We start from the raw sequence: 113909 nt of genomic DNA on the forward strand, positions 1-113909 counted from the left end.
CCGGGGGCCGGGTGGCCGTTCTGCCCGGCGATCGCGAACAGGTCGGTGCCCAGGCCCGCCTCGGGCCCCTGCGGGCGCCAGGGCTGCGGGGGCGCCGGGTGCGGATGCCCGGGGGCACCGGGGGCACCGGAGGCGCCGAGGGCGCCGATGGTGCCGAAGGGCGCTCCGCCGCCCGGGGCCCGGTCGGGCGGGAAGGGCGCGTACGGCGGCGGACCGGCCGGTCCGGGGACCGGCGGTCCGAGCACGGCGGTGGAGGGCCCGGAGTCCGGCCCGGTCGCGGGGAACCCGTGCGGCGGGGTGGCGGAGGGGTCGGAGGACACCGGGAACCCGTGGGGAGGGGTGGCCGAGGAGGGCGCGTCCGGCTCTCCCGGGGCGCCGGGAGGACGGCCCCAGGGGGCCACGGGACCACGGGCGACGGGGGTGCCGAGGCCGGCGGAGTCCGGCCGTCCCGCGCCCGGCCCGCCGGGGCCGGTGGAGGTACGCCGTCCCGCGACGGGCCTTCCGGGGTCGGCGAACACGGGGCGGTCCGGGTACGGCGAGGCCGCCGGCCGGCCGGGGGCGGACGCCGGGCTCGCGGGGCTCGCCGTGCTCACCGGGTTCGTCGTCTCCGCCTCACCCCTCCGGGAGGCGGGCTCGGCGGGCGTGGCCGCGCCGGGGATGCGCAGGCCGTCCCGGGGGCGGATGACCACCATCGTGCGGTCGGCGTCGAAGCCGTCGGTGTCGTCTGCGTCGTTCGTGTCGTCCGGCGTGCCGGGGACGTCCGGGAACCCGGCGGGCTCCGCGCGTACGGGCTCCGCGTTCCTCGGAGCGGCCGGAGACGACGGAGACGACGGAGACGCCGAGGAGGCCGGGGGCGCGGTGACGGGGGGCGGGGTGGAGGGCAGGGAGTCGGCCAGGTGCGTGGGGGTGTCGGCCACCGCCCGGAGCATCGCGCCCGCCTGCGGGGCCGTCAGGCGCGCGGTGTGGTCCTTCTCCAGGAGCTGCTCCAGCACCGGGCGGAGCGGACCGGCCTGGGTGGGCGGGTCGACCTGCTCGCTCATCAGCGCGGCGAGGGTCTCCGCCACCGAGGAGCGCTCGTAGGCCGGGCGGCCCTCGACCGCGAAGTACAGGGTGGCGCCCAGCGACCACAGGTCGGACTCGGGGCCGTTGTGCTCGCCGCGTGCGCGCTCCGGAGCCGTGTACCCGGGGGAGCCGATCACCATGCCGGTCTTGGTGAGGCTCGTGTCGCCCTCGGCCTTGGCGATGCCGAAGTCGGTGAGGACGACCCTGCCGCTCTCGGTGATCAGCACGTTCCCCGGCTTGACGTCGCGGTGGAGCACGCCCTGGGCGTGGGCCGCGCGGAGCGCCCCCAGCAGGTCGGCCCCGATCTCGGCGACCAGGCGCGGTGGGAGCGGCCCCTCCTCCTCGATCACCTGCTCCAGGGAGCGCGCCTGGACGAGCTCCATGATGATCCAGGGGCTGCCGTCCTCGACGATGGCGTCGTGGACGGTGGCGACCGAGGGATGGCTGATGCGGGCGGCCGTACGACCCTCGCGGATCATCCGTTCCCGAAGTTCGGTGCGCTGCGCCTCGCTGAGCCCGGGCTCCTGACGGATCTCCTTGATCGCGACCTCACGACCGAGGGAACGGTCGTGGGCCCGCCACACGGTGCCCATCGTTCCCCGGCCGAGTGGCGCGATCAGCTCATAACGGTCCGCGAGCACGCGCGTCTGCTGTTCCGGCATGAGAAGAAGATAGCCATTCCCCCTTGAGAAGTGCTTTACCCGCGCTTACGGAGTTCCCTCGGCCAGAGAAGACGTGGGAGGACCAACCTGATGAACGGCGTCATGAAACGGACAAATGGGCGGTAACTTACTGATATGTCCACATTTTTACGATGGACGCCCTCGTTCGACCGGCGGTGCGATCGCGACTGCGCCACGGGTGCCGAGAACGGTCCCGAGGGTGGTCCCGACGGCGGCGGGGGAGAGACGGGCGAGGTGGGGCGCGGAGCCTGTGGCGGCGCGGAGCCGACCCGGTGCAGGCCCCGATGCTGCGAGCGGCGGCCGAACGACGCGCCGTCCTGGCCGTCCTGGGGCGTCCTCGGCCGCGTGACGGGCGAGCGGACGGCGAGCTCCTCGGCCGAACCGCCGGCCGCCACCCGGGCGAGCATCAGCGCCGCCCTGACCGTGTCGAGCCGGGCGTCCGGGGCGATCGAGAGCAGGCCGCGCAACACCGGGGCCAGCGGCCCGGCGCGTTCCATGGGGATCGGCTCGCCGCTGGTCAGCGCCGCCAGGGCCGCGGCGGCCGTACGGCGCCCGTGCAGACCCTTGCCCTCGACGGCGGTGTAGAGGGTCGCGCCGAGCGACCACAGGTCGCCGGCCGGGCTGGCCTTCGCCCCCAGGACGCGCTCGGGGGCGATGTACCCGGCCGAGCCCAGCACGATGCCGGCCTGGGTGATGGACACGTCGCCCTCCAGGGCGGCCAGGCCGAAGTCGGTGAGCACCGCCCGGTCGTCGGTGACCAGGACGTTGCTGGGCTTCACGTCGCGGTGCAGGATGCCCTTGGCGTGCACGGCGCGCAGCGCTCCCAGGACCTGCCGCCCGATCTCCGCCACCTGGCGCGGCGGCAGCGGGCCGTGGTCCTGCAGGAGCTGCTCCAGCGACCTGGCGCGCAGCAGCTCCATCACGATCCAGGGGCGCTCGTCCTCGGTGACGACGTCGAAGACGGTGATGACCGAGGGGTGGGCCACCATCGCGGTCGCCCGTCCCTCGCGCTCGGTCCTGGCGCACAGCTCGGCGCGCAGCTCCTCGTCGAGGATCAGGGGGAGGCGCACCTCCTTGACCGCCACCTCGCGGTTGAGCAGCTCGTCGTGCGCTCGCCAAACGGTGCCCATGCCGCCGCGGCCCACCGGTTCCGACAACCGGTAGCGCGCGGCGAGAAGGTATCCGGGTGGCGCACGCATGTGGTGCAGCTTACCGATTTGCGTAATGAGACCAGTAGAGACCGGGCCGAATCTTCTTGCCAACTTCAGTCAGATTTTCGCTCTCGCGCCTGTTAGGTGACTCTGAGTGGCATATGGCTTTCGGTGCGGAGTCGGTGGACGGGTTTCGCGGGTGCGGCCGGCCGGACCGAGGGGCGGGATCGGGAGCCGGGAGGCCGGCGGTCAAGGGGTGAGATCGGGGACCGGGGGGCCGGCGGGGTCGCCGCCGGCCCGTGCTCGTCCTACCTGCCGGAGCGGGTGGGGATGCCGACGAAGGTGGCCCCGCCGTCGGCCCGCCGCCGGTCGAAGAAGTCGTTCCCCTTGTCGTCGACCACGACGAACGCGGGGAAGTCCTCGACCTCGATCCTCCAGACGGCCTCCATGCCCAGCTCGGGGTATTCGAGGACCTCGACCTTGCGGATGCAGTCCTGGGCCAGGCGGGCGGCCGGGCCGCCGATGGAGCCCAGGTAGAAGCCGCCGTGGGCCTGGCAGGCGTCGGTGACCTGCTGGGAGCGGTTGCCCTTGGCCAGCATGACCTTGGAGCCTCCGGCGGCCTGGAAGCGCTCGACGTAGGAGTCCATCCGCCCGGCCGTGGTCGGGCCGAAGGAGCCCGAGGCGTACCCCTCGGGGGTCTTGGCGGGGCCGGCGTAGTAGACCGCGTGGTCCCTGAGGTAGGCGGGCATCTCGCCGCCCGCGTCCAGGAGCTCGCCGATCTTGGCGTGGGCGATGTCGCGGGCGACCACGAGCGGCCCGGTCAGCGACAGGCGGGTCTTGACCGGGTACCGGGTCAGCTCGGCGAGGATCTCCTCCATCGGCCGGTTGAGGTCGATCCTCACCACGTCGTCCGAGAGGTGCTCGTCGGTGGTCTCCGGCAGGAACCGGGCCGGGTCGGTCTCCAGCCGCTCCAGGAAGACCCCCTCCGGGGTGATCTTCGCCAGGGCCTGGCGGTCGGCGCTGCAGGAGACCGCGATGGCGACCGGGCAGGAGGCGCCGTGACGGGGCAGGCGGATGACGCGGACGTCGTGGCAGAAGTACTTGCCGCCGAACTGGGCGCCGATGCCGAGCCTCTGGGTGAGCTCGAAGACCTTGGCCTCCAGGTCGGTGTCCCGGAAGCCGTGCCCGGACGGGGAGCCCTCGACGGGGATGGAGTCCAGGTAGCGGGCGCTGGCGTACTTGGCGGTCTTGAGGGCGAACTCGGCGGAGGTGCCGCCGACGACGATCGCCAGGTGGTACGGCGGGCAGGCGGCGGTGCCGAGGGAGATGATCTTCTCCTCCAGGAAGCGGAGCATCCTGGCCTCGTTGAGCACCGCCTTGGTCTCCTGGTAGAGGAACGACTTGTTGGCGCTGCCGCCGCCCTTGGCCATGAACAGCAGCTTGTAGGCGTCGGGCCGGCCGCCCGGGTCCTCGGCGTAGAGCTCGATCTGCGCGGGGAGGTTGGAGCCGGTGTTCCTCTCCTCCCACATGGTCAGGGGCGCCATCTGCGAGTAGCGCAGGTTCAGCCGGGTGTAGGCGTCGTAGACGCCCCGGGAGATGTGCTCGGCGTCGGCGCCGTCGGTGAGCACGTGCCGGCCGCGCTTGCCCATCACGATCGCGGTGCCGGTGTCCTGGCACATCGGCAGGACGCCGCCCGCCGAGATCGAGGCGTTCTTGAGCAGGTCCAGGGCGACGAACCGGTCGTTGCCGCTCGACTCGGGGTCGTCGACGATCTTACGGAGCTGGGCGAGGTGGGAGGGGCGCAGGTAGTGGGAGATGTCGTGGATCGCGGTCTCGGTGAGCAGCCGCAGCGCCTCGGGCTCGACCTCCAGGAACCGGCGCCCCGCGGCCTCGGCGACCCGTACCCCCTCGGAGGTGATCAGGCGGTACTCGGTCTCGTCCGGGCCCAGGGGGAGCAGGTCGGTGTAGTCGAACTCGGGCATCGTCGTCGATCCTTCGCGCGAGGGTCATGTCCGTTTTCCCTAGAGGGTAAGGCCTCGCCCGCGCGCCCGGCCGTGGTGGCCGGCCGGGGGGCGTTCGTCCCTCGGTCGGGCAAACGGATCTGGACAAATGCGATGAAACCCGAATATTCAGGACAAGGGTCGGTGGGGTATGCGGCTTTTGTCCATATCTGTTCGGAGGGAGGGGTGAAGCTGGAAGCAGACCGGGCCGAGTGCCCGGTGGAAGCAGGAGGGGCACCATGAACGTCGGAAACACCGTCCCGGCCGGCAGCATCGTCATGCTGGTACTCGTGGCCGTCTTCATCGTGGCCGGTCTGACCGTGTCGCTGATCGCGATCACGCTGACGAGCATCAAGGAGAACGACGGGCGGACGCCCGAATGGCCGGTGAGCTGGCCCAAGACGCCCGTCGCCATGTCCGGGCAGCGGATCGCCCTCTCCGCCGGACGGACGGCCGCCCTGCCCTCGGGGTCCTCGGGGTTCTCGGGGTCCTCGGGGTCCGGCCACCCCGGCTGGCGGGTCAGCATGCCCCATCGGAGCGGTGACTCCCCGCGCCGGGCGCACTCCTCGCGCTGGGCCGAGGCCTCCCAGCGCCGGGTGAGCCCGCCGCAGCGGGCCGACGCGCCCGCGCAGCGGGTGAACGTGCCCCGGCAGCGGGTGAACCCCTGGGGCTGATCAGCGAACGGACGTCCGAGGTCGTGACCGGCGGGTGGACCCTCCCGGCCGGAGGCGGCGGGTGAACCCCCGGGGAGCCAGGCCGACGGCGATGCCCGCCACCACGAGCGCGGCGCCGAGCAGGTCGGCTCCCGAGGGGGTGCCCAGGCCGAGGACCGCGCCGGTGGCGATGGCGCCGACCGGGATCAGCCCGGCGAACAACCCGGCGGTCCCCGGGCCGATCCGCGGCAGGGCGTCGTACCAGAGGAGGAACGCCACACTCGTTATGATCACCGCCTGGTAGGCCAGGCTCGCCGCCTCGGGCGGGGTCGGCACCCTGATCAGCGCGGTGCCGTCCGCGAGCAGCCCGGCGACCACCAGCAGCGGTACGGCCAGCGCCGCCGAGCAGGCCGAGACGCGCACCGCGCCCAGCCTCGGCAGCAACGGCAGGGCGAGCACCGAGAAGCAGACCTCACAGCCCAGCGCGCCGAGCGACCAGAGCAGCCCGACCGGGTCGCCGCTGCCCAGGCCGGTGGCCACCGTCGCCCCGGTGACGACGACCGTCGCCGCGCCGAGCAGCCGGGGCGAGGGCCGCCCGCCGATCAGCGCCAGGGCCAGCGGTACGGTGCCCAGGACGGTGCCGACGAGAGCGGGCCCGCCGCGCCGGGTGGCCTCGATCACGCACACGTTGAACAGCACCAGCCCGGTCAGCGCCAGCGCCGCCAGCAGCGCCGTCTCCCGGAGGGTGGGCCGCACCGGCCGCATCCCCGCCAGCCGCGCGACGGAGAACAGGATCACGGCCGCCACCAGGTAGCGCACGGCCTGCCCGCCGTAGACCGGATAGTCGCCGATCAGCCCGGAGACCCCCGCCAGGGTGCCCACCAGGAACATCGCCGCCGCGGCCTCGAACAGTCCGCGCGGCTCCGGCCGGGGCGCGGGGAGGCTGACAGTCTCGTTCATGTACGGAATGCTAGGAAGCCAATGGTTCGCCCGCCGGGTCCAATGACCCCGAGAAAACGAGGGCCAATTGGCCGATCTCCATCTGACCGTCGACCGGGCCGCCGGCGGTGTCGCCGCCCAGGTCGCCCGCGAGCTCCGCGAAGCCGTACGGCACGGGCGGCTGGCGGCCGGGGTCCGGCTGCCCGCCAGCCGCGAGCTGGCCAGGGACCTCGGGCTGTCCCGGGGCGTGGTCGTGGAGGCCTACGAGCAACTCGTGGCCGAGGGTTTCCTGCTCTCCAGGGTCGGCGTGGGCACCGTCGTGGCCCCGGCCGCGAGCCGCTCGCCCGAGGAGGGCCGTGCGGGGGACGGGATCGGGCCCGCCGCCGGGGACGATCCGTACCGGGGGCGCCGCGCCACCGCCCCCGACCTGGGCGCGTTCCCCCGCCAGCGCTGGCTGGCCTCGATGCGGCGGGCGCTCGCCTCGCTGCCCTCCGACGCCCTGGACTACGGCGACCCCGGCGGCGTCCCCGCCCTCCGCGAGGAGCTCGCCGCCTACCTCGGAAGGGTCCGGGCGGCCGACGTCGGCCCGGACGGCCTGGTGATCGTGGGCGGGGTCGCCCAGGGGATGAGCCTCGCGATCCAGGCGCTGGCGGGCAGGCTCCCGGTGGTCGCGGACCGGCACGACCTCGGCTGGTTCGTCCGGGACGACACGCCTCCCGCGCCGCGCCCCGGACGGATCCGGCTGGCGATCGAGGACCCCACCGGCGTCCGCCAGCTCCCGCTGCTCCGCGCGGCCGGCGCCGACCTGGTCGCGGTCGGCGTGGACGACGAGGGCGTCGACGTCGGAGCGCTCGCCGCGACCGGCGCGCGGGCCGTGCTGCTCACCCCCGCGCACCAGTACCCGACCGGCGTCGTCCTCTCCCCGCGCCGCCGCGCCGAGCTGATCGCGTGGGCCGTCGCGACCGGCGCGACGATCCTGGAGGACGACTACGACGCCGAGCTGCGCTTCGACCGCGACCCGGTGGGCTGCCTGCAGGGGCTGGCCCCCGACCGGGTGATCCTGGTCGGGAGCGTCAGCAAGTCCCTGGCGCCCGGTCTCCGCCTGGGATGGGTGGCCGCCCCGGCCCGGATCGCCGCGTCGCTGCGGCTGGCCCGCGCCGAGCTGGACCTCGGCTCGCCGGTGCTGGAGCAGTACGTCCTGGCCGACTTCATCACCACCGGCGGCTACGACCGGCACCTGCGCGGAACGCGCCGGGAGTACCGGGCCCGCCGCGACGCCCTCGTGCGCGCCCTGGCCGTGCACCTCCCCGAGCTCGTCGTGCGGGGCGTCTCCGCCGGGCTGCACCTGCTCGCCGAGCTGCCGGCCGGCCAGGACGAGACGGGGGCGGCGCGGGCGGCCCTGGCGTGCGGGCTGGCGGCCGAACCGGTGGCGCCGATGAGGCACGCGCCGGGGCCGCCCGCGCTGGTGATGGGCTTCGCGCGTCTGCCGGTCCACCGCGCCGACGAGGCGGTCCGCGCCTTCGCGGACGCCCTGCGCCGATGACCCGCCCGGTCCGTCCCGGTACGCACCCCCGGCGGGCCCCGGCCCGGCATCGCCGGGACTCCCACGCCCCGACACGGCCCCACACGGCCGGGCTCGACGCGTTTCCCGGCGCGGCACGCGGGGAGACGAACAGTCCCTGCACGGTCGAGGACGCCCCGGCCGCGCTCCACCTCGCCGAGACCGCGTAACCCTTCCGGTGCGAGGAGCGCCCGGCGCGCGTCGCGGAGGTGGTCCTGTGAGAATTGCCGGTGCGCCGATCTCCTGGGGTGTCTGCGAGGTCCCCGGCTGGGGGTACCAGCTGGATCGATCCCGGGTGCTCGCCGAGATGCGGGAGCTGGGCCTGACGGCCACCGAGCTCGGCCCCGAGGGCTTCCTGCCGCCCTCGCCGACGCGCTGCCACGCCCTGCTGGCGCGGTACGGGCTGCGCGCGGTGGGCGGATTCGTCCCGGTGGTCCTGCACGAGAACGACCACGACCCGCTCCCCGTGGTCCGGGCCGCGATGCGCGCGTTCGCCGACGGCGACGTGGACACGGTCGTGCTGGCCGCCTCCACCGGCGGCGAGAGCTACGACGCCAGGCCCGAGCTGGACGCCGCCGCCTGGAAGACCCTGATGACCAACCTGCGCCGGATCCTCAAGAGCGCCAAGGAGTTCGGCCGCTCCGTCGCCCTGCACCCGCACGTCGGGACGGTGGTGCGCGACCCCGACGAGGTCCGGCGGGTGCTCGACGGCAGCCCCGTGCAGCTCTGCCTGGACACCGGCCACCTGCTCGCGGGCGGCGTCGACCCCGCCGAGCTGGTCGCGCGGGCCGCCGGGCGGATCGCCCACGTCCACCTCAAGGACGTCGACGCCGCCGTGGCCGAGCGGGTCAGGACGGGGGAGCTGCCCTACGACCGGGCCCTCAAGGAGGGCCTCTACCTCCCGCTGGGCCGGGGCGACGTGGACGTGCCCGCCATCGTCGCGGGCCTGACCGCGGCCGGGTACGACGGCTGGTACGTGCTGGAGCAGGAGGTCAGGCTCGCCCCGGGCGACGCGGGCGACGTCGGCCCCCGGGAGGGCGTCGCCGAGAGCCTGGCGTACCTGAACGGGCTCGCCGGCCCGCCGGCGGGTGCGACGGGTGCGGCGGGCCCGTGATCGAGGTCCCGGCGGGCACGCGCGGGCCGCGAGAAGACCCGGGGGAGACCGGGAGGGCCGTGCCGCCCCTGCGACGGGCTCGCCGGCCGCCGTCCCGCGGGCGTCACTCCCCGCCGCTCCGGCTCCGCCGTACCGGATCGGCACGCCTCAGCGGTGATCCCCGGGGGCGGCCCTCGGGTTCGGTCCGGTGACGGGCTCACCGCCGGGCTCACCGCCGGGTCCGGTGGCGGGCCCGGGGTCCGGCTGGAAGCCCCGGGCCAGGAAGACGATCAGGGCCACCAGCACGACGGCCGGGACGAACGCCACCCGGATGCTCACCGTGTCGTTGAGGGTGCCGATCACGGCGGCGCCCACCAGGAAACCGACGTAGTTGAACAGGTTGACCCGGGCGATCGCGGTCTCCGCCCCGGCGCCGAGGCGTCCGGCGGCCGAGAACGACTGCGGGGCGATGACGGACAGGCCGATGCCGACCAGGCCGAACGACAGGACCGCCACCACGACGCCGGGCGCCAGCACCAGGCCCAGCATGCCCGCCGCCGCGATCACCGCGCCCGCGCGCACCACCGGCGCCGGGCCGTACCTGCGCACGGCGAAGTCGCCGGGGACGCGGGCCAGCAGCATCGCCGCCTGGTAGACGAGGTAGCCGAACGGCACCAGCCACCCGCTCGCCGCCAGCGCCTTCTCCATGTAGACCGTGCCGTAGTTGGAGACCGCCGCGTCGCCGACGTACAGGAAGGCCATCGCCAGGCAGAGCGGGATGATCGGCCGCCACGGCGACCGGGCGGCCACGGCCCCGGGCGTCGTCTCGACGACCTCCTCGTCGCGCCGGTAGAGGCGGGGGAGCATCACCACCGAGATCAGCGCGCCGATCGCCACCGGGACGGTGAACGACCAGCCCAGCGGCACGCCGAGCGCGCTGAAGGCGGAGTTGAACCCGGCGCCCAGCATCGAGCCGACGCTCCACACGGCGTGGAAGCCGGTCAGCACGCTCATCCCGTACCTGCGCTCGACCGCGACCGCCTGCATGTTCATCGCCGCGTCCACCGCGCCGACGAACAGGCCGAACACCGCGCTGAGCGCGTACAGCCCGACGAGGTCGGTGTTCCAGCCGGACAGGATCACGACCGTGCAGACGCCCGCCTGGGAGATCCGCAGCACCGGGGCGCTGCCGTAGCGGCTCGCCAGGGGGCCCGCGACCGCGCTGCCGATGCCGGCGATGACCGGTACGAGCAGCAGGACCAGGGTGAGGTCGCCGTCGCTGAGACCGAAGCGGTGCTGCAGGTCGATCACATGGGTCAGCAGGGTGGCGAAGCAGAGCCCCTGGACGAAGAACGCCGCCCAGGTCGCCACGCGTGCCTGCCTGTCACGGGGGGTCGGCATGACGATCTCCGGGAACATGAGGGGGTTTCAAGTTCTCGTCAGGGTAAGGGCGGCGTACCCGGTGGTCAATGGCCTGTCACCTGCCGGTTCCGCGCGCCGTCCGATGGATCCGGGGCGCGCCGGACGGGGCGCCGGGGCCCCGCGGCGATTATGGTCGAAGGGTGGAGAGTCACCGGTCCCCCGCCGTCCGCCGTCACGTCCCCGAGCCACGTCCCGCCGACCTCAGAGCCGGGGACGCCGACCGCGAGAGGGTGGCCGCCGTGCTCGGCGACGCGCTCGCCGACGGCCGCCTCGACCACGACGAGTACGAGCAGCGCGTCGACGCGCTCTACCGGGCCCGCACGCTGGGGGAGCTCTCCGCCCTCACCGCCGACCTGCTCCCGCCCGAGGCGCAGCCGCTGCGCACCGACGTCCGCCCGGTGACGGCGTTCTTCGGCTCGGAGAAACGCTCGGGCCGCTGGGTGGTGCCGACCCGCTTCTCCGCGACCGCGATCTGCGCCAACGTCACGCTCGACCTGTGCGACGCGCTGCTGCAGTCCAGCCGGGTGACCCTCCAGGTCACCGTGATGGGCGGCACCCTGACCCTGATCGTGCCCGAGGGGGTGCGGATCGAGATGCCCGCCTCGACGTTCATGGGGGGCAAGAGGAACCAGGTCCCGGGCTCGGACGACGGCCCGGTCATCGAGATCACCGGCGTCGTCACGCTCGGCAACATCGTGGCCAAGTCCCCCAGGCGGCCCCGCCGCTCCTGGTTCCGCCGCTGACGGAGGCTCCGCCGGGCTCCGGGCTCCGTGCTTCGGCGGGGGCGGCGGGGCGGGGCCCGCCGTCCGATGACGTGACCCCGCCGGTTCCGCCGGTCCCGCCGTCCTCAGCGGGCGTGCTCGAAGTCGATCGCGCTGTAGGCCCGCAGCTTCCAGAGCTGGTGCTCGCTCTCGATCTTCCGGATCGTCCCCGACCGGCCGCGCATGACCAGGGAGTTGGTGACGGCCCGCCCGGCCCGGTAGCGGACGCCCTGCATCAGCTCACCGTCGGTGATGCCGGTGGCCGCGAAGAACACGTCGTCGGAGCTGACCAGGTCGTCGGTGCCGAGCGTGGCGTCGAGATCGAGGCCCGCGTCCAGCGCCCGGCGGCGCTCGGCCTCGTCCTGCGGCCAGAGCCTGCCCTGGATGACGCCGCCCATGCACTTGAGCGCGCACGCGGCGATGATGCCCTCCGGGGTGCCGCCGATGCCCAGCATCAGGTCGACGCCGGTGCCCACCCGGGCCGCCATGATCGCCCCGGCCACGTCGCCGTCGGTGATGAGCCTGATCCGCGCCCCGGCCTCCCGCACCTCCCGGATGATCTTCTCGTGCCGGGGGCGGTCCAGGATGACCACGGTCACGTCCGAGGGCTCGCCCCCCTTGGCGCGCGCCACCGCGGCGATGTTGTCGGCCACCGGCGCGTTGATGTCCACCGACGAGGCCGCCTCGGGGCCGGTGACCAGCTTGTCCATGTAGAAGACCGCCGACGGGTCGTACATCGATCCGCGCTCGCTGACCGCGATCACCGAGATCCCGTTCGGCATGCCGAGCGCGGTCAGCCGGGTGCCGTCGATCGGGTCGACGGCCACGTCGCACGCCGCGCCGCTGCCGTCGCCCACCTGCTCGCCGTTGTAGAGCATCGGCGCGTTGTCCTTCTCGCCCTCGCCGATGACCACCACGCCGCTCATCGACACGGTGTTGATCAACTGGCGCATCGCGTTCACCGCGGCGCCGTCCGCGCCGTTCTTGTCCCCCCGCCCGACCCAGCGGGCCGCCGCCATCGCGGCCGCCTCGGTGACCCGGACGAGTTCGAGGGCGAGGTTGCGATCAGGTGCGTGTTCACCCGTGGCGAGGGCGGCGGGAACGGACGTCTGATCGGACATGGTGGGAAACCCCTCTCGTGGTTTGTTGCAACGATCGTAGTTGGCACCCCTGAGACGGGTTCGCGGAGGATAATCTGCCCACCATGAGCAGTGACACGGAACGGCTGGTGAAGGGCGGGGGTGCGCGGACCTCCGAGAGGGGTGCCGCCACGCGCGTCGCGCTCCTGGTCGCGGCCAGGGAGACGTTCGTCACGAGCGGCTTCGCCGAGGCCGGGGTCACCGACGTGGTCTCCCGGGCGGGGGCGAGCGTGGGCAGCCTCTACCACCACTTCTCCGGCAAGGCGGACCTCTACCTCACCCTCTTCGACGAGTTCCAGACCCGGCAGACCCAGCGGACCAAGCAGGCGGTCCAGGAGGCCAGGGCCGCGGGCGAGGGCGACCCGATGCGGCTGTTCATCGCCGGGGCCCGCGCCTACCTGGAGGGCTGCCTGGCCGAACGGGAGCTGTCGGCCCTCTTCCTGCGCGGCGACGGGCCGCCGGGCTTCGAGGTCATCATGCGCGACCGGCTCCGGCAGTGGGCCAAGCGCAACGCGGCCCTGTTCGAGGGCGACGAGGGCGCGCTGGTCGTGGTCCTCACCGGGGCGCTCGCCGCGGCCGTCTCCGAGGTCGCCCTCTCCGACGACGAGAACGCCTCCCGCGCGCTCGCCGAGGACGTGCTGGCCATCGTCGCGCAGATCCGCCGCCCCTGAGACGGGACCGCCCCGTCGAGCGGATAGTGTCGGTGGTCGTGCGAAAGTTCACCGAGGGCTTCTACGGCTACGCGTTCGCGATGGCGGTCTGCCTGGCCGCCGTCGGCCTCTTCCTGCTCATCACCCCGCAGAGCAGGACCGAGAACATCCCGAAGGTCGACTACGCGCTGACCCTGTCCGACCTGCGGCGTACCGCGCCCTTCCAGGTGTGGGCCCCCGAGCCGGTCGCCGCCGGATGGGTGCCGAACAGCTCCCGCAGGACGAACGACGGCGGCGGGACGACCTGGAAGCTCGGCTTCGCCACCGCGAAGCGCGACCACGCGATGCTCGCCCAGAGCGACGAGAAGCCCCCGGCCGAGTTCGCCAACCGGCTCTCCAACACCTCCACGGTCACCGACACCGTCCAGATCGGCGGCGCGACCTGGGAACGGCGCGTCCGCGAGGACAAGGACCAGCGCTCCCTGGTGCGGTTCCTGCCCGACGTCACCGTGGTCGTCACCGGCACCGCCGCCTGGGACGAGCTGACCACCCTGGCCGGGTCCCTCAGGCAGCAGCCCAGGATCACGTCCTAACGAAGGGCCCGTTCGGCCGTTCCGCGGGGGAGGCGGCCGATCGCCTGGAAGGACGCGTCCGGCCTGTCCGGGACGGGACGGGGCGTGGTGCGGCCGCCCGTTCAGAAGGGCGCGTCGGCGGTGGAGTCGGGCTGGCGGCGCTGGGCCATGGCGGCGGCGAGCTTCACCCGGGCCCCCTGGAGCCACTCCTCACAGAGCGAGGCCAGCCTCTCCCCGCGCTCCCAGAGCTCGATCGACTCCTCCAGCGTGAGCCCGCCCGCCTCGAGACGGCGGACCACCTCGGTCAGCTCCTCGCGCGCCTGCTCGTACGACGGTGTCTTCTCATCGGCCACGGACCCACCTTAGATCGTCCCACCGGCATCCCCGCCCGGCTCACCGCCGCCCGCGGCTGGCAGACTTCCCGGATGAGCGTTCGTGACGCGACCCCCGACGACATCCCCGAACTGGTGCGGCTCCGCGAGGTCCTGGCCGACAGGATGGCCCAGGACGGAACCCTCCCGATCGAGGAGGAGTGGCAGGAGGCGTACGCCGAGAGCCTCGCCGAGCGGCTCGGCAGCGCCGACACCGCCGTCTACGTGGTGGACGCCCCCGGCCGGGGGCTGGCGGCCTGCGGGGTCGGCCTGATCTTCGAGCGGATGCCCGGCCCCAGCCTCCCGGACGGGCGCTACGGCTACGTCCAGGGCATGGCCACCGACCCCCGCCACCGGCGCAGGGGTCACGGCCGGGCCGTCGTGAACGCCCTGCTGGACTGGTACCGGCGCAGCGGGGTCCGCCGGGTCGACCTGCACGCCACCTCGGACGCCGAGGCGCTCTACCGGGAGTTCGGCTTCGTCGACGACGGCTACCCGTCGCTCACGTGGTGGAATCGCTCCTGACCGTCACCCGGTCGTCGGGGAAGCGCACCGTGAGCTCGTCACCCGGGGCGATCTCGCCCGCGCGCCGCACGACCTCGCCCGAGGGGCGCTGGACGATCGCGTAGCCGCGCTCGAGCGTGGCGGCGGGGGAGAGCGAGACCAGGCGGGCCCGCAGGTGCTCCAGGGAGTCCTGGGCGCGGTCCAGGGAACCGGTGAGGGAGCGCCTCGCCCGGTCCCTGAGCTGCTCGGCCTGCTCGGCCCTGCGCTCGACCTCGCGCACCGGGTCGGCGAGGGCGGGCCGCGAGCGGGCCGCGGACAGCCACGCCGTCTCGCGGTCCAGCCAGCCCTTGGCCACCCTGCGGCCCCGGTCGCGGAGCTGGCGGATCAGCGTGAGCTGCTCGCCGACGTCCGGCACGACCTTCTTGGCCGCGTCCGTGGGCGTGGAGGCGCGCACGTCGGCGACCAGGTCGAGCAGCGGATTGTCCTGCTCGTGCCCGATCGCGCTGACCACCGGCGTACGGCACGCCGCGACCGCCCGCACCAGCGCCTCGTCGGAGAAGGGCAGCAGGTCCTCCATCGACCCGCCGCCCCGCGCGATCACGATGACGTCCACCTCGGTGTCGGCGTCCAGCCTGCGCAGCGCCTCGACGACCTCGCCGACCGCGTACGGTCCCTGCACGGCCACCGGTTCCACCGTGAACCGCACCGCGGGCCAGCGGCGCCGCGAGTTCTCCAGCACGTCCCGCTCGGCGGCCGAGTCGCGGCCGCAGATCAGCCCGACCGTGCCGGGCAGGAACGGCAGCCGCCGCTTCCTGTCGACCCCGAAGAGACCCTCGGAGGCGAGCAGGCGGCGCAGGCGCTCCAGCCGCGCCAGCAGCTCGCCGACCCCGACCGGCCGCATCTCCAGCGCGGTGAACGCGAAAGAACCCTTGTTGACCCAGAAGTCGGGCTTCAGGTGCGTCACGATCCGGGCACCGTCGACCGGGCGGGGGACGGTGGCCTCGTAGACGCCGCGCGGGCAGGTGACCCGGGCCGAGACGTTCGCCACCGGGTCGCGCAACGTCAGGAACACCGTGCCGCCACGGGCGGTCAGCTCGGTGATCTGCCCCTCGACCCAGACGGTGCCGAGCTTGCCGATCCAGCCGCCGACCATCTGCAACACCGTGCGGACCGGGAGGGGCTGCTCAGGGGTGGTCTTCGAGCTCATGGGCGGGAGCCTACGCGCCGGGCGCGACTATTCCCCGGCCTCCAGCTTGGCCAGGCGGTTCTCGTACATCCGCACGACGGTCTCGCGGGCCGAGGTGGCACGCTCGTAGGCGATCAGATCCCTGATCTGCCCGGCCGTCCTGCCGCGCATGCGCGCCCGCAGCGACGCCACCGTCAGGTCGGCGTAACCGGGCAGCGGCTCGGCCGGTACGGCAGCGGCGGCGGCGACCACGTCGGCGGCGGGGGCGGGGGCGGCCGTCTCCGGGGGAGCGACCCGGGTGCCGGTCACCTCGACCAGCGCGGCGTCCTGGGTCTCGGGCTTGGCCACCCTGACCTCGGCGACCTCGACCTTCGTCGCGGGGGGCGTCTCGATCAGGGCGTCCGCGGGGAGGCCGTCCTCGACGATCCCGGCCTCGGTCATGGTCTCGATCTCGGCCTTGGTTCCGGCCTTGGCCTTGGCCTTGGTTCCGGTTCCGGTTCCGGACTCGGTCCTGGTTCCGGACTCGGTCCCGGTCCTGGTTCCGGCTTCGGTCCCGGTCTCGGCGGGAGCGGCCTTGGTGGTCTTGCGCGTCCTGGTGGACGGGGTCGCCGCGCGGGTCTTCGCCGGGGTCTCGGCGGGGGCCTTCGTGCCGGTCCTCCTGGTCGCGGGCTTCGCGGTGGTGGCCTCGGACTCGGGGCGCGGGCTCGCGGTCTCGGCGGTCCCGAGCTCGACGGGCTCGGTGGCTGCGGGGGCTGCGGGGGTGGCGGAGGCCGGTGCCGCCGCCTCCTTGGCGGCCTTGGTCGCCCTGGTGGCCCTGGGCTTCTTCACCGGGGGCGTCGTGGCCGGGGTGGCCGGGGTGGCCGGGGTGGCCGCCTCGGGGGCTGTGGCCTTGGCGCTCTCGGCCTCGGGCTCGGCGGCCTTCGGGGTCTCGGCCTTCGCGGGCGAGGGCTCCTCGACGGGAGCGGCCTTGGGAGCCTTGGGGGCCTTGGCCTTGGTGGCCCTGGGGGTCTTCGGCTTCGCGACGGGGGCCTCGGCGGCGGGAGCCTCCGCAGGGGAGGTCTCCGCAGGGGAGGTCTCGCCGGCCGGGGACTCGGTGACCGGGATCACGACGGCTGGCTCGTCGGCCGGGATCGCGGGAGCGGTCTCGGCGACGGCGGGTCCGGCGTCCGGCGTCTCGGCGACCGGCGTCTCGGGGGCGGCGGGCTCGACCGGAGCGGTCTTGGCCGGGCTGAGGACGACGGGCTCGGGGGAGATTCCGGTGCCGTTGCTCTCGGTGGTGGGAGCCTTGTCGGCCATCTTGGACGGTCGCGGCGCGAAGATGACGGGTTCGCGGCGGGTCGGCTTGTCGGCCTCGGACGTCTGCTCGACGGTGCTCTCCTCGGCGGGAGTCCTGTCGACGGTCTTGGACGGTCGCGGGGCGAAGATGACGGGCTCGCGGCGAGCGGGCCTGTCGGCCTCGGCTGCCTGCTCGACGGTGCTCTCGGCGGACTTGGAGGGCCGTGGCGCGAAGATGACGGGTTCGCGGCGGGCGGGCCTGTCGGCCTCGCCCGTCTGCTCGGCGGTGTTCTCCCCGGCGTCCACCGGCGCGTCGGCGGTCGTCTCGCGGGACTCGTCGAGGTCCTCCTCGCGGCCGGAAGCACTCCAGATCTTGTTCCGTACCCGGTCACCGAGGAGCAGAGCCTGGCCGACCCCGCTCAGCGCCGTCTGCAGCATGTGCAGCGGCAGGTCCTTTGCCTTCTGTGTGACACTGCGAATCATGTCGGGGACTGACATGGCGTCTCCCTGGGAATCTCTATCGGGAAGGGGTGTGGCCTCGAAGGCTTACGGGCCTGTGGGGTCACGAGTTTAGGAGCTCATGGGGAGTGCGGACTGTCTCGTGGGCATGTCCACGTAGCATAAGAGCATGACTTCCGAGACCCCTGCGAACCGGCGTGTGCTAGTGGCGAAGCCCCGTGGCTACTGTGCGGGGGTCGACCGTGCGGTCCAGGCCGTGGAGAAGGCGCTGGAGCAGTACGGCGCGCCGATCTACGTGCGCAAGCAGATCGTCCACAACACCCACGTGGTCAGGACGCTGGAGGAGCGCGGCGCGATCTTCGTCGACGAGACCGACCAGGTGCCCGAGGGGGCCATCGTGGTCTTCTCCGCCCACGGCGTCTCCCCGGAGGTCCACCGCGAGGCCGCGAGCCGCAGCCTCAAGACGATCGACGCGACCTGCCCCCTGGTCACCAAGGTGCACAACGAGGCCAAGCGCTTCGCCTCCCAGGACTACGACATCCTCCTCATCGGCCACGAGGGCCACGAGGAGGTCGAGGGCACCGCGGGTGAGGCCCCCGACCACATCCAGCTCGTCGACGGGCTGGGGTCGGTCGGCACGGTGCAGGTCAGGGATCCCGAGCGGCTGGTCTGGCTCTCGCAGACGACGCTCTCGGTGGACGAGACGGTCGAGACGGTCTCCCGCCTCAAGGAGCGCTTCCCCAACCTCATCGACCCGCCGAGCGACGACATCTGCTACGCCACCCAGAACCGCCAGGTCGCGGTCAAGGAGATCGCCGCCCAGGCCGAGCTGGTGATCGTCGTCGGTTCGGAGAACTCCTCCAACTCCAAGCGGCTGGTCGAGGTCGCCCTCGACCACGGGGCCGACGCCTCCTACCTGGTCGACGACGCCTCGCTGATCCAGGACTCCTGGCTCGACGGCGTCACCACGGTCGGCGTGACGAGCGGCGCGTCGGTGCCCGAGGATCTCGTCGCCGGGGTCCTCGCCCGCCTCGCCGGGAACGGGTTCGATGACGTGCAGGAGGTCGAGTCCGTCGAGGAGAACGTACGGTTCGCCCTCCCGCACGAGCTCCGCAAGAACCTGCGCGTCACGGCCTGAAGAACCGTCCGCCACCCGGCGGAGCCACCGGCCCCCGGACCTCCGGCGGGCCGGTCGCCGTCGTCCGGCCCGCGGACGGCCTGCCCCGGACACACCCGATCGGGTTCCGGAGACGAGGCCGGGGAAAGCGGCTCAGCGGTCGTCGCGCGGTGTCCCGTAGACCTTGGGCTCGAAGTAGCCCTCGGGTTCGGGGGCGAAGGCGGTCTCCCCGGTCCTGGGACGGGGCACGGAGGCCTTGGCCGCCTTCAGCTCGTCGCGCAGCTCGCGGACGCAGCGGGTCAGCCCGCGGCGCCAGGCGATCACCACCACCAGCAGCGACCCGCCGAACAGCCACGGGGCGCCCTGGGACAGCGCGGTGTACATGCCCAGCCCGAAGGTCTGGACGGGGGAGGCCGCGAACAGGGAGCGGACCACCTCGACGATCATGGTGGTCACGAAGAACACCAGGGGCGGGGAGACCACCAGCGAGAGCAGCTCCCGCCGGTTGACCAGCACCGTCGCCGCCGCGCAGCCGACCGTGAACGCCACGCCGGTCAGTGCGGACGCCCCCAGCAGCGCCTGCAGCACGCCACCGACCAGGGTGGCCGTCAGGACGAGGACCAGCGCGCCCCGGACGGTCAGCCGGACGCCGCCGGGCCGGTCAAGCTCACTCACGCGATCACCCCGCCGGCCGGCTGCACGCCGCCTCGCTCGTCCACCACTCGCCCCCTCGACCTCGGCCCCCGCGTCATCGGTCCCGTCGCCTCCAGTGTCCGGCCAAAGGCGTCCCCGGGGAACGGTTTCAGGGCAGGTCGTTGGTCAACCTACCGTTCAGGCGGGACACGAGAGACGGGCTTGACTCCTCCTCGGCGAGCAGTTCGGGTGAGGTCAGGGCGCGCGGCAGGTCCTCCAGCGGCCGCGGCCCGTCCAGCTCCTCCTCGACCAGGCCCAGATCGTTGAGCTTGCGGGCGCTCACCAGCACCCGGGTCTCCAGCGACCCGACCGTCCTGTTGTACGACTCCACCGCCCGGCTCAGCGAGCGGCCCAGGGCCTCGACGTTGCGGCCCATGCTGCTCAGCCGCTCGTACAGCTCCTTGCCGACCTCGAAGATCGCCCGCGCGTTCTCGCCGAGCGCGGCCTGCTGCCAGGCGTACTGCGCGGTGCGGAGCATGGTGATCAGTGTGGTGGGGGTGGCGATGTGGACCCGCCGCCGCATGGCGTACTCCAGGAGGGCGGGGTCGCGCTCCAGGGCCGGGGCGAGGAACGCCTCCCCGGGGATGAACAGCACCATGAACTCCGGGGCCGGGCTGAACGCCTGCCAGTAGGACTTGGCGGCGAGCCGGTCCACGTGCTCGCGCACGTGCCGGGAGTGGGCGTCGAGCCGGGCCGACTGGTGGTCGGGATCGGTCGACTCGGCGGCCTCCAGGTAGGCGGCCAGCGAGACCTTGGAGTCGACCACGATGTTCTTGCCGCCGGCCAGCCGCACCACCATGTCGGGCCGCAGGACGCCGTCCGGCGTGGTGACGCTGACCTGCTCGTCGAAGTCGCAGAACCGCTGCATCCCGGCGATCTCGGCCACCCTGCGGAGCTGGAGCTCCCCCCACCGTCCCCGGGCCTCCGGGCGTTGCAGGGCCCGTACCAGCGTGCTCGTCTGGGCGCGGAGCTGCTCGTTGCTCTGGCGGACGACGTCGATGTGCTTGGCCAGCTCGGCGTGGGCGGCCCGCTGGCCCACCTGGGTGTCGCGCAGCTGGGTCTCGACGCGCGCCAGGGTGTCCTTGAGCGGTTCGATCATGTGCTCGACGGCCTGCCTGCGCTGTTCCAGCTCACCGGCCGCCTCGGCCCGGCCCGCGGCGAGCCTGGTCTCGGCCAGCTCCAGGAAGCGCAGGTTGTTGACGTCGAGCGCCCGGGTCGACAGGGCCTGGAACCGGTCGGCGAGCTGTCCCTCGACGAAGGCGAGCTTCTCTTCGGCGATCTTCGCGCGGGCCTCGGCGTCGGCCAGGCGCGCGGCCGTGCCGTCGGCCCCGGAGGCGGCCCGCGACCGGCCGAGCAGGAACCCGATCGCGAGCCCCGCGGCGAGACCCACCGCGAGCTGGAAGGAGAGCGCCATGAGGTCCACCCCGGCATGATTCCAGGCCGGACCCCTTCTGGCGCGCCGACACGCCTCCGGAATCGGGCCGATCGCCCCCGGTGACGGGTCCGTGGCGGCCGGTCGACGGGCCCGCGAGGGTCGGCCGAGGGGTCCGTGGCGGCCGGCTGACGGGCCTGCGACGGTCGGCAGACGGGCCCGTGGCGACCGGCACCGGGTCATTCCGCGTAAACTCGGCTCACGTGAGCCTGAGCATCGGCATCGTCGGATTGCCCAACGTCGGCAAGTCAACGCTTTTCAACGCGCTGACGAAGACCGCCAACGCCCTGGCGGCGAACTACCCGTTCGCCACCATCGAACCCAACGTGGGCATCGTCGGCGTCCCCGACCCGCGTCTTGAGAAGCTGTCCGAGATCTTCGGGTCGGCGAAGATCCTGCCGGCGAAGGTCGAGTTCGTCGACATCGCCGGACTGGTCCGCGGTGCCTCGGAGGGGCAGGGACGGGGCAACCAGTTCCTCGCCAACATCCGTGACACCGACGCGATCTGCCAGGTCATCCGGGTCTTCGACGACCCGGACGTGACCCACGTGGACGGCGGCGTCTCCCCCGGCCGCGACATCGAGACGATCAACACCGAGCTGATCCTCGCGGACCTGCAGACGCTGGAGAAGGCGATCCCCCGCCTGCAGAAGGAGTCCAGGACCAACAAGGACCGCAAGGCCGCGCTGGACGCGGCCGAGGCGGCGTTCAAGCTCCTCGACGGCGGCGCCACCCTGTACGCCGGTGCCAAGGGCGCGGGAATCGACCCCGCCGACCTGCGCGAGCTGCACCTGCTGACCGCCAAGCCGTTCCTGTACGTCTTCAACCTCGACGCCGACGAGCTGGTGGACGACGCGCTCCGCGCCAGGCTGTCGGCGCTCGTCGCCCCGGCCGAGGCCGTCTTCCTGGACGCCAAGATCGAGTCCGAGCTCGTCGAGCTCGACGACGAGGAGGCGCTGGAGCTGCTGCAGTCCGTCGGCCAGGAGGAGTCGGGCCTGACCCAGCTCGCCAGGGTGGGCTTCGAGACCCTGGGCCTGCAGACCTACCTGACCGCGGGCCCCAAGGAGACCCGGGCCTGGACGATCCGCAAGGGCGCCACGGCTCCCGAGGCCGCGGGGGTCATCCACACCGACTTCCAGCGGGGCTTCATCAAGGCCGAGATCGTCTCCTTCGACGAGCTGGTCGAGGCCGGTTCCATCGCCTCGGCCCGGCAGGCGGGCAAGGCGCGGATCGAGGGCAAGGACTACGTCATGCGCGACGGCGACGTGGTGGAGTTCCGCTTCAACGTCTGACCGCCTCACGTCCGGCCGTCCCCTCCCGCCCTCCGGGCGGGCGAGCGGGGCGGCCGCGCGGGTTTTTCACCTCTTTCGTAGGGCAGCAGATGTGACCGGAAACACAGCATCCGCTCATCACCTACGAAAACGGGGGTAGTCAGATGGGGTTGCGTGAACTGTCGGTGCTGGTCGTGTTCGGCTGGTTCCTGGTGGCAGGGGGGTGCGCGCTGGGCGCGTACGGCGTGCACGTGCTGACGAGGGGCCGGGCGGCCGGGGCGACATCCGGCGCGAGGGGCGCGGCGTCGGCGAAGTGGTCCGGATGGTCGATGTTCTTCGCGGCGCTCATACTGATCATCTTCGGTCTCGGTGTGGTGGTGAGCATGCCGGAGGCGTTCTTGACCTTCCGGATCGTGCTCACCGGCCTCTGCACGGGACTGGCGGTCGCCTTCGCCGCGAGGGCACGTGGGGCGCGCAACTCGCGTGAGCGTGTGTAGGACTCTCTGAGCGCCGGTCGGGCGCGTCCCGCCTCGGGGAAGCGAGGGCTCCCCGGCCGACGTCTCTGGAGAACATTTCGTACCCATCGCACCCCGTGACGCATTTTGCATTAAATGCGCAGGTCGCGACAGTCAGGGAACCGTCCAGTTAGCAATGGGTGGCGTTTGAGTAATCGACCCACGCCCTGGCCAGGGGTAATACACATTCGGCCGGACGTCGGCGGCATCGGCGGCCTCGCCGGGGTTCCAGACCCGGTTTGCTCAGTCATCACGATGCCTGCAGCATAGGCGTGGCTTTCCTGGAAGAATCGGCGGGGCGGCTAGAGTAAGTGCGTCACCCTGGCAGGCGGGATCGGTGGCAAGCGGCAATACGACACCGCACCGGCCGGGAGTGACGCGAGCGGAGGCGTGATGGCTCGAAGGTCGACGGTCCAGCGTGATCCCCGGATCGCTGGCGACCCCGAGCTGTCGGCATACCCGGATTTTCCCGACGATCCCGACCTCGACCGCCCTCCGGCGCGGCGCAGGAGCGCCCCTCGCAACCGCTGGTCCGGCGGTGGCGGCCGCTGGCTGGTGTGGACCGGCCGGGCCGTGCTCTGGGCGCTGATCATCGTCATCGTGGTGAACGGGGTGCGCGCGCCCTTCGAGCGCATCACCCGGCCGAACACCCCCACCGGCACGGTTCCCGTGGCGGGTGAGGGATTCCCCAGCGTCCGGGGCTCGGCCTTCGCGGCCCAGTTCGCCGAGGTCTACCTGAACTTCGACGGCGCGCGCCTGCAGGAGAGGGAGTCCAGGCTGGCCCCCTACCTGCCCGAGGGCGTCGAGGCGCAGTTCGGCTGGGACGGTCTCGGCAGGATGAGCGCTGGAGCGGTGCAACCGTACGGGATCGAGGTCGTCGACGACGAGAACGCCGTCGTCACCGTCGCCTACCAGTCGGAGAACCGCCGCCAGCTGCTGTCGGTGCCGATCTACCACGACCGGTCGGCCGGCAGGTTCGTCGTCGCCGGGCGGCCGGGCATCCTGCCGGCGCCCAAGGCGGCCGACCTGCCGCCCAAGCCCGCCCCCGAGCGCGACCGCGCCGCCGAACAGGAACTGCGCGCCTCCCTGGAGGGGTTCTTCAAGGCCTACGCGGCCAGCGACACCGCCTCCCTGCGGCTCTACGCCGACGCCGGCACCACCCTGGAGGGTTTCGCCGGCGCGTTCACCTTCCTGCAGCTCAAGGACCTCTCCGTGCCCCTCCCCGCGGGTGCCACCCGTCAGGTGACCGCGACGGTCTCGTGGGGCGTCCCGGCGAAGACGACGACGTCCGCCGAGCCGGAGCCCGCCGACCCCGGCCAAATGGGAGGCAAGCTCGAACAGGCCTACCTGCTCACCATGGTCAAGCAGGGCGACAAGTGGTTCGTGAAGGACATTCGCGGCGCATATCGATCCGTGGCGGGGTAACGCATGATCGAATGGTGCCGGTCCACGGTGAGCAGACCCCCCCTGATCGATGATCCACCGGTCCGGGCTCCCGCGCGTACGCGCCGCGGGCCCGTCACCATCCGGCGGGCGCGATCGTGAGTACGGAGGACAAGAAGTGATTCTCAAGACCATGGTGCTGAGCGTTTTGGAACTCGCTCAGCCCACAGCTCCTCCCGCGGGCGTCAACACCGAGGGCCTCGCCGACTTCCTCCGCAGCTTCTTCGCCCCCCTCTTCCTGGTCATCGTCTCGGTGGTGGCCCTCTTCTTCCTCTTCACCCGTGAGATCACCAGGTTCGTCCAGTTCATCATCCTGGCGATCGCCATCGGAGTGATCTTCTACGTGCCGAACATCATCGAGGTGACGGCGAAGGCGATCGCGGGCGCACTGGGCATCTCGGGGGGTTGAGACCGCGCCCGAACGGTCACACAAGGAGAGGCGGAAAGGAGGATCACGTGGATCTGCCCACGTACACCAATATCTGGAGGATCGAGAAGCGGCTCTACAAGCTGTACGACCTACGGCTGCCGATGCCGCTCCCGATCGTGTGGATCGGTGGGTTCGTGGGAGTGCTGGCCCCGTGGTCGCTCCTGCTCTACATGCTCGGCCTGCCCTTCGCGGCCCCCTGGCACGTCCTCTACCTGGTGCCCCCCGGCGTGGTCACCTGGCTCTCCACCCGGCCGGTGATCGAGAGCAAGAGGCTCACCGAGCTGCTCCAGTCGCAACTGCGCTACGTGGGCGAGCCGCGCACCTGGTGCCGGATGGCGCCCGTCTCCGAACCCGCCGAGGTCGCGCTGAACGGCCGCGTCTGGCGTGCCGCGCCGCAGTACGGATCGGTCAGGGTCAAGGCGTCCCGCAAGGTCCGCCAGGCCCAGGCCAAGCGCGCCGCCGCCCGTGAGGTACGCCCCGCCGTTGCCGCCGCGGCGGCCGCCGCCGCCACCGCCCCGGTCGCCCGCGAGCGGATCGCCTGGAGCGAGACCGGCGTCCGGCGTCAGGGGGTCGCCCCCGCGCTCGGCCAGGCCACGGCCGTCGAGACGGCGCCGGTCGCGCAGCCGGTCACCGTACCGCCGTCACCGCCGGTACCCGTCCCCGTTGTGGGGCCCGCGACGCGGTCCGTCACGTCAGGTACGCGTCCGGTGGATCCGGGACGCGCCGGGTCCCCCCTCCCACCGCCCTCGCAGGAGCTCGGCCCTCGACCCGAACACGCCCCGGTGGCCACGTCGGCCGCGCACGACGCCGCAGCCGCGAACGCCAGGGGCGAGACCAGGAGCACCGGTAGCGCCGGGAGCGCGGAGGGCCCGAGGATCGGGAACGCGGAACCCGCGACCGCCAAGGGCACGAGGGGTTCCGGGAGGGCGGAAAGGACCACGAGCACGAAGAGCACGGAGAGCGGGGAGAAGGCCGGGGAGTCCGTCTCCGCTCCTCCCCGGACGCCGGTGACCCCGGCGGTCCCGCAGGCTCCTGCCGCCTTCCAGGTTCCAGAGCCTTCCGAGGCTTCGCCGGCCCCCCCGCACTCCGTGGCTTCCCCGCCTTCCGTGGCTTCCCCGCCTTCCGTGGCTTCCCCGCCTTCCGTGGCCTTCCGGCCTCCTGCCGCCTTCCACCCTCCTGTCACCTCTCAGCCTCCTGCGGCCTCTCAGGCTTCCGCGACCTCTCAGACTCCTACGGCGTCCCAGGACTCGGAGGCGTCCCAGCCTTCGGCGGCGGACGCGCCCCCGGCCGCGCCCATCGGGGCCGAGGCCCTGCGCCGCCTGCGCAGGCTCGCCGCGTCCGGCGACGCCCAGCGCGCCGCGGCGGCCCCGCCGATACCTCAGGCCCCCGTCCAGCCCGATCTGCCCGGCCCGTCCGGCCTGCCCGGCCTGCCCGGCCTGCCAGGCCCGGCCGACCCGGTCGTTCCGTCCTTCGTGCCGAGGTTCGCCGGTCAGGCTCCGGCCGGGGAGCGGGCCACGGGAGCGACCGGCTTCCCGGCGGGTCCCGCCCGAGCGGGCAACCCGGCGGACCCGGCAGGCCCGGAGGACACGGCAGGCCCGGCGGACCTCGCGGACACCGCCGACGCGGAGGAGAGCGCGCGGCGCAGGCACCGCAGGGGGCGGCCCGCCCCCGTCGGACGGCCGTCCGACACGGTGAGGACCTGGCCCCCCGAGCGGCCCGCGGGGACGCAGGCCGGTCCCGCCGACCCGGCCGGTGGCGGCACCCAGCCGGGCGCCGGGATGTCGATCCGCGCGGTCCCCTCGGGGCCGGGCAAGGCCGACCCGGTGACGCCCGCGACCCCGGTCCCGCCCCCCGCCCCCGCCTACGCGGAGGCCGAGACCAAGGTCCGCCGGGTGGAGTCGGTGGTCGGCCGGGACTCCTCGGGCGGCTGGCGGCGGCTGGCCCAGGTGGTGATCGGTCCCGGTGGCGGTGGCCGTACGGACGGCTCCGAGATCGACGAGGCGCGGGCCAGGGCGGTGTTCGGCGGCGGGCGCCGGGTGGTGGTGCTGGGATGCACCGGCGGCGCCGGGCAGACCACGACCGCGCTCATGCTCGGTCACACGCTGGCCCGCTACCGGGAGGACCGGATCCTCGCGGTCGACGCCAGCACCGGCTCGCACGCCCTGTCCGGCCGCGTCCAGGGCGAGTCGCCCGAGACGCTGAGCTCCCTGCTCGCCGGGCTCGACACCGTCCAGGGCTACCTCGGCATGCGCGCCTACACCAGCCGCTGCGCCTCGGGGCTGGAGGTCGTCGCCGGAGACAGCGACGCCGGCGCCGAGCAGCGCCTGGCCGACCGCACGCTCTTCTCGGACCGGCGGCTCGGCCAGACCATGGACCTGCTCGACCGGTACTACAAGATGATCGTCATGGATCCGGCGGCGGCCCTGGCCGCCCGGGTCCTGCCCTACGCCGACCAGCTCGTACTCGTCGTCCCGGCCAGCGAGGACGGGCCGGACGCGGTGGCCATGACCTACGAGTGGCTCGACGGGCACGGCTGCGCCGACCTCCGCCAGCGGGCCGTCATGGTGGTCAACGGGGTGAGCCGCCGGAGCATGGAGGACGTGGAGCACGCCGAGTCGGTCGCCCGGGGCAGGTGCCGGGCGATCGTGCGGGTCCCCTGGGAGGACGCGCTGGCCCCCGGAAGGGACGACCGGGTGGAACCGTCCCACCTGAGGGCGCCGGGCCGCCGGGCGTACCTGGCCCTGGCGGGCGTCGTGGTGGCGGGCTTCGGAACGGTGCAGTCGAGGCGACCCAGCGAGGAGGAAGTGGCCCAGTGATCCCCCGGGCACGAGGAGATGTGGTGAACGGGCCGGACCGGACGCGGGTGGGCGGGCCGTGCCGGAGCCGGGCGGGCGACCCGGCGAAGGACCGTGCGGGTACGGCGGGACGCCGTGCGGGCACGGCCGGACGATCGGTCAGGGTGGGACGGTGAGCCGCGCCTCCCAGGCGCGCAGCCGCCTGGCCGTCCGGTACTTCGACGATCGGATCCTGCTGACCGACTCGTCGGTCTGGGCCTACTTCAGGCTCCCCACCGTGAGTTACGAGTTCATCACCCCCGAGGAGCGGGAGGCGCTGGCCACGAACATCACGATCGCGCTGGCCGCGATCCGGATGCCCGACGCCGAGGTCCACCTGCGGGTGGCGCACCGCACCTACCCGGCCGCCGAGTGGGCGATGGCGCTGAACGCCACCTCCGACGAGGGACCGGGCTGGCGCGACTACCTGGAGGACATGTACCGGCACGTCTGGGCCAAGGACTTCTGGACCAAGGAGGTCTACCTCGGCGTGCGGCTCGGCCAGCGCGGGCGCCAGCTCGGGAGCGGGGTGCTCTCCCAGCTCTTCGGCTTCTACCAGCGCAGCGAGAAGGTCCTGGGCATCGACGACGACCACGTCCCCAAGGCGGAGATCGCCAAGTGGTCCGAGCAGGCCGAGCGGCTGGGCCGGGCGCTCTCGGCCAGCTCCCTGTACGCCAGGCACGCCACCTCCGTCGAGCTCGCCTGGCTCTTCCAGCACGCCACGACCGGCTCGCTGGGGGACCCGCCGGCCTCGGCGAGCCCCAAGCGCAGGTGGGGGCAGGGGGAGATCGAGTCCCTGGTCGAGGGGCAGATCCACAACGGCAGGGCGCTGCTGCGGATCGAGCAGCCGCACGGCGACTCGTACGTGGCGCACATGTCCTTCGCCCGTTTCCCCGACCTGATGCCGTTCCCCGACGGCGAGCCCTGGATGCACTTCGCCGACCAGCTCCCCTTCCCGGTGGAGATCAGCTCCAGGATGCGGCTGATCCCGCCGGTCAAGGCCAGCAAGGACGTGGCGCGCCAGCTCGCGCACGCCCGCGACATGGACATCCACATCCGGGAGGCCGGGGCCGAGGCGCCGCTGGCGCTGGCCGAGCAGATCGACGCGGCCCGGATGCTGGAGCACGGCATCACCAAGGAGCGCCTGCCGTTCGTCTACGGCTGGCACCGCCTGATCGTGTCGGCCCCGACCGAGGAGATCTGCGTGCAGCGGGTCGAGGCGGTCGTGGAGCACTACCGCGACATGGGCATCGACATCGTCAACTCCACCGGCGACCAGTTCTCGCTGTTCTGCGAGACGCTGCCGGGCGAGCGGGTCAGGGTCAACGCCTACGCGCAGCGGCAGCCGCTGCGCACGATCGCGGGCGGCATGGCCACCGCCACCGTCGACCTGGGCGACCGGGCTGACGAGGGCGGCTCGGGCTGGATGGGGCCGTACATCGGGGAGACCCTGGGGCGGGCCCGCAGCATCGTGCACTTCGACCCGCTGGTGGCGGCGACGCGCAACCGGCCGACGGCCATCGCCATCACCGGCGAGCCGGGCGGCGGCAAGACCACGCTGGCGCTGCTGATGATCTACCAGATGGCGCTGCGCGGGGTGACGGTCGCGGTCATCGACCCCAAGGGCGACGCCGACTCGCTGGTACGGCTGCTGCAGCAGCGCGGCAGGAAGGCGCGGATCATCCCGCTGGGCTCGGCGGCGCCGGGCCTGCTCGACCCGTTCTCGTTCGGCGACGACCTCGCGGCCAAGAAGACGATGGCCACCGAGACGCTGCGCCTGCTGCTGCCGCGCATGTCGGAGGAGCGCGAGTCGGCGATGATCCAGGCGGTCGCGGCGGTCTCCAACGCCGAGGACCCGTCGCTGGGCAAGGTCGTCGACTTCCTGGAGCAGGCCGGCGACGCCGCCTCCAAGAACCTGGGCGCGGTGCTGCGCTCCATGTCGGACATGCATCTGGCCCGGCTCTGCTTCGACCCCTCGGGCGGCGACCAGATCGACACCGAGGGCTGGACCACGGTCTTCACGCTGGGCGGGCTGACGCTGCCCGACGCCTCCACCGGCCGCGACGACTACTCCTACGAGCAGCGCCTGTCGGTGGCGCTGCTGTACCTCGTCGCGCAGTTCGCGCGGGGCCTGATGAACGGCCTGGACCGCCGCTCTCCCAAGGCGATCTTCCTGGACGAGGCGTGGGCGATCACCTCCACACCCGAGGGCGCCAAGCTGGTGCCCGAGGTCAGCAGGATGGGCCGTTCCCGGAACACGGCACTGGTCCTGGTCTCCCAGAACGCCGGCGACCTGCTGAGCGAGCAGGTGACGAACTGCCTGTCGTCGGTGTTCGCGTTCCGCTCCACCGAACGGGTCGAGGTGGAGCACGTGATGGCGTTGCTCGGGGTCGAGCCGTCCGAGGAGCACAAGGCGGTGCTGCGCTCGCTCGGCAACGGCGAGTGCGTCTTCCGGGATCTGGACGGCAGGGCGGGCCGGATCGGGGTGGATCTGGTCTCGGACGAGCTGCTGCGATGGCTCGACACGAATCCCACCCGAGACAGACCCGGTGAGAAAGTGCATCATCTTCCTGGGGGCGGCACAGTCGACGGTTCGGGGGCTGCGGCGCTGGAGGTGCGGTCATGAAAGGCTCCCGCGAGGGAAACGAAGGCTCACGCGAGAAGCGTTCGCTCGGGCGGCTCCGGCGGCTCCGGCGGCGCGGCGGCGAGGGCCGCGTCCGCACCGGGCGGCTCGGCAGGCGGCTGGGCAGGCGGATCGCCGTCGGGCTGGTGGCGGTCGCCGCCTTCCTGGCCCTTCCGCTGGTCCTGCCCTCGGAGACGTCCACGGCCGTGGCGGCGGCGCCCTGCGACATGTCGCCGGACCTGTCGCCGGACATCGTCGACGGCGGCGTGGACGGGCTGATCAAGCCCCCGGTCCCGGACGCCGCGCCGGGCACCCTGCCGGCACAGGCCCCGGGGACGCAGAGCAACTACGCGACCTACGGCATGAGCGGCCAGTTCTGGCACACCCACCTGCTCGGCTGCGACGACATCGCGGCCGTGATGGGCAACGCCATGGCCAACACGGTCTTCCTGTGGGCCAAGGCCCTGGACCGGCTGACCATCACGACCTACCAGGCGGCGGCCACCGAAGGACCGCTGGAGCCGATCAAGAACGTGGTCGACGACATCGTGACCCGGCTGGCCGACGCCATGTACTGGCCGTACCTGCGGCCGATCGTCATCCTCGGCGCCATCTGGCTGGCCTGGTACGGGCTGATCCGCAAGCGCGCCACCACCACCGCCGAGGGCGTCATCTGGATGGTCCTCGCGGTCACGGTGGCGGTCTGGTTCTTCAGCCGCCCCGGTGACCTGACCGGGATCGGCAAGGTCGTCACCGACAAGACCGGCGAAGTGATCAACTCGGCCTTCTCCGGACTGCCCGGGGCCGGAGGGGCGTCCTGCCTGCCGGGCCCGGGGGAGACCGCCCCGCGGGCCCAGGGCGGAGGATACGGCCAGAACGGCGTGCCCGGCGTCGAGCAGAACGCCGACGCCCTCTGGTCCACCCTGGTCTGCAAGCCGTGGCTGATGGGCCAGTTCGGCACGGCCGACGCCGGCTCCGCCAACATCGAGAAGTTCGGCGCCAAGATGCTGGAGATCCAGACGATCGACGCGGCCGAGCTCAGGGCGTCCGAGATGCCCGACGCGGCCTCCCACCAGGAACGGTACGAGACGGAGATCGCCGACAAGCTGGAGAACACGCCCGTCTTCCCCCTCTTCCAGGGCAAGGACTGGACGAACCGGCTGGGGGTCGCGATCGGCGCCCTGATGGCCGCGGTGGTCGCCGGGTTGCTGATCTTCCTGGTGGCGGTCTCGCTGCTGGTGCTCAAGGTCGGGTTCCTGCTGCTGCTGATCCTCGCGCCGGTCTTCCTGCTGATCGGCGTCCATCCGGGGTCCGGGCGGATCATCGCCATGCGGTGGGTGGAGATGCTCATCGGCACCCTGCTCAGGCAGGCGGTGCTGGCCCTGGTCCTGGGCGTGCTCGTGTACGGCTACGCGCTGATCATCTCCACGGCGATGCCGTGGGGCATGCAGGTCATGTTCATGGCGATCCTGACGATCGCGGTGTTCTTCTACCGGCGGCCGTTCCAGCACCTGTTCGCGTCAATGGACGGGCACACCCTCACCACCCGGATGCTGGGCGACGCGGCCACCGCGCCGACCCTGCAGCGGGCCGCGTCCGCGCTGCCGCCGGTGGCGGCGGCCAGGGTGGGCCGGTGGGGCATGCGCAAGGCGGAACCGATGCTGCAGGCGGCGGCCATGGCGAGCGGCGGGGCCTCGGTCGGCGCGGCGGCCGCGGCGGTCGCCCAGGGCAGGGGGCGCGGCGAGGAGGGCGGCGCCACACCGGGCACCCCGTCGGGAGCCCGGGTCCCGGCCGGCGCGCAGCCGGCCCCGCTCGACACCGACGCCCAGGCGGCCGGACGGCGCAGGGGCACCGGCCGCCCGGTCACCGCGGCACGCCCCGGCGCCGCGCCACCGCTCAACCTCTCCGGAGCCGGTACGGGCGGCGGCGCGTCCTCGGCCAGGTCCGGCGGCTCCCCGGCCCGGGGGTCCGGCGGCTGGTTCGGAGGCCGTTCCGGGGGCTGGGCGCCACAGGGCGGATCGGGGTCCGGATCGGGGTCCGGTCCGGGCGGCCGCTCCGGCGGCTCCTCGGCGGGCAGGACGTCCGGGGGCCCGTCGGTCAGGCCCTCGGCTCCTCCGTCGGGCCGGCCCTCGGCGCCCTCCTCGGGCTCCTCCGGATCCTCGGGAGGCGGCAGGCAGGGCGGGAGCATCTTCGGCGGGGGTTCCTCCTCCCGCGGCTCCTCCGGCTCCTCGTCCGGTTCCTCCTCGCGGGGCGGCTCCTCCCGGGGCTCGTCGGGCGAGAGCATCTTCGGCGGCGGTAGCGGTAGCGGTGGCGGCGGCAACGGTGGGGGCGGCGGCAGGGGCGGTGCGGGCTCCGGCGGCCCGCGGAGCTCCTCGGGCGGCTCGCGGAACTCCGGTTCCGGTTCCGGTTCCGGAGGAAGATCCTCCGAGGCGCCTCCGCTCTGGATCACCAGGCGGTCGGAGCGCGGCGGGGAGGCCGGTGACGCGGCGCCGCCGTTCTGGCTCCGCCCGTCGAAACCCGGTAAGGACTGACGATGGCCGAGCTGGGCAACCGGCGGGGAGTCGTCTTCGCGGTGCTGGTCGGACTGCTCGCCGCGGTGGGCGTCTACCTGACCATGGAGTCGGCTCCCGGTGACGGGACGGAGGGCCGGGCGGACCCGGCCGGTGTCACCCGTACCGTGACCGAGGGGGAACGGGAGCCGGCCGAGCCGGCGCGACCGGCGGCGACGGCCAGCGACGCGCCGTTCGACGTCTACTCCTACCTGCCGATGAGCAGGCAGGAGCTGGCCGCCGCCGCCGACTACGCGCGGCGCTTCACCGCCGAGTACGGCACCTTCGGCTACGACGAGGACCCGGCGGTCTACGGCGACCGCCTCAGGGGCTACACCACGGCCGAGTTCTCGGGCGTGCTGCTGCGGACCGTGACCTCGCCGGGCACCATCGAGGCGAACAAGGCCGACCAGGTCGTCTCGGTCGGGACGGCGCGGGTGAAGGAGATCCGGCAGATCGACAGCGCCTCGGTGGTGTTCGTCGTCGTGGGCAGCCAGAACGTCACGGCCAGGAGCGGGACGCGGCAGAGAACGGCGGAGTACGCGGTCACGCTCGTCCAGGCCGGGGCCGAATGGCGGGTCCACGACCTCCAGCCGGCCGATTCCGGCCAGGAGGGAGACGACCAGCCCCTGGAGACCGGCGGCAACGGATGAACGGCGAGGTCGTATGAGGGAGAACAGGCATGTCCGCCTCGCGTTGATCCTCGGGGTCGCCGCACTCTGCATGATGACGCTCGTCATGGCGCCGATGATGATGATCGGCGGTTTCCCGTCGTTCCCGTCGATCAGCGGCCCGGAGGCCCAGGCCGCCTGCCGGGAGACGGCGCAGACCGTGGGCGACGAGTCGGAGACGGCCACCTCCGACATCCCCGAGAAGTACCTGAAGCTCTACCGCGAGCACGGCAAGGAGATCGGCGTGCAGTGGAACGTGCTCGCCGGGGTCGGCAAGCGCGAGACCGACCACGGGCGTTCCACGCTCCAGGGCGTGCAAAGCGGCGTCAACTACGCCGGTGCCGCCGGGCCGATGCAGTTCCTCATCAGCACGTGGGGCGGCAAGGCGAAAATCAAGATCCCTTCCACGTTCAACGGCTACGCCTCCGACGGCGACGGAGACGGCTGGGCCGACGTGTACAACCCGGCGGACGCCATCCTAGGCGCGGCGAAGATGCTGAAGCGGAACGGCGCGCCGGAGGATGTGCGCCGCGCGCTGTTCGTCTACAACCGGGCCTGGTGGTACGTCGACCAGGTCATGGAGATCGCGGGCAGGTACGCCAAGGACGGCGAGGTCACCACGCCGCCCGAGGCCGACGAGAGCTGCGACGACACCCTGGTGGAGGAGGCGCCGACCGACACGGTGGCCGCGATCCTCGAGTACGCGATGGCCCAGCGGGGCAAGCCCTACGTCTGGGGCGGCACCGGGCCGGCGGGCTACGACTGCTCCGGCATCATCTACATGGCCTACCGGAGCGTCGGCCTGACCATCCCGCGTACCACGTTCGGCCAGTGGCCGTTCGGCGTGCGGGTGCCCGCAGGGGAGGAGCAGGCGGGCGACCTCGTCTTCTTCAACTCCGGCCCCGGCACGGGGCCCGACCGTCCCGGGCACGTGGGCATGGTGGTCTCGCCGGGCAAGATGGTCGAGGCCAGGTGCCGGCTGTGCGGGCCGATCAAGGTCACCACCTACCGGGACCGCGTCGGGATCGTGGGATACACCCGGCCGCTGCAAAACCCCCAGATTCTCGAGCAACTGAGATTGAAGGAGCAGGGCTGACACAATCGGGTGTCATGGAAAAAGTCGTTGTGGGCGCCGCAATCGTCGACGGCGCCGGGAGACTGCTCGCCGCCCAGCGCGCCGACCCTCCCGAGCTGGCCGGGGGCTGGGAGCTGCCGGGCGGGAAGGTCGACCCCGGCGAGGGTGAGCACGCGGCCCTGGTCAGGGAGTGCCAGGAGGAACTGGGCATCCTGATCGAGGTGGGCGAGCGGGTCGGGGGCGACTGGGCGCTGGCCGGTGGTTACGTTCTGCGTGTCTGGATCGCGGCCATCGCGGAGGGCAGGCCGGAGGCCAGGGAACACCTGGATCTGCGCTGGTTGAGCGAGGAAGAACTCTACGACGTCGCCTGGCTTCCGGCGGATCTTCCCATCGTCCGGGCGGTACAAGGTCGTCTCAACGATGGGCAAGATCGGTTCAATATGGATTGATCGACTCCGTGGCGTGACATAACTGCTACTGGACGTGGCGATGTCGCGCGCCCTCACTCGGGGAAACGGAGATATGCGGTGACCAGATGGTGGCGTGGTACTCGGATCGTGTCAGCAGTCGGAGCGGGGGTGCTCGTCCTCGGCGGCGCCACGGGGGTGCACGCGGTCCAGAGGGACGAACCGGTGCGGCCCTCCTACGACCTGGCCTCCGCCGCGGACTCCCGTACGGCGCCGGAGGATCGTGGTACCGGCGAGCTCGTCCCGTTCCGCATCAGGCTTGAGGGGCCGGGCACCGGCGCCCGGCTGGCGGTCGCCACGGCTCCGCCCTGGGCGCTCAGGGGGGTCCTGTGCCCGATGAAGGTCACATCGCCGGTACCGATTCCCCGGGGGGTGGCGGTCTGCCGGCTCGGCGACCTGCCCGCGCGGGGCGGTTCGGTCGACGTCCTGCTCGACGTGCCCGCGTACGCGCGGGACATCATGGTGACCGCGGTGGCGCGGATGCGCGCGCCCGGCGGCGCGACGGTGACGCAGCAGGCGCGGGGCCTCGTCAGGCTCCCGGAGGGGCGCCCGATCCGCCCGGCGCAGGGGCAGGTACGAGGGCAGACGCAGGGACAACAGGGACAGGCGCGGGGCACGGTGTCGCGCTACGACAGGATGGATCTCACCCGTCCGGTGGGGGAACTCCGGCTCATCACGGCGGGTCCCGCTCAGGGCATGGCCCCCGGCACATCGCCGGGCACGGCCCTCGGTGCTCCCGGTTCGCCGTCGTTCACGATTCCCGGTTCGCCGTCAGGCGCGGTTCCCGGCATGTCGTCGGGTACGGCTCCAGGCACCCCAGGCACCCCAGGCACCCCAGGCGCTCCGGGCATGTCGCCGGGCGCGGTGCCCGGCACCCCCGGTTCGCCTTCACGGCCGGTGCCCGGTGCTCCCGGTACGCCGTCGCGCGCGGTTCCCGGGTCCCTCGCAACTCCTGGCATCCCGTCGACCGGTACGGCCAGGGACCGGAGTGTCCCGGGCGCTCCCGAGGCGCCCGTGGCCGCGATCGCTCCCGGTCAGGGAACGAGGACCGTCCCGGTGCCCGGCCGCGCGGGTGCGCCCGCCGGAATCGGCGCGCCCGATGCGGCCCGCCCGGTTCCCACGCCCCCTCCCGGCGCCGGGCAGGCCGCGGCGCCGCAGAACGTGACGGCCGTGAACGTGGGCGAGGCCGACCAGCGCGTACTGGTGGCCCTGCTCGACGCCTTGGTGGGACGCCCCGTGACCCCGGGGCCTCGTCCGGTCGCGCCGGGTACGGGCGCCGGGACGGTCCCGGGGAACCCGGCACCGGGCGTGGTGGCCGGCGGTCCGGGCGTTCCCGGGGGACGGCCCGGTGTGAGCGCCGTCGCTCCCGGCGGAGCGTCGCAGCCCGGAGGAGGTACGCCCGGCACCGCCTCCACCCCGAGCGGCACGACCACCGGCGCGCCCGGGGTGAGCGTCGCCGGCCCCGGCGCGGCACCCGGGACCGCGGGGACATCCGGAGCGACGGCCGGCCGGCCCGGGGTACCGGGCATGACCGGTACGGCTCCGGCCACCGGGCGGCAACCGGCGAGGACGCCCGTCACCCCCGCCACGCCTCAGGGCGGTGAGAACGCGAACAACCCGGCCCTCGACCCCGGCATGACTCCCGGTGCGGTGCGCGGGGTCGCCGGGCAGCAGCGATCCACCGGCCGGGCCGGGACGGTTCGCCAGGGAGCGGCGCGCCCGGCCGGTCCCGGACGCGCGATGAGCGGTCAGCGGGCGACCGGGCGGGCCGGGGCGCACGCGGCGCGGACCGGACCCGTGGTCGGCCGGTCACCGATCACCGGTCAGCGACCCGTCGGCCGGCCGGTCTTCCCCGGTCCGGGAATGCCGCAGGGCCTGCCGCAGAACATGATCCGGCAACTCGGGGCGCTGCCCCCGGGGATGGGCGCCCCGATGACCGGCAGGCAGCCGGGTGGGCCGGGACGGAAGCAGGCCGGACGGCAGGCGAGTGGGCTCACGGGCGGTTCGATGAGCGGTCCGATGGGGCCGGGGCACCCGTCGACGGGCCACCCCGGCATCGGTCAGCCGGGCTACGGGCCGGCCATGATCGGCCCCGGCTCGGCCGGTCAGGCCGGAGCCGGCCGGCAGATGCCGGGAGCTCAGATGCCGGGAGCTCAGATGCCAGGAGCCCAGATGCCGGGCATGCAGATGCCCGGCATGTCGCCGCAGGGAGTCCACGGACCTCAGGGACCTCAGGGACCTCAGGCGTCCCAGCAGGGTCAGATGCCGCCGATGACCATGGGGATGGCGGGGACGCTCCAGATGCCCGGCACCGTGGACGGCTCCCAGCTCCGCCTGCCGCCCGCGGGTCCCTTCCCGGCCGGCGCGCAGGGCTCCGTACAGGCGGCCGCGCCGCAGGGCGCCCCCCTCCCGCAGGACCTGGGCGCTCCGGACGGCCGGCCGCGGCCGATGGCGGAGTCAAGTTCGTCGCTGACAGGGATCGGCGGCCTGCCGGTGGTCGCCCTGGCGGTGGCGACACTCCTCGGCCTACTCTGGCTGCAGAGGCGGATCCAGCGCCGCCGTCGATCTCGTTCTGTTTTGTAAAACACGGTTTACTGTTACTTTGCCCGACTAGTATTTCCTTGACGTATTCGTGGTTGATTGCGTGGAGGACACCGGTGACGCCAGTGCGGCGCAGGGCAGCTGTCTCCGCCGTTGTGATGTCCTTGGGGCTCAGCGGTGCCGTTCTGCTCGTCGTGGTGCCGCTCGCCGGTTCCCCGGCGGCCGGTGCGACGGTCAGAACGGTGCTCGCCAGCCCGTCGGAGATCCCCGGATGTGACGTGGACCCGTCTGGGATCTGTGAGGAGCCCACTCCGATCGTCACCGTCACGATCACCGAGGAGCCACCCCCCGAGCCGCAGAAGACCGTGACCAGCACGGTGATCGTCCCGCCCAAGAAGACGAAGGCGCCGAAGCCCACCCCCACGCAGCAGCAACAGCAACAGCAGGAGACGGTCCAGGAGCCCCCGCCGGTCCAGCAGACCACGCCTCCTCCCGCCGTCGACCCCCCTCCGGTGACGCAGGCGCCCCCCACCCAGGGGCCCGAGGAGCAGGACGTCCAGTTCCCGCCCAACTCGCCGCAGGCCACCCCGGAGGCCACCCCGCCCCCGGCCGCCACGCCGAGCGAGACCGCCACGTTCGACGACGGCGCCTCGGGGGCGGTGTACGAGATCCGCAACGCGGGTTCCGAGTTCGACGGGGCCACGCTGAGCCGCCAGCTCGGCATCCCGGCGCTGATCCTGGTGCTGCTGGTGCTGTTCGCCGTCCTGATCTTCGAGGGCAGGCTGCGCCGCCTGGCCCACGCCGCCGCGATCCGCCGGGCCGGTCCCCGCGTGGCGGGCCGGCGCGGGGAGGCGATGGACCCCATGATGTATCCGGCCGGATCGGCGTTCGTCCCCGCCCACTACCAGTCCGGCACGGCGTACGCGCCGATCATCAGCCTCGTCCCCATGCAGATGTACGGCCCGCCCTACCCGGAGGGCCACGCCCCCGAGCAGTACCCCCACGGCTACGAGCAGAGCACGGCCTACATGCCGGCCCCCGGCTACGGGCAGCCCGGCGGGTACGTCGACCCGTACGGCAGGACCGTCACCGGCCCGGCCGGGCCGCCCGACCCGCACGGCCCGGCGGCCGCGTTCCAGGGCCCCCCGTCGTCCGTGCCCGGGCCCGGCGAGAGGGACTTCCCCCGCGGGGAGGCCGCGTTCCCCGGGGCGCCGTTCCCGCAGGAGCCGCCTCGCGGCGCCATGGGCTCCGGCGGGCCCTCGGGGAGCTTCCAGGACGCTCCGCGGGACGACTTCAAGCCCTTCGGCCCCGCGTCTCACGATGTTCCCGGCAGTGCCTCCGCGCAGGACCGGCCCTTCGCCGACGGCCTTCAGGACGCCCCCCGGCCCTTCGGGCCCGAGCCGAGGGACGCCGGGGACACCTCCGGCGCCCCCGGGGAGCGACCCGTCCAGGAGCCGTCCGCGACGGCGGTCTACCCGCTCCAGGGGCAGGGCACCGGACCGGCCCCTGGCACGGACGAGGGCGGCCCGGGCGAGAGCACCGGCAAGAAGAGGCGCGGCCTCTTCCGCCGCTCCTCCTGACCCGGCCCGGCCGCTCCCCGATCCCACGCCGCTCCTCCTGACCCGGCCCGGCCGCTCCCCGATCCCACCCTGACCGCTCAACGACGGCGCCGCCCGAGGAGACCTTCCCTCGGGCGGCGCCGTCGTGCGGTGGTGGAGCGGGTCAGCTCTTCGAGCCGGGACGCCTGAAGATCTTGTTGCCCAGCCAGACCAGCGGGTCGTACCTGCGGTCGACGACGCGCTCCTTCATGGGGATCAGCGCGTTGTCGGTGATCTTGATGTGCTCCGGGCAGACCTCGGTGCAGCACTTGGTGATGTTGCAGTAGCCCAGGCCGTGGTCCTCCTGGGCGGAGTCCTTGCGGTCGGCCACGTCGTAGGGGTGCATGTCCAGCTCGGCGATCCGCATCAGGAAGCGCGGACCGGCGAAGCCGGGCTTGTTCTCCTCGTGGTCACGGATGACGTGACAGACGTTGTTGCACATGAAGCACTCGATGCACTTGCGGAACTCCTGGGACCGCTCGACGTCGATCTGCTGCATGCGGTACTCGCCCGGCTTCACGTCGGCCGGAGGGGTGAAGGACGGGATCTCCCTGGCCTTCTGGTAGTTGAACGACACGTCCGTGACCAGGTCCTTGATCACCGGGAACGTCCGCATGGGCGTGACGGTGATCGTCTCGTCCTCGGTGAAGGTGGACATCCGGGTCATGCAGCCGAGCTTCGGCCTGCCGTTGATCTCCATCGAGCAGGAGCCGCACTTGCCGGCCTTGCAGTTCCACCGGACGGCCAGATCGGGGGCCTGGGTCGCCTGGAGGCGGTGGATGATGTCGAGGACGACCTCGCCCTCGTTCACCTCGACCGTGAAGTCCTCGAGCTTGCCCTCGCCGCCCTCGCCCCGCCATATGCGGAACTTCGCCTTGTAACTCATGGTTACTCCTTGGCCAGCGCGTCGAAGGCGGCCAGCTCTTCCTGGGTGATGTACTTCTTCAGCTCGTCACGTTCGAACAGCGTGATGAGGTCGTCCCGCATCGGGGTCTGGACCTGCTCCTCGACCGTGACGCCGGAGCCGTCCGCGCTCAGGCCGCAGCGCAGGATCCTGGTGCGCCACTCCGGCGACATGACGGGGAAGTCGTCGCGGGTGTGGCCGCCGCGGCTCTCCTCGCGCAGCAGCGCGGCCTTGGCCACGCACTCCGAGACCAGCAGCATGTTGCGCAGGTCGAGGGAGAGGTGCCAGCCCGGGTTGTAGATCCGGTTGCCTGCCGCGCCCACGCCCTGGGCCCGCTCCTTGAGCTTCTCCACCCCCTCCAGCGCCTCGGTGACCTCCTCGGCCTTGCGGATGATGCCGACCAGCTCGTTCATCGTCCGCTGCAGCTCGTGGTGGACCTCGTAGGGGTTCTCGCCGGCCCGCTCCAGCGGGGCCAGGGCCTCCGCGGTCGCGCTCGCCACGCTCTCCTCGGAGATCGCCGGACGGGCCGCCAGCGCGTCCACGTACGCCGCCGCGCCCGCGCCCGCGCGCCGCCCGAACACCAGCAGGTCGGACAGGGAGTTGCCGCCCAGCCGGTTGGAGCCGTGCATGCCGCCGGAGACCTCACCGGCCGCGAACAGGCCGGGGACCGCCGCGGCGCCGGTGTCGGCGTCCACCTCGACGCCGCCCATGATGTAGTGGCAGGTCGGGCCGACCTGCATCGGCTCCTTCGTGATGTCGACGTCGGCCAGCTCCTTGAACTGGTGGTGCATCGACGGGAGCCGCCTGATGATCTCCGCGGCCGGCAGGCGGGTGGAGACGTCCAGGTAGACGCCGCCCTGCGGTGATCCGCGGCCCGCCTTCACCTCGGAGTTGATCGCCCGGGCGACCTCGTCGCGGGGGAGCAGCTCCGGGGGACGGCGGTTGTTGGCCTGGTCGTCGTACCAGCGGTCGGCCTCCTCCTCGGAGGTGGCGTACTTGTCCTTGAACACCTCGGGGATGTAGTCGAACATGAACCGCTTGCCCTCGGAGTTCCTCAGGACACCGCCGTCGCCGCGGACGGACTCGGTGACCAGGATGCCGCGGACCGAGGGGGGCCAGACCATCCCGGTGGGGTGGAACTGGATGAACTCCATGTTGATCAGCTTCGCCCCGGCCAGCAGGGCCAGCGCGTGACCGTCACCGGTGTACTCCCAGGAGTTGGACGTGACCACGTAGGACTTGCCGATCCCGCCGGTGGCCAGCACGATCGCCGGGGCGTCGAACAGGATGAGCTTGCCGTTCTCCCGCCAGTAGCCGAAGGCGCCCGAGATCGCGCCGCCCGCGTCCTGGAGCAGGCGGGTCACCGTGCACTCCTGGAAGACCTTGATGTACGCCTCGGCGTCGCCGTGCAGCCGCTCGTCCTCCTGCTGGAGCGCGACCACGCGCTGCTGCAGCGTGCGGATCAGCTCCAGGCCGGTGCGGTCGCCGACGTGGGCCAGCCGCGGGTACTCGTGCCCGCCGAAGTTACGCTGGCTGATCCTGCCGTCCTTGGTGCGGTCGAACAGCGCGCCCCAGGCCTCCAGCTCCCAGACCCGGTCCGGGGCCTCCTTGGCGTGCAGCTCGGCCATCCTCCAGTTGTTGAGGAACTTGCCGCCGCGCATGGTGTCGCGGAAGTGCACCATCCAGTTGTCGTCGCTGTTGACGTTGCCCATGGCGGCGGCGGCGCCGCCCTCGGCCATGACCGTGTGCGCCTTGCCGAACAGCGACTTGCAGACGATCGCCGTCCGCTTGCCCTGCTGGCGGGCCTCGATGGCCGCCCGCAGGCCCGCACCGCCGGCGCCGATGACGACGACGTCGTATTCGTGACGCTCGATTTCCACAGTGATCCTTATGCGAACGAGAAGGCGATGATGCCCTTGGCGACCAGACGCACGTACAGGTCGGCGCCCATGACGGAGAACATGGAGATCAGCGCGAGCTGCGAGTGCCTGGCGTTGAGCTTGGAGACGAAGCCCCAGGCCCGGTAGCGGATCGGGTGCTTGGAGAAGTGGTTCAGGCGCCCGGCCGTGATGTGCCGGCAGGAGTGGCACGAGAGCGTGTACAGGTTGATCAGGACCGCGTTGGCGATCAGGATCCAGGTGCCCAGGCCGCCCGGCTTCTCGATCAGCGCCTTCACCGCGTCGTAGGCCAGGACGAGGCCGATGAGGATGGCCGCGTAGAAGAAGTAGCGGTGCACGTTCTGCAGGATCAGCGGGAAGCGGGACTCCCCGGTGTACTTCTTGTGCGGCTCGTTCACCCCGCACGCCGGCGGGGAGAGCCAGAAGCCGCGGTAGTAGGCCTTGCGGTAGTAGTAGCAGGTGAAGCGGAACCCCGCGGGAAGGCCGAGGATCAGCAGCCCCGGGGGCAGGGTGTACCAGTCGCCGAAGGGGGCCAGGCCGAACAGCCGCGCGTCCGGCGGGCAGCTCGTCGCCAGACAGGGCGACGCGAACGGCGCGTGGTACGGGGACATGAAGTAGCTTTTATCGAAGATCGCCCATGTGGCGTAGACGAGAAATGCCGTGAAGATGATGAAGGTGACCAGTGGATAGCGCCACCACTGGTCCGTACGCAGGGTGCGCTCCTTGATCTGCGCACGCTGTCTTCTGGCCGGGCTCTCGGCCGTTGTCTGGGTCATCGAGACCTCTCCACCTCCCGCGGACCCCGCTCGCCCAGGGGTCCGGGTCGTTTCAGTTCTGCCACGTGTCGGGCCATGGTCGCGCCGGCTCACACGTGCGCGCGCATATTGGTGGGGGATACGTTACGACGGAGCCCGGGGCTTGTGTGAGAGGGGTCACTCACAATTTCACTGACCCGGTGTGATTCCTGTCACGTTGGCCAGCCAAGGCTCCCCGCCTGCGACATCTCAAGGGGTGGATGATCACAGCGAGGTCTCGGGGGTCGTGGAGACCGCCGTGACGGGCCGCTGCCCGACGGCCACGCGCCCGCCCCGTCCCGGGGCGCGCACGCCGCCCGCCCGCCGTCCCCCGCCTTCGCGCGCCCTCGCGGACGCCGTACGGGGGACTCAGTAGTGCTGGTTGGAACTGGGCAGTTTGACGACCGTGACGAAGAAGTCGTCGATCCGCCGCACCACGCTGATGAACTGGTCGAAGTCGACCGGCTTGGAGACGTAGGCGTTGGCGTGCAGGTTGTAGCTGCGCAGGATGTCCTCCTCCGACTCCGACGTGGTCAGCACGACCACGGGGATGCCGCGGAGCCGCTCGTCGGCCTTTATGTCCTGGAGCACCTCCCGCCCGTCCTTGCGGGGCAGGTTGAGGTCGAGCAGGATCAGGTCGGGCCGGGGCGCGTCCTCGTAGCCCGCCTCCTTGCGCAGGAAGGCCATGGCCTGCTCGCCGTCGTTGACCACGTGCAGCTTGTTGCGGACCTTGTTGAGCTCGAACGCCTCCCGCGTCAGCAGGACGTCACCCGGGTCGTCCTCGACCAGGAGAACGTCGATCCAGCGCAGGTCATTCATTGGTCTCTCCAGTGGGAAGGGTCCAGCGGAAGGTCGTGCCGGGCCGGTCGGACCTCTCGGTGTCCAGCCAGATGCGACCGCCGTGGTACTCGACGATCTTCTTGCAGAGCGCCAGCCCGATGCCGGTGCCGGCGTAGACGTCCCGGCCGTGCAGGCGCTGGAAGATCAGGAAGATACGGTCAGTGTATTTGCCGTCGATGCCGATGCCGTTGTCGGTGCAGGAGAACTCCCACATGTCCCCGTCGCGGCGCGCCCCGACGTGGATCTCCGGAGGGTCCTGCCCGCGGAACTTGATCGCGTTGCCGACGAGGTTCTGGAAGAGCTGGGTGAGCTGGACCCGGTTGCCGCGCACCTCGGGCAGCTCGTCGTGGGTCACCGTCGCCCCGGCGTCCTCGATGGTCGCGCCCAGGTTGTGCAGCGCGGCCTTGAACGGCACCCCGGAGTCGATCGCGACGCGCTCGCCGGCCCTGCCGACGCGGGAGAAGTCGAGCAGGTCGTTGATCAGCAGCTGCATGCGCTTGGCGCCGTCGACGGAGAAGGAGATGTACTGCTTGGCGCGCTCGTCGAGCTGGTCGCCGTAGCGCTGCTCCAGCATCCGGGTGAAGCTGGCCACCTTGCGCAGCGGCTCCTGGAGGTCGTGGCTGGCCACGTAGGCGAACTGCTCCAGCTCGGCGTTGGAGCGCTTGAGCTCGGTGGCCTGGTCCTCCAGCTTCCGCTGCGTGTCGGAGGCCCGCCGCCACTCCGACAGGATGCGGCGGCGCATCGCGTCGACGTGACCGGAGAGCTCGGCCAGCTCGGCCGGGCGTTCGACCGCGAGCCGGTGGTCGAAGTCGCCCTGGGACACCGCGCGGACCTGGTCGGTCAGCTCGGCCAGCGGGCGGAGCACGGCGTACCGCACGATGAGCACCGCGGCGATCCCGGCGACCAGCAGCGCCACCGCGACCCCGATGAGCGCGATGTAGAGCGCCTGCCAGCCGGCGTCGAGCCGGGCGGTACCGGACTCGTGCAGCCGGTTCAGGTGCTCCTGCAGCCCCTCCAGGGACGCGCGGACCTCGTTGAACCGGGTGGCGTTGACGGCGGCGTTCACCCGGGCCGCCTCGGTCTTCAGCGTGGGCACCGAGGCGATGACCTTCTCGGCGTAGTCGCGCCGCCACTCCTGCCCGGCCCTCTCCAGACGCCCGACCTCCGCGCCGACCGTCTCGCGTTCGGGCATCCGGGGGACCAGCGCGTCCAGCGCGTCCAGCGCGACCTTCTCGGCGAGGACGGCCTGCCGGTAGGCCGCCAGGGAGGCGTCGTCGTTGGTCCTGCCGTACCCGCGCACCGAGCTCTCCTGCGAGGTCAGCGCGTTGGTGATCTCCAGGGTGCGCAGCGCCGCCGGGTCGACGACGTCGACCAGGGTCTCCTTGGCGTCGCGGGTCTCCTCGATCGCGTTGATCGTGACGACGGCCGAGATCATGAAGACCAGCGCGATGCAGGCCCCGGCGAGCAGGAACCAGCGCCTGACCGGCAGCCGTCCGAGGCCCTGGGGGGCGCCGGGGCCTGAGTCGGGCACCGAGAGCGGGCGCGGGCTGGGGCCGGGGCCCGAGGGGCCTGAGGGGCCGGTCATCGGGGTGCGCTCCGGGAGATGAGCACGGTCGCCAGGTCGTCGCTGAGCGCGTCGCGGTTCAGCTCGATCACCCGCTGGATGAGACGGTCGAGGTCGATGCCGCCCTCCTCCTGGACGAGGCTGAGCAGGCCCTCGGTGCCGAGCAGGTCGGGCCCGCCGCCCACGGTGGCCTCGATCAGGCCGTCGGTGTAGAGCAGCAGGGACCAGTCCTCGCCGAGGGGGACGTCGATCGCCGTCCACTCCACGCCCTTGAAGATGCCCAGCGGCGGTCCCGACGGCGTGCCCGGCACCACGCCGATCTCCCCGGCGCGGATCAGCAGGGGCGGCGGGTGACCCACCACGTGCATCCGCGCGCGGTCGAGGGCGGGGTCGATCGTGACGATGCACAGGGTGGTGAAGATCTCCGCGGACTTGCGCTCCAGGCGGAGCACCGCCTCCAGCGTGCCCAGCAGCTCGTTGCCGGTGTGCCCGGCCAGCACCAGGGTCCGCCAGGCGATCCTGAGGGCGACCCCCAGGGCGGCCTCGTCGGGGCCGTGCCCGCACACGTCGCCGACCACCACGTGGACGGCGCCGTCCGGGCTCTGCACGGTGTCCCAGAAGTCACCGGCGAGCAGGGCGCGCCTGCGGCCGGGCAGGTAGCGGGCCTGGTGGTCCAGCCCGTCCGAGGTCAGCAGCGGGACGGGCAGCAGACCGCGTTCGAGGCGGGAGTTCTCCTTGGTGAGCAGCTCCGCCTCGACCAGCCTGCGCTGGGCCAGGTCGGCGCGCTTGCGCTCTATCGAGTAGCGGATCGCCCTGGCCAGCAGGCGGGCCTCCACGTCCTGCTTGACCAGGAAGTCCTGGGCGCCGGCGGCCACGGCCTCCACGCCGACGTGGGTGTCGTTCAGCCCGGTCAGCACGAGTACGGCGGCGTGCGGCGCCATCGACAGCACCTGCTCCAGCGCCTCCAGGCCGGACGCGTCGGGCAGTGACAGGTCCACGAGCACGCACTGCACGTCCTCGGTCAGCCGCTCCCGGCTCTCGGCCATGCTCCGCACCCAAATGATCTTGGGGGGCTGCTCCGCCTCGCCGAGCAGCTCCTCCACGAGGAAGGCGTCGCCCGCATCGTCCTCGATGAGAAGAAGCGTGAGCGTTTCGTTGGCGGGGGCGGTCACTGACGCCTCTTCGTGAGATCGGGAGAACCTTCGACGCTACGTAGAATAGTGGGATCGTTCCGGTCCTGAGGATGCCTGGGTGAGGTGATTTGTCTCCCGCCACGAACCGGGCACGGCGAAACGGGTGCAAAGGATCTCAATGACGTCCTCGTCGAGAACCGCCGACACCCCCGGCGACTCCAGGGCCCTCACCATCGCGTACAGCACGTCGGCGTGCGGTTGCCGCAGAAGGGCGCCTGCTCGTCCGAGCGCGCGCTGGTGCTCGCCGCCGGCCAGAAGCCGCGCGTAGCCGCGGAGCATGTCCTCGCACCGTTCGAAGGCGTCCCTGCGCGCCCGCTCCAGCTGCCATCGGTTCAGGCGGAAGGTGGCGACGGTCGCCTCCCCTTTCGGGGTTCTCGCCCGGTAACGGCCGGTACGCAGGATGAGCCGGAGATGATCGTAGGGATCCTCGACGGACGGGTCGATGAGCAGGCACTCACCGCTCACCGGGTCGCACGGGTAGTCCGCGCGTTTGGCGTTGCTGTTGCAGTGGTCGCAGGCGAGGAAGTGGTTGAGCCGGTCGAAGGCCCGGAGAGGGGCCAGCGTGATCGGCTCGAAATGGTCGATCGCCGTGCCGAGGCTGTCCCCGCAGTACATGCAGCGCTCTATCCCCGGGGCCATGGGCCGTAACGCCTCTCGCAGGGCCGATCGGTCCGTGGATGCGCCCTTCCACCGGCTGCGGGCCGCGGGTCCGTCCGCCGAGCGCGCACGGAGGTGATCGGTGTGCGCCCGGAGCCGGTCGGCGAGTCTCGGGGAGAGAGACGCGCGGATCAGCGGGATCACGAATCGGGCCCGAGGGTCTGGGATACCTCCCGCACCCGGGTGGCGGGTGAACTCGCCAGTGTCCGGCTGAGGCGTTCGTACTCCTCGATCTCCGCGGGTGTGGCGTTCCCGTCGAGGACCTTCACCTCGAGATCCCCCAGATCTTCGCGGAGCTCGTCCGAGCGGGGGGAGTAGGCCGAGTCCACGCCGAACAACTCCGTCACGACGGCGTCGTCGCCACTGCCGTAGACGATGCGGCGGTAGAGGTCCTCGTCCACGACGCGCGCGGAGTCCTCCTCGTCCGGACCCGGCAGGCGGATGAGACCCCCCGGGCTCGCGCTCTGGCAGACATAGGGGCTGTGCGTGGTGACGATGAACTGGATCCTGGGGAAGTGGGCCTTCAGCCACTCGCCGATCTTCTGCTGCCAGCTCACGTGAAGGTGCGCGTCCACCTCGTCGATCAGCACGACTCCCGGATGCGTGAGTGCGGGCACCCCGTTCACCTGACCGAAACCGAGACTTCCGTAGGCCAGGTACATCTGCCGCACGATGTCGAGCACCAGGGCCGTGACGGCTCGGTAGCCGTCACTCATCCTGCGCAGCGGGACCTCCTCGCCACGCCTGTCGACCCACAGCCCGTCGGAGTCGACCCGGCGTATCCGATGATCGTCGGGAAGGAGGCCGTCGGAGAGCAGGGCGAGCACGTTCTCCAGCAGGGGCCCGGCGCCAGGCCTCTCCTCGAGCTGGAGAAGGTGCTGCTCGACCAGCCAGTCGACTCCCTCGGTCAGGGCGGCGTCCTCGTCGAACAGCGTGCTCATCCCGCCGTCGTGGCGCCCTCGCCGATCGTGGCCCCGTCTGATCGGGGATCCCCCGGACAGACGGCGGAACGGGCCGTAGCCGACGCACAGCCAGCCACGGCCGGTGTGCCCACCGCGCGGCGGGCCGGAGAGCCGGTCGTCGGTCTCCCACCCGACTCCGTGGCCCGGGTGCCAGCGGGTGGTCGTCGTGATCGATCTCTGAAGACCGGTGAAGAGGCCGGCGTCGTCGAGGTGCTCGTCGGGGACGATCGTGACGCTCACCATGCGGGGCCGGTCGTCGGAAGGCGGGTCGGCCCACGCCTCCACGTCGGCGCCGGGCATCAGCCAGGACCCGCTTATCGCCAGGCCGATGGCCTGGAGCAGCGTCGTCTTTCCCGCCCCGTTGCGGCCGGCGAGGACGGTCCAGCCCGCGTAGGTGTGGTCGGGACGGGCGAAGGCGAGGTCCACCTCGCGGGCGCCGGAGAAGCCGCGCACGCCGGAGATCTTCAGATGTGCGACGTACACGTCACCTTCCCTCTTCCGTTTCGCGCTCGGCGGCGCGTGTTCCGGCCGTGCTCGCAGCTCACTCTAGGCATGCGCCTGCCCCAATGTCCTGATCTTGACCGGGTGTACGGGTTCACGGCTCGGTGATCAGGTCGAGGCCCTCGGGGAGTTCGCCGTCGCGGGCGGCGTCGGTGAGGAAGAGGAGCAGGGTCGCCCGGAACGCCTGGGCCGCGCGGGTGGGCTCGACGTCCTTGCGGTGCGCGATGGCGACCGTACGGCGCAGCCCGGGAGGGGCCAGGGGTGTCCCGGTGAGCCCCGGCCTGCCGTCCAGGACCATCGAGGGCACCAGCGCGACCCCGAGCCCCGCCTCCACGAAGCGGAGCACCGCGTCCATCTCGCCCCCCTCCACCGCGAAGCTGGGCTCGAACCCGGCCTGGCGGCAGGCGCTCAGCGTGGCCTCGCGCAGGTCGTAGCCGCGCCGGAACATCACCATGGGGCGGCGCCGCAGCTCCTCGATGCGCGCGTACGGCCTGCGGGTGTGCCCGGCGGAGGGGGAGGCGACGACCAGGTTCTCGCTCAGGATCTCCTCGGTGACCAGGGCGGGGTCGTCGCTGTGCAGCGGCATGATGATCAGCGCCAGGTCGAGCTGGCCGCGGGCGAGCGTGCGGACCAGGTCGCGGGAACCGCCCTCCTCGACGAACAGCTCGATGCCGGGGTAGGCCCGGTGGAAGGTGGCCAGCACGTCGGCGAGCAGGCCGGCGCAGAGCGAGGGGGTGGCGCCGAGCCGGACACGGCCGCGGCGCAGCCCGGCAAGCTCGCCCACCTCGCTCCTGGCGGTCTCGGCGTCGGCCAGCATCCGGCGGGCCAGCGGCAGCAGCGCCTCGCCCGCCGGGGTCAGCGTGACGTTGCCCCGGGCGCGGCTGAACAGCGGCGCGCCGAGCTCGGCCTCCAGGGCCCTGACCTGCTTGCTCAGCGAGGGCTGGGCGACGCGCATCCGCTCGGCGGCCTGGGTGAAGTGCCGGGTCTCGGCGACCGCCACGAAGTAGGCCAGTTGCTGGAGCTGCACGTTTCCCTAGCGTAGGGGGTGCGCCTTCCGGACGCCCGGCTCCCGTGGCGCACCGGAGCGCCGGGGTACCGGGGTGACGGGTGCAGGGGTACCGGGGTGCAGGGGATCCGAGGGGCCGGGGTGCTGAGCGGCGGGGACCCGGGACCCTGGGTACCTGGCCGGGAGCGCCTCTAGCGCATCGGGGTGCCGGGGGCGGATCCGGGGCGGGCGGGGAGGCCGGAGAGGATGTGAGATTGCTCGCACCAGGCCGAACGCCGCGAACCCGCAGAGGCGGCAAAGCAGAGCCGATAGCCACAGGCTATCGAAACCACATCCACGATGACTTGGACGGAAGCAAACCCGCCTGCCTACCGTCGCGGGTGTGACTGCCACTGTTGAGCGCGGATCCGCTCCCGCACCGGTGAACCCCCCGGCGGGCACCGGCAAGAACGGGAAGAAGAGCGCCAAGCCCGCCCGGCCCGGGCGCAAGGGCGGCTTCCTGGCCTCCTCCAACGGCCGCAAGGTCGTGATGGCCGTCACGGGTGCCGTGATGGTGCTCTTCCTGATCGGCCACATGGCCGGGAACCTCAAGAGCTTCCTCGGCGCCGGCTCCTTCAACGACTACGCGGCCTTCCTGCGCACCATGGGCGAGCCGCTGCTGCCGCACCGCGTCCTGCTGACCGTGGTCGAGGCGGGGCTGGTCGCCGCGGTGGCGCTGCACATGTGGGCCGCGGTCTCCCTGGCCCGGCGGGCGCGCAAGGCCCGCCCGGTCAGGTACGCGGTCAGGCGGAAATCCCGCTCCGGCGGCTACGCGGTCCACACCATGCGCTACGGCGGCGTGGTCATCGTCCTGTTCGTGATCTACCACCTGCTGGACCTGACGTTCGGCACGGCCAACCCCGCGGGGCCGGCCTCCACCCCCTACGAGCGCCTGGTGGAGGGCTTCGCCCCCTCGCGCTGGTGGGTGACCCTGTTCTACGTGCTCGCGGTCGTCATGGTCGGCCTGCACCTGCGCCACGGCCTGTGGAGCGCCTTCCAGACGCTCGGCCTGGCCAGCCGCCGCAGCTACCGCGCGCTGAGGGCCTCGGCGACCGGCCTGTCGCTGCTGCTGGTCGTCGGTTTCCTGGCGGTCCCGGCCGCCGTCGTGATCGGAGTGATCAAATGAACGGACCCGTCGAGAGGTACACCGAGGGCGAGCCGATCCGCGACACCAAGGCCCCGGACGGTCCCATCGAGGACCGCTGGGAGAAGCGCAAGTTCGGCGCCAAGCTGGTCAACCCGGCCAACAAGCGCAAGCTCGACGTCATCGTGGTCGGCACCGGCCTGGCGGGCGGCTCGGCCGCGGCGACGCTCGGCGAGCTCGGCTACAACGTCACCTCGTTCTGCTACCAGGACTCGCCCCGCCGCGCGCACTCGATCGCGGCGCAGGGCGGCATCAACGCGGCCAAGAACTACCGGGGCGACGGCGACTCGATCTACCGGCTGTTCTACGACACGGTCAAGGGCGGCGACTTCCGCGCCCGCGAGTCCAACGTCTACCGGCTGGCCCAGGTCAGTGTGAACATCATCGACCAGGCCGTGGCCCAGGGCGTGCCGTTCGCCCGCGAGTACGGCGGCCTGCTCGACACCCGCTCCTTCGGCGGCGCGCAGGTCTCGCGGACCTTCTACGCGCGCGGTCAGACCGGCCAGCAGCTCCTGCTCGGCGCCTACCAGGCGCTGGAACGGCAGATCGCGGCCGGCACCGTGACCATGCACACCCGCCACGAGATGCTCGACCTGATCGTCTCCGACGGCCGGGCGCGCGGCGTCATCGTCCGCGACATGGTCACCGGCGAGATCCAGCGGCACCTGGCCGACGCGGTCGTGCTGGCCACCGGCGGCTACGGGAACGTGTTCTTCCTGTCCACCAACGCCAAGGGCTGCAACACCACGGCGATCTGGCGGGCGCACCGGCGCGGCGCGATGTTCGCCAACCCCTGCTACACCCAGATCCACCCGACCTGCATCCCGGTCAGCGGCGAGTACCAGTCGAAGCTGACCCTGATGTCGGAGTCGCTGCGCAACGACGGCCGGGTGTGGGTGCCGCTGGAGCGGGGCGACGCCCGCCCGCCCGCGGAGATCCCCGAGGCCGAGCGCGACTACTACCTGGAGCGGATCTACCCGGCGTTCGGCAACCTGGTCCCGCGTGACATCGCCTCCCGCGCCGCCAAGAACGTCTGCGACGAGGGGCGCGGCGTCGGCCCCGGCGGCCTGGGCGTCTACCTCGACTTCGCCGACTCGATCGGCCGCCTGGGCCGCGACGCGGTGGAGAAGAAGTACGGCAACCTCTTCGAGATGTACGAGCGCATCACCGGCGAGGACCCCTACGCCCAGCCGATGCGCATCTACCCGGCCGTCCACTACACGATGGGCGGACTGTGGGTGGACTACGACCTGCAGTCCACGGTCCCGGGCCTGTTCGTGATCGGCGAGGCCAACTTCTCCGACCACGGCGCCAACCGCCTCGGCGCCTCCGCGCTGATGCAGGGCCTGGCCGACGGCTACTTCGTGCTGCCGACCACGATCGGCGACTACCTCGCGAACGGCCCGTACGGGGAGGTCGACGAGGAGGCCGTGGCCGAGGCCGAGATCGGGGTGCGGCGGCGGATCGACCGGCTGCTGACCAACGACGGCGACCGCACGGCCGACTCCTACCACCGCGAGCTCGGCAAGCTCATGTGGGACTACTGCGGCATGGAGCGCACCGAGGAGTCGCTGCGCAAGGCGCTGGAGCGCATCCCCGAGCTGCGCGAGGAGTTCTGGAGGAACGTCAAGGTCTCCGGCGAGGCCGGCGAGCTCAACCAGGCGCTGGAGCGGGCCGGCCGGGTGGCCGACTTCTTCGACCTGGCCGAGCTGATGTGCGTCGACGCGCTGCACCGCACCGAGTCGTGCGGCGGCCACTTCCGCGCGGAGTCGCAGGACGCCGACGGCGAGGCGCTGCGCGACGACGAGAACTTCGCCTACGTCGCCGCCTGGGAGCACTCCGAGGACGGCCCGATCCTGCACAGGGAAGATCTCGACTACGAGTACGTGACGATGAGCCAGCGGAGCTACAAGTGAACCTCACCCTGAAGGTCTGGCGGCAGAAGAACCCCGACGACGCCGGGCGTATGGTCACCTACCGGGTCCAGGACGTGTCCCCGGACATGTCCTTCCTGGAGATGCTCGACGTCCTCAACGAGCGGCTCATCCTGGAGGGCGACGACCCGATCGCCTTCGACCACGACTGCCGCGAGGGCATCTGCGGCATGTGCGGCATGGTCATCAACGGTGTCGCGCACGGCGAGCAGGTGGCCACCACCACCTGCCAGCTGCACATGCGCCACTTCGAGGACGAGGCCGTCATCACCGTCGAGCCGTGGCGCGCCGCGCCCTTCCCGGTGGTGAAGGACCTGGTCGTGGACCGCTCGGCGTTCGACCGGATCATCCAGGCGGGCGGCTTCGTCTCCGTCCCGGCCGGATCGGCCCCCGACGCCCACAGCGTCCCGGTCAAGAAGGAGAACGCCGACGCGGCGTTCGACGCGGCCACCTGCATCGCCTGCGGGGCGTGCGTCGCCGCCTGCCCGAACGGCTCGGCGTCGCTCTTCACCGCGGCGAAGATCACCCACCTGAGCCTGCTGCCGCAGGGCCAGCCCGAACGCGACTCCCGCGCCAGGGCCATGGTCGAGCAGATGGACGCCGAGGGCTTCGGCGGCTGCACCAACACCGGGGAGTGCACGGCGGTCTGCCCCAAGGGCATCCCGCTGGACACCATCGCCCAGATGAACCACGACTTCCTGCGGGCCTCCAGGTAGGCCCGGACGGGCCTCCGGCAGGCCGGGACGCACCTCCGGGCGGGCCGGGACGGCCGGGCTCAGCGGTCCATCTCGGCGACGACCTCCCGCCGCAGGATCGCGGCGTCCACGCCCGCGTCCTTCAGGACGCGGGCGGCCAGGCCCTCGCCCTCGCGCAGGAGGCCGAGCAGGATGTGGCCGTCGCCGATGTGGTTGTGCCTGAGGTTCAGGGCCTCGCGCAGGGACAGCTCCAGGGTCTTCTTGGCCCGGGGGCTGAAGGGGATGTGTGACCCGCCGAACCACCGGCTCCGCCGGTCGGCGGGCTCGCGGTCCAGGGCGCCGGGGCCGAAGGTGGCCTCGACCCTCTCCCTGACGGCCTCCAGGTCGATGCCGATCGTCTCCAGCGCCTCGGCGTCCAGGGCCGGGGCCGGCCGGTGCCGGGAGAGGTGGGCGACGGAGCGGAAGGCCCGGTCGTGGTCGAGGCCGTGGCGGTTCAGCACCCGGGCCGACAGGCAGCCCGGCTGGTTCAGCAGGCCCAGCAGGATGTGCTCGGTGCCGATCACCCCGTGCCGCAGCCGGCGCGCGTTCTCCTGGGCGAGGGTCACCGCCTGGCGGGCCTCGCGATGGAATCTCTCGAACATCGTCACCTCTCCCTTCTCAGCAGCCCACGGCCGCCCGCGTGCTTCTTGTGGACCGCCTGCCTGGTGACCTCCAGGCAGTGGGCGATCTCCTGCCAGGACCAGCCCTGGTCCCGCGCGTTCTGCACCTGGAGTGCCTCCAGGCGGTCGACCAGTGTCCGCAGCGCCCGCACGGCCCTCAGGCCGACGGCCGGATCGCGGCTGCCGGCGTCGGAGGCCAGCTGTGCCGTATCGCTCATGGTGTCAATTTAGGTTGACGTCACCCCGATGTCAACCAGGATTGACGTGTCGTCGTTGTCAGTAAATGGTTTGCCTGATGAGGGGGCCCTTTGTCAGGCTGGCAGGGCTATGCGCTCCCTACCCGTCGCCGATCCCGGCGTTCCCGACGCCCGCAGCCCGGTCGACTACCTGCGGTGGGTGGCCCGCACGCAGAGGGGGCCACTGTTCCTCGGCATCCTCTACGCCGTCCTGTGGTGGCTCACCATGGCGCTCGTCCCTGCCGCCATGGGAAACGGCATCGACGCCGTGCGGGCCGGGAACGTGTCCGACCTGCTCACCTGGGGCGGGGTGCTGTTCGCGCTGGGCGTCGCGCAGGCCGTCACCGGCATCCTGCGCCACCGGATGGCGGTCTACAACTGGCTGGCCGCCGCCTACCGGACCGTCCAGGTCACCGAGAGGCAGGCGACCCGGCTGGGCGCGACCCTGCCCAAGCGGATGTCCACCGGCGAGGTGGTCAGCGTCGGCAACTCCGACATCGCCCACATCGGCAACGCGATCGACATCCTGCTCCGCGGCGTCGGGGCGCTCGTCGCCGTCGCCGTGGTGACCGTGATCCTGGTCCGCACCTCGCCGACGCTCGGCCTGACGGTCCTGCTCGGCCTGCCGCTGATGGCCGCCGCCGTCGTCCCCCTGCTGCGGCCGCTGCACCGCCGCCAGAACGACCACCGCGACCTGCAGGGCGAGCTGTCCACCCGCGCCGCCGACATCGTCGCCGGCCTGCGGGTGCTGCGCGGCATCGGCGGCGAGCGGGTCTTCGCCGACCGCTACGCCACCGAGTCCCAGCGGGTACGCCACGCCGGCGTGCGCGTCGCCGCGGTGGAGTCGGTGCTGGAGGGTGCGCAGGTCCTGCTGCCCGGCCTGCTGATCGCCGGGGTGACCTGGCTGGGCGCCTCCTTCGCGCTGCGCGGCGAGATCAGCGTCGGCCAGCTCGTCGCCTTCTACGGCTACGCCGCCTTCCTCATCGGCCCCATGCGGACCCTCACCGAGTCCGCCGACAAGCTGACCAAGGGCCACGTCGCGGCCCGCCGGGTGGTGCGCGTCCTCTCCCTGCGGCCCGAGGTCGAGGGCGGCACCGGCCGCTCCGAGGGCGGCCTGCTGCGCGACGTGACCTCCGGGGTCGCCGTCCGCCCCGGCATGCTCACCGCCCTGGCCGCGGCCCTCCCCGAGGAGGCCACGGCCATCGCCGACCGCCTCGGCCGCTACGGCGACGGAGACGTCGACTTCGGCGACGTCTCGCTCGACACCCTGCCGCTCTCGGAGGTGCGCCGCCGGATCCTGGTCGCCGACAACGACGCCAGGCTCTTCGCCGGCGTGCTCAGGGACGAGCTGGACGTCACCGGCACGGCCTCGGACGAGGAGCTCTCCCAGGCCCTGTGGGCGGCGTGCGCGCAGGACATCGTCGACGCGCTGCCCGACGGCCTCGACGGCAGCGTCGCCGAGGCGGGCCGGGAGTTCTCCGGGGGCCAGCAGCAGCGGCTGCGCCTGGCCAGGGCACTCGTCCTCGACCCCGAGGTGCTCATCCTCATCGAGCCCACCAGCGCGGTCGACGCCCACAGCGAGGCGCGCATCGCCGACCGGCTCGCCAAGGCCCGCGCCGGCAGGACCACGCTGGTCTGCACGACCAGCCCGCTGGTGCTCGACCGCGCCGACCACGTCGTCTACGTCGAGGGCGGCGTCGTGCGCGCCCAGGGGGCGCACGGGGAGCTGCTGGCGGCCCACCCCGGATACACCGCCGTCGTCACCCGGGGAGAGACACCGTGAGCAGACAGATCCTGCCCGTCGCCGACCGGGCGCAGGTGCGCGCGTACGCCCGCAGGCTGGCCCTGAGGTACCCCCGCGAGCTGGCCGTCGCGCTGGTCCTGCACGGCCTGGCCGCGGTCGCCGGGCTGGCGGTGCCGTGGCTGCTCGGCGGCCTCGTGCAGGGGCTCCACACGGGCGCCGGCGTCGACGTCACCGCGGTGGCGCTGGGCATCGGCGGTTTCCTCGTCGCGCAGGCCGTGCTGGTCAGGTTCGCCGTGTACGCCTCCTCCCGGCTGGGCGAGAAGGTCCTCGCCGAGCTGCGCGAGGAGTTCGTCGGCCGGGTGCTCGGCCTGCCGCTCTCCACGGTCGAGCGCGCCGGGTCCGGCGACCTGATCTCGCGGACCTCCCGCGACGTCGACGCGCTCTCGCGCACCGTGCGCCACGCCGTCCCCGAGACGCTGATCGCGCTGGTCACCTGCGTGATCACCGTCGGTGCCCTGGCGGTGGTCGGGCCGCTGCTCCTGCTGCCCTCGCTGCTGGCCGTCCCCCTGCTGTGGATCTCCACCCGCTGGTACCTCAGGCGCGCCAGGGACGGCTACCTGCGCGAGAGCGCCGCGTACGCCGACATGACCGACGGGCTGGCCGAGACGGTCACCGGGGCACGCGCCGTGGAGGCGCTGGGCCTGCAGGAGCGCCGCCACCGGCGCACCGACACCGACATCGCCCGCTCCTGGGCGGCCGAGCGCTACACCATGGGGCTGCGCACGGTCTGGTTCCCCTCGATCGAGCTCGGCTACGTGATCCCGGTCGTGGCCACCCTCGTCGCCGGCGGCCTGTTCTACACCAGGGGCTGGGCCTCGCTGGAGCAGGTCACCACGGCCACGCTCTACGTCCAGCAGCTCATCGACCCGCTCGACCGGCTGCTCATGTGGATCGACGAGCTCCAGGTGGGAGGCGCCTCCATGGCCCGCCTGCTGGGCGTCTCCGAGGTGCCCGACGACCGCGAGCCCGGCTCCGCCGAACCCGACGGCAGCAGGCTGCTGGCGGGCGACGTCCGCTACGCCTACCGCGAGAGGCACGACGTGCTGCACGGCATCGACCTGACGGTCGAGCCGGGCGAGCGGCTGGCCATGGTCGGCCCGTCCGGGGCGGGCAAGTCCACGCTGGGCCGCCTGCTCGCGGGCATCCACGGCCCCCGCACCGGCTCGGTCACGGTCGGCGACGTCCCGCTGGTCGAGCTCCCCCTGGAGGACCTGCGCGGCCACGTCGCCCTGGTCACCCAGGAACACCACCTCTTCCGGGGCACCGTCCGCGACAACGTGCTCATCGCCCGGCCCGAGGCCGACGACGCGCGGGTCCGCGAGGCGCTGGAGGCGGTCGACGCCTGGGACTGGGTCGCGACCCTGCCCGAGGGGCTCGACACGGTCGTCGGCTCCGGGGGCGAGGCCGTCCCGCCCGCCCAGGCCCAGCAGCTCGCCCTGGCCCGGCTGGTGCTGGCCGACCCGCACACCCTGGTCCTGGACGAGGCCACCTCGCTGATCGACCCCCGCGCCGCCCGCCACCTGGAACGCTCGCTGGCCGCCGTGCTGGAGGGCCGCACGGTGATCGCCATCGCCCACCGCCTCTACACCGCCCACGACGCCGACCGGGTCGCGGTGGTGGAGGACGGCCGGATCAGCGAGCTGGGCTCCCACGACGAGCTGGTGGCGGCGGGGGGCTCGTACGCGGCCCTGTGGGGAAGCTGGCACGGCACGTCCGGTCAGGGCGACGCCCCGGACCTGCGGACCGCTGCGGAGGCCACGGTCCCGTAGTCCCCGGACCCCGGATCGTTCCGGGGGCGAGGACCCCTTGGCCCCCGGCCCCCGGACCGCTTCGGAAGGCGAAGATCCATCGGCGCCGAAAGCTACACTTTCGCCCCATGGGTATAGGCCGCATCCTCTATCTCACCTTCGGTTCCCTTATGCTGATCTTCGCCTTGATGTGGTCGTTCGACGACGACGAACCCGCGAACATGCAGCGGGCATACGTCTTCGCGCTCGGGAGCATCGGGTTGATGGTCGCCGGTGCCGCCTGCGGGGCCGCCGAGCGCAAGACCGTCCACCTTCCACCGGTCGTCCAGCGGCCCCCGGCCCCGCAATTCCCGGCGCCGCAATTCCCGGCCTCGCAATTTCCGGCTCAGCAGCCGCAGGCCCAGCCGCTCGCGGCTCCGCAGTCCTACGGCCCGCAGGGCCACGACCTCCGGCAGGGGCACGCCGCGCCGCAGCCGTACGACCCCCGGCAGGGCTACACGCTTCCCTACTCGTCCGGCCAGAACCACTGACGCCGCACCGGCCGGCCACGCCCGCGAACGGGCGGTGCCCCCTCGGGAAGGCCCGGGACGGAGCCTTCCCGAGGGGGTCTCAGGACAGGGACTTCCTCAGGAAGTCGACCTGGAGCAGCAGCAGGTTCTCCGCCACGACCTCCTGGGGGGTCATGTGCGTGACGCCCGAGAGCGGCAGCACGGTGTGCGGGCGGCCCGCCGCCAGCAGGGCCGAGGAGAACCGCAGGGTGTGCGCGGCGACCACGTTGTCGTCGGCCAGGCCGTGGATCAGCAGCAGCGGGCGGTCCAGCTTCCCGGCGTCGCCGAACAGCGACGAGGCGTCGTAGTGACCCTCGCCGGGCAGGCCCAGGTAGCGCTCGGTGTAGCAGGTGTCGTACAGCCGCCAGTCGGTCACCGGGGCGCCCGCGATGGCCGCGTGGAACACGTCGGGGCGGCGGAGCACGGCCAGCGCGGCCAGGTAGCCGCCGAAGGACCAGCCCCGGATGGCGACCCGGGACAGGTCCAGGTCGTCGGGGAAGCGCGCGGCGGCGCCGTGCAGGGCGTCGATCTGGTCCTCCAGGACCGGGCCGGCCAGGTCGTGCAGGACGGCCCGCTCGAACTCCGGCCCGCGACCGGGGGTGCCGCGCCCGTCCGCCACGACCACCGCGAACCCCTGGTCGGCGAACCACTGGCTGGTCAGGTGCGCCCCTGAGGCGGCGAGCACCCGCTGGGCGTGCGGCCCGCCGTAGGGGTCCATCAGGACCGGCAGCCTGGCCGAGCCGGGTACGTGGCCGGCGGGCAGGAGCACGGCGGTGGACAGCTCGCGCTCGCCCGCCCTGATCAGGGAGACCCGCAGGTCCATGCCGGGGCGCTCGGCGTGCGAGACGATGTGGCCGCGGGGCGTGCCGTTGTGCAGGACGCGGGTGACCGAGCCCTCGCCGGTCAGGGTCTGGCCGGTGAGCACCAGGGTGCCGCCCGCGGTCTGCCCGCCGTAGACACCGCTCTCGGGCGGGCTGACGAGCGTGATCCGGCCGCCGCGGTACGCCCACACGGCGATCTCGGTGGGCTCGCCGCTCGCCCGGAAGAGCACGGTCTCGCCGTCGATGCCGAGGACCTCGCGGACCTGGAGGGAGGGCGGGGTGACCGGCTCGTCGCCGACGATCAGCCGGTGCCCGCCCTCGGAGACGGCGGTCCAGACCAGGCGTCCGTCGGACAGGTGGCCCGGGACGCCGGTGACCACGTCGACCCAGGCGGGGTCGGTGTCCTCGCGCACCACGGTGGAGGCGCCGGTGGCCGGGTCGACGTCGAGCACCCGGATCGTCCGCTGGTCGCGGGGCATGGTGACGACCGACAGGCCGTGGGCGTCCCAGACGGCGTTGACGAGGTACTCGTCGTCGAAGGGCACGGGGACGCGGTCGCCGGCCAGGGTCAGCACGAACAGCTCGACCGTGGCGTTGGCGGTCCCGGCCGAGGGATAGCGCTGCTCGACGGCCGGGCGGTCCGGGTTGGCCGGGTCGGAGATGTACCACCGCTGGACCGGCGCGTCGTCGGCCCGCTCGACCAGCAGGGCGTCGCCGGACGGCGACCACCAGTACCCCCGCATCCGGTCCAGCTCCTCGGAGGCGACGAACTCGGCCAGGCCGTAGGTGACCTCCGGCGACTCGGGGCGGGCCATCGCATGGTCGGTCCCGTCCCGCAGGTCCTGGACGTGCAGGGCGCCGCCGGTGACGTAGGCGACGTGGGTGCCGGAGGGGGAGAGACGGGGGTCGATCACCGCCCCGCCGGTCTCCAGGCGCCGTACGCTCGCGCTCGCGAGGTCGGCCACGTAGAGGCCACCGGAGAGGGCGAACGCCGCCACGCTCACCGCGGCGTCGGTGCCGTACCCGACGACGCCCCCGGCCTGCTCCCTGCTGCGCTCGCGGCGCGCCCGCTCCTCGGGCGGCAGGTCCTCGTCGTCCGCGGACAGGGCGCGCGGGTCGACGACGAGCCGCTCCTCGCCGCTGAGCACGTCGTACTCCCACAGGCAGGTCACGGGGTCGGAACCGCCCCGTGACCGCAGGAAGACGACGCGGTCGCCGCCCGGGGCGATCGTGAACCCCCGGGGCGCCCCGAGGGTGAAGCGGCGGGTCCTGGCGTGCAGGCGAGGGAAGGTCTCACTCATACGGCCATCTTGCCAGCTTCCTCCCGTCCGTCCCGTCCCTCGGCGACGCCGGTCGAAAGGATCCCGATATGTCGGGTGATTTCAGCATCGGTACCCTCGACGTCATGACGGATCGGCGCCTGATGCTCGTGCACGCCCACCCGGACGACGAGACGATCGGCACCGGGGCGACCATGGCCAGGTACGCCGCGGAGGGAGCGCGCGTCACGCTGGTGACCTGCACCCTCGGCGAGGAGGGCGAGGTCATCGGCGAGGAGCTGGCCCACCTGGCCGCCGGCCGGGACGACACCCTGGGCCCGTACCGCGTGGGAGAGCTCGCCGCGGCCTGCGCGGCGCTCGGCGTCACCGACCACCGGTTCCTGGGCGGGGCCGGCCGCTGGCGCGACTCGGGCATGATGGGCGCCGCCACCAACGACCGGGAGAACGCCTTCTGGCGGGCCGACCCGGACGAGGCCGCGGGCGAGCTGGCCGGGATCATCCGCGAGGTCCGGCCGCAGGTCCTGGTCACCTACGACGAGAACGGCTTCTACGGCCACCCCGACCACATCCAGGCCCACCGCGTCGCCCGTCGCGCCGTCGAGCTGGCGGCCGACCCGTCGTTCGCCCCGGCGGCCGGTGAGACCCCGTCCTCCAGGGAGGCCCCGTCCGCGGGCGAGGCCCCGCCCTTCAGGGAGGCCCCGTCCTCGGGTGGGGCCCCGTCCTCGGGTGGGGCCCCGTCCTCCGGGGAGACCTCGTCCTCCGGTGGGGCCCCGTCCTTTGGGGAGGCCTCGTCCTCCGGTGAGGTCCCGGGCGGCGGGGGAGGGCCGTGGCGGGTCGCGAAGGTCTACCACACCGCCATCCCCAGGTCCGTGCTGCTCAGGAGCGCGGAGGCGCTTCGCGCGAGCGACACGCCCTTCCTGGTCGAGCCGGTCGACGAGCTGCCGTTCGGCTGCGCGGACGAGGACGTGACCACCGAGATCGACGCCCGCGCCCACCTCGGCCGGAAGATCGACGCGATGCGGGCGCACGCCACCCAGATCAGCGTGGCCCCGCCCTGGTACGCGCTGTCCAACGCCATCGGCCAGGAGGTGCTCGGGGTGGAGCACTTCGTCCTCGCCTCCGGCGTTCCGGGGCCCTCCGGTCGCGGCGCGCCGGTGGAGGCGGGAGGGCTCGGCGAGCCGTACGACCGCGAGGACGACCTCTTCGCCGGGATCCACTAGCCTCGATGCTTGTGGTGGAGCAGGTGCCGGCGGTGCGCGGGCCATCGGAGACGGTCGTCACCGTGGCGGCCTGCGCCGTGCTCGCCATGCTCGGGCTGCTGACGGGCGTGCTCGGCGGTTTCCAGCACTCCTGGTACGTCGGCCCCGTCCCGGTCTCCGCCGTCGGCTGTGTCGCCCTGCTGTTCGTGATCTCCTACGGGGCGGGCCGGCTGGCGCAGGGCAAGGCGGTGGGCCTGTCGTTCGCGGGGGGCTGGTTGCTGGTCACCGTGATCTGGTCCGCGGGACGCCCCGAGGGAGATCTGGTCATCGCCAATGACCTGTCCGGGTACGTCTACCTTTACGGGGGTCTTCTCGCGATCACGGCCGGGGTGCTGCTGGCGCCGTCCGCGGGGAACGGGTCGTGGCTGCTCACCCCGCACGGGTACGGGCCCCGCCCGCCGGTCGCCTCCGCGCCGCCCGATCCGTCCGCACCGCCCCTCCCGCCTGCCGCGTCCGCTCCGCCTGGTGTGTCCACCCCGCCCGCTCCGCCCGGCGTGTCCGGTGTGTCCGCTCCGCCCGGGGCGTTCACTCCGCCCGGTGTGTCCACCCCGCCCACCCCGCCCACCCCGCCCACCCCGCCCGCTCCGCCCGGTGCGTCCGCCCCGCCCGGGGTCTCGGCTCCGCCCGGTGCGTCCGCCGCTCCCTGAGACGGGGAGTGACCGTGGTGCGAGAGGCGCTACCGCCGGACATCCGGATGGCGCACAATTCCGGTATGCGGCGGTTTCATCGGATGCGGCGGGTACTCAACTACGTCAACCTGTCGACCCCCCTGGGGTTGCTGCTGGCAGTCCTCGGCAGGGCCCGGCCGACCCCGGGACCGGACGGGCTGATCCTCGCGTACGGCTACCGCTTCCGGTTCCCGATCGCCTCGGCCTTCACCGTGGGCAACGTGGTGCTGACCAAGCACGAGGAGGGTTTCCTCACCGGCGCCCTCCTGCGGCACGAGGACCGGCACGCCTCCCAGTACATGCTCTGCCTGGGGCTGCCGATGCTGCCGCTCTATGTCTCCGCGGTGGCCTGTTCCATGCTGATCTGCGGGAACCAGGCGTCCTGGAACGTCTTCGAGCGGCTGGCGAACCTGGAGGACGGCAACTACGCCCGCAGATCACCCTGGTGGCGCCGGAGCGGGTCCTCTCACGCGGGGTCCTCCCCTTCAGGACCCCCCCTTTCGGAGTCCTCCCGGCCGGAGTGTTCTCACCCGGAGTAGGTCTTCCGGCCGGAGCGCTCTCCTGACCGGAGGTGCCCTCACGGGCGGAACGGCCTTCTTGGTCGGAGCAGATCCCCTCAAAAGGAATGAATCCCCGTGTGAGGGGATCAACAGAGGGTGAGCCGACGATGACCGAAGGGGGCCGCTCATGGCGCCGACAACCCATCCCGAGACCGCCACACGCGTCACCGAGGAGGAGCCCGCGCCCCTCCTCGGGGGACCGCGCCGACGCTCCGGCTGGTCGGCCCGCTTCACCACGGGGCCGGTACGCGCCCTCAGGCGGCTGGGCAGAGCCTCCCCGGCGTCGCCCGCCCTCCCCGTGGTCCCGGCCCGGCCGGGCCGGTCACCCGCGCCCCCGAGGACGTGGCCAGGCGGCTTCAGGGACCGGCTGACCTCGCCCATCCCCACGTTCCAGGAACTGCTGGCGGTCGCCTGGCACGGCATGCTCCGTCCCGACGTCGGGGACGGCGACCTTGTCCCGGTCCACCGGGACGGCCTTCCCCGGCCGGTCGGGACCGACGCGGTCGTCACCTGGGTGGGCCACGCGACGTACGTGGTGCAGATCGGCGGGCTGACCGTCCTGACCGACCCGGTGTGGGCGAGGAAGATCCCGGGTGTCCGCCCCCGGCTCACCCCGCCCGGCGTCGCCTGGGCGGACCTGCCCAGGATCGACGCCGTGGTGATCAGCCACAACCACTACGACCATCTGGACGCGCCGACCGTACGGCGGCTGCCGCGCGACACGCCCGTCCTCGTCCCGGCCGGGCTGAGGTCCTGGTTCACCCGGCGCGGGTTCCGCGACGTCGTCGAGCTCGACTGGTGGGAGAGCGCCCGGGTGGGGGACGTGCGCTTCGACTTCGTTCCTTCCCACCACTGGAGCCGCCGGTCGGTCTGGGACACCTGCAGGACGCTCTGGGGCGGCTGGGTGCTCGCCTGCGGCGACCAGACGATCTACTTCGCCGGGGACACCGCGTACGGCGAGCGCTTCGCCCGGATCGGGGAGCGATACCCGGACGGCATCGACCTGGCCCTGATGCCGGTCGGCGCGTTCGAGCCCCGCTGGTTCATGAAGGCCGCGCACGTCGATCCCGAGCAGGCCGTACGGGGGTGCCTGGACGTGGGGGCGCGCCGGATGGCGACCATGCACTGGGGCACGTTCGTGCTGTCCGGGGAGCCGCTGCTCGCGCCGGTTGAGGAGGCCCGCGCGGCCTGGGCGGCGGCCGGGCGGGACCGCGCCGACCTGTGGGACCTGGCGATCGGCGAGTCCCGCGTGCTGACGACCTGAGCCGCCGGCGCCCCTGAGACAGGGGCCGGCCGAAGGAAACGGGCCCGGTCACCCGTCACGGGTGACCGGGCCCCGTTCTCAGGCCGGCCCCGTTCTCAGGCCGGCCCCGTTCTCAGGCCGGGTCTGTCCTCAGGCCGGGTCCGTCCTCAGGGGGTGAGGACGAGCGTGTGGACGGCCGCCTTCTTGATCGGCTCAAGGCCCGAGAGCATCGGGACGGTCCGCCCGCCCGCCCACAGCGGCGCCTGGTCCCAGTAGTTGTCGTGGAAGGCGTGCCCGGAGGCGCCGGTCAGGTTGATCCAGCGGGACCCGTCCAGGTCCGCCAGGTCGACCACCATCCGCATGGACGGCAGCCAGCCCACCGTGTAGTCCTTCTGCACGTCCCAGCCCGCGGCGTCGACCGCGTCGTCGCTGCCGGCCACCGGGAACGGGCCCCGGTTGAAGAGCCACTCGATCGGGCCGATCCCCGAGGTGCCGAAGGTCTGGTGGACGAGCTCCAGCGAGTGCAGGTCGCCCCAGCGCCAGTCCCGGGGTTCCGGGCCGAGCCGGGTGGTCAGCTCGTCGTAGGCGCCCGCCATCGCCCGGCGCAGCATGTCGTCGCGGGTCTCGGCGCCCGGGGTGGCCCGGTCGTCCCAGAACGCGTCGTCCGGCCGCTCCAGCATGACCCGTACGACCTCGAACCAGCGGTCGCCGCCGTCGGGCCGGGCGCCCTCGGGCAGGTCGTCGTTGAAGGTCTCGATGAGCAGGCGGCGCCAGACGGCGTTGAAGTACATGGCCGGCGCCGAGTCCGCGCCCTGCGAGTGGTCCCACCCGCGCAGCAGCGCGAGGGCGTCCCGCGCGGGCCCGGCCACCTCCAGGGCCGTCAGCCGGGGCACCAGGAACCGGGCGAGACCGGTGTGGCTGTCCTTCTGTAGCGCGCTCATCGCCGCGACGTCCACCTTGCCGTCCTTCACCGCCTGGCCGAGCAGGTCCAGGATGCGCCGGGAACGGTACCCGTAGGACCAGTCCTCGGTGAGGAGGTGCGGATAGCGGCGGGGGTCGACGACCGCGTTGTTCGCGGTCACGATGTAGCCCTCCGGCGGGTTGTAGACGCTGGGCAGGTCGTCGAAGGGGATCGTCGAGCGCCAGTCGTACTCGCCGGTCCAGCCCGGCACCGGCCAGGTGCCGTCGCCGCGGGTCCGCATCGGGATGCGGCCGGGGGCCTGGTAGCCGATGTTGCCCGCGGTGTCGGCGTAGACCAGGTTCTGCGCGGGCACCTCGAACCCGCTCGCCGCCGCCCTGAACTGCTGCCAGTCCTGGGCGGTGTTCAACGCGAAGATCGAGTCGGCGGTCCTGCCCGGCTCCAGCGCGGTCCACCGCAGGGCGACCGCGTCGGCCTTCTGCCCGGCGACCGCTTCCATGCCGGGCAGCGTGCCCTTGGCGTCCTCCAGGACGTCGGAGACGATCGGCCCGTGCATGGTGTCGCGCACCGTGAGCCGGACGTCGGCGCCCCCCGCCACCTTGATCGTCTCGACCCTGGTGGTCATGGGCTTCCATTCGCCCCTGAACAGGTAGGTGTCGTTCCTGGTCTGCTCCAGGTAGAGGTCGGCGACGTCGGGGCCGAGGTTGGTGAAACCCCAGGCGACCCTGTCGTTGTGGCCGATGACCACGCCCGGCACGCCGGAGAAGGTGAATCCGGTGACGTCGAACGGGCACTCGGGGTTCTTGACCCGGCAGTGCAGCCCGGCCTGGTACCAGACCGAGGGCATGCCGGCCGACAGGTGGGGGTCGTTGGAGAGCAGCGGCTTGCCGGACTTCGTGTGCCTGCCGCCGACCACCCAGGAGTTGGAGCCGATGCCGCTGCCGCCCGCGGGGTCGCCCATCAGGCTCGGCACCGCGCGCATGGCCGCCGCGGCCCGGGTCAGCGCGCCGACGTCCGCGTCGGCATCGGGCCTGCCACCGTCGCCGGCGCCCGTCCCGGCATCCGCCCCGGGACCTGTTCCGGCGTCCGCCGTGACGCCCGCCCCGGCCGGTTGCGTGGCCGGTCCCTCGGTCGGCAGGGGGGCCTGCTCGCTCGGCCCTTCGGTCGGCTCGGGAGCCCGCTCACCGGGCTGCCGGGGCGAACGGGTGGAGCCCGTCCCGGGGTCCGTCGCCCTGGAGTCCGTTCCGGGCTCCGCGTTCTGGTCGAACCCGCCAGGCCCGACCGAGCCCCGGGTGACGATCGGCGGGTTGGTGGCGTAGGGGTAGTCGGGCCAGAGCTGTTCGACCCGCCCGCGCGGCAGCGTGCTCGCGGCGAGCGCGCGGCCGATCTCGCTGCTCATGTTGGAGCGCAGGTCCCACGCCATGGCCTTGAGCCAGGCCAGCGAGTCCACCGGGGTCCACGGCTCGGGGCGGTAGTCCGGGCTGGTCGCCCGGAGCAGCACGTACTCCAGGCTCCGGTCGGCGAAGCCGCCGCTGTCCCGCATCCAGGCGTTCACCCCGGCCGCGTAGGCGTCCAGGTAGCGCCTGGTCCGCTCGTCGAGCAGGGGCAGTTCCTTCTCGGCCACCCGCCGCCAGCCCATGGTCCGGATGACCCGGTCCTCGGTCAGGGTCGCCGCGCCGAACATCTCCGAGAGCCGGCCCGCGGTCACGTGGCGGCGGAAGTCCATCTCGAAGAAGCGGTCCTGCGCGTGCACGTACCCCTGGGCCCTGAACAGGTCGTCGGGGGAGTCGGCGTAGATGTGGGGGATGCCGCTCTCGTCGCGGTAGACGGTGACCTTGGCGGTGAGACCGTCCACCGAGAGCTCGCCCCCGAGCTGGGGGAAGGAGGCTCGCACGGCCCACACCCCGGTGCCGGCGAGCAGCAGCCCGAGCACCACGAGAACGGTGAGCACCCGCGCCGGCCACTTGAACGGACGGGGTAGCCGGGCATACGGGCGGAACCTCACGAAAACCTCCTAGACGGCATGCTCCCGCAAGTGTGGCACTACCTCCGCAGTCCCGGCGCGATGATCATTGATGAGGACGCGGCTCCGGGACCGCCTCCCCTCGGAGACGGTCCCGGAAGGCCGGTCAGACCGGGCCGATCCCCCAGCGGTGGACGACCCGGCCGCCCGGGACCAGCCGGACGACGTCCTCGCCGGTGGCGAAGGCGTTCGGGGGACAGCTCATCGGCTCCACCGCCAGCCCCTGGCGGCGGTGCCCCTCCGGCAGGGTGTCGCCGGTGTAGAGCTGGAGCCACTCGATCCCCTCGCCCGCCCAGAGCTGGATCCCGCCGGTCCCGCCACCGGGGGTCAGCCTGACCCGGACCAGCCCGTCGTCGTCGCGCTCCAGGCCGGTGAAGGCCGTGTCGAGCTCGGTCCCGCCGATCGGGCGGGCGGTCCGGAAGTCGTACTCGGTCCCCTGGACGTCCTTGCGGCCGGTGGGGACCTTCCGCTCGTTCACCGGGATCCACTGCGCGGCGGGGAGTTCGAGCACGGTCTCGTCGAGGGGGCAGGAGGCGCCGAGCGTCAGGTAGGGGTGGGCTCCGAAACCGTACGGCGCGTCGGTGTCCCCGACGTTCTCCGCCTCGATCTCCACCTCCAGGCCGGCGGCGCTCAGCGCGTACCGGATGGAGAGGTCCAGGATGTGCGGGTATCCGACCTGGGGGAACAGCCGCAGCCCCATCCGGATCGAGGCGTCGTCGCGGGACAGGACCCGCCAGGGGAACGTCCTGGAGAACCCGTGGATCGCGTTGCCCGTCTTGGGCTCGCTCAGCGCGAGCTGCCGCTCCTCGCCGTCGAAGGTGTAGCGGCCGTCCTCGATCCTGTTCGGCCAGGGCAGCAGGGGCAGCCCGGCCCCGCCGACCGGCGGCTGGTCGGCGGGAAAGTCGACGACGAGCGGCCTGCCGTCCTGGGTGAGGCTCCTGAGGCCTGCTCCGAGCTCGGTGATGACGGCCTCGAAGCCGTCGGCCGCGATGGTGTGCTGGGTCCCGGTGGGCGCGATATTCGTCACCCGGTCATTGAACACCCATTGATCACGGCGCATCACCGCCCCGTCCGCGGCGGGACCACGATCTCCTCCCCGCTACGTCAGGACCAGCCCCGTCAGGGGCCCGTCCGGACCAGCCGTGTCAGGACCAGGTCTGGCCCTCCGGGGTGTCGGTGACCTTCACGCCCAGGGCGGCCAGCTCGTCGCGGAGGCGGTCGGACGCGGCCCAGTCCCTGGCGTCGCGGGCCCGCGAGCGCCGCTCCAGCAGCTCGGCGGCCCCGGCGGGCAGGGTCCTCGGCCTGGCCGACCTGCCGATGTCGATGGAGAGGTCCAGGGCCAGGATCTGGTCGAGGTGCAGGAACGCCTCGAAGCGGGACCCGGGGGCGACCGACTCGTCGCGCTCCAGCTCGCGCAGGAGCCGCAGCGCCAGCGGGGTGTCGAGATCGTCGTCGAAGGCGGCCTCGATCCGGGAGACCTGGCCGGCGGGCATCGGGCCGCTGGGCGACTCCGACCACTCGGCCACCTGGGCGCGCCAGCGCCGCAGCGTCCTGTCGGCGGCCCGGAGGGTGTCCCAGGTGAGGTTCATCTGCTGGCGGTGACGGTGTTCCAGCAGCGCCAGCCGCACGGCCAGCGGGTCCAGCCCCGCCTCCACGACGTCCTTGAGCAGGACCACGTTGCCGGTGGACTTCGACATCTTGCGCCCGTCGAAGAGCAGGTGCTCGCCGTGCACCCAGTGCCGTACCACCTCGTGCCCGGCGGTGGCGTCGGACTGGGCGCGCTCGTCCTCGTGGTGCGGGAAGCGCAGGTCGATGCCGCCGGTGTGCACGTCGATGTGCTCGCCCAGGAAGCGCAGCGCCATGGCCGAGCACTCGATGTGCCAGCCGGGGAAGCCGCGGCCCCAGGGGGTCTCCCAGGTCGGCTCCCCCCGCGAGGGCTTCCACAGCGCCCAGTCGGCGTGGAAGCGCTTGCGCGCGTCGACGGCCTCGATCCGGTGGGCGGGCCGCAGCTGGTCGAGCCGGTTGCCGGAGATCTCCCCGTATGTCGGGAAGGAGGTCGCGTCGAAGAAGACCGACCCGTCGGGCACCGCGTACGCGTGCCCCTTCTCGATCAGCTTGGAGATCATCTCGACCATCGGGTCGATCGTCTCGCTCGCCCGGGGCGAGTGGTCGGGCGGGCGGACGTTCAGCGCGGCCGTGTCCGCGAGGAAGCCCTCCTCGTAGGACCGCGCGACCTCCAGGGGGCTCCGCCTCTCGGCGCGGGCCTGGGCGAGCACCTTGTCCTCGCCCGAGGGGTCGAGCTCGGTGTCGTCGACCAGGTGGCCGACGTCGGTGATGTTGCGGCAGACCACCACCCGGACCCGCTGCCGCTCGCTGACCCGCCTGATCAGATCCGACAGCAGGTACGACCGGAGGTTGCCGACGTGGGCCGGCCTGTAGACGGTCGGGCCGCAGCTGTACATCCGCAGGGAACGGCTCCCCTCCGGCACGATCTGCTCGATCCGGCGACTCCGCGTGTCATACAGGCGCAACATGCGTCGAGCCTACGCGGCCCGGCCTGTGGGCGCCCGGGTCGCGCTCGCGGAGCGGGCGCCATAAGCGCTGTCAGCCCTCCAGGAAGGTGAGGATCTCCCGGTCGCCGCGTTCGCGGAGGCGGGTGATGACCTCCTCGCGGGTGCACCCCTCCGGCAGGCCGATGCGGGCGCCGATCAGCCGCAGGCCCTCGGCCTCGGAGGCCACCGGCGCGGTGTAGCCGATCAGGTGCAGCGCCCGGTTCAGGGCGGGCAGGGTCGGGGAGGCCGCGGGCAGGTAGCGGGTCAGCAGCTCGCCGCCGTCGGAGACGGTCAGGAACACGTGGTCGCCCTCGGAGGCGTTGGCGGCGACCAGGACGGGCCGGATGGAGCCCATGGTCGGCTGGTTGTGCCAGCTGATCACCACGTCGCCCGAGGGGGTGGAGGCGGTGAGCTGGCCGCCGGGGGCCATGCCCAGGTGGGCGGCGAAACCGGTCGGCAGCGGGGACCCCGAGCCGCGCAGGTGCTCGGCGTTGACGTCCACCCGGTGCCACCAGCGCCCGTCGCGGCTGCGGAAGCAGCGCCGGGTCTCCGAGACGTCGCGGCGCGGCTGGTACTCGGCCTGCTCGGCCCCGGCGACCCGGATCCAGCCCCGCTGCGTACGCTCGAAGCCGGGGCCGCCCGCGTACGCGCGGACCGAGCTCTCGCTCACGTCGTAGCGGCCGGTGAGGCTGGTGACGATCGTGTTGACCGAGGCCTCGCCGTTGGACCGCTCGATCTCCCTGACGATCATCTCCCGGATGCCCAGGTACTGCTCGCCGCCCCAGCGGGTCAGCCCGTACTTGTTGCGGTCCACCCGCAGGAACCGGTCGTCGGCGGTGAGCTGGTTGCGGATGCCGACCAGGCTGTAGTCCTCGCCGATGCGCTCCTGGATCTCCTCGGGGCTCAGCGGGCTCCCCGCCACCGCGAGCACGGCCTCGGCCTTGTCGTTCACGCTGCGCGGCCAGGGCACCACGTGCCCCTCCAGCACCCGCAGCTGGGGGACCGCGATGAGCCAGCGCTCGGCCACGTCCTCGCGGATGCCGAGCTGGCTGGCCAGCGTGACGGCCTCGTCCAGCGGCCGGGGGCCGTCGGTGAACAGCTGCCGGGTCTTCTCCCTGAGCTCGTCGGCGCCCCCGGCGACCAGCCAGCCGTCCACCTGCTCGTAGCCGGTCAGCAGGGTGCGGACGAAGCGCCAGGCCGGGATGCCCAGGGTGGCCAGGTCGCTGCGGTGCCACGGCACCGCCGCCGCCAGGTCGTCGGCGGGCACGGCCGAGCCGAGCCGCCCGCGCAGCCACGAGACGTGCCCGGTCAGCGGGGCGGCCTCGTCCTTGGCGAGCCAGGCCTCGACGTGGTCGCGCAGGTCGCGTTCGATCTGGCGGATGCGCTCCCGGGTGACCGAGAACCGCTGGGCCAGGTCGTCGAGCGTGGCCCGCTGGGAGGCGTACAGCCGGTCCCTGGCGATGGCGCGCTGCCGCTCGTCCAGGGTGGCGAAGACCTCGTCGATCAGCTCGGGCAGCGGCCGGTCGGGCCGGGACGGGCGGATCCTGGCGACGCTCTCCTCGGTGACCGGCTCCAGAAACCGCTCCAGGACCCCGGTGAACAGCTTGTGCACGGTCTCGCGGCCGAGCGCCTCGGGCGTGCGGACGCTGGCGGCCGGGTCGGCGAACCTGAGCAGCGGAAGGACGTCGCCGAGCATCAGGTGGCCCCAGCAGGCCAGGGCGAGGTCGGTCAGGCGTCCGGCGACCTCGGAGGTCCCGATGGTGGAACAGGCCCGGTCGAGCGGAAGCGCCTGCCACCACGCCTCGGGGAGGCGCGGGTCGGTGGCGATCGGCGCTACCTGGCCGGGAGAGGTCCAGCGCAGGGGTGGCGCGATGTCGCTCAGGCTGAGGTTCATTGAGGTCCAACCGGCAAAGGGGAATATATCCGCAGTTCAGAGACTATGTGATCAGGTGGGAAGGAAGGGACTGGCCCGGCCGGAATGGGACACGTAAAGAAATTCCGTGGCCCGGGTGCAGGCCACGTACAGCAGGCCGCGTTCCCGCTGCAGGTCGTGCGCCCTGGCGGCCGGGTCCTCGCCGACGGGGGTCAGGGAGCCGGGGTCGGGGACCACGCCGTCGCCGACGCCGATCACCGCGACGCGCCGGAACTCCAGCCCCTTCATGCCGTGCAGTGTCGTCACCCGTACTCCCAGTTCGCGCAGGGCGGCCCGTGCGTCGCGCACGAGGCCGGAGGTCCTGGCGGCCACCGCTATCTCCTCGGGAGGCACACCCTCGTCCACCCACTGTCCCACCTGTGCCACCAGCCCCGTCAGCTCATCCCGTGGAGAATCGTAGGCGCGCACCGCCGGCCGCGGCCCGTAGCGGACGCCCCGGAACCCGTAAAGCTCCTGCACACCCTTGACGAGCCCGTCGGCGGGCCCGCCCCCGCGCAGCCGCACCCCCCACGAGAGGATCTCCCTCGGGAGCCGGTACGACACCCGCAGGCGCTGCCGGACCGCGTCGATGCCGACCGCGTCGAGCGTCACCCGCGTGTCGAAGATGCGCTGGTGCGGGTCGCCCACGATGAACAGGTCGTCGGGGGCGTGCGGCACCGCGGCCCGCAGCAGCCGCCACTGCGCGGGGTGCAGGTCCTGCGCCTCGTCCACCACGATGTGCCGGTACGGCTCCCGCGCCGGCTCGATCTCCTCCAGCAGGTCCCCGGTCGTGCGGCCCAGCAGCGTGGAGGCCTCGGCGGCGAGCTGGAGCAGGGTCCGCCTGCCGCGTTCCCGCAACTGCCCGGTGACGTGCCCGACGGCGTTCCAGACGACGGTCCGCTCCTGCCGCGACAGCTCGACGCTGCGGCCGGGGCGGGGGGCCCGCAGGTACTCCTCCAGGGTCCGCAGGTTCTGCGCCAGCACCACCTGCTCCCACTCGCGCAGCAGGAACGCCGGGCTGTGGCCGGTCCGCGTCTCCTCCCACAGGGTGGTCAGCTCGGTGGCGCCGACCAGCGAGGGCGGACGCCCCTCGGCCTCGGCGACGATGCGGTGGGCCAGCCGGTCGACGTTGCCGACCTCGATCCGCTTGCGGATCACCCCGTCCTCGACCAGCACGTCCAGCCGGGTCGCGAGCTCGGCGCTCAGCCCCTGGGAGAAGGTGACCAGCAGCACCTGCCCCCTGCCCCGGGAGGCCAGGTGGGCGGCCCTGTGCAGGGCGATGAGCGTCTTGCCGGTGCCCGCGCCCCCGGTGACCACCGTCGGCTGGCGGTAGGACTCCCAGTAGGCCAGGCGGCGCTGCGGCGGGTAGAGGAACACGCACCACCCGGGCGCCTCCAGAACCCGGTTCAGCTCGCGCGGGTGGGGGGTGAAGACCGCCCGGTCCGGGCTGCGCGTCAGGGCGGCGCCGAAGTCCTCGGGATTGATCGGCTCGGGGTCGGGGGCGGTCGCGCGGCAGTTCTCCAGCTCCCGCCAGGCCCCGGCCATCGACTCGCCCCGGGCGAGCGCGGCCAGCGGCTCGTACTGCGTGGGGGGCAGCAGCGGCTCCAGGGCCTCCAGGGTGAGCTGGTCGGTGATCTGCCGCACCAGCGGCAGGAACCGGCCGTCGACGCCCAGTTCGGCCAGGTCGCTGTCGCAGATGTCGGAGAACAGCCGCGACGTGGTCGCCTCGGCGGCCCTGCGCACCGCGGGCCTGACCCGGTCCAGCGCCTCGGCGTCCCACATCTCGACCACGCCCAGCGCGGTGTTGACGCCGAACCGGTAGCGCTGCGCGTACGCCCACGCCTCGGCGTCCGGCAGCACGGTCAGCAGCCAGTAGACGTCCCGCTGCCTGACCACCACGCCCCGGTGCCGGTCGGCGAGCCTCAGGGTGGCGACCCTGGGGTCCCTGGCCCCCCTGACCCGCTCCGGGTGCGGCGCGCCCGCCACGTTCTGCAGGAACCGGCGCGCCGCCACCACGACGTCACGGCGCACCGGCTGGTCCAGGGCGGCGAGACCGGCCGGGAACTCGGGGGAGAGGGCGAGGCGGGGCACGGGTCAGGCCAGGAGGGAGAGGAGGTCGCGGTCCCCGCGTTCCCGCAGCCGGGCCAGGAGGTCGGGCAGGGCCGCGGGTCCGCTCATGCCGACCCGGGTGGCGATGACCCGTACGGCCTGCTCGGGGGTGCCGCCCGCCGCGGTGTAGCCCACCAGGCGCAGCGCCCGCGCGGTCGTCCCGATCTCGTCCCCCGCGGCCGGCAGGTGCCTGGCGCGCAGCACCCCCTCGTCCGACAGGGTGAGGAACAGGTGGCTGCCCTCCTTGGCGCCCACGTCCGCGAGCAGCATGCCCAGCGACTCCAGGACCGGCCTGTCCTGCCAGTTGAGGGCCAGCTCGCCGACCGCGCTGCTCACCCTGCGGCCGGTGCCGGGCGCCATCCCGAGGTAGGCGGCGAACCCGCTGGGCAGCGGGCACTCGGTCCCCTGGAGGTGGTCGGCGGTGACGTCGATCCTCAGCCACCAGCGGCCGTCCGGCTGCCGGAAGCAGCGCCGGGTCAGCGAGACGTCCTTCAGCGGGCGGAACGGCGCCTTCGCCGGCTCCCCCGCCGGTTCGGGGTGGTCCGGTCGCTCATCGCCCAGGTGCCCGTTCCCCGGTTCACCGTCGTCCGGCTCCCGGCCGGCCCGTCCGGGGTCTCGTTCCCCGCCGCCTTCCCCGCCGGTGCCGTCGCCGGGCTTCTCCACGGTCAGCGCGGGGGCGCCGCCGGCGCGCTGCGGAGGCCGCTCGCCCGCGCCGAGGATGCGGAGCTGGGGGACGTTCTCCAGCCACTCCTGGGACACCTCGGGGTGGATGCCCAGGGAGGAGACCATGTCGCGGGCCTTGTTGATGGTCAGCGGAGGCTTGGCGCCGCTGATCATGTCGCGGGTGCGGTGCCGGAGCTCGGTGATGTCACCCTCCACCAGCCACTCGTCGACCAGGTGGTACCCGGGCAGGCAGGCCAGCACGAACTGCCAGGCCGGTACGTCGAGCGAGCGCAGCTCCCGGGTGTGCCACTCGGCGGCGTCGATCAGACGCTCCCTGGGCGCGGCCTTGCCCAGGACGTCCTTCACCGCCTCCAGATGCTCCCGGTAGGGGGCGGCCTCGTCGGAGGCGACCCACGCGGCCAGCTCCCGGCGCAGGTCGGCCTCCAGGTCGCGGATCACGTCGGGCCGTACGGCGAAGAGCTTGGCCAGTGCCTCCACGGTCGCCGGGACGTCGCTGAACAGCCTGTTCTGGGCCACGGCCCAGCGCTTGTCCTCGACATCGGCGAAGACGCCGTCCACCAGCGCGTGCAGGCTCGTCACCGGCCGTCCGGACTCCTCGCCCGCGTCCGGCTCGAACCGCTCGTCGTCACCGTCATCGTGGTCGTCACTGTCGTCGGCATCGGCATCGGCATCGGCATCGGCGCCGTCGGTTTCGGCACGGCCGACGTCGGCGACCGGCTCGGGTACGGCCTCCGCCGGATGCGGCGCGTCGCCGGAGGCGGCCCAGAGACGGTCCTCGGGCGCGTTCCCGCCGAGTTCGGCTCCGACCCGGCCTCCGGCCTCGGCTTCGGGTTCGATGTCGTTTCCGGCCCCGGCCCTGGGCTCGGCGTCGAGTGCGGTCCGGGGCTCGGGCTCGGTCTCGCCGGTTCCGTCCTTCGCGGGCGGTTCGGCCCAGAGGGAGGACGCGACCCGCGGAGCCGCCTCGGACCGGCTCCTCTTGGCCGCGGCGGGCCGGAAGAGCGATCCGGGTGCGGCGTCCTCCTCCGCGTCGCGGTCGCGGGAGTCCTGGGCGGACGTGTCGTCGGCCGCGCGTTCCCGCGAGGGGATCACCGGCGCCTCCGCGATCACCGGTGTGGCCTGGACCTCGGGCTCCTCCACCTCCGCCCGAGGCTCCGGAATCTCCACGACCGGCTGAACCGACTCCGCTTCGACCGATTCCGCTTCGACCGATCGCGACTCGACCGATCGCGACTCGACCGATCGCGACTCGACCGGGACCGGTTCGACCGGGACCGATTCCGGCTGAGGCGGGTCCGCGGGAGCAGGCTCCGCCGGGATCACGGAAGACGGAGCCGAGGAACCCCGGACCGCCGCACCCCCATCACCCGCCGGGGCGGAGGCCGCGAGGCGGACGAGGACCGCCGTGAACAGGGTGTGCAGCAGCGGGACGGGCTGGATGAACGGCTGGTCGCGCAGCTCGTGGCCGGTCAGCGCGAGGAGTCCCGGCCAGGACCCGGCCCGGTCGAGGGCGATGGCCGTGCACGGCTCGTCCGCGTCCTCGGGGTCCAGCACGTACAGGGCGGGGAGCACGTCCCCCACCGCCGCGGCGGGCCAGTGCTCCAGGGCGATCGTGGTCAGGACCTCGGCCAGCCTCTCCGGGCCCAGCACGGCGAGCACCCGGGCGACCGGCAGGCTCCGCCACCAAGCGTCCGGTAGGTCAGGCTGATCGCGCAGAAGCGGGATCGTGGCCGCGTCGCTCCAGCGCAGCGGCGGCACGAGGTCACTCAGACAGAAATTCATCCGTTCCCTTCACCAGCCCCTCAAGCCGCCCGAGACACTCCGTGTGGCCGGGGAACGAGACTCATGGAACAGACCATAGTCTGGCAAATCGCCCCGGCGCATAGGGTCGGTTCAGCGGCGTACGGCCGCGAACCTCAACCGCACGTAGTCGGCCATCCAGCCGCTCTCCCGCCGGAGGGCGGGTGCGGCCAGCTCGTTCACCCGGCGGAGCAGCGGGTCGACCGTCTCCGCGGGCACCTCCCGCAGCAGCGGACGCGCGAACATCCGCACCCAGTCGGCGGCGCCGCCCGGACACTCGTCGAGACGTGTCGGCCGGTCGAAGTATTCCAGCAGCCGGACCACGAAGCCGCCCTTCTCGAGGCGGGAGGCGTACTCGGCGGGGGTGGGGAAGTACCACGGCAGGTCGGGCTCGCGCAGCCCGTACTCCCGCCAGGCGGTGGACAGGGCGGCCGTCAGCGCGGCGCAGTTGCCCGCGCCGCCCATCTCCGCCACGAACCGCCCGCCCGGCGTGAGGGCCTCCCGGACGCCGGCGATCACCGCGTCCGGCTCCCGGCCCATCCAGTGCAGGGCCGCGTCGGAGAAGACCGCGTCGTAGGGCCGGGCGACGGTGAAGACGCCGCCCTCGCCGACGACGAAGTCCAGGCCCGGATACTCCGCCCGCGCCTGCTCGATCATCGCCGGCGATCCGTCGATCCCCAGGACGTACGCGCCCCGGGAGGCGATCTCCGCCGTCAGCGTGCCCGTGCCGCAGCCGAGATCCACGACGCGTTCCCCCGGCTGCGGGTCGAGCAGGTCGACGAGGGGGGCACCGTGCGCCGAGACGTACCCGAAGCCGTTGTCGTGTGCGCGAGCGTTCCACCTCATCAAGCTCGGGGTGTCGTATCGCAAGACGATCAGCTCGCATTCTAAGACGTCAACGCCTTTTATCGGTACTCTCCAGACACTTTAGAGCCTCGGGGCAGCCTCGACCCATCAGTCCCACAGGCCCCACCGTCATCCCGCCTCTCTCCCGTGCCCGGCGGTCACCTCACCTTCTTGGCCCACTCCCGCTGGAGGTAGGCGCGCGCCCTGTCGATCTCCGGGACCGTGAGGACCACCGGCCTGGCCTTGACCGGCGGGAGCTTGGCGGCGAGCTCCTCGTTCACGGTGTCGCGCATCTGCATGGCCTCCATCCGGACCGGGCGGGCGTAGCCCTTGAGGAAGAGGTTCTGTCCCCGGTCGGAGAAGAGGAACTCCTGCCACAGCCGGGCCGCGGCCGGGTGCTGGGCCTTCTTGTTGATGGCCTGGATGTAGTACGCGCCGAGGACGGCCTCCTTGGGGACGGTGACCTTCCACCCCTTCCCGGTGGCGGCCCGCTCGACGTTGTGGTAATCCCAGTCGACGACGACCGAGGCCGTCCTGGGGGAGGTGGCGAGGTTGCCCGCGCTCTTGAGGCGCTGGAAGAAGTCCACGCCCCGCTGGACCTGGGCCTCGCCGCCCTGGAGGGAGGCGGCCATCACCCCGTTGAAGGCGGCCGAGACCTCCCTGGGGTCGCCCGGCAGCGAGACGCTGAGGCCCGGCTTGAGCAGGTCGGCGAAGGAGGCCGGGGCGGCGACCCTGGCGGGGTCGTAGCCGATCGACATGTAGCCGCCGTAGGCGGCGTACCAGGCCGCCCTGTGGTCCTTGAGGTGGTCGGGGATGTCGTGCCAGTTCTGGACCCGGTAGGGGGCGAACATGACGGCCTTGTCCACGGCGACGTCCATGCCGAGGTCGAAGACGTCGGGCTTGAGCCGGTCGGCGACCTCGATCTCCCTGGCGCTGTTGGCCTGCGGTTCGAGCTGCTCGACCTTGATGCCGTACTCGTCGCCGAAGGTGTCGATGATCTCGCCGTAGTTCACCCAGTCGCGCGGCAGCGCGATCACCCTGAGTGAGCCCTCCTTCTTGGCCGCCTCCACCAGGCGCTCCATCGTGGAGAACCCCTCCCTCATGGAGGCCGCCTGGGCGTCGATCGGCGGGAGCTGTGCGTTCTGGGTGGCCGGGGCGCCACATCCGGCGATCGCGGTCGCGAGGACCGCGGCGGCGCTGACACGTCTGGTACGTAGGGTCACGGCCCGCATACTGTCCGTCCCCCGGGACGGGGTCGAGCAGCGCGGCCCTTTCCATCGGACGGCTTACACGTGTCTTGGCGAGCGGCTTACCCGCCGGTCCCCGCCGCCCCGCCCGGGACCCGGCCGGGAGGCCGTTCCGGGACGACCTTCGCGGCGGCCAGCGTCTCCTCGGCGATCTCCACCAGGGTGCCGTCGCGCTTGCGCACGCCGAGCACGCCGTCCCGCCAGAACTCCAGCTCGCCCACGGCGTCGCGGAACCCCTCGGGGATCCTTCTCCGGGTGGTGACCCTTTTGCCGACGTCGGAAGGGGTTAGGGTGATGTTCAGTCGAGCACTGAAACCAAGGGCCATCGACTTTTGCCCCCTCCCGTTTCAGACATGTGGCAGGCACGGCAATACTAGGGCTTAGCAACCCGCGGTCGAAGTCGTGCCTAGGTGCGTAAAGAAGAAGGAGCCCGAGGTGACCTACGTCATCGCGCAGCCTTGCGTGGACGTCCTGGACAAGGCGTGCATCGAGGAGTGCCCCGTCGATTGCATCTACGAGGGTGAGCGGATGCTCTACATCCACCCCGACGAATGCGTCGACTGCGGCGCGTGCGAGCCCGTCTGCCCGGTAGAGGCGATCTTCTACGAGGACGACCTTCCGGAGCAGTGGAAAGACTTCTACAAGGCGAACGTGGACTTCTTCGAGGACATGGGGTCGCCGGGCGGCGCCTCCAAGGTCGGCAAGATCGAGAAGGACCACCCGGTCGTCGCGGCCCTGCCCCCGCAGGCCGAGAGCCACTAGTGGCCGTGCCGGAGGGGGAGGACGTGCTTCCCCTCCGGCACGCGCCGCCGGTCCGGCACGCGCCCCGCGCCACCGGCCCGCCCCCGTGCCGCCGGTCCGCCGGGTGCTCCCGTCCCGGCACGCGCCACCGGTCGCGATCCGATCCAGCGAGAGACGACGGCTGATCCCGATGCACGCCATTCCCGTCCGGCTCCACGCCCCGAGCATCCCGGCGAGGTCACGATGACCGCCCTGCCCGACTTCCCGTGGGACCGGCTCGTCCCGTTCAAGAAGCAGGCGGCGGCGCATCCCGGCGGGATCGTCGACCTGTCGGTGGGCACGCCCGTCGACCCGGTGCCCGCCGTCGTGCGCCAGGCCCTCGCGGACGCCTCCGACAGCCCTGGGTACCCGCTGACCTACGGCACCGAGCGACTGCGCTCGGCCGCGGCCGGATGGCTGCGCCGCAGGCACGGCGTGCTCCTGGACCAGGCGAACGTGCTGCCGCTGATCGGTTCCAAGGAGTTCGTGGCCTGGCTGCCGACCCTGCTCGGCGTCCGCCCGGGCGAGCGGGTGATCTTCCCCGAGCTGGCCTACCCCACCTACGACGTGGGCGCGCGCCTCGCGCACGCCGAGCCGTACGCCACCGACGGCCTGCTCGCGCTCGGACCCGAGCGGGTGCCGCTGGTCTGGGTGAACTCCCCCTCCAACCCGACCGGCAGGGTCCTGCCCGCCGAGCACCTGCGCAAGGTCGTCGCGTGGGCGCGCGAGCGCGGCGCGGTCGTGGCCTCCGACGAGTGCTACATCGAGCTGGGCTGGGAGGAGACGCCGATCTCGATCCTGCACCCGGACGTCTGCGGCGGCTCGCACGAGGGCCTGATCGCCGTGCACTCGCTCTCCAAGCGCTCCAACCTGGCCGGTTACCGGGCCGGGTTCGCCGCGGGCGACCCCGCGCTGATCGCGCGGCTGCTGGAGGTGCGCAAGCACGCCGGCATGATCGTGCCGGCGCCGGTCCAGGCGGCCATGACCGCCGCCCTCGACGACGACGAGCACGCCGAGGAGCAGCGGGTCCGCTACGCGGCCCGGCGCGCCGCGCTCCGTCCCGCCCTGGAGAAGGCCGGCTGGAAGATCGAGCATTCCACCGCCGGTCTGTACCTGTGGGCCTCCGACGGGAGGGCCTGCTGGGATCAGGTCCGTGCCCTGGCCGAGCGGGGAATCCTGGTGGCTCCGGGCGACTTCTACGGCACCGCCGGGGAGCGGCACGTCAGGATCGCCATGACAGCCGGTGACGAACGCATCAGTGCGGCGGTGCGCCGCCTCCAGTAGGATCGCGCGGCATGACCCCTGCGGTCGCCGTGATACTCGGCCTGAGCGTCGCCACGATCGTCCTGCTGCTCGTCGCGTTCTTCACGACGACCCGCCAGGACAGGAACGGTCGTGCTCAGGAGTCCTCCGGCGAGACACCTGCCCCCGCGGTCAAGGCCGCGCCACTGCCCGCACCGACCGCGGGCCGCGTCGGCATCGACTACCCCGACCCCCGCACGATCAAGGTCGGCGACACGATCGAGTGCCAGGGGGTGCGCAGCCGCGTCCTCGGCGCCCTGTACCTGTCCTGGCAGGGCAAGCAGTGGACCGAGTACCTCCTCGACGACGGCGCCCGCCGCTACCAGTGGCTCTCGATCGAGATGCGCGACGGCACGGCCGCCGGTGAGCCGCCGCACCTGGAGGTGCTGCTGTGGACGCCGGTGCCCGCCGAGGGGATGATCCCCGCCAAGGCCACGCTGAGCGTCGAGGGCGTCGACTTCTTCCCGGTCGACCGCGGGACCTCGGCCTTCCGCGGCGAGGGGGTGACCTCGATGCCCGAGCGGGGACTGCTGGAGTTCGCCGACTACCGGGCCGCCGACGGCCGCCTGCTCAGCTTCGAACGCCTCCAGGGCCAGCCCTGGACCTCCTCGTACGCCCAGCCGCTGGCCCCCGGGACGATCAGCATCGAGTCGAAGGGCTGAACCGGCCCCGGGGCGGCCGGTCCTCGACGTCCGCGCGGTCCTCGCGGTCCTCGACGTTCGCGTGATCCTCAGGATCCTCGGAGTCCTCAGGGTTCCCGGGGTTCCCGGGGTTCCCGGGGTCCTCGCGGCCCCGGCGTCAGGAGATCCGCACCTTCCCGGCGGTGAACCGGGTGTCGGCCTTCCAGCCGTCGTGGCCGTCCACCGACACCCATGCCCGGCCGTCGTAGCCCACCCTCGCGAGCCCGAACTCCCTGGCGTGGGCGACCGCCCAGGAGGCCACCAGCCAGCCCCGGCCGCGCGAGGGCGCCTCGAACGCCGTCCCTGGCCCCAGCGCCCTGCCGAGCCTGCGCGCCGCCTCCCGGGTGTCGGGCAGCACCGTCTTGCCCGTGGGGGCCGGGTACCAGCAGTGCACCGCCCCGGGGACACGTCCGGTGAACGCCGCGGCCAGGATCTTCCCGTCCTCCTCGTGCTGGGCGTACGCCGACCCGTCGGCGGAGCGCTGCACCTCCTGGGCCGCCTCGTGCAGCGGCATCTTCCGGTAGTTCCTCACCTTCACCAGCGCGGCGAAGAACTTCCCGGCGGAGTAGACCGGGTCGATGAGCTGGTCGGGCCTGCCCCACCCCTGCGAGGGCCGCTGCTGGAACGCCCCGACGGAGTCACGGTCGCCGCCCTCCAGGTTCTCCAGCTTCGACTCCTGGATCGCGGTGGCGTACGCGATCACGACGGCCCGCTCGGGCAGCTTCCTGCGCGCCGCCACGGCCGCGATCACCGCGGCCACCTTGGCCTGCTCGATGTCCAGGTCCAGCGTGCCCGCCGGGGTCGTGACCGTGCACCCGTCGCCGAGATCGACCAGTGGCGTGACCCTTCTGAGGAGAAAGAACAGGCCCGCGGTGACCGCCACCACGAGCACGACGACGATCACGATGATCGCGATGATCCCTTTTGAGAACGGCCGTTGCACGGTCAAGAACCTACAGGCCCCAGCGATTGCCCGGTCTGGTCGAAGACCGTGAACACTAGGCTCCGGGCCATGACCCAGAGCGATGCCAGCCCGCTGCCCGCGGCCGTCGACGAGCTGTGGTGGCGCCGGGACGAGCTCAGCCCCGCCGACGGCCGGGCCCGCGCGGTCGTGGTGAACGCGGTCGACATGCTCGACAGCGGCAAGGCCCGGGTGGCCACGGTCTCCCGGACCGGCGAGGTGGTCGTGGACGAGCGTGCCCGGCGGGCCGTCGCCCTGGCGTTCCGGGTCCTCGGCCTGGCCAGGTCCCAGGTGGGCGACTTCCACCACCGCGACCGCGTCCCGCTCAAGACCGCCGTGGACGGGGTGCGCGTGGTGCCCGGTGCCATCGCCCGCTGGGGCGCCTACCTGGCGCCCGGCGTGGTGCTGATGCCCTCGTTCGTCGACATCGGCGCCCACGTGGACGAGGGCAGCACGGTGGAGACGTGGGTCTCGATCGGCTCGTGCGCCCAGATCGGCAGGAACGTCCACCTGTCCGCGGGGGTCGGCGTGGGGGAGGCCGCCTGCCGTGACGGCTCGGAGGACCCCGAGGCCCTCGGGGAGCGTCCGGCGGCGGCGCCCGTGGTCGTCGAGGACGGGGCGCTGATCGGAGGCCGGGCGGTGATCTCCGAGGGGGCCCGCGTCGGACGGGGCGCCGTGGTCGGCGCCGGGACGATCCTGTCGGGCTCGACCCCGATCGTGGACGTGCGGACGGGCGAGGAGGTGGCCAGGGGCCGCGTCCCCGACTGGTGCGTGGCGGTCGGGGGGACCCGCAGCCGCGAGTTCGCCGGAGGCGCCTTCGGCGTGCGCTGCGTCCTGCTGCTGGAACGCCTGGAGGAGGGCCACAGACCCGGCCGGGCGGAACTGGGACGGATCCTGCACGGACACGGACAGGACCACGGGCACGGATAGGGTCGCGGGCATGAGTACGCGTCTGGATCTCACGCAGGATGTCGGAGAGCTCACCGCCCGGATCGTGGACGTCGAGTCGGTCAGCGGCGGCGAGAGGGCGCTCGCCGACGCCGTGGAGGAGGCCCTGCGCCCGCTGCCGCACCTGACGGTCGAGCGCGACGGCGAGTCGGTCGTGGCCCGCACCGGCCTGGGCCGCGCCGAGCGGGTGGTGATCGCCGGGCACCTCGACACCGTCCCCGTCGCCGGCAACCTGCCCTCCCGCGTGGAGGACGGCCTGCTGTACGGGTGCGGCACCACGGACATGAAGTCCGGCGTCGCGGTGGCGCTGAAACTGGCCGCCGCGCTCCCGGGACCGAGCAGGGACGTGACGTACGTCTTCTACGACTGCGAGGAGATCGAGGCCGAGCGCAACGGCCTGCTCCGGCTCAGCCGCACCCGACCCGACCTGCTCGCCGGGGACTTCGCGGTGCTCATGGAGCCCACCGACGGCACGATCGAGGGCGGCTGCCAGGGCACGCTCCGGGCGCAGGTCGTCACCCGGGGCAAGCGTGCGCACAGCGCCAGGTCCTGGTTCGGGGTCAACGCGATCCACGCCGCCGAACCGGTGCTCGCCCTGCTGAACGCGTACCGGGCCAGGCGTCCGGTGGTCGACGGGCTGGAGTACCACGAGGGCCTGAACGCGGTCGGGATCGGCGGGGGCGTCGCGGGCAACGTGATCCCCGACGAGTGCGTGGTGACCGTGAACTACCGGTTCGCCCCCGACCTCTCGCTGGAGGCCGCCAGGGAGCACGTGAACGAGGTGTTCGAGGGGTTCGAGGTCCGCTTCACCGACGGCGCCGCCGCCGCGAGGCCCGGCCTGAACCATCCGGTGGCGGCGGCCTTCGTCGAGGCCGTCGGCGGCACGCCGCGGGCCAAGCTCGGCTGGACCGACGTCTCGCTCTTCTCCGGCCTCGGCGTGCCCGCGGTCAACTACGGCCCCGGGGACCCGAACCTGGCCCACCAGCGGGGGGAGTACGTCGCGCTGGAGAAGATCGCCGACTGCGAGCGCAGGATGCTCGACTGGCTCTCCTGAGCGACGGGCCGGTGGCCGAACCGGAGGGGCCGGCGGGTGGGCGCTCCGGGCCGGACGGGCGGGGCCGCACCCCGGGCACACATGAAAGTGGCTTTCCTCGCCGGCCATTGGCGGGGAAAGCCACTTTCAGTCCCGAGCAGCACCCTCGGCAGTTAGACGTGACCTCGTCAAAGTCCGGTTCCACGTTTTCACGGAGATTTTTCAAGATTTTTCCAAGGAGTGCCCCGGGAGCGGCAGTACGGTGACCGGCATGAAGAAAAAGCGTCCAGAACGTCGTCAGGGGGCCGCCGTGGTCCGCGGCGATCTCGTCTCCGACTCCACCCATGACCAGCGGCTTCTCGACCGGAGAGGGCCCGCCGACTGGCTGCACATGGACCCGTGGCGGGTGCTGCGCATCCAGGCCGAGTTCGTGGAGGGCTTCGGCCAGCTCGCCGAGCTGCCCCAGGCGGTGACCGTCTTCGGCTCCGCGCGTACCCCCGCGGGCACCCCCGAGTACGAGATGGGCGTCGAGCTCGGCCGCAAACTGTCCCAGGCGGGCTACGCCGTGATCACCGGTGGCGGCCCGGGCTGCATGGAGGCCGCCAACAAGGGGGCGGTCGAGGCGGACGGCGTCTCGGTCGGCCTGGGCATCGAGCTCCCCTTCGAGCAGAGCATGAACGAGTACGTCGACCTCGGTATCGAGTTCCGCTACTTCTTCGTCCGCAAGACCATGTTCGTGAAGTACTCCTGCGGCTTCGTCACGCTGCCCGGCGGGTTCGGCACCATGGACGAGCTGTTCGAGGCGCTCACCCTGGTCCAGACCCAGAAGGTCACCTCCTTCCCGGTGGTGCTGATGGGCACCGAGTTCTGGGGCGGCCTGGTCGACTGGATCGGGAAGACCCTGGTGGACACCGGCAAGATCTCCCCGGCCGACCTGAACCTGATCCACGTCACCGACGACGTGGACGAGGCCGTCCGGATCATCGTGGAGGCCGACGGCGACCGGGGCGGGCGGCGGGAGGACGAGCGCAGATCCACCATGACCACGGTCGGCGACGCCGAATAGGCTGTCGGCGTGTTCATCTGTGTGTTTCTCGCATCGAGTCAGAGGATCGACAAGAAGTACCTGGAGCTGGCCGAGCAGGTGGGGACCGAGCTCGCCGCGCGCGGCCACTCCCTGGTGAGCGGCGGGGCCACGGTCTCCTGCATGGGCGCGGTGGCCCGTGCCGCCCGCGCGGGCGGAGCCCACACCGTGGGGGTGATCCCCCAGGCGCTGGTCGACATCGAGATCGCGGACGAGGAGTCCGACGAGATGGTCGTCACCACCGACATGAGGGAGCGCAAGGGCGTCATGGACGCCCGCTCGGACGCGTTCCTGGTGCTGCCGGGGGGCATCGGCACGCTGGAGGAGCTCTTCGAGATCTGGACCGCCCGCACCCTCGGCCTGCACGACAAGCCGCTGGTGCTGCTCGACCCGTGGGGCCTCTACGCCCCGCTGCGCGAGCTGGTCGAGAACATGGAGGAGGCGGGCTTCACCCGTCCGAACGTCTTCGACGCCATCTCCTGGGCCACCACGATCGAGGAGGCGTTCGCGCTGCTGGAGAAGAGGACCAGGCACCTGGAGCCGAGTCCCGAGGAGCTAGGCGAGGCCACGGCGGGTTAGCGCGGGCGGGCGCCGCCCGGCGAGCGACTCGGTCATCTCCACCGCGAGCCGCACCTGCACGGGGCGTTCCGTACGGAAGACGCGGGCGCCGAGCCAGGCGCAGATCGAGGCCGCGGTGAGCTCCGCGGCCTCGGCGTCCGGCCCGCCGTCCGGCCCGTCGTACGAGGGGACCCCGGCCAGCCGGGCGGGGACGACCGCCACGGTGTGCCCGGCGCGGACGAGCTCCTCGACCTCCCCGATCGAACGGGCCCAGGTCCAGCCGGGATCGTCCTCGTTCCCGGGGGTCCCGGCGTTCCCGGGGTCCTCGGCGTTCCCGGGGTCCTCGGGACCGAGCACGACGGGAGGCGCGCCCGGCCCGGACGCGGGGACGGCCGGGTCCTCGGGGCGCGACGACCGTCCGGCCGTCGCGATCTCCCCGCCGGAGGAGTGCGCGGTCCACCGGCCCGCCACCTCGGCGGACGCGGGCGGCGGGTTGCTCTCTTGGGGCAACGGAGGAGTCACGACCTGATCCTAGGTCAGTGGACTTGTGGCACGATTCGTATGTGCTGGTCGTCTTAGCCCTCGCTGCCATAGCCGTGATCGCCGGTGTGACGGTGGTCGCCATGGGGCGGGGAGGTGAACTCAAGGAGTTCCCTCCCGATGTGCCCCCCCTGAACCTGCCCGAGGCGGGTCAGCTCGGCGCGGTCGACTTCATGGCCCTGCAACTTCCGGTGAGCCTCGTCGGCTATCACACGGAGAGCGTCGACGAGACGCTCAACCGGGTCGCCGGAGCGCTGAGCGAGCGCGACACCAGGATCGCCGTGCTGGAGCAGCGGGTGTCCGAGCTGCTCGCCGGCAAGCTCCAGGCCCGCCACGAGCTCACCCCGGGGCCGCCGATGCCCGCGCGCCCCGGCCGCGAGGCGCCCTACGAGCTCTCCGGGACGAGCGGGTACGGGGCGAGCGAGGAGCTTTCCAACGGGCCGGCCGTCGCCGAGGACACGTGGCGGCGGCCGAAGTCACCCGAACCGGGAAACTTCGCCCGCCCCACCGAGGACCCCACCCCGACGGACCCGACCCCCTCGGCCTCCCCGACCTCCTCCTCGGACCCGACCCCCTCGGCCTCCCCGGACCAGGTCCCCTCGGTCGGCTCGGGCTCGGTGACCGATTCGGACGCCTTGACCGATCCGAGCCTCGCAACCCGTCCGAATGCTGCGGCCGACGCGGATTCGACGGCCGACTCGCGCACGGTCCCCGTGACCGGCACGGTCCCCGTGACCGGCCCGGACCTCGTGACCGGTCCGGACCCTGTGACCGATTCGGACTCCACCCCGGTCTCGGGGGTCCGCTCGGTCTCCCGACCCGCTCCGGTCCCGGACTCCGCCCCGGCCCCGGACCCGGTTCCGGACGCCGTCCGGGTGCCCGATTCCACCGGACGCCCGGACGGGGACCGTCCCGAGCGGGAGCGTCCGGAGGCGGAGGGGACGCGGTGAGCACCGTCGACGGCGAGGACGTCCGGGACGTCGTGAACCCCGCCGGGGCGGAACTCGTCCGCTGCGGCTGGGTGACCTCGGCTCCCGACTACATCGACTACCACGACCGGGAGTGGGGCCGTCCGGTCACCGGTGACGACCAGGTGTTCGAGAGGATCACGCTGGAGGCGTTCCAGTCGGGCCTGTCGTGGATCACGATCCTGCGCAAGCGGGAGAACTTCCGGGCGGCCTTCGCCGGGTTCTCCCTCCCGGCCGTGGCCGCCTTCGGCGACGAGGACGTCACCCGCCTGCTCGGTGACGCGGGCATCATCCGCAACCGGGCCAAGATCGAGGCGACGATCGCCAACGCGCGGGCCGCGCTCGGTCTCGGCCTGTCCGACCTCGTCTGGGGGCACGCCGACCCCGGCGCGCCCGTGCCCGCGACCCTGGCGGACGTGCCCGCCCAGACCCCGGGCTCCAAGGCGCTGGCCAAGGAGCTCAAGTCGCACGGCTTCCGCTTCGTCGGCCCGACCACCGCCTACGCGCTGATGCAGGCCATCGGCCTGGTCGACGACCACGTGGCCGACTGCTGGACGCGCCGGGGCCGGTGAGGGCCGGGGCTCCGGCGGCCCCCGGCCTCCGGCGCCCCCGGACCTCGACCTCCCGGGTCCCCGGAAGCCCGGCTGCTCCTCCCGGTTTCCCCGGACCTCGACCTCTCGGCGTCTCCGGATGACCGGCCGTTCCTCCCGGTTTATCCGGACCCCGGCCTACCGGCGGATTCCTCAGCGGCCCTGGAAGACGGGGCGTTCCTTGGCGAGGAAGGCGCGGGTGGCGCTAAGGTGGTCGGCGGTCTTCGCGCAGGCGTCCTGGAGATCGGCCTCCACCTCCAGGGCCTCGGCCAGGGAGCCGGTCGCGGCGGACCGCAGGGCCCGCTTGGTCGCGGCGTAGGCGCTGGTGGGCCCCTGCGCCAGCCGCAGGGCCAGCGCGCGGGCCGCGGCCTCCAGCTCCTCGGGGGGGACGACCCGGGAGACCACGCCGAGTTCGAGCGCGCGTGCCGCACCGAGCGGCTCGCCCAGCAGCAGCATCTCGGCGGCGCGCGCCTGGCCCACCAGGCGCTGGAGGGTCCAGGAGGCCCCCGAGTCGGGGGCGAGCCCGATACCGGAGAAGGCCATCGCGAACCTGGCCTTCTCCGAGGCGATCCGCAGGTCGCAGGCGAAGGCCAGGGAGGCGCCCGCGCCCGCGGCGACCCCGTTCACCGCCGCCAGCACGGGCTTGTCCATCTCGGTGATCGCGCGGACGATCGGGTTGTAGTGGGCGCGCACGGTGCCGTCCAGGCCCCGGCCGGCCTCCAGGTTCGCGGCGTGCTCGCCCAGGTCCTGGCCGGCGCAGAACGCCCGGCCCGCCCCGGTCAGCAGGACCGCGCGGACGGCGTCCGCCCGCGACGCCTCGGTCACCGCCTCCAGCAGGGCGTTCTTGGCGGAGGTCGTCAGCGAGTTCATCGCCTCCGGCCGGTTGATGACGATGACGGCGACGGCGTCGTCGACGGAGTAGAGAACGTCGCTCAACGTGTGCTCCTTCCGGATCGTTCGGCTCTGCCCGTAGCGGGCCTGGGCCGCGGGTGACCTTCCCTCACGGACCGATCAGGAGGCCGATCAGGGGGCCGATCAGGGGCCGATCACGCGATCGGCTCCCGCCCGGCCCCCGGGAACGCCTCCCGCGAGCCCCCTGTGGCCCTCTGAGGGTTCTGTGGTCTTCTGAGGTCCTTCTCCTAACCATGTCCTACTCTGTCGCTCTCCGTGCCCTCCAGGGATCTCAACGGACCTTCTGTGATCTTTCTATCCGTGACATCTCTTTCGTACGGCTTCCGGGACGGCGCCCCGCCGCCTTCGCGTCGCCCTCACGGTGGCGCCTCCCACGGCTCCCCGAGGTGGCGGTCGACGAAGGTCGCGGCCGCCGGGAGCAGCCTGCCGGCCTCGCGCTCGAAGTAGATCCGCGCGCTCTCCCCGGGCCAGCCCCGTGGCAGCAGCTCGGCCGGGAGCCCCGGGTCGCGGAAGAGGAAGTTGCGCCAGCCGTGCAGCAGCCTGCTCCGCACGGCGAACACCCGGTCGCAGCCCGCGTCCGCCGGCAGGGAGCCCACCAGTTCCGTCGCCTGGGCCAGCCACTCCTCGTAGGCCGCCCCGATGCCGTCCAGGTCCCACGTCCTGGCGACCAGCGCGGCCGGGTCACCGTCGAGCACCGCCTCGAACCGGTCCGCGCGGACACCCTGGCCGCCCAGGAGGGCGTCCAGCTCGGGGGAGGGGCGCGGCCCGATCCACGTCGTCTCGGACATGGGCGCGTACCCGATGAAGGACAGCTCGGCCCGCAGACGCTCCCGCCTGGACCGCTCCCGCACCGGGTCCACCACGAGGATGTGCCAGCGGCCGTTCCAGGTGATCGTCCCGACTCGGTAAATTCTCAGGGCCGCCTCGTCCAGGCGGCGCACGCACCGGGGCGTGACCTCGTACCCGGGCCCCCGGGGCAGCCGGGCGGGCGAGAGCCAGCCCTGGCGCACCATCCGCGAGACGGCGGTGCGCACGGCCGGGGCGGCGATGTCCAGGGGGGCGAGCAGCCGGACGAGGGCGGCGACGGAGGCACGACCGCCCCGGGACCGGAGGTGGTCCCCATACAGATCGAAGAGAGCGGCGCGGGCGTTCACGAGGACAAGTTTGGTCGTCCGAGGGGTCTCGGACAACGGTCTTGATCGCCGGATGAGCCGACGCTGATACTGATCGTTCCCATTCTCCGTGCGGAGGCGGGATAATAGGACATCACAGAAGACGTGAATGCGTCGGCCACCCTCGGGTCAGTCGGAGATCCGGAGCCCGAAGCAGGAAGGGATACACGCATGGCGGCTATGAAGCCGAGGACCGGTGATGGTCCGCTGGAGGTCGTCAAGGAAGGCAGGGGCATCGTCATGCGGGTTCCTCTGGAGGGTGGCGGTCGTCTCGTCGTCGAGCTCTCGGCGGACGAGGCGGCCGCCCTTGGTGAGGAACTGAAGAAGATCGTCGGTTGATCCCGATCTGACGAAAGTGGTGGAGCCGGGCCTTATGTGAGCTTGCTCGGGGAGCACGACACCTGCGATGGCCCGCGCGACCGACGATGAACACGGCCCTGGCCGTCGGACCGCCTCACGGCGGCTCGCGCCAGGGCCGCGGTGTTCTCCCCGATCTTCTCCCCGGCGTTTTCCCGGCGCTCTCCCCGCCGGACCCGATGACTGGAGTCACCCCATGCCCATCTCCCCCCACCTGCTCCTGCCCCGCGTGCCGTACGCGCACGGGCTCCAGGTCATGTCCTTCGCGGAAACCGGGAACGTCCCCGGACAGGACGCCGGGGACGCGCCTCCCGGCGACGCCGAGCTGCTCGCCGTGCCCTTCGACGGCGACCTGGCCCCCGACATCGACCTGCCGCTGCCCGCCGCGGCGCTGCTCGCCCACCACAAGGCCAAGGGCGAGGCCGGGGAGATCGTCGAGGTCCCCGTGGCCTCCGGCGACGCCGTGGGCCGGGTGCTCCTGTACGGGGTCGGGGACGGGTCGGCGACGGCCCTGCGCAAGGCGGGCGCGGCCGTGGCGCGCCGGGGCAAGGGCAGGGACACCCTCAGGATCGTGCTCCCGGCCGGGCCGGTGGCCGCCTTCGTGCAGGGCGCGCTGCTGGCCACGTACACCTTCAGGATCAGCAGCGAGAAGCCGTCGGCGGTGACGCTGGAGTTCGTCGGCGACGAGGCCGAGGCCGAGATCGCCGGCGCGCGGGTGGTCGCCGAGGCCGTGGCCCTGGCCAGGGACCTCGCCAACACCCCTGCCTCGGTCAAGTCCCCGGCCTGGCTGGCCGAACGCGCGGGCGAGCACCTCGCCGGGCGGGACGTCACCGTGCGGGTGTGGGACGAGCGGGAACTGGCCGACGAGGGGTTCGGCGGGATCCTCGCCGTCGGGCAGGGGGCGCAGAGCCCGCCCCGGCTGATCCGGCTGGACTACGCGCCCGAGGGCGCCGGCGGCCACGTGGTCCTGGTCGGCAAGGGCATCACGTACGACACCGGCGGGATCTCCCTCAAGCCGAGCAGCAACATGATGTTCATGAAGACCGACATGGCGGGCGGGGCCGTGGTGATCGCGGTCCTGGGCGCGCTGGCCGAGCTCGGCGTGCGGGTCCGGGTGACCGGCCTGATCGCCACCGCCGAGAACGCCTTCTCCGGCTCGGCCCAGCGCCCCTCCGACGTGATCACCCAGTACGGCGGCCGTACCGTGGAGGTGCTGAACACCGACGCCGAGGGCCGCCTGGTGCTGGCCGACGCGCTGGCCTACGCCGACGCCGAGCTGGACCCGGACGTCATGGTCGACGTGGCGACGCTGACCGGGGCGATCGGCATCGCGCTGGGCAAGAGCCTGGGCGCGGTCTTCGCCTCGGACGACGCCCTGGCCGAGGAGCTGACGGCGGCGGGGGAGACCGGCGGGGAGCCGCTCTGGCGGATGCCGCTGATCGACGACTACGTCCCCGCCCTGGAGTCGTCCGTGGCCGACCTGGCCAACATCGAGACCGGGACCACCTACGGCGCGGGCTCGGTGACCGCGGCGCTGTTCCTGCGGGAGTTCACCGGCGGCCGGCCGTGGGCGCACCTGGACATCGCGGGCGTCGGCCGCAGCGGCGCCGACGAGGGCCTGCTGAGCAAGGGCGCCACCGGGTACGGCGTGCGCCTGCTGCTGGAGTGGCTGGCGGGGCGATCGGAGCCGCGGGAGCGCTGAGCGTCCGTCCCGGACCGCGCCTACCGGGTCCGGGACGGCCCGAAGGGCAGGCCCCCGGGACCCGCAGGAGCCGGGAGCCCGGGTCAGTCGGCGAGCTTGACGGCCGCCAGGATGCCGTCGCCGAGCGGCATCATCAGCGGGCGGAGCCGCTCGTCGGAGCGGACCAGCTTGCCCAGCTCCCTGATGGCGACGGTGTCCGGGTCGCGCTGCACCGGGTCGGCGACCCGGTTGCCCCACAGGGCGTTGTCGAAGACCACGACGCCGCCGACCCTCAGCAGCCGGATCGACTCGGCCAGGTAGTCGGCGTACTCGTGCATGGCGCCGTCGCAGAAGACCAGGTCGTAGCCCCCGTCGGACAGACGGGGGAGCACGTCGAGGGCCCGGCCGGTGATCAGGCGGATCCGGCCACCGGAGAAGCCGGCCTGGGCGAAGCTCTGCCGGGCCAGCCGCTGGTGCTCGGGTTCGACGTCCACGCTGGTGAGCGTGCCGTCCGCGCGCATGCCGCGCAGCAGCCACAGGCCGGAGACGCCGCAGCCGGTGCCGATCTCCACGACGGAGCGGGCGTTGACCGCGGTGGCGAGGAAGCACAGGGCGGCGCCGCCGCCGGGCAGGATCGGAGGGGCCCCCACCTCGGCCCCGCGCAGGCGCGCGGCCCGGAGGATGTCGTCCTCCCGGTGGAACTCGTCGGCATAGGCCAGAGTGGCCTCCAACGGACTGGGCGGCGTCTCTGCCATCGGCCTCTCCTCCCGCTTTCTCCGTACACCGTCATATAGACGCTCGGTCGCAGCCTAAGGGAGGCAGGCCCGATCGGGAACTCATGTGACCCCCGGTGCGTTGCACGGTTTAAGCGGCCTTTGCCGGGCCGGAAGGTAGTCGGTGCGCACGAAGGGACGAAACCAGGCACTATGGCGATAGCGGTGGTCCCGGAGAGAGGAGTGCTGGTGGACGAGCCCGACCACCAGTCAGGAGCTCCCGTGTCTGATTGGACGCCTCCCACCTGGGAGGAAGTTGTCCGGACGCACTCGGCGCGCGTCTACCGGCTGGCCTATCGGCTGACCGGCAACGTGCACGACGCCGAGGACCTCACCCAGGAGGTCTTCGTCCGGGTCTTCCGGTCGTTGTCGAACTACACGCCGGGCACGTTCGAGGGCTGGCTGCACCGCATCACCACGAACCTGTTCCTGGACATGGCGCGGCGCAAGCAGCGCATCAGGTTCGAGGGGCTCGCCGACGACGCCGCCGAGCGGCTGCGCGGCCGTGAGCCCTCCCCGGCGCAGGTCTACGACGACGCCCACATGGAGCCCGACATCCAGGCGGCGCTCGACGCGCTCGCGCCGGAGTTCCGCGCGGCCGTCGTGCTGTGCGACATCGAGGGCCTGTCCTACGAGGAGATCGCGGCGACGCTGGGCGTGAAGCTCGGCACCGTCCGCAGCCGGATCCACCGTGGGCGGGCGCAGTTGCGCGACGCGCTGGAGCACCGTGCGCCGCGGAACGACCAACTCCCCCCGAGCGTTACCCACGGGGAGGAGTTCGCATGAGAAACCACAGTCATGACGAATGTCACGACGAGCCTCTTGGCAAGGAGTGCACATGAGTCACCTCGGAGAACGCGTATCCGCACTGGTCGACGGTGAGCTGAATCACCACGAGCGCGACCGCGCCCTGTCGCATCTGACCTCCTGCGCCCCCTGCCGGGCCGAGGTGGACTCCGTGCGGGCGCTGAAGAGCCGCCTGCGCTCCCTCGACGGGCCCGCGATGCCGGTCGACCTGACGATGTCCCTGCTGCGGATGGCCGAGCCGGGTGGGCCGCTGCCGCCGCGGGAGCGCCCCTTTCCGGCCCCTCGCACCTTCGCCGGGGCGCCCATCCCGAGCATGCACAGCGTCGCCCCGCCGGACAACCGGCCCCGTGGCCGGGCCGCAGGCCGTCCCCGGCGTGCCCGCAGGGCCGGATACGTCGCGGTGGGCGTCGCCTCGGCGGCCGTGGCGATCGGGACGCTGTTCGCGGTAGGCGGGACCGACCCCAACCCGCGCGTGGTGCCGCCGGTCGACATGTTCGCCAACCAGCACAGGAACACCGCGCCCTACGGCGGGTCGGCGACGCCGACCTTCTCGCCCACTCCGTGACCCGGCTGCCCGTCACCCTGTTCCTGGCCGCCCTGATGCTGCTGGGACCGGTGGCGGGTGGTCCGGCGCACGCCGACCGCTCCTCGCGGGCCGTCCCGCCGGACGACGCGGAGAGCGAGGACACCGGCCTCACCCTCCTGCGCGAGGCCGCGATCGCCGGCCGGTCCCGGGGATACGCCGGCACCCGCTACGTGAGCGTCTGGGGCGCGTCGGGGTCCACCTCGGCGGTGCAGAAGGTGCGCAACGTCCCCGGCGGGGGGATGACGGTGCGCGCCGAGCCGTCGGGCCAGGAGCAGAGCGCCGATCCCGGCACCATCGAGGGAGGCCTCTCCAGCCCGTCCGAGACGATGCTGGAGGTCCTGGCCCGCAACTACCGGGTGCTGGACGCGGGCGAGGGCCACGCCTGCGGCAGGACCGCGCGCCTGGTGGACGTCCTGCGCGCGGACGGCACCCTCGCGGCCCGCTACTGGATCGACCACGACGCCGGCCCGGTGCTGCGCCGGGAGCTGCTGGACGCGCGCGGCCGGATCGTGCACACTGCCGCCTTCGTCGACCTGACCGTCCAGCCGGCCGCCCCTGGCCGGGGTGCGGCGCCCGCGACGTCCGCCGGGTCCACGGCGCCCGCGATGACCATGGGCGGCCTCGACCTGGCGGAGACCCCCCGCCTGCTGGCCGGCGGCTGGCGTTTCCCCCCGGCCCTGCCGGGCGGCCTGGAGCTGTTCGCGGCGCATCGCGCCCCCGCCGGCCACGTGTACCTCGGGTACTCCGACGGCCTGTCGATCGTGTCGGTTTTCATCCAGCGTGGGGCGCTTGATGAGGAACGTCTGCGCGATTGGCATGCCGAACGGCGTAACGGGCATACGATCTGGATTCGAGACCCGGTGGGGCAGGAGACGATCTGGGCGAGTGGGGGTCATGTCTACACCGTCTTTGCGGACGCGCCGGCCGACATGGCCGCCGCCGCCGTCGCGGCGTTGCCGCACGAGCCCGTCCCCGACCTCTGGACGAGGCTCGGCCGCGGCGCGAGTCGTGTGCTCTCCTGGGTCAATCCCTTCGAATGACCTGTGCTTTACACATCTCGTATGCCGCTCGGGGGAAGATTGCCGGGTTGACTCGGTGAGCGGCCGCCTGCGAGGCAAGGAGTGGTGAGTATTCGATGACCGACGAGTCCCGTACCCACGAGGCGAACGATGCTGAGGGGCGTACGCCGTCGGAATTCGCCGACGGCGGACACGACGCCGAGCAGACCCGCCGCGCCGGCTCCTCCGGTCCTTCAGGCCCTTCGGAACCGTCGGGCCCCGAGTTCTCCCGCCCGGAGTTCCTGCCCGCCGGGGAGGCTCAGCCCCCGAGGGCGGAGCGTTCTCCCGACGACGACTGGAACCGGGCCGGTGACGACGACTGGAACCGGGCCGACGACGGCTGGAACCGGGGCGGCGACCCGCCGGGCCGGAGCCGATGGGACCACGAGCGGCACGGGCAGCCCGAGCTGATCCGCCACGACGCCGCCGGGTCACCGCAGGGCGAGGGCACCGCCTTCCAGGGGCAGGGGTACGGCCCCGGCCACCAGGGCCGTCAGGGCTACCAGGAGCCCGTTCCGGGGGCGGGTCACGCCGCCCACGGCTCCGCCCAGGGCGGAGAGGGCTGGGGCGACCCCTCCGGCAGGCCCCGGCAGGACACGGCGGTCTTCGGCGCGCCGTTCGGCCCGCCACCGCCGCCGTCCCAGGCCTCGGGCATGGGACCCGGCTGGGCACCTCCGCCCGGGGGCCACGGCCCGTCCGGGGGCTTCGGCGGCCCGGCGCCCGCGGCGGCCCGGCGTCCGCCGCGCACCACCACGCTGGTCATCCTCGGCGTGATGGTCGCGCTGCTGGCCTCGCTGCTGGGCAGCGTCGGCACCTACCTGCTCACCCGGCCGACGGACACGGGCCGCGACCCCGCCTTCAGCCTGGACAAGGCGCCGTCCGGCTCCAACGTCCGCCCTCCGGACTCGGTCGCGGGCGTGGCCTCGAAGGTCCTGCCCAGCGTCGTCTCGCTGGCCGTCGAGGGCGGCGCGAGCTCCAGCACCGGCTCCGGCTTCCTGATCAAGGGCGGGTACGTGGTGACCAACAACCACGTGGTCGCCGCGGCGGCGCCGAACGGCCGGATCCAGATCCAGTTCAACAACCGCAAGTCCACCTCCGCGGTCATCGTCGGCCGTGACCCCGAGTCCGACCTGGCCGTGGTCAAGCCGAACGAGACCTTCGGCGCGCCGGAGATCGTCCTCGGCAACTCCGACAACGTGGTGGTGGGCGACCCGGTCATCGCCATCGGCTCCCCGCTGGGCCTGACCGGCACGGTCACCTCCGGCATCGTCAGCTCGCTCAACCGTCCCGTCCAGGCGGGCGAGGAGAACAGCTCCGACACCACCTGGCTCAGCGCCGTCCAGACCGACGCGGCCATCAACCCCGGCAACTCCGGGGGGCCGCTGGTCAACACCAACGGCGAGGTCATCGGCGTCAACTCGGCGATCGCCACGCTGGGCAGGTCGGTGGGCGGCCAGAGCGGCAGCATCGGCCTGGGGTTCGCCATCCCGGTGAACCACGCCCGCCGGGTCGCCCAGGAGCTGATCACCACGGGCAAGGCCAGGAAGTCGCGGATCGGCGTCGCCATCGACCCGAGCTACCAGGGCGTCGGGGTGCGGATCGCCACCGAGGTCACGCGGGGCACCCAGCCGGTCGAGCCGAACGGCCCGGCCGCCCAGGCCGGTCTCAAGCCCGGTGACGTCATCCTGGAGGTCGAGGGTGTCGTGCTGCAGGACGGCAACGAGCTGATCGCGATGATCCGCAACAGGGCGCCCGGCGAGAAGCTCACGGTCAAGTACCAGCGGGGCGGTCAGGAGAAGACCGCGTCCGTGACCGTCGGCGTGGCGCCGGCCGAGCCGTCGCCCGAGCCCTCGTGAGACCTCGTGGGCCTTCGTGAGGTCCTGTGAGGCCTTGTGAAGCTCGCTGGGCCCTTCTGGGCTCCGTGTGGATCCTCCGGGCTCCGGGGAGCCTGGAGGGTCCCCGTGGGCTCTTCCGACCTTCGGCCGCGGACGCGTGCCCGTGACCGGGGTACTAGTGTGGGACCTCTCCGGCGTGTCGCCGGAGGGGTGCCCCTGGCATCGTCCCGGTAGGAGATCACCGTGTTCGGACTCGGCTGGCCTGAGATCGTGGCGCTGGTGGTCATCGCCCTTCTCGTCTTCGGGCCGGAGAAGCTCCCTCAGGCCGCCTCGCAGGCGGCCAGGACGCTGCGCAACATCCGCCGGATGGCGAACAACGCCAGGGACGACCTGCGGACCGGCCTGGGGCCGGAGTTCGCCGACTTCGACCCGGCCGACCTCAACCCCAAGAACTTCGTCCGCAAGCACCTGACCGCCGACCTGGAGGACGACTGGAAGAGCACGACGGCGACGGCCACGGCCGAACCCGACACGGGCTTCCAGACCGACCAGGCGAGCGAACTGGGCTACGGGGAGATCCCCCCGTACGACTCCGAGGCGACCTAGGGCCGCCAGGGCCGCCGTTCGCGGCCTCGGATCCCCGTGGCCGACCGGCCGCACCCGGGTGGACGATCGGCCACGCGAACCGGACGATCGGCCACGCCGGGTGGAGCATCAGCCTCGCCGGGTGGGGGAGATGTTGAGCTGCATCCCCCTGAGGCTGCTCCCCTTCTTGCCGAGCGCGGCGGCGATCCGGCTGAGCTCGGCCGCGGCCGGGGCGTCCGGGTCGGTCAGCACCAGCGGCTTGCCCTCGTCCCCGCCCTCGCGCAGGCGCATGTCGATCGGCACCTGGCCGAGCAGCGGCACGCGGGCGCCCAGGGTGCGGGTGAGCGCGTCGGCCACGGTCTGGCCGCCGCCCTCGCCGAAGACCGAGATCCGCTCGTCGCAGTGCGGGCACGGCAGCCACGACATGTTCTCGATGACACCGGCGATCTGCTGGTGGGTCTGGACGGCGATGGATCCGGCCCGTTCGGCGACCTCGGCGGCGGCCTGCTGCGGGGTGGTCACCACCAGGAGCTCGGCCGACGGCATCCGCTGCGCGACGGAGATCGCGATGTCGCCGGTGCCGGGGGGAAGGTCCATCAGCAGCACGTCGAGGTCGCCCCAGTAGACGTCCGCGAGGAACTGGTGCAGCGCGCGGTCGAGCATCGGGCCGCGCCAGACGACCGGGGTGTTGCCCTCGGGCTTGAACATGCCGACCGAGATGACCTTGATGTCGTACGCCACCGGCGGCATGATCATGTCTTCGACCTTGGTGGGCCGTTCGGCGACCCCGAGCATGCGGGGAATGCTGTGGCCGTAGATGTCGGCGTCGACCACGCCCACCTTGAGACCGCTCGCGGCCATCGCCGCGGCCAGGTTGACGGTGACCGAGGACTTGCCGACGCCGCCCTTGCCCGAGGCGACCGCGAAGACGCGGGTCAGCGAGCCGGGCTGGGCGAAGGGGATCTCCTTCTCGGGTCCCTTGCCGCCTCGCAGCTTGGTCTGCAGCGTCTTGCGCTGCTCGGGGCTCATGACGTCCATCTCGACCGAGACGCCGGTCACTCCGCCGACCTTGGAGACGGCGCCGGTGATGTCCCGGGTGATGGTGTCCTTCATGGGACAGCCGGACACGGTGAGGAAGATCGCGACACGTACCGCCCCCTCGGGGGAGATGTCGACGCTCTTGACCATGTCGAGTTCGGTGATCGGCCGACGGATCTCAGGATCGTTGACGGTCGCGAGCGCGGCCATCACCAGTTCCGGGGTAGGTGCCATCGAAGTGTCGGCAATACACCGCCACCTTGAGGCGACGGGGATGCCGTCCCTCCTTGTCTGTTATCGAGAGGCGTGCGGCGGGCGGGACCCGCCCGCCGCGATGCCGTTACGGCGTGCGAGAGGCCGATCCATCGGGAAAAGGCCGACGTTGCGGGTCCATGGTAAGAACCCGGGAGCGCCGGAGGTAATTCCGGTTCCGGTGATGGTCCCCAGATCCGGACAATTCACTGTGTAGATGCGCGTGCAACGTTCTAAGGTTACTCCGTGACCCTGACGGCGAGCGAGTCCACGGAGAGTGTCGGCTCACATGAGCTGGCGGTCTGGCGCATGCTCCAGCGGGCCCAGGTCCGCATCACCCGGAGCCTGGAGGCCGACCTGCTCGTCGGGCACGACCTGGCCCTGGCCTCCTACGACGTGTTGCTGCAGCTCTCCGAGACGCCCGAACGACGGCTGAGGATGAACGATCTCGCCGAACGGGTGCTGCTCTCGCGCAGCGGGCTGACCAGGCTCATCGACCGCCTCCAGCGTGACGGGCTGGTCCGGCGCGAGGCCTGCGCCAGCGACGCGCGGGGGCTGTTCGCGGTCCTCACCGACGCGGGCGAGGCCCGGCTGGCCGAGGCGGGCCCCACCTACCTGCGCGGGGTCCGCGCCCAGTTCCTGGACCTGCTCGACGCCGACGAGCTGCGCCGGTGCGAGGCCATGGTGACCAGACTCCTCTCCGCCCCCGCCCCCGCCCCCGCCCCCGCCCCCGCCCCCGCCCCCGCCCAGGACCCCGCCCCGGCCTCGCCCCCCGCTTCGCCCTCCGTCTAGCCCTCCGGCGCCGCCCCCGCTCCGGACGTCGCCCCCGCCCCGGGCCCACCCCCGCTCCGGCTGAACGAGGGCGCCCGCATTCTGACATTCGGCGATCGGAGAAGTGAGTGCCGTGTCACATGCCAGCGCCAGGCTGATGTCAAAGGTATAAAGAGATCTTCCGTATATATGGACATTCATGGAGATTGCGGGTGTTTCCCCAATTTCCTGGAGGCTCCGCTTGCGGAAGTCACGAGCAGCCCTCATCGCCCTCGCCGTACTGGCGGCGGGCGTCACCCCCCCGGCCCACGCGGCCGCACGGCCCTCGATCACCGTCGAACAGGGCAGGACCCAGCCGGTCTTCTCTTACGCCGACGCCGTCCGCGAGCACGTCTACGTCGAGTCGAGCCTCGACAGCGACGCCGACGGCAAGCTCGACCGGGTCCGCGTCGACATCATCAGGCCCCGGGAGTCGGGCCCCGCCCTCCGGGTTCCGGTGATCATCGACGAGAGCCCGTACTACGACAACTCGGGCCGGGGCAACGAGTCCGAGCGGAAGGTCTACGACGACGCGGGGAACGTGACGAAGTTCCCGCTGTACTACGACAACTACTTCGTGCCGCGCGGCTACGCCGTCCTGCACGTCGACATGATCGGCACCACCCGGTCCGACGGCTGCCCCGACGTCGGGGGACGGGCCGACGTGATGGGCGGCAAGGCCGTCATCGACTGGCTGAACGGCCGCGCCAGGGCCTACCGCGCCGACGGCACCCCCGCGGCCGCGGACTGGACCACCGGCAAGGCCGGGATGATCGGCAAGTCCTACGACGGCACGCTGGCCAACGCGGTGGCCGCGACCGGCGTGAAGGGCCTGGAGACGATCGTGCCGATCTCGGCGATCAGCTCCTGGTACAAGTACCAGCGCTCCAACGGGGTGGTCTACAACTACGACTACATGTCGTGGCTCGGCAACTACGTGGACACCGACCTCCCGGCCAAGTGCGCGGCCACGTGGTCGCGGCTGGACGCCGAGGACGGCGACGACACCGGCAACTACAACCCCTTCTGGGCCGAGCGCGACTACATCTCCGGTTCTATGGCCGACGTCTCCAAGGTACGCGCCAGCGTCTTCGTGGTGCACACGGTCAACGACCTCAACGTCATGCCCGACAACTTCTCCACCTGGTGGAAGGCCCTGGGCGACCGGAACGTCCCCCGCAAGATCTGGGTCGGGCAGTACCAGCACGTGGACCCCTTCGACTTCGAGGGACGCCGTGACGTCTGGGTCGACACGCTGCACCGCTGGTTCGACCGCTGGCTGCTCGGCGTGGAGAACGGCATCATGCGCGAGCCCCGCGCCGACGTGCAGACCAGCCTCGACCGCTGGATCACCCAGCGCGACTGGCCCGCGCCGCTCTCCCTGAAGGTCCCCTTCCGCCCCGCGGCGGACGGCTCGTTCGGCCTGGTCCCCGCCAGGAAGGGCCAGAAGGCCACGTTCACCGACCTGCGCCAGTCCGAGGACGAGATGGTGGCCGACGTCGGCACGGTCAAGCCGGGCAGGGTGGCCTTCACCACCGGCGCGCTCCCGCTGGACCTGCGCATGTCCGGCACCCCCGTGGTGGACCTGCGCCTCGCCCTGGACGCGCCCACCGCCAACCTCACCGCGCTGCTCGTCGACTTCGGCGAGGACAGCCGCATCGACTGGAGGCGCGGCCAGGGCATCAGCACGGTCGCCGAGGAGAGCTGCCACGGTGAGAGCACCGCCTCCGACGACGCCTGCTACCGCAAGGTCGTCACCAACCGGGCCACCCGGCCGCTGGAGATCGTCGCCCGCGGCTGGATCGACGCGCAGAACCGCGGCTCGCTCAGCTCCCCCTCCCCGATGACCCCGGGCGCGTACGCCAGGGTCGCCTGGCAGACCCTGCCGCAGGACTACGTCTTCAAGAAGGGCCACCGGCTCGCCCTGGTGATCGCCGGGACCGACGCCACCTACAGCGACGAGACCGCCACCGGCGCGAACGTCACGGTCGACCTGGCCGCCAGCAAGGTGCTGGTCCCGCTGACGCTCAGCACCCTGGGCGCCCGCGACGTGCCCCAGGACGCCGCCCGCTGGCGCGGCCCGGCACTGGTCGACCTGCCGGAGCCGGAGAACCTCTTCTACTGACGGACACCCGCCCGGGGCCCACCGAGGGTCCCGGGCGGGCTTCGAGCGGGTACGGGAAAGACGCCCGAAGGACCCGCACCCCGGGCGGACGAGCGCGGGCCGGACCCCTTTTCCCCGGGGTCCGGCCCGGTTCTATCTCTGCGCGGGCGTGCGGGGCTCCTGGAGGTCGTCCTGAAGGTCCTCCTGGAGGCGTTGCAGCTCCGAGCGGATGTAGTCGCGGGTGGCGACCTCGCCGAGCGCCATCCGCAGGGCGGCGATCTCCCGGGTGAGGTACTCCAGGTCGGCCTGGTTGCGCTCCGCGGCCCTGCGGTCGTGCTCGTTCTGCACCCGGTCCCGGTCGTCCTGCCGGTTCTGGGCGAGCAGGATCAGCGGCGCCGCGTACGAGGCCTGCAGCGACAGGATCAGCGTCAGGAAGATGAACGGGTAGGGGTCGAACCGTACGGAGGCGGGGGTGAAGATGTTCCACAGCACCCACAGGGCGACGAAACCCGTCATGTACACCAGGAACCTGGCGGTGCCCAGGAAACGGGCGATCTGCTCCGACAGCCGCCCGAACGCCTCCGGGTCGTAGTGCGGGCGCAGCCGCAGGCCCGGCTGCCTGGGCTGGTCGAGGCGGTCAGGCATTCTCGTCCCTCTCCGGGCGGTCGTCCCGCTCGCGCCAGTCGGCGGGCAGCAGGTGGTCGAGCACGTCGTCCACGGTGACGGCGCCGACCAGGCGGCCGGCCTCGTTCACCACGGGGACCGCCACCAGGTTGTAGGTGGCGAGGTAGAAGGTGACCTGGTTCAGGGTGTAGGAGGGCCTGATCGGGTCCAGGGAGGTGTCCAGGATGCTGCCGAGCAACGTGGAGGGGGGCTCGCGCAGCAGCCGCTGGAAGTGCGCCAGGCCGAGGAAGCGGCCGGTGGGCGTCTCGACGGGCGGCCGGGCCACGTAGATCTGCGCGGCCACCGCCGGGGTGAGGTCGGTCTGGCGGATGTGGGCCAGCGCCTCGGCGACCGTGGCGTTCGGCGGCAGCACCACCGGCTCGCTCGTCATGATCCCGCCCGCGGTGTTCTCCGGGTAGACCAGCAGCCGCCTGACCGGCGCGGCCTCCTCCGGCTCCATCAACGCCATCAGCGCCTCGGCCTGCTCGATCGGGAGGTCCTGCAGCAGGTCGGCCGCGTCGTCGGGGGCCATCTCCTCCAGCACGTGCGCGGCCCGCTCCGGGGCGAGCCTGCTCAGGATGCCGATCTGGTCCCGTTCGGGGAGCTCCTCCAGCACGTCGGCGAGGCGTACGTCGTCCAGGGCCGCGGCCACCTCGGCGCGGCGCTTGTCGGGCAGCTCGTGCAGGGCCCCGGCCAGGTCGGCGGCGCGCATGGACTCGAAGGCGACCAGCAGGTTGGCCGCGCCCTGGTCCTGCTGGACCGCGCCGAAGCCGCGCACCTCGGCCCAGTCGACGATCCTGGTCTCGCCGCGGCGGCGCAGCCCCATGCCGGGCGGGCTGCCCAGCACCGCCACCTTGGTGATCAGCCACTCGGCGCGCCGGGTCTCCTCCATGGCCAGGTCCAGCACCGTCGCCCGGCTCCCGTCCACCTCCACCCTCAGGTCGAGCAGCTCGGCGATGGCCAGGGTCTCGGTCGCCCGCTGCTCGAACCTGCGCATGTTGAGCTGTCCGCTGAAGACGACCGACCCGGCCTTGGCGGAACGCACCCGGGTGATCGGCAGGAAGACCCGCCGCCGGGGCTGTACCTCGACGACCAGGCCGTGCACGTGCGGCGGCGTGCTGCCGGCGATGGCCACCACCACGTCGCGCACCCGGCCGATCTGGTCCCCGGCGGGGTCGAAGACCGGGGTCCCGGCGAGCCGCGCGATGAAGATCCTCACATCAGAAGGGTAGGCGGCGTCCGGAGCGAGCCCGCTCCCGGCACGCCCCGTGAGACGGGCTTGCCGCCTTGCTCCCCATCATGACAGCATCAAACTTGCATAACGGTAATTACGAAAATGGTGTCTGATGAGACGTGCCGGACTGTTGATCGCGCTCACCTCCTCGCTGTGCTTCGCCTTCTCCGGCCCCATGGCCAAGTACCTGGGCGCGGCCGGGCTGGACCCGCTGGAGGCGGTCTGGACCAGGATGGCGGGAGCGGGGCTGCTGCTCGCGGGCATCCTCGCCGTCGTCCGCCCCTCGGCGCTGCGCATCCCGCGCTCGCGGCTGACGTTCTTCGCGGCGTACGCGGTGATCGCGGTCGCCGGTGTGCAGGCCCTGTTCTTCGCGGCGATCACCCGCCTCCCGGTCGGCATCACCCTGCTCATCGAGTTCACCTCGCCGGTGCTGGTGGTGCTCTGGGTGCGTTTCGTCCGCCGGGCACGCCCGCCGCGCACGGCCTACGTCGGCGCGGTCGTCGCCGTGATCGGACTCGGCGTGGTGGTGGAGATCTGGTCCGGTCTCGCCCTCGACCCGCTCGGCCTGCTGTTCGCCTTCGGCGCGGCGGCCTGCTGCACCGGGTACTTCCTGCTCAGCGAGAACTCCGGCGCCGGCATCGACCCGCTCGGCCTGGTCACCTGGGGCCTGCTGGGCGCCGCGGTGGCGCTCGCCCCGATCTCCCGGCCCTGGGACATCCCCTGGGGGGTGATCGGCACCATGGCCACCCCGGCACCCGGCCACACGATGCCGGCGGCCGTGGCGCTGGTCTTCCTGATCGTGGTCGCCACGGTGATCGCCTACATCCTCGGCGTCCTCGCGGTGCGCCGGCTGTCGGCCGCGGTCGGGTCCACGGTCGCCTCCCTGGAGGTCATCGCGGGGGCGGTGGCCGCCTGGATCCTGCTCGGAGAGGCGCTCGGCCCCTTCCAGGTCACGGGCGGCGTGATCGTGCTGATCGGTGCCTATCTCGCCCAGCGGGCCACGGCGGCCCTCACCCCGGCTCCGGACGCGGCCGTCGTGCCGGGGGATCCCCCGGCGCCGGACGCGCACGGCGAGGATTCGCGCGCACCGCGGGCGTCCCGCACGCCGTAGCCGGTCGCGCGCACGAGGGGGTGTCTCCCGCGTGCCGTAGCCGTCGTGTGCGCGGCGGCCGCGACGTCGTGCCGTCCCGCGTGCCGTGGACGCCCCCGACCGGCGCGGGTCAGGAGGCCGGTTCGCGCGGGACCAGGCGGATCACCCGGGAGGCGGCGGCCCAGCGCTCCGCCAGCCGTGCGGCGTCGGGGGCGTTGAGCCGTTCCTTGGCCAGCGCGGCCACCGCGCCGGGCGCCTGGGCCTGGTCCACCACCTCCACGGAGGCGTCGAAGGCCACCAGGTGCCCGCCGTTGTCCTTGCTGCGCAGCGTCACCCGGACCTCGCCGGCCTCGGCCAGCCCCGGCAGCGGCTGCTCGCCCCCGCCGGTGACCAGGTAGATCGCGTCGTCGTGCCAGGTGTGCCAGGCCAGCCGGGGCCGGTCCAGCGACAGCCACAGAACGCCCGACTTCTTCGCGCCCTCCTCGATCACACCCATCAGGTTCTCCCGAGGGGACCGTCGCCTTCAGGCGACGGGGGAATCGGGAGCGGGAGGGCCGTCAAGGCCCGAGCGTGCCCTGGCCGGTCAGGTCCGCGCATAGGGGATCTCCGATCGTCGCGTATTAAATGGACGGTGCTGTTATAACGATCGTATGACTCGTCAGGCGCGCACCTCCCGCGGCGCGGCGTACGACCTCGGATGCCACGTGGTGTGGTGCCCGAAATACCGCCGCCCGGTTCTCGACGGGCGGGTCAAGAACCGCTTGGAGGAGTCGATCCGCGCCAAGGCCGACGAGCACGGCTGGGAGATCGGGGTGCTTGGGGTGATGCCCGACCACGAGCACCTGTTCGTCAAGCCGCACCCGAAGAACTCTCCGTCGTACGTGGCCAACCAATTCAAGGGCTTCACCTCCCACCACCTGCGCGCCGAGTTCGCGCACCTGCGCTCCCGACTGCCCACCTTGTGGTCGCGGTCATACTTCGTGGCCACGACCGGCGCGGTGTCCGCCGATACCGTACAGCGCTACCTCGAGACGCAATACGAGCGCGTCCCCAGGGGCCGGAGTGGGGGTGCTCGTGCGCAGGTCGTTTAAGTTCCTGCTGCGCCCCACCGCTCATCAGGTCATCGCGCTGACGGCGTGCTTGGACGACCACCGTGCCCTGTACAACGCCGCGCTTGAGCACCGCCGCACCGCCTACCGCATGGCGGGCGTGAGCATCACCTACGGCGTCCAGTCGGGCGACCTCAAGCACATCCGCGCTGACGACGCAGACGGCCAGGGCCGGTGGTCGTTCTCCTCCCAGCAGGCCACACTGCGCCGCCTGGACAAGGCGTTCAAGGCGTTCTTCGCCCGCGTCAAGGCCGGACGCACGCCGGGTTTTCCCCGCTTCAAGGGCAAGGGGTGGTTCGACACGGTCGAATGGCCCAAGGACGGCGACGGCTGCCGGTGGGCCTCCCAACCCGAACACCCCTCGGCCACGTTCGTGCGCCTTCAGGGCATCGGGCACGTCCGTGTCCACCACCACCGCGCCGTTCGCGGCACGATCAAAACGATCGGCGTCAAGCGGGAAGGCTCGCGCTGGTACGTGGTGCTGTCGTGTGACGACGTTCCCGCCGAACCTCTTCCCACCACCGGCGCGGCCGTCGGCATCGACCTGGGCGTGGCGTCGTTCGTCACCACCAGCGACGGCGAACACCTGGACAACCCGCGTCACCTTGCCGCGTCCGCCGGCCAGCTTGTCGTCGCTCAGCGGGACCTGGCGCGTAAGAAGCGGGGCTCTGCGCGGCGCCGTAAAGCCGTGGCGCGGGTCGCGGCCCTGCACGGCAAGGTGCGCCGTCAGCGCCTCCACGGCGCCCACCAGGCCGCGCGGCACCTGGTGCGCAACTACGATGTCATCGCCTGCGAGGACCTGCGGATCGCCACCATGACCCGTTCGGCGTCCGGCACGGTGGAGACGCCCGGCACGAACGTCGCGCAAAAATCCGGCCTCAACCGTTCAATTCTGGACGCGGGTTGGGGGGTGTTCCTGACGATCCTGTCGTATAAGGCTGAAAGCGCCGGTCGAGAGCTGATCGCGGTGAACCCCCGCAACATCTCCCGCACGTGCGCCGCCTGCGGGCACGTAGCGAAGGACAACCGCCTCACCCAAGCCGAGTTCCGGTGCGTGGCGTGCGCTCACAGCGCGCATGCCGACGTGAACGCGGCGATCAACATTCTGCGGGCAGGGCTTGCCCTTCGCGACGTCGCGCAAGCGGCCTAACGAGAAGCCACCCCCTTCAGGGGGTGGAGGAGTCACGAGACGAATGTACGGCCTGCGCCGTCCGGGACAATGGCACAGGCCGTACGCGCCGTGAGGTCAGCGTCGGGCGAGCCTCCAGGCCGCGGGGAGCAGCCCGGCCGCGACCGCGATCTTGAGGGCGTCGCCGATGAGGAAGGGCAGCACGCCCTCCGCGAGACCGGTGACGAGGTCCATCTGGGTGACCGCGATCAGCACTGGAAGGCCGAAGGCGTAGACGACCAGGTTGCCCAGGACCATCGTGCCGACGGTACGCGCCACGGTGCGGTCCCCGCCGCGCTCGGCGAGCCGGCCGACCAGGGCCGCGGCGGCGATGAAGCCGATCACGTACCCGAAGGACGCCCCGCCGAAGCCGGAGGAGCCGTCGGCGAACCACGGCACGCCCGCGACGCCGGCCAGCAGGTAGAGCATCATGCTCAGCGCGGCGCGGTTCATGCCCAGGGCGGCGCCGACGAGCACGACCGCGAAGGTCTGGCCGCTGACCGGAACGGGCGAGAAGGGCAGCGGGAAGCTCAGCTGCGCGGCCAGGCCCGTCAGGGCGGCGCCCCCCGCCACCAGCGCGACGTCACGGACGCGGGCGCCCGGGATCAGATCGGACAGGACGGCGGGCCTGGCCATCGAAGAAGCGTTTGCCATCGTACGTGTCTCCCTTAGCCGATTCTTGATGCCATTCTCCCGACATCTCCGGTAAGGGTCCTACGAGATCCCCGCCAACAACAGGGCGGGGTCTTTGTACGGACGCCATAGTCCCCGCAACGGCCTCCCGGGCGCCCATCTCCCAGGGAACCTCACCAGGCCCTTCGGGGCCTCCTCACCATAAGCTCTCCCCATGCGTTCTCGACGGTCGTGTCTCGCGGTCCCCGGTAGTAACCCCCGCTTCCTGGAGAAGGCCCAGGGGCTCGCCTCCGACGAGGTCTTCCTCGACCTGGAGGACTCGGTCGCGCCGTCGGCCAAGGAGGGGGCGCGCAAGAACATCGTGGCGGCCCTGCGGGAGGGCGACTGGTCGGGCAGGACGAGGGTGGTCCGGGTCAACGATCTGGGCACCCGGTGGACCTACCGCGACGTCATCGAGGTCGTGGAGGGCGCGGGGGAGTTCCTCGACTGCCTGATGCTGCCCAAGGTGGAGGACGCCGCCCAGGTGATGTGGCTGGACACCCTGCTCACCCAGATCGAGAAGGCCAACGGCCTCCCGGTCGGGAGGATCGGCATCGAGGCCCAGATCGAGAACGCCAGGGGCCTGGTCAACGTGGACGCCATCGGCGGCGCCTCCCCGCGCCTGGAGACGCTGGTCTTCGGCCCGGCGGACTTCATGGCCTCGATCAACATGCGGACCCTGGTGGTCGGCGAGCAGCCGCCCGGCTACACCGAGGGCGACGCCTACCACTACGTCCTGATGCGCATCCTGATGGCCGCCCGCATGCACGACCTCCAGGCCATCGACGGCCCCTACCTGGCGATCAAGGATCTGGACGGGTACCGCCGGGTGGCCGGCCGGGCCGCCGCGCTGGGCTTCGACGGCAAGTGGGTGCTCCACCCGTCCCAGATCGAGGCGGCGAACGAGGTGTTCTCGCCGTCGCAGCAGGACTACGACCACGCCGAGCTGATCCTCGACGCGTACGAGTACCACACGACGGTCGAGATGCGCGGCGCGGTCATGCTCGGCGACGAGATGATCGACGAGGCGTCCCGGAAGATGGCGCTGGTGGTCGCGGCGAAGGGCAGGGCCGCCGGTCTGGAGCGGACGAGCGCCTTCACACCGCCTACAGCTTGACCCCGATGGCGGTGAAGAACCAGAACGAGGAGGTCAGCCAGAGCCCGGTCAGGGCGACGAAGGTCAGCCCGCCCAGCATCGGGAGGGTCCAGCCGGGCAGCCCCCGCTTGGGCAGGGAGAGCATCTTCGCGGTGAAGACACCGTAGAAGAAGCAGCCGAGCAGCGAGTGGATCATCACGCGCGGCACGTCGAACTGGCCGCCCAGCGCGTACAGGCAGTGCACCGCGACCGGGATCGTCAGCAGGAACGCCAGCCGTCCCGACCAGCGGTGCAGGGTGCCGATCCAGGGCACGTCCAGTTTGATCCGGCCCCACATGACCAGGGCGGAGAAGAGCTGGACCAGCGCCAGCAGGAACGCGCCGGTGGTGAGCCAGGCCTTCATGGCCAGCGCCCCGGAGAAGCCCGCCACGCCGATCGCGTACCCGGTGGGCGCGTGCAGGCGTCCGTAGACGCCCAGCCCGACCGCGACCAGGCCGCCCACGACGAGCGGTGCGAGGAGCGGGGTGAGGTTCTGGCGCTCCGGTACGGGTGTGATCTGTGTGTCACTCATCAGAAGCCCTCGATGAACTCGTCGACGTCCTGGGGGTCGACCTCGACGCCGTCGACGACGGCGTTCCGGCCGGGCTCGGGGATCGCCACGTCGGCGACCTCGTCGTTCACCACGGTCAGGCCGACCCTGGTGCCGTCGTCCAGGTAGATCCATCCGGCGCGGACGTTCGCGCCGCGGACGATCGCGGTGGCCCGGTAGAGGCCGGAGGGCTTCTTCACGACCGGGGCGTCGAAGGTCCACTTCCTGCCGTTGAACGCCAGGGTCCCGGCGGCCTTGCCGCCGCCGAGCTTCGCGGTGACCGAGGCGTCGTTCCGGCCGGACAGCGTGATCTTGCCGTCGGCGGCCTTGCCCTTGAGCCAGGCCTCGATCCTGCCGTCGCAGAAGTACGCGACGGCCTTGCCGTTGCGGATGGAGACGGCGATCAGTCCGCCGTTGCCGGTGACCCGCCCGGCGTAGTCGGCCTTGACGGGGGTGGGCTTGGCGGTCTTGACGGCCGCGGGGGCGGGGGTGGGTGTGGCCTTCGAGGGGGCCTCGGCCGTCTCGGCCTGCGCGTCGACGTTCTGCGTGGTGGGTGAGGTGGTGGCGCTGACGGTGCCGAGGACGACGGCCGTCACCGCCCCGGCGATCAATGTGTATACGGGCCCCAGCCGTTTCATGTCTGCTCCCTGGGGTGGTGGGTTTCTGAGTCAGGTCTACAGGCGGTCGCCGGTGGAGTCTGTGAACTAATCCGCACAGGACGCCATGAAATGAAAGGTGGCCCGGGGGTACGGCGCCTCTCGCGCGGCGGGTGATCGCAAAAATATGCGGACAAAAGCCCGCAATAGCGACAGCCGCTCGATAAATCTGACTAGAGAGGTCTCGTCATCGCGGCCCGGACGTGTTGCTCTGGACTGTGGGTGGCCCGCCCCGGACGACGGGCCGGGAGAGGTGATCGTTTACAGGGAACGGGGTAGGAGTAGGGTCGCGTGCGATTTGCCGCATCCATAGGGGTTGCGGCCTACCGGCACGGAGATGACTGGAACGATCCGGGGTGGTGGCCCCGGGCCGAAACGGGCTTCCTGCGAGGAGGTGCTGAGCGTGGCCTCGGGCTCCCACGACCCGCGCTCGCGAGAGTGGCCGCCGGGCGACGGCGGCGTGCACGGCGACGGCGCTCACGGCGGCGGTGCCCATGACGGCGGTGCCCGCGGCGACGGCGTCCGTGTCACGGGTGCGGACCCGCACGGGTCCCCGCCCACTATCCAGCACTCTCCGCCGGGCCCCTCCGGCGAGGATCCGCGCGGGGTGCCGCTGGCCTCCCCGTGGATGCTTCCGCCCTTCTCGGCGCCGACCCCGGACGACGACGAGCCGCCCCGGGCCCGCCCCGAGGGGCTGGGCGGCGAGCGCCGCCGTCCGTACAGCAGGCCCTACGCCCCCACCCCCGGCCCCGCCGGGCCGCCCTCCTCCGACGAGCGGCCCCCCGCCCCCCCGTCCCCGCCCCCTTCCCCGGCCTCCGGCGCCCCCGGCCAGGGCACTCCCACGGCCGAGCCGATCGAGCCGTCCGGTTCGTCCGAGCCAGTCGGTCCGGCCGGTCCGTCCGGACCGGACGGGGCCCCCGGCCCGGACGCCCGGACGGGCGGAGCCGGCCGCCACGCCGTACCCGAGGGCGGACGCCCTCGTCTGGTGGACCGTCCCGACCTGCTGGTCGCCTCGGGCCCCCCGCCCGAGCGCAGAGGCAGGAGAAGGGCGGGAAGACCCGATCTCCTGGTCGCCTCCGGCCCGTCCCGCGAACGGGACGGCGGGACACGCCCCGGGACCCCGCCCCAGGAACCGCCGTCCTCCCCCGCGTGGGAGGGGATCAGGACGGGGCCGAGCATTCCGGCCACCCCCGAACCCACGCCGGAACGCGCCGCCGATCGGGAGCGGCCTGTCGCCCCCGTCCCGGAACCCGGGCCGGAACGACCTTCCTCGGACCGGGAACGGCCCGTCGCACCCGTCCCGGAACCCGGGCCGGAACGACCCTCCTCGGACCGGGAACGGCCCGTCGCACCCGTCCCGGAACCCGGGCCGGAACAACCCGCCGCCGATCGGGAGCGGCCCTTCACGCCCGTTCCCGGACCCGCGCCCGAGCCGCCCGCCGGGCAACCGCCGGTCGTCCCTGAGCGGGCCGACGCGTCCGTGCCCGAGCCGCAGTGGCCCGAGGAGCCGTTCGAGGACGACTTCGAGCCGGTACGCAGGGTGGGCAGCCCGCCGGGAGGCAGGCCCGCGAGGCCCGACCGCCTCGTCGCGCAGGGCCCGCCGGGCAGGCGCGGCCCCAACGGCGGGCGGCACCACCGCCCTGCCGCCGCGCCCTCGGCGGTCAGGCGCTCCAGCCCGACCAGGCGCAGGCGCGGCCGGGGCGTGGTGCTCCCGTTCCTGATGGTCATGGTCCTGGCCGTGGCCGTCGGCGGCGGCCTGGTCTACTGGGGCTGGGTGAGCAGCCCGTTCGCCACCGGCCTCCAGCTCGTCGGCGACGAGGTGGGCCTGGGCGACGACGACTTCGTGCCGCAGGCCGGTGTCGGCGGCAACGGCTCCAACCAGGTGCTCAACGCGGTGAGCGCGGTGGGCTCCGTCATCGTCGCGGTCGGCAGCGACACCACCAGCCCCGTTCCCCGCCCGCTGTTCCTGGTCTCCTCCGACTCCGGCGCGACCTGGAAGCTCGGCAAGGTGACCGGCCCGGCGGGGCAGGAGACCGGGCCGACCACGGTGGGCCGCGTGGCGGGCGGCGACGGACGCTGGGTGGCGGCGGGCAACGACCCCCTCGGCTCCGGCCACGGCCTGTGGACCGGCTCCGACGGCGAGGAGTGGACCGCCGTCGACCAGGCGACCCTGGACGGCGCCTTCTCGCGCGGCGACAAGATCATGGACCTGGCCAGGACCCGCTTCGGTTTCGTCGCGGTCGGCGCGGCGGTGCTGGAGGACGGCGGCACCGGGGCCGTCGCCTGGGTCTCCCCGGACGGGCGCGCCTGGGACCGGGTGGAGACCCGGGAGATCGGCATGCCGGACAAGGTGCGGGGCATCAAGGCGGTGGTCGCCAGAGGGGACGCCGTCGTCGCCCTGGCCGACCCCGCCCAGGGACAGTCCACCTCGGTCGTCCTGCGCTCGACCGACGGGGGCCGGACGTGGCAGCGGACCGGTGCCGCGCTCGACGGCGTCGTTCCCGAGCCGGGCGCGCTGGCCGTGGCCGGGGACGGGTTCGTGCTCGTCCCCACCCAGCAGCGCGACGACAAGGGCGAGGTGCGCGTCCACTGCTCGCCGGACGGCGCCGAGTGGAAGTCCTGCGGCGCCATCACCGGCCTGGGCCCCGACGGCTCGGGCGTCAAGCGCCTGGCCTCCTCCTCGGCCGGGGTGGCGGCGGTGGTCGAGTCGGGCTTCGAGCGCTACACCGTCCACACCAGCGCCGACGGCCGCGACTGGCGGAAAACCACCGACCTGGGCGAGGTGCCGGGCTCGCTGCGGGCCCTGGCCCTGTCCGACGCGGGCACGCTCGTCGTCGGAGGCGACGAGCGCGCCGCCGACGTGGACAACCGGGTGGTCCTCATCACCGCGCCCAAGGGCGGCGAGCCGCGACCGGTCACCCTCGACGGGATCGCGGGCCTGACCAGGGCCGCCCGGGAGACGGCCAGGGTCGCCGCCGGGGACGGCAGGTTCGTCGCGGTGGGGTCGGTCTCCGGCGACGCCGGGATCTGGAGCATCGGGGCCGTCCGCGGGAACTGGGCGTCGGGCGGACCGGCGCGGCTGCTGGGCGGGCCGCGGCGCCAGGCGCTCGCCGACGTCGCGTACGGCGAGCGGGGATGGCTGGCCGTGGGCAGCACCATGACCGACGCCTCCTCCACCGAGCCGCTGCTGCTCACCTCGCCGGACGGGGAGAGCTGGCGCAGGGTCCCGGTGCTGGAGCCGCTGGCGCCCGCGGGCGACCACGACTTCCTCGCCCCGCACGCGGTGGCGGCGGGGGCGTCCGGCTACGTCATGGCGGGCGAGGACCGCGGCCCGTCCGCGACCGTGCCCGTCCTGTGGTTCTCACCCGACCTCAAGCGCTACACCAGGGCGGCCAAGCTTCCCGCGGGCGGCACGGGGGTGCGGCTCCACGACGTCTCCGCGACCTCGTCCGGGTACGTGGCCGTCGGCGGCACCGGGACGGCCGAGCGCGAGACCGGCGTGGTCTGGGTCTCGGCCGACGGGGTCACCTGGAACGCGCGCAAACCGGTCCTGCCGCCGGGAGCGAGCTCGGCGGGCCTGCGGCACGTGGTGCTGTTCGGCGGGTACGTCGTCGTCGGGGGCACCGCCAGGACCGACGACGGCGTCCGGGCCTTCGGCGCCGTCTCCACCGACAACGGCATGAGCTGGGAGTTCTCCTGGCTCCCCGCCGACCGGGCGTCCGCGGTCCACGACCTCGCCGCGACGCCCGACGGCGTGATCGCCGTCGGCTGGCAGGGCGTCCCCGGCTCCGGCGACAGCGTCGCCTGGATCTCCGAGGACGGGCTGACCTGGCAGCGGCACACCCCGGGCCGGGGCGGCCCCGACGGCCTCGACGGCGACGGCGCCCAATGGCTCGGCGCGGTGGCGGTGTCCGGGGACCGGGTGCTGGCCCTGGGCCGTTCCACCACCTACAGCGCCGACCACCTCGTCCTGTGGCGCTCCACGCTCACCTCGGCGCGATGACGCCCCAGCCGGTCAGTGCGTCCATCAGGCCGGGGACGAGGGGGAGCGAGGCGAGTTCGGCCGGGGTGAACCACCGGGCGTCGGCGGCGTCGTCACCGGCGGCGAGCGCGCCGCCGGTGACCTCGGCCAGGTAGTCGCGGATCTCGTAGACGGCCCCGCCGGGCCCGGGACGGTCGACGGTCCCGGCGAGAGGCCCCGGTACGACGCTCAGCCCGGTCTCCTCCAGCACCTCCCTGGTCACCGCCTCGGGGTCGGACTCCCCGGGCTCGACCCGGCCGCCGGGAATCGACCACAGACCCTCACCCGGGGGACGGCCACGACGGACCAGGAGCATCCGCCCGGAACCGTCGACGACGATCGCCCCGACACAATTTACGCGCACATGAAGAAGATTACAGTGTGATAACGAGCAAGCCCCTTGACGGCGGA

The 113909-nt window shown here is 72.6% G+C and carries 97 protein-coding genes and 2 pseudogenes (1 of these 99 cut by a window edge); 53 read left to right on the forward strand and 46 right to left on the reverse strand.

Annotated features, from left to right (window positions below):
• The 3 genes from ACLQ2R_RS28035 to ACLQ2R_RS28045 all read right to left on the reverse strand — a co-directional run.
• A protein-coding gene (locus tag ACLQ2R_RS28035; protein ID WP_425963717.1) for a serine/threonine-protein kinase crosses the window boundary here: on the reverse strand, positions 1-1724 show its 5' portion. The gene continues 112 nt to the left of window position 1, outside the view; only the first 1724 of its 1836 coding nucleotides appear in the window; it begins with the start codon at positions 1722-1724; its stop codon lies off the left edge, out of view.
• 35 nt (positions 1725-1759) lie between these two features.
• Complete coding sequence (locus ACLQ2R_RS28040) at positions 1760-2944, reverse strand: serine/threonine-protein kinase (protein WP_425963719.1); 1185 nt, start codon at positions 2942-2944, stop codon at positions 1760-1762.
• A 260-nt stretch (positions 2945-3204) separates the two neighbouring features.
• On the reverse strand, positions 3205-4878 hold the full coding sequence (locus ACLQ2R_RS28045; protein ID WP_425963720.1) for a fumarate hydratase: 1674 nt from the start codon (positions 4876-4878) through the stop codon (positions 3205-3207).
• Between the two features lie 257 nt (positions 4879-5135).
• On the opposite strand from ACLQ2R_RS28045, the gene ACLQ2R_RS28050 reads away from it, so the two are divergent.
• The gene (locus ACLQ2R_RS28050; RefSeq protein ID WP_425963721.1) at positions 5136-5570 is read left to right on the forward strand and encodes a hypothetical protein; all 435 of its coding nucleotides are present in this window, start codon (positions 5136-5138) and stop codon (positions 5568-5570) included.
• Here ACLQ2R_RS28050 and ACLQ2R_RS28055 read toward each other — a convergent pair whose 3' ends face one another.
• Positions 5571-6509: a DMT family transporter gene (locus ACLQ2R_RS28055; RefSeq protein WP_425963722.1), complete on the reverse strand. Its 939-nt coding sequence runs from the start codon at positions 6507-6509 to the stop codon at positions 5571-5573.
• 67 nt (positions 6510-6576) lie between these two features.
• Here ACLQ2R_RS28055 and ACLQ2R_RS28060 point away from each other — a divergent pair, with 67 nt between their 5' ends.
• Together ACLQ2R_RS28060 and ACLQ2R_RS28065 are read left to right on the forward strand one after the other, a co-directional pair.
• A complete protein-coding gene (locus ACLQ2R_RS28060; RefSeq protein WP_425963724.1) occupies positions 6577-8031 on the forward strand; it encodes a PLP-dependent aminotransferase family protein in 1455 nt (484 codons plus the stop codon).
• 235 nt (positions 8032-8266) lie between these two features.
• On the forward strand, positions 8267-9163 hold the full coding sequence (locus tag ACLQ2R_RS28065) for a TIM barrel protein (protein ID WP_425963725.1): 897 nt from the start codon (positions 8267-8269) through the stop codon (positions 9161-9163).
• A gap of 147 nt (positions 9164-9310) precedes the next feature.
• On the opposite strand, the gene ACLQ2R_RS28070 is transcribed toward ACLQ2R_RS28065, so the two are convergent.
• Positions 9311-10543 carry an MFS transporter gene (locus tag ACLQ2R_RS28070; RefSeq protein ID WP_425963726.1) on the reverse strand — a complete coding sequence of 411 codons (1233 nt, stop codon included), beginning with the start codon at positions 10541-10543 and terminating at the stop codon, positions 9311-9313.
• A gap of 161 nt (positions 10544-10704) precedes the next feature.
• Here ACLQ2R_RS28070 and ACLQ2R_RS28075 point away from each other — a divergent pair, with 161 nt between their 5' ends.
• Positions 10705-11307 carry a DUF1707 SHOCT-like domain-containing protein gene (locus tag ACLQ2R_RS28075; RefSeq protein WP_425963727.1) on the forward strand — a complete coding sequence of 201 codons (603 nt, stop codon included), beginning with the start codon at positions 10705-10707 and terminating at the stop codon, positions 11305-11307.
• A 104-nt stretch (positions 11308-11411) separates the two neighbouring features.
• Here ACLQ2R_RS28075 and glpX read toward each other — a convergent pair whose 3' ends face one another.
• Positions 11412-12446, reverse strand: coding sequence for a class II fructose-bisphosphatase (gene glpX, locus ACLQ2R_RS28080; protein ID WP_386234517.1), 1035 nt, complete (start codon positions 12444-12446; stop codon positions 11412-11414).
• Positions 12447-12529: 83 nt separating this feature from the next.
• On the opposite strand from glpX, the gene ACLQ2R_RS28085 reads away from it, so the two are divergent.
• Positions 12530-13135, forward strand: coding sequence for a TetR/AcrR family transcriptional regulator (locus ACLQ2R_RS28085; protein WP_425963729.1), 606 nt, complete (start codon positions 12530-12532; stop codon positions 13133-13135).
• Positions 13136-13173: 38 nt separating this feature from the next.
• Entirely contained in the window at positions 13174-13707 is a 534-nt protein-coding gene (locus ACLQ2R_RS28090) for a DUF4245 domain-containing protein (protein ID WP_425963730.1), read from the forward strand.
• A 101-nt stretch (positions 13708-13808) separates the two neighbouring features.
• Here the strand turns inward: ACLQ2R_RS28090 and ACLQ2R_RS28095 are convergent, their stop codons facing one another.
• Positions 13809-14039, reverse strand: a complete 231-nt coding sequence (locus ACLQ2R_RS28095; RefSeq protein WP_386234508.1) for an exodeoxyribonuclease VII small subunit — start codon at positions 14037-14039, stop codon at positions 13809-13811.
• A 72-nt stretch (positions 14040-14111) separates the two neighbouring features.
• Here ACLQ2R_RS28095 and ACLQ2R_RS28100 point away from each other — a divergent pair, with 72 nt between their 5' ends.
• Positions 14112-14582 (forward strand): GNAT family N-acetyltransferase, encoded by a 471-nt coding sequence (locus ACLQ2R_RS28100; protein WP_425963732.1) that lies wholly within the window; start codon positions 14112-14114, stop codon positions 14580-14582.
• On the opposite strand, the gene xseA is transcribed toward ACLQ2R_RS28100, so the two are convergent.
• Both xseA and ACLQ2R_RS28110 read right to left on the reverse strand, forming a co-directional pair.
• Positions 14560-15768 (reverse strand): exodeoxyribonuclease VII large subunit, encoded by a 1209-nt coding sequence (xseA, locus tag ACLQ2R_RS28105; protein ID WP_425963733.1) that lies wholly within the window; start codon positions 15766-15768, stop codon positions 14560-14562. The two genes, ACLQ2R_RS28100 and xseA, sit on opposite strands and share 23 nt — an antisense overlap.
• 27 nt (positions 15769-15795) lie before the next feature.
• The gene (locus tag ACLQ2R_RS28110; protein WP_425963734.1) at positions 15796-17520 is read right to left on the reverse strand and encodes a hypothetical protein; all 1725 of its coding nucleotides are present in this window, start codon (positions 17518-17520) and stop codon (positions 15796-15798) included.
• A gap of 130 nt (positions 17521-17650) precedes the next feature.
• On the opposite strand from ACLQ2R_RS28110, the gene ACLQ2R_RS28115 reads away from it, so the two are divergent.
• Positions 17651-18619 (forward strand): 4-hydroxy-3-methylbut-2-enyl diphosphate reductase, encoded by a 969-nt coding sequence (locus ACLQ2R_RS28115; RefSeq protein WP_425963735.1) that lies wholly within the window; start codon positions 17651-17653, stop codon positions 18617-18619.
• A gap of 132 nt (positions 18620-18751) precedes the next feature.
• Here ACLQ2R_RS28115 and ACLQ2R_RS28120 read toward each other — a convergent pair whose 3' ends face one another.
• Together ACLQ2R_RS28120 and ACLQ2R_RS28125 are read right to left on the reverse strand one after the other, a co-directional pair.
• Positions 18752-19273 carry a DUF6542 domain-containing protein gene (locus ACLQ2R_RS28120; RefSeq protein ID WP_425963736.1) on the reverse strand — a complete coding sequence of 174 codons (522 nt, stop codon included), beginning with the start codon at positions 19271-19273 and terminating at the stop codon, positions 18752-18754.
• A 127-nt stretch (positions 19274-19400) separates the two neighbouring features.
• Positions 19401-20705: a DNA recombination protein RmuC gene (locus tag ACLQ2R_RS28125; RefSeq protein ID WP_425963958.1), complete on the reverse strand. Its 1305-nt coding sequence runs from the start codon at positions 20703-20705 to the stop codon at positions 19401-19403.
• 221 nt (positions 20706-20926) lie between these two features.
• Between ACLQ2R_RS28125 and ychF the strand changes: the two genes are divergently transcribed.
• From ychF to ACLQ2R_RS28185, 12 genes are all read left to right on the forward strand, one after another.
• Positions 20927-22015: a redox-regulated ATPase YchF gene (gene ychF / locus ACLQ2R_RS28130; RefSeq protein ID WP_425963737.1), complete on the forward strand. Its 1089-nt coding sequence runs from the start codon at positions 20927-20929 to the stop codon at positions 22013-22015.
• A gap of 143 nt (positions 22016-22158) precedes the next feature.
• The gene (locus ACLQ2R_RS28135) at positions 22159-22491 is read left to right on the forward strand and encodes a hypothetical protein (RefSeq protein WP_425963738.1); all 333 of its coding nucleotides are present in this window, start codon (positions 22159-22161) and stop codon (positions 22489-22491) included.
• Between the two features lie 411 nt (positions 22492-22902).
• On the forward strand, positions 22903-23934 hold the full coding sequence (locus tag ACLQ2R_RS28140) for a conjugal transfer protein (protein WP_425963740.1): 1032 nt from the start codon (positions 22903-22905) through the stop codon (positions 23932-23934).
• 151 nt (positions 23935-24085) lie between these two features.
• Positions 24086-24361, forward strand: a complete 276-nt coding sequence (locus tag ACLQ2R_RS28145; RefSeq protein ID WP_425963959.1) for a hypothetical protein — start codon at positions 24086-24088, stop codon at positions 24359-24361.
• A 47-nt stretch (positions 24362-24408) separates the two neighbouring features.
• Complete coding sequence (locus ACLQ2R_RS28150; RefSeq protein ID WP_425963741.1) at positions 24409-27198, forward strand: TcpE family conjugal transfer membrane protein; 2790 nt, start codon at positions 24409-24411, stop codon at positions 27196-27198.
• Positions 27199-27349: 151 nt separating this feature from the next.
• Entirely contained in the window at positions 27350-29842 is a 2493-nt protein-coding gene (locus ACLQ2R_RS28155) for an ATP-binding protein (RefSeq protein WP_425963742.1), read from the forward strand.
• On the forward strand, positions 29839-32370 hold the full coding sequence (locus ACLQ2R_RS28160; protein ID WP_425963743.1) for a type IV secretion system protein: 2532 nt from the start codon (positions 29839-29841) through the stop codon (positions 32368-32370). Before ACLQ2R_RS28155 ends, ACLQ2R_RS28160 begins: the two co-directional genes overlap by 4 nt.
• Before the next feature lie 2 nt (positions 32371-32372).
• Positions 32373-33041, forward strand: a complete 669-nt coding sequence (locus ACLQ2R_RS28165; protein WP_425963744.1) for a hypothetical protein — start codon at positions 32373-32375, stop codon at positions 33039-33041.
• Between the two features lie 13 nt (positions 33042-33054).
• Positions 33055-34155, forward strand: coding sequence for a C40 family peptidase (locus ACLQ2R_RS28170; protein WP_425963746.1), 1101 nt, complete (start codon positions 33055-33057; stop codon positions 34153-34155).
• A 14-nt stretch (positions 34156-34169) separates the two neighbouring features.
• Positions 34170-34583 (forward strand): (deoxy)nucleoside triphosphate pyrophosphohydrolase, encoded by a 414-nt coding sequence (locus ACLQ2R_RS28175; protein WP_425963747.1) that lies wholly within the window; start codon positions 34170-34172, stop codon positions 34581-34583.
• Between the two features lie 108 nt (positions 34584-34691).
• Positions 34692-37184: a hypothetical protein gene (locus tag ACLQ2R_RS28180; RefSeq protein ID WP_425963748.1), complete on the forward strand. Its 2493-nt coding sequence runs from the start codon at positions 34692-34694 to the stop codon at positions 37182-37184.
• Positions 37185-37300: 116 nt separating this feature from the next.
• The gene (locus ACLQ2R_RS28185) at positions 37301-38722 is read left to right on the forward strand and encodes a hypothetical protein (RefSeq protein WP_425963749.1); all 1422 of its coding nucleotides are present in this window, start codon (positions 37301-37303) and stop codon (positions 38720-38722) included.
• 142 nt (positions 38723-38864) lie between these two features.
• Here the strand turns inward: ACLQ2R_RS28185 and ACLQ2R_RS28190 are convergent, their stop codons facing one another.
• The 9 genes from ACLQ2R_RS28190 to ACLQ2R_RS28230 form a co-directional block, all read right to left on the reverse strand.
• Positions 38865-39626, reverse strand: coding sequence for a succinate dehydrogenase/fumarate reductase iron-sulfur subunit (locus ACLQ2R_RS28190; RefSeq protein ID WP_425963750.1), 762 nt, complete (start codon positions 39624-39626; stop codon positions 38865-38867).
• Positions 39627-39628: 2 nt separating this feature from the next.
• A complete protein-coding gene (locus tag ACLQ2R_RS28195) occupies positions 39629-41524 on the reverse strand; it encodes a fumarate reductase/succinate dehydrogenase flavoprotein subunit (protein WP_425963752.1) in 1896 nt (631 codons plus the stop codon).
• 8 nt (positions 41525-41532) lie between these two features.
• On the reverse strand, positions 41533-42318 hold the full coding sequence (locus tag ACLQ2R_RS28200; RefSeq protein ID WP_425963754.1) for a hypothetical protein: 786 nt from the start codon (positions 42316-42318) through the stop codon (positions 41533-41535).
• Between the two features lie 387 nt (positions 42319-42705).
• Positions 42706-43155 (reverse strand): response regulator, encoded by a 450-nt coding sequence (locus ACLQ2R_RS28205; protein WP_425963756.1) that lies wholly within the window; start codon positions 43153-43155, stop codon positions 42706-42708.
• Positions 43148-44761 carry a sensor histidine kinase gene (locus ACLQ2R_RS28210; protein ID WP_425963758.1) on the reverse strand — a complete coding sequence of 538 codons (1614 nt, stop codon included), beginning with the start codon at positions 44759-44761 and terminating at the stop codon, positions 43148-43150. Before ACLQ2R_RS28210 ends, ACLQ2R_RS28205 begins: the two co-directional genes overlap by 8 nt.
• Positions 44758-45912, reverse strand: coding sequence for a PP2C family protein-serine/threonine phosphatase (locus ACLQ2R_RS28215; RefSeq protein WP_425963760.1), 1155 nt, complete (start codon positions 45910-45912; stop codon positions 44758-44760). Before ACLQ2R_RS28215 ends, ACLQ2R_RS28210 begins: the two co-directional genes overlap by 4 nt.
• Positions 45913-45948: 36 nt before the next feature.
• Positions 45949-46572 carry an HNH endonuclease gene (locus ACLQ2R_RS28220; RefSeq protein WP_425963762.1) on the reverse strand — a complete coding sequence of 208 codons (624 nt, stop codon included), beginning with the start codon at positions 46570-46572 and terminating at the stop codon, positions 45949-45951.
• 158 nt (positions 46573-46730) lie between these two features.
• On the reverse strand, positions 46731-48035 hold the full coding sequence (locus ACLQ2R_RS28225; protein WP_425963764.1) for an AAA family ATPase: 1305 nt from the start codon (positions 48033-48035) through the stop codon (positions 46731-46733).
• A 112-nt stretch (positions 48036-48147) separates the two neighbouring features.
• A complete protein-coding gene (locus ACLQ2R_RS28230; protein WP_386244073.1) occupies positions 48148-49080 on the reverse strand; it encodes a LysR family transcriptional regulator in 933 nt (310 codons plus the stop codon).
• Between the two features lie 361 nt (positions 49081-49441).
• Here ACLQ2R_RS28230 and ACLQ2R_RS28235 point away from each other — a divergent pair, with 361 nt between their 5' ends.
• From ACLQ2R_RS28235 to ACLQ2R_RS28245, 3 genes are read left to right on the forward strand one after another with little or no spacing between them, the layout of a single operon-like run.
• The gene (locus ACLQ2R_RS28235) at positions 49442-50224 is read left to right on the forward strand and encodes a succinate dehydrogenase cytochrome b subunit (protein WP_425963766.1); all 783 of its coding nucleotides are present in this window, start codon (positions 49442-49444) and stop codon (positions 50222-50224) included.
• On the forward strand, positions 50221-52158 hold the full coding sequence (locus ACLQ2R_RS28240) for a fumarate reductase/succinate dehydrogenase flavoprotein subunit (protein WP_425963768.1): 1938 nt from the start codon (positions 50221-50223) through the stop codon (positions 52156-52158). Before ACLQ2R_RS28235 ends, ACLQ2R_RS28240 begins: the two co-directional genes overlap by 4 nt.
• Complete coding sequence (locus ACLQ2R_RS28245) at positions 52155-52892, forward strand: succinate dehydrogenase/fumarate reductase iron-sulfur subunit (RefSeq protein ID WP_425963770.1); 738 nt, start codon at positions 52155-52157, stop codon at positions 52890-52892. The genes ACLQ2R_RS28240 and ACLQ2R_RS28245 overlap by 4 nt, the downstream gene beginning before the upstream one ends.
• Positions 52893-52969: 77 nt before the next feature.
• On the opposite strand, the pseudogene ACLQ2R_RS28250 reads toward ACLQ2R_RS28245, so the two are convergent.
• From ACLQ2R_RS28250 to ACLQ2R_RS28260, 3 genes and pseudogenes are all read right to left on the reverse strand, one after another.
• A pseudogene (locus tag ACLQ2R_RS28250) lies at positions 52970-53161 on the reverse strand (Clp protease N-terminal domain-containing protein); the annotation flags it as partial.
• Between the two features lie 236 nt (positions 53162-53397).
• Positions 53398-53512 (reverse strand): annotated as a pseudogene (locus ACLQ2R_RS28255) (Clp protease N-terminal domain-containing protein); the annotation flags it as partial.
• A 2-nt stretch (positions 53513-53514) separates the two neighbouring features.
• The gene (locus ACLQ2R_RS28260; protein WP_386244062.1) at positions 53515-53748 is read right to left on the reverse strand and encodes an RNA polymerase subunit sigma-70; all 234 of its coding nucleotides are present in this window, start codon (positions 53746-53748) and stop codon (positions 53515-53517) included.
• Positions 53749-53857: 109 nt separating this feature from the next.
• Here ACLQ2R_RS28260 and ACLQ2R_RS28265 point away from each other — a divergent pair, with 109 nt between their 5' ends.
• The 3 genes from ACLQ2R_RS28265 (at position 53858) to ACLQ2R_RS28275 (ending at position 57848) form a co-directional block, all read left to right on the forward strand.
• A complete protein-coding gene (locus ACLQ2R_RS28265; protein ID WP_425963772.1) occupies positions 53858-55549 on the forward strand; it encodes an ABC transporter transmembrane domain-containing protein in 1692 nt (563 codons plus the stop codon).
• Positions 55546-57339, forward strand: coding sequence for an ABC transporter ATP-binding protein (locus tag ACLQ2R_RS28270; protein WP_425963774.1), 1794 nt, complete (start codon positions 55546-55548; stop codon positions 57337-57339). The genes ACLQ2R_RS28265 and ACLQ2R_RS28270 overlap by 4 nt, the downstream gene beginning before the upstream one ends.
• A gap of 107 nt (positions 57340-57446) precedes the next feature.
• The gene (locus ACLQ2R_RS28275; RefSeq protein ID WP_425963776.1) at positions 57447-57848 is read left to right on the forward strand and encodes a hypothetical protein; all 402 of its coding nucleotides are present in this window, start codon (positions 57447-57449) and stop codon (positions 57846-57848) included.
• 79 nt (positions 57849-57927) lie between these two features.
• Here the strand turns inward: ACLQ2R_RS28275 and ACLQ2R_RS28280 are convergent, their stop codons facing one another.
• Positions 57928-59988, reverse strand: a complete 2061-nt coding sequence (locus ACLQ2R_RS28280) for a DPP IV N-terminal domain-containing protein (protein ID WP_425963778.1) — start codon at positions 59986-59988, stop codon at positions 57928-57930.
• A 104-nt stretch (positions 59989-60092) separates the two neighbouring features.
• Between ACLQ2R_RS28280 and mshB the strand changes: the two genes are divergently transcribed.
• The 4 genes from mshB (at position 60093) to ACLQ2R_RS28300 (ending at position 63718) form a co-directional block, all read left to right on the forward strand.
• On the forward strand, positions 60093-61187 hold the full coding sequence (gene mshB / locus ACLQ2R_RS28285) for an N-acetyl-1-D-myo-inositol-2-amino-2-deoxy-alpha-D-glucopyranoside deacetylase (RefSeq protein WP_425963780.1): 1095 nt from the start codon (positions 60093-60095) through the stop codon (positions 61185-61187).
• A gap of 5 nt (positions 61188-61192) precedes the next feature.
• Positions 61193-61873 (forward strand): DUF6113 family protein, encoded by a 681-nt coding sequence (locus ACLQ2R_RS28290; RefSeq protein ID WP_425963781.1) that lies wholly within the window; start codon positions 61193-61195, stop codon positions 61871-61873.
• 65 nt (positions 61874-61938) lie between these two features.
• Complete coding sequence (locus ACLQ2R_RS28295) at positions 61939-62433, forward strand: hypothetical protein (protein WP_425963783.1); 495 nt, start codon at positions 61939-61941, stop codon at positions 62431-62433.
• Positions 62434-62581: 148 nt separating this feature from the next.
• Entirely contained in the window at positions 62582-63718 is a 1137-nt protein-coding gene (locus ACLQ2R_RS28300) for an MBL fold metallo-hydrolase (RefSeq protein ID WP_425963785.1), read from the forward strand.
• A 146-nt stretch (positions 63719-63864) separates the two neighbouring features.
• On the opposite strand, the gene ACLQ2R_RS28305 is transcribed toward ACLQ2R_RS28300, so the two are convergent.
• The 9 genes from ACLQ2R_RS28305 to ACLQ2R_RS28345 form a co-directional block, all read right to left on the reverse strand.
• Entirely contained in the window at positions 63865-66621 is a 2757-nt protein-coding gene (locus ACLQ2R_RS28305) for a penicillin acylase family protein (RefSeq protein ID WP_425963787.1), read from the reverse strand.
• Positions 66622-66745: 124 nt separating this feature from the next.
• On the reverse strand, positions 66746-67666 hold the full coding sequence (locus ACLQ2R_RS28310) for an aldose 1-epimerase family protein (protein WP_425963789.1): 921 nt from the start codon (positions 67664-67666) through the stop codon (positions 66746-66748).
• A gap of 118 nt (positions 67667-67784) precedes the next feature.
• Complete coding sequence (gene cysS, locus ACLQ2R_RS28315) at positions 67785-69173, reverse strand: cysteine--tRNA ligase (protein ID WP_425963791.1); 1389 nt, start codon at positions 69171-69173, stop codon at positions 67785-67787.
• A gap of 70 nt (positions 69174-69243) precedes the next feature.
• Positions 69244-71085, reverse strand: a complete 1842-nt coding sequence (locus ACLQ2R_RS28320) for a sigma factor-like helix-turn-helix DNA-binding protein (protein ID WP_425963793.1) — start codon at positions 71083-71085, stop codon at positions 69244-69246.
• A gap of 51 nt (positions 71086-71136) precedes the next feature.
• On the reverse strand, positions 71137-73194 hold the full coding sequence (locus ACLQ2R_RS28325; protein ID WP_425963795.1) for a UvrD-helicase domain-containing protein: 2058 nt from the start codon (positions 73192-73194) through the stop codon (positions 71137-71139).
• A gap of 3 nt (positions 73195-73197) precedes the next feature.
• The gene (locus tag ACLQ2R_RS28330) at positions 73198-75675 is read right to left on the reverse strand and encodes a hypothetical protein (RefSeq protein ID WP_425963797.1); all 2478 of its coding nucleotides are present in this window, start codon (positions 75673-75675) and stop codon (positions 73198-73200) included.
• 111 nt (positions 75676-75786) lie between these two features.
• Positions 75787-76539, reverse strand: coding sequence for a class I SAM-dependent methyltransferase (locus ACLQ2R_RS28335; protein ID WP_425963799.1), 753 nt, complete (start codon positions 76537-76539; stop codon positions 75787-75789).
• 158 nt (positions 76540-76697) lie between these two features.
• Positions 76698-77762: an ABC transporter substrate-binding protein gene (locus ACLQ2R_RS28340; RefSeq protein WP_425963801.1), complete on the reverse strand. Its 1065-nt coding sequence runs from the start codon at positions 77760-77762 to the stop codon at positions 76698-76700.
• Between the two features lie 86 nt (positions 77763-77848).
• A complete protein-coding gene (locus ACLQ2R_RS28345) occupies positions 77849-78112 on the reverse strand; it encodes a hypothetical protein (RefSeq protein ID WP_425963803.1) in 264 nt (87 codons plus the stop codon).
• Between the two features lie 109 nt (positions 78113-78221).
• Between ACLQ2R_RS28345 and fdxA the strand changes: the two genes are divergently transcribed.
• The 3 genes from fdxA (at position 78222) to ACLQ2R_RS28360 (ending at position 80530) form a co-directional block, all read left to right on the forward strand.
• A complete protein-coding gene (gene fdxA / locus ACLQ2R_RS28350; protein WP_386244006.1) occupies positions 78222-78548 on the forward strand; it encodes a ferredoxin in 327 nt (108 codons plus the stop codon).
• 222 nt (positions 78549-78770) lie between these two features.
• A complete protein-coding gene (gene dapC / locus ACLQ2R_RS28355; protein WP_425963805.1) occupies positions 78771-79850 on the forward strand; it encodes a succinyldiaminopimelate transaminase in 1080 nt (359 codons plus the stop codon).
• Between the two features lie 11 nt (positions 79851-79861).
• On the forward strand, positions 79862-80530 hold the full coding sequence (locus ACLQ2R_RS28360; RefSeq protein WP_425963807.1) for a DUF4178 domain-containing protein: 669 nt from the start codon (positions 79862-79864) through the stop codon (positions 80528-80530).
• A 136-nt stretch (positions 80531-80666) separates the two neighbouring features.
• Here the strand turns inward: ACLQ2R_RS28360 and ACLQ2R_RS28365 are convergent, their stop codons facing one another.
• Complete coding sequence (locus tag ACLQ2R_RS28365; RefSeq protein ID WP_425963809.1) at positions 80667-81491, reverse strand: hypothetical protein; 825 nt, start codon at positions 81489-81491, stop codon at positions 80667-80669.
• 69 nt (positions 81492-81560) lie between these two features.
• On the opposite strand from ACLQ2R_RS28365, the gene ACLQ2R_RS28370 reads away from it, so the two are divergent.
• The 4 genes from ACLQ2R_RS28370 (at position 81561) to ACLQ2R_RS28385 (ending at position 85153) form a co-directional block, all read left to right on the forward strand.
• The gene (locus ACLQ2R_RS28370) at positions 81561-82439 is read left to right on the forward strand and encodes a 2,3,4,5-tetrahydropyridine-2,6-dicarboxylate N-succinyltransferase (RefSeq protein WP_425963810.1); all 879 of its coding nucleotides are present in this window, start codon (positions 81561-81563) and stop codon (positions 82437-82439) included.
• A gap of 10 nt (positions 82440-82449) precedes the next feature.
• Positions 82450-83511: a succinyl-diaminopimelate desuccinylase gene (gene dapE, locus ACLQ2R_RS28375; RefSeq protein ID WP_425963812.1), complete on the forward strand. Its 1062-nt coding sequence runs from the start codon at positions 82450-82452 to the stop codon at positions 83509-83511.
• A gap of 250 nt (positions 83512-83761) precedes the next feature.
• The gene (locus ACLQ2R_RS28380) at positions 83762-84556 is read left to right on the forward strand and encodes a TIGR00730 family Rossman fold protein (protein ID WP_425963813.1); all 795 of its coding nucleotides are present in this window, start codon (positions 83762-83764) and stop codon (positions 84554-84556) included.
• Positions 84557-84565: 9 nt separating this feature from the next.
• Entirely contained in the window at positions 84566-85153 is a 588-nt protein-coding gene (locus ACLQ2R_RS28385; protein WP_425963814.1) for a TIGR00730 family Rossman fold protein, read from the forward strand.
• Here ACLQ2R_RS28385 and ACLQ2R_RS28390 read toward each other — a convergent pair.
• Complete coding sequence (locus ACLQ2R_RS28390) at positions 85130-85654, reverse strand: hypothetical protein (RefSeq protein WP_425963816.1); 525 nt, start codon at positions 85652-85654, stop codon at positions 85130-85132. The genes ACLQ2R_RS28385 and ACLQ2R_RS28390 overlap by 24 nt on opposite strands.
• Before the next feature lie 41 nt (positions 85655-85695).
• Here ACLQ2R_RS28390 and ACLQ2R_RS28395 point away from each other — a divergent pair, with 41 nt between their 5' ends.
• Positions 85696-86622: a hypothetical protein gene (locus tag ACLQ2R_RS28395; protein WP_425963818.1), complete on the forward strand. Its 927-nt coding sequence runs from the start codon at positions 85696-85698 to the stop codon at positions 86620-86622.
• Positions 86619-87212, forward strand: a complete 594-nt coding sequence (locus tag ACLQ2R_RS28400) for a DNA-3-methyladenine glycosylase I (RefSeq protein ID WP_425963820.1) — start codon at positions 86619-86621, stop codon at positions 87210-87212. Before ACLQ2R_RS28395 ends, ACLQ2R_RS28400 begins: the two co-directional genes overlap by 4 nt.
• A 171-nt stretch (positions 87213-87383) precedes the next feature.
• Here the strand turns inward: ACLQ2R_RS28400 and ACLQ2R_RS28405 are convergent, their stop codons facing one another.
• Entirely contained in the window at positions 87384-88166 is a 783-nt protein-coding gene (locus tag ACLQ2R_RS28405; protein ID WP_425963822.1) for an enoyl-CoA hydratase-related protein, read from the reverse strand.
• 332 nt (positions 88167-88498) lie between these two features.
• Complete coding sequence (locus ACLQ2R_RS28410) at positions 88499-89296, reverse strand: PaaX family transcriptional regulator C-terminal domain-containing protein (RefSeq protein WP_425963824.1); 798 nt, start codon at positions 89294-89296, stop codon at positions 88499-88501.
• Between the two features lie 189 nt (positions 89297-89485).
• On the opposite strand from ACLQ2R_RS28410, the gene ACLQ2R_RS28415 reads away from it, so the two are divergent.
• Both ACLQ2R_RS28415 and ACLQ2R_RS28420 read left to right on the forward strand, forming a co-directional pair.
• Positions 89486-89653, forward strand: a complete 168-nt coding sequence (locus tag ACLQ2R_RS28415) for a DUF3117 domain-containing protein (RefSeq protein WP_386243964.1) — start codon at positions 89486-89488, stop codon at positions 89651-89653.
• Between the two features lie 214 nt (positions 89654-89867).
• Positions 89868-91373: a leucyl aminopeptidase gene (locus ACLQ2R_RS28420; protein WP_425963826.1), complete on the forward strand. Its 1506-nt coding sequence runs from the start codon at positions 89868-89870 to the stop codon at positions 91371-91373.
• 83 nt (positions 91374-91456) lie between these two features.
• Here ACLQ2R_RS28420 and ACLQ2R_RS28425 read toward each other — a convergent pair whose 3' ends face one another.
• A complete protein-coding gene (locus tag ACLQ2R_RS28425) occupies positions 91457-92107 on the reverse strand; it encodes an O-methyltransferase (protein ID WP_386243959.1) in 651 nt (216 codons plus the stop codon).
• Between the two features lie 171 nt (positions 92108-92278).
• On the opposite strand from ACLQ2R_RS28425, the gene sigE reads away from it, so the two are divergent.
• The 5 genes from sigE (at position 92279) to ACLQ2R_RS28450 (ending at position 97017) form a co-directional block, all read left to right on the forward strand.
• Complete coding sequence (sigE, locus tag ACLQ2R_RS28430) at positions 92279-92911, forward strand: RNA polymerase sigma factor SigE (RefSeq protein WP_425963829.1); 633 nt, start codon at positions 92279-92281, stop codon at positions 92909-92911.
• A 52-nt stretch (positions 92912-92963) separates the two neighbouring features.
• The gene (locus tag ACLQ2R_RS28435) at positions 92964-93497 is read left to right on the forward strand and encodes an anti-sigma factor family protein (RefSeq protein ID WP_425963831.1); all 534 of its coding nucleotides are present in this window, start codon (positions 92964-92966) and stop codon (positions 93495-93497) included.
• On the forward strand, positions 93494-94558 hold the full coding sequence (locus ACLQ2R_RS28440) for a sigma-E factor regulatory protein RseB domain-containing protein (protein ID WP_425963833.1): 1065 nt from the start codon (positions 93494-93496) through the stop codon (positions 94556-94558). The genes ACLQ2R_RS28435 and ACLQ2R_RS28440 overlap by 4 nt, the downstream gene beginning before the upstream one ends.
• A 95-nt stretch (positions 94559-94653) precedes the next feature.
• A complete protein-coding gene (locus tag ACLQ2R_RS28445; RefSeq protein WP_425963835.1) occupies positions 94654-96432 on the forward strand; it encodes a S1C family serine protease in 1779 nt (592 codons plus the stop codon).
• A 222-nt stretch (positions 96433-96654) separates the two neighbouring features.
• Positions 96655-97017 carry a sec-independent translocase gene (locus ACLQ2R_RS28450; RefSeq protein WP_425963837.1) on the forward strand — a complete coding sequence of 121 codons (363 nt, stop codon included), beginning with the start codon at positions 96655-96657 and terminating at the stop codon, positions 97015-97017.
• Between the two features lie 108 nt (positions 97018-97125).
• Here ACLQ2R_RS28450 and ACLQ2R_RS28455 read toward each other — a convergent pair whose 3' ends face one another.
• Positions 97126-98268 (reverse strand): Mrp/NBP35 family ATP-binding protein, encoded by a 1143-nt coding sequence (locus ACLQ2R_RS28455; protein ID WP_425963839.1) that lies wholly within the window; start codon positions 98266-98268, stop codon positions 97126-97128.
• 264 nt (positions 98269-98532) lie between these two features.
• Between ACLQ2R_RS28455 and ACLQ2R_RS28460 the strand changes: the two genes are divergently transcribed.
• Positions 98533-99078 carry a MarR family winged helix-turn-helix transcriptional regulator gene (locus tag ACLQ2R_RS28460; protein WP_425963840.1) on the forward strand — a complete coding sequence of 182 codons (546 nt, stop codon included), beginning with the start codon at positions 98533-98535 and terminating at the stop codon, positions 99076-99078.
• A gap of 220 nt (positions 99079-99298) precedes the next feature.
• Entirely contained in the window at positions 99299-101221 is a 1923-nt protein-coding gene (locus ACLQ2R_RS28465) for a Xaa-Pro dipeptidyl-peptidase (protein WP_425963842.1), read from the forward strand.
• A 132-nt stretch (positions 101222-101353) separates the two neighbouring features.
• On the opposite strand, the gene ACLQ2R_RS28470 is transcribed toward ACLQ2R_RS28465, so the two are convergent.
• Both ACLQ2R_RS28470 and ACLQ2R_RS28475 read right to left on the reverse strand, forming a co-directional pair.
• On the reverse strand, positions 101354-101845 hold the full coding sequence (locus ACLQ2R_RS28470) for a DUF1003 domain-containing protein (protein ID WP_425963844.1): 492 nt from the start codon (positions 101843-101845) through the stop codon (positions 101354-101356).
• Positions 101838-103082 (reverse strand): magnesium transporter MgtE N-terminal domain-containing protein, encoded by a 1245-nt coding sequence (locus ACLQ2R_RS28475; RefSeq protein ID WP_425963846.1) that lies wholly within the window; start codon positions 103080-103082, stop codon positions 101838-101840. Before ACLQ2R_RS28475 ends, ACLQ2R_RS28470 begins: the two co-directional genes overlap by 8 nt.
• Before the next feature lie 127 nt (positions 103083-103209).
• On the opposite strand from ACLQ2R_RS28475, the gene ACLQ2R_RS28480 reads away from it, so the two are divergent.
• Complete coding sequence (locus ACLQ2R_RS28480; RefSeq protein ID WP_425963848.1) at positions 103210-104208, forward strand: EamA family transporter; 999 nt, start codon at positions 103210-103212, stop codon at positions 104206-104208.
• A 109-nt stretch (positions 104209-104317) separates the two neighbouring features.
• On the opposite strand, the gene ACLQ2R_RS28485 is transcribed toward ACLQ2R_RS28480, so the two are convergent.
• Positions 104318-104683, reverse strand: a complete 366-nt coding sequence (locus ACLQ2R_RS28485) for a hypothetical protein (protein ID WP_425963850.1) — start codon at positions 104681-104683, stop codon at positions 104318-104320.
• Between the two features lie 154 nt (positions 104684-104837).
• On the opposite strand from ACLQ2R_RS28485, the gene tnpA reads away from it, so the two are divergent.
• Both tnpA and ACLQ2R_RS28495 read left to right on the forward strand, forming a co-directional pair.
• Positions 104838-105278, forward strand: coding sequence for an IS200/IS605 family transposase (tnpA, locus tag ACLQ2R_RS28490; protein ID WP_425963852.1), 441 nt, complete (start codon positions 104838-104840; stop codon positions 105276-105278).
• A complete protein-coding gene (locus ACLQ2R_RS28495; protein WP_425963854.1) occupies positions 105256-106446 on the forward strand; it encodes an RNA-guided endonuclease InsQ/TnpB family protein in 1191 nt (396 codons plus the stop codon). The genes tnpA and ACLQ2R_RS28495 overlap by 23 nt, the downstream gene beginning before the upstream one ends.
• A gap of 96 nt (positions 106447-106542) precedes the next feature.
• Here the strand turns inward: ACLQ2R_RS28495 and ACLQ2R_RS28500 are convergent, their stop codons facing one another.
• Positions 106543-107118, reverse strand: coding sequence for a biotin transporter BioY (locus ACLQ2R_RS28500; protein ID WP_425963856.1), 576 nt, complete (start codon positions 107116-107118; stop codon positions 106543-106545).
• A 193-nt stretch (positions 107119-107311) separates the two neighbouring features.
• Between ACLQ2R_RS28500 and ACLQ2R_RS28505 the strand changes: the two genes are divergently transcribed.
• Positions 107312-108253, forward strand: coding sequence for an HpcH/HpaI aldolase/citrate lyase family protein (locus ACLQ2R_RS28505; RefSeq protein ID WP_386243914.1), 942 nt, complete (start codon positions 107312-107314; stop codon positions 108251-108253).
• Here ACLQ2R_RS28505 and ACLQ2R_RS28510 read toward each other — a convergent pair.
• Complete coding sequence (locus tag ACLQ2R_RS28510; RefSeq protein ID WP_425963858.1) at positions 108243-108803, reverse strand: DUF6529 family protein; 561 nt, start codon at positions 108801-108803, stop codon at positions 108243-108245. The genes ACLQ2R_RS28505 and ACLQ2R_RS28510 overlap by 11 nt on opposite strands.
• Entirely contained in the window at positions 108803-109459 is a 657-nt protein-coding gene (locus tag ACLQ2R_RS28515; protein ID WP_425963860.1) for a hypothetical protein, read from the reverse strand. The genes ACLQ2R_RS28510 and ACLQ2R_RS28515 overlap by 1 nt, the downstream gene beginning before the upstream one ends.
• A 1498-nt stretch (positions 109460-110957) precedes the next feature.
• On the opposite strand from ACLQ2R_RS28515, the gene ACLQ2R_RS28520 reads away from it, so the two are divergent.
• Positions 110958-113480, forward strand: a complete 2523-nt coding sequence (locus tag ACLQ2R_RS28520) for a hypothetical protein (protein ID WP_425963862.1) — start codon at positions 110958-110960, stop codon at positions 113478-113480.
• On the opposite strand, the gene ACLQ2R_RS28525 is transcribed toward ACLQ2R_RS28520, so the two are convergent.
• A complete protein-coding gene (locus tag ACLQ2R_RS28525) occupies positions 113464-113862 on the reverse strand; it encodes an NUDIX hydrolase (RefSeq protein ID WP_425963864.1) in 399 nt (132 codons plus the stop codon). The genes ACLQ2R_RS28520 and ACLQ2R_RS28525 overlap by 17 nt on opposite strands.
• Positions 113863-113909: the final 47 nt, after the last annotated feature.

The sequence above is a fragment of the Streptosporangium sp. DT93 genome (assembly GCF_049844535.1).
Taxonomy (GTDB): domain Bacteria; phylum Actinomycetota; class Actinomycetes; order Streptosporangiales; family Streptosporangiaceae; genus Streptosporangium.

What these genes read in the sequence shown, in the direction of transcription:
- ACLQ2R_RS28300 (WP_425963785.1), top strand. Translation starts at nt 62,582, where the DNA reads ATGGCGCCGACAACCCATCCCGAGACCGCCACACGCGTCACCGAGGAG.
- ACLQ2R_RS28500 (WP_425963856.1), bottom strand. Translation starts at nt 107,118, where the DNA reads ATGGCAAACGCTTCTTCGATGGCCAGGCCCGCCGTCCTGTCCGATCTG.
- ACLQ2R_RS28140 (WP_425963740.1), top strand. Translation starts at nt 22,903, where the DNA reads ATGGCTCGAAGGTCGACGGTCCAGCGTGATCCCCGGATCGCTGGCGAC.
- ACLQ2R_RS28425 (WP_386243959.1), bottom strand. Translation starts at nt 92,107, where the DNA reads ATGGCAGAGACGCCGCCCAGTCCGTTGGAGGCCACTCTGGCCTATGCC.
- dapE (WP_425963812.1), top strand. Translation starts at nt 82,450, where the DNA reads ATGAGTACGCGTCTGGATCTCACGCAGGATGTCGGAGAGCTCACCGCC.
- ACLQ2R_RS28265 (WP_425963772.1), top strand. Translation starts at nt 53,858, where the DNA reads ATGCGCTCCCTACCCGTCGCCGATCCCGGCGTTCCCGACGCCCGCAGC.
- dapC (WP_425963805.1), top strand. Translation starts at nt 78,771, where the DNA reads ATGACCGCCCTGCCCGACTTCCCGTGGGACCGGCTCGTCCCGTTCAAG.
- ACLQ2R_RS28200 (WP_425963754.1), bottom strand. Translation starts at nt 42,318, where the DNA reads ATGACCCAGACAACGGCCGAGAGCCCGGCCAGAAGACAGCGTGCGCAG.
- ACLQ2R_RS28175 (WP_425963747.1), top strand. Translation starts at nt 34,170, where the DNA reads ATGGAAAAAGTCGTTGTGGGCGCCGCAATCGTCGACGGCGCCGGGAGA.
- ACLQ2R_RS28135 (WP_425963738.1), top strand. Translation starts at nt 22,159, where the DNA reads ATGGGGTTGCGTGAACTGTCGGTGCTGGTCGTGTTCGGCTGGTTCCTG.
- sigE (WP_425963829.1), top strand. Translation starts at nt 92,279, where the DNA reads ATGGCGATAGCGGTGGTCCCGGAGAGAGGAGTGCTGGTGGACGAGCCC.
- ACLQ2R_RS28295 (WP_425963783.1), top strand. Translation starts at nt 61,939, where the DNA reads ATGCGGCGGTTTCATCGGATGCGGCGGGTACTCAACTACGTCAACCTG.
- ACLQ2R_RS28205 (WP_425963756.1), bottom strand. Translation starts at nt 43,155, where the DNA reads ATGAATGACCTGCGCTGGATCGACGTTCTCCTGGTCGAGGACGACCCG.
- ACLQ2R_RS28470 (WP_425963844.1), bottom strand. Translation starts at nt 101,845, where the DNA reads ATGCCTGACCGCCTCGACCAGCCCAGGCAGCCGGGCCTGCGGCTGCGC.
- ACLQ2R_RS28485 (WP_425963850.1), bottom strand. Translation starts at nt 104,683, where the DNA reads ATGGGTGTGATCGAGGAGGGCGCGAAGAAGTCGGGCGTTCTGTGGCTG.
- ACLQ2R_RS28320 (WP_425963793.1), bottom strand. Translation starts at nt 71,085, where the DNA reads ATGAACCTCAGCCTGAGCGACATCGCGCCACCCCTGCGCTGGACCTCT.
- ACLQ2R_RS28240 (WP_425963768.1), top strand. Translation starts at nt 50,221, where the DNA reads ATGAACGGACCCGTCGAGAGGTACACCGAGGGCGAGCCGATCCGCGAC.
- ACLQ2R_RS28185 (WP_425963749.1), top strand. Translation starts at nt 37,301, where the DNA reads ATGTCCTTGGGGCTCAGCGGTGCCGTTCTGCTCGTCGTGGTGCCGCTC.
- ACLQ2R_RS28040 (WP_425963719.1), bottom strand. Translation starts at nt 2,944, where the DNA reads ATGCGTGCGCCACCCGGATACCTTCTCGCCGCGCGCTACCGGTTGTCG.
- ACLQ2R_RS28055 (WP_425963722.1), bottom strand. Translation starts at nt 6,509, where the DNA reads ATGAACGAGACTGTCAGCCTCCCCGCGCCCCGGCCGGAGCCGCGCGGA.
- glpX (WP_386234517.1), bottom strand. Translation starts at nt 12,446, where the DNA reads ATGTCCGATCAGACGTCCGTTCCCGCCGCCCTCGCCACGGGTGAACAC.
- ACLQ2R_RS28115 (WP_425963735.1), top strand. Translation starts at nt 17,651, where the DNA reads ATGACTTCCGAGACCCCTGCGAACCGGCGTGTGCTAGTGGCGAAGCCC.
- ACLQ2R_RS28480 (WP_425963848.1), top strand. Translation starts at nt 103,210, where the DNA reads ATGAGACGTGCCGGACTGTTGATCGCGCTCACCTCCTCGCTGTGCTTC.
- xseA (WP_425963733.1), bottom strand. Translation starts at nt 15,768, where the DNA reads ATGAGCTCGAAGACCACCCCTGAGCAGCCCCTCCCGGTCCGCACGGTG.
- ACLQ2R_RS28415 (WP_386243964.1), top strand. Translation starts at nt 89,486, where the DNA reads ATGGCGGCTATGAAGCCGAGGACCGGTGATGGTCCGCTGGAGGTCGTC.
- ACLQ2R_RS28515 (WP_425963860.1), bottom strand. Translation starts at nt 109,459, where the DNA reads ATGAAACGGCTGGGGCCCGTATACACATTGATCGCCGGGGCGGTGACG.
- ACLQ2R_RS28275 (WP_425963776.1), top strand. Translation starts at nt 57,447, where the DNA reads ATGGGTATAGGCCGCATCCTCTATCTCACCTTCGGTTCCCTTATGCTG.
- ACLQ2R_RS28220 (WP_425963762.1), bottom strand. Translation starts at nt 46,572, where the DNA reads ATGGCCCCGGGGATAGAGCGCTGCATGTACTGCGGGGACAGCCTCGGC.
- ACLQ2R_RS28050 (WP_425963721.1), top strand. Translation starts at nt 5,136, where the DNA reads ATGAACGTCGGAAACACCGTCCCGGCCGGCAGCATCGTCATGCTGGTA.
- ACLQ2R_RS28165 (WP_425963744.1), top strand. Translation starts at nt 32,373, where the DNA reads ATGGCCGAGCTGGGCAACCGGCGGGGAGTCGTCTTCGCGGTGCTGGTC.
- ACLQ2R_RS28085 (WP_425963729.1), top strand. Translation starts at nt 12,530, where the DNA reads ATGAGCAGTGACACGGAACGGCTGGTGAAGGGCGGGGGTGCGCGGACC.
- ACLQ2R_RS28505 (WP_386243914.1), top strand. Translation starts at nt 107,312, where the DNA reads ATGCGTTCTCGACGGTCGTGTCTCGCGGTCCCCGGTAGTAACCCCCGC.
- ACLQ2R_RS28260 (WP_386244062.1), bottom strand. Translation starts at nt 53,748, where the DNA reads ATGAGCGATACGGCACAGCTGGCCTCCGACGCCGGCAGCCGCGATCCG.
- ACLQ2R_RS28335 (WP_425963799.1), bottom strand. Translation starts at nt 76,539, where the DNA reads ATGAGGTGGAACGCTCGCGCACACGACAACGGCTTCGGGTACGTCTCG.
- ACLQ2R_RS28370 (WP_425963810.1), top strand. Translation starts at nt 81,561, where the DNA reads ATGACCCAGAGCGATGCCAGCCCGCTGCCCGCGGCCGTCGACGAGCTG.
- ACLQ2R_RS28045 (WP_425963720.1), bottom strand. Translation starts at nt 4,878, where the DNA reads ATGCCCGAGTTCGACTACACCGACCTGCTCCCCCTGGGCCCGGACGAG.
- cysS (WP_425963791.1), bottom strand. Translation starts at nt 69,173, where the DNA reads ATGTTGCGCCTGTATGACACGCGGAGTCGCCGGATCGAGCAGATCGTG.
- ACLQ2R_RS28445 (WP_425963835.1), top strand. Translation starts at nt 94,654, where the DNA reads ATGACCGACGAGTCCCGTACCCACGAGGCGAACGATGCTGAGGGGCGT.
- ACLQ2R_RS28280 (WP_425963778.1), bottom strand. Translation starts at nt 59,988, where the DNA reads ATGAGTGAGACCTTCCCTCGCCTGCACGCCAGGACCCGCCGCTTCACC.
- ACLQ2R_RS28455 (WP_425963839.1), bottom strand. Translation starts at nt 98,268, where the DNA reads ATGGCACCTACCCCGGAACTGGTGATGGCCGCGCTCGCGACCGTCAAC.
- ACLQ2R_RS28290 (WP_425963781.1), top strand. Translation starts at nt 61,193, where the DNA reads ATGCTTGTGGTGGAGCAGGTGCCGGCGGTGCGCGGGCCATCGGAGACG.
- ACLQ2R_RS28330 (WP_425963797.1), bottom strand. Translation starts at nt 75,675, where the DNA reads ATGAATTTCTGTCTGAGTGACCTCGTGCCGCCGCTGCGCTGGAGCGAC.
- ACLQ2R_RS28420 (WP_425963826.1), top strand. Translation starts at nt 89,868, where the DNA reads ATGCCCATCTCCCCCCACCTGCTCCTGCCCCGCGTGCCGTACGCGCAC.
- ACLQ2R_RS28510 (WP_425963858.1), bottom strand. Translation starts at nt 108,803, where the DNA reads ATGAGTGACACACAGATCACACCCGTACCGGAGCGCCAGAACCTCACC.
- ACLQ2R_RS28345 (WP_425963803.1), bottom strand. Translation starts at nt 78,112, where the DNA reads ATGGCCCTTGGTTTCAGTGCTCGACTGAACATCACCCTAACCCCTTCC.
- tnpA (WP_425963852.1), top strand. Translation starts at nt 104,838, where the DNA reads ATGACTCGTCAGGCGCGCACCTCCCGCGGCGCGGCGTACGACCTCGGA.
- ACLQ2R_RS28100 (WP_425963732.1), top strand. Translation starts at nt 14,112, where the DNA reads ATGAGCGTTCGTGACGCGACCCCCGACGACATCCCCGAACTGGTGCGG.
- ACLQ2R_RS28070 (WP_425963726.1), bottom strand. Translation starts at nt 10,543, where the DNA reads ATGCCGACCCCCCGTGACAGGCAGGCACGCGTGGCGACCTGGGCGGCG.
- mshB (WP_425963780.1), top strand. Translation starts at nt 60,093, where the DNA reads ATGACGGATCGGCGCCTGATGCTCGTGCACGCCCACCCGGACGACGAG.
- ACLQ2R_RS28360 (WP_425963807.1), top strand. Translation starts at nt 79,862, where the DNA reads ATGACCCCTGCGGTCGCCGTGATACTCGGCCTGAGCGTCGCCACGATC.
- ACLQ2R_RS28125 (WP_425963958.1), bottom strand. Translation starts at nt 20,705, where the DNA reads ATGGCGCTCTCCTTCCAGCTCGCGGTGGGTCTCGCCGCGGGGCTCGCG.
- ACLQ2R_RS28110 (WP_425963734.1), bottom strand. Translation starts at nt 17,520, where the DNA reads ATGTCAGTCCCCGACATGATTCGCAGTGTCACACAGAAGGCAAAGGAC.
- ACLQ2R_RS28145 (WP_425963959.1), top strand. Translation starts at nt 24,086, where the DNA reads ATGGTGCTGAGCGTTTTGGAACTCGCTCAGCCCACAGCTCCTCCCGCG.
- ACLQ2R_RS28210 (WP_425963758.1), bottom strand. Translation starts at nt 44,761, where the DNA reads ATGACCGGCCCCTCAGGCCCCTCGGGCCCCGGCCCCAGCCCGCGCCCG.
- ACLQ2R_RS28190 (WP_425963750.1), bottom strand. Translation starts at nt 39,626, where the DNA reads ATGAGTTACAAGGCGAAGTTCCGCATATGGCGGGGCGAGGGCGGCGAG.
- ACLQ2R_RS28380 (WP_425963813.1), top strand. Translation starts at nt 83,762, where the DNA reads ATGAAGAAAAAGCGTCCAGAACGTCGTCAGGGGGCCGCCGTGGTCCGC.
- ACLQ2R_RS28435 (WP_425963831.1), top strand. Translation starts at nt 92,964, where the DNA reads ATGAGTCACCTCGGAGAACGCGTATCCGCACTGGTCGACGGTGAGCTG.
- ACLQ2R_RS28170 (WP_425963746.1), top strand. Translation starts at nt 33,055, where the DNA reads ATGAGGGAGAACAGGCATGTCCGCCTCGCGTTGATCCTCGGGGTCGCC.
- ACLQ2R_RS28160 (WP_425963743.1), top strand. Translation starts at nt 29,839, where the DNA reads ATGAAAGGCTCCCGCGAGGGAAACGAAGGCTCACGCGAGAAGCGTTCG.